The sequence below is a fragment of the Frigoribacterium sp. CFBP9029 genome (genome assembly GCF_034045305.1).
GTDB lineage: Bacteria > Actinomycetota > Actinomycetes > Actinomycetales > Microbacteriaceae > Frigoribacterium.
Genome location: NZ_JAXCWB010000002.1, coordinates 284,648 through 399,990 on the forward strand (window position 1 = coordinate 284,648; position 115,343 = coordinate 399,990).

At 71.3% G+C, this 115,343-nt stretch carries 103 protein-coding genes (2 of these 103 running past the window's edge); 36 read left to right on the forward strand and 67 right to left on the reverse strand.

Features of this window, described 5'->3' with window-relative positions; translation table 11 throughout:
• Positions 1-431: the beginning of an anthranilate phosphoribosyltransferase gene (trpD, locus tag SOM11_RS03875; protein WP_320477228.1), read on the reverse strand. Its footprint begins 625 nt before the window's first position; 431 of the gene's 1,056 nt are visible here — the first part of the coding sequence; its start codon is at positions 429-431; its stop codon lies off the left edge, out of view.
• Positions 432-537: 106 nt separating this feature from the next.
• Between trpD and SOM11_RS03880 the strand changes: the two genes are divergently transcribed.
• The 4 genes from SOM11_RS03880 to SOM11_RS03895 are packed head-to-tail and all read left to right on the forward strand — an operon-like array spanning position 538 to position 4,773.
• The gene (locus tag SOM11_RS03880; protein ID WP_192060424.1) at positions 538-1,179 is read left to right on the forward strand and encodes a cytochrome c oxidase subunit 3; all 642 of its coding nucleotides are present in this window, start codon (positions 538-540) and stop codon (positions 1,177-1,179) included.
• A gap of 21 nt (positions 1,180-1,200) precedes the next feature.
• Positions 1,201-2,016 (forward strand): c-type cytochrome, encoded by an 816-nt coding sequence (locus SOM11_RS03885; RefSeq protein WP_192060425.1) that lies wholly within the window; start codon positions 1,201-1,203, stop codon positions 2,014-2,016.
• 34 nt (positions 2,017-2,050) lie between these two features.
• Positions 2,051-3,118, forward strand: a complete 1,068-nt coding sequence (locus SOM11_RS03890) for a ubiquinol-cytochrome c reductase iron-sulfur subunit (protein WP_192060426.1) — start codon at positions 2,051-2,053, stop codon at positions 3,116-3,118.
• Positions 3,115-4,773, forward strand: coding sequence for a cytochrome b (locus tag SOM11_RS03895; RefSeq protein WP_243213988.1), 1,659 nt, complete (start codon positions 3,115-3,117; stop codon positions 4,771-4,773). Before SOM11_RS03890 ends, SOM11_RS03895 begins: the two co-directional genes overlap by 4 nt.
• 1,043 nt (positions 4,774-5,816) lie before the next feature.
• On the opposite strand, the gene SOM11_RS03900 is transcribed toward SOM11_RS03895, so the two are convergent.
• The 5 genes from SOM11_RS03900 to SOM11_RS03920 form a co-directional block, all read right to left on the reverse strand.
• Positions 5,817-6,233, reverse strand: coding sequence for a cytochrome c oxidase subunit 4 (locus SOM11_RS03900; protein WP_192060427.1), 417 nt, complete (start codon positions 6,231-6,233; stop codon positions 5,817-5,819).
• Positions 6,234-6,239: 6 nt separating this feature from the next.
• Complete coding sequence (gene ctaD, locus SOM11_RS03905; protein ID WP_192060428.1) at positions 6,240-7,985, reverse strand: cytochrome c oxidase subunit I; 1,746 nt, start codon at positions 7,983-7,985, stop codon at positions 6,240-6,242.
• Positions 7,986-7,995: 10 nt separating this feature from the next.
• Entirely contained in the window at positions 7,996-8,838 is an 843-nt protein-coding gene (gene coxB / locus SOM11_RS03910) for a cytochrome c oxidase subunit II (protein WP_320477229.1), read from the reverse strand.
• Between the two features lie 239 nt (positions 8,839-9,077).
• Positions 9,078-9,458 carry an iron-sulfur cluster insertion protein ErpA gene (gene erpA, locus SOM11_RS03915; protein WP_192060430.1) on the reverse strand — a complete coding sequence of 127 codons (381 nt, stop codon included), beginning with the start codon at positions 9,456-9,458 and terminating at the stop codon, positions 9,078-9,080.
• Between the two features lie 96 nt (positions 9,459-9,554).
• Entirely contained in the window at positions 9,555-10,973 is a 1,419-nt protein-coding gene (locus SOM11_RS03920; protein ID WP_192060431.1) for a dipeptidase, read from the reverse strand.
• A gap of 41 nt (positions 10,974-11,014) precedes the next feature.
• Between SOM11_RS03920 and SOM11_RS03925 the strand changes: the two genes are divergently transcribed.
• Positions 11,015-11,593, forward strand: coding sequence for a DUF3043 domain-containing protein (locus SOM11_RS03925; protein ID WP_192060432.1), 579 nt, complete (start codon positions 11,015-11,017; stop codon positions 11,591-11,593).
• 118 nt (positions 11,594-11,711) lie between these two features.
• On the opposite strand, the gene SOM11_RS03930 is transcribed toward SOM11_RS03925, so the two are convergent.
• From SOM11_RS03930 to hisD, 3 genes are all read right to left on the reverse strand, one after another.
• Positions 11,712-12,755, reverse strand: a complete 1,044-nt coding sequence (locus tag SOM11_RS03930) for a quinone-dependent dihydroorotate dehydrogenase (protein WP_192060433.1) — start codon at positions 12,753-12,755, stop codon at positions 11,712-11,714.
• Entirely contained in the window at positions 12,752-13,234 is a 483-nt protein-coding gene (gene nrdR, locus SOM11_RS03935; RefSeq protein WP_192060434.1) for a transcriptional regulator NrdR, read from the reverse strand. The genes SOM11_RS03930 and nrdR overlap by 4 nt, the downstream gene beginning before the upstream one ends.
• A 63-nt stretch (positions 13,235-13,297) precedes the next feature.
• Positions 13,298-14,608, reverse strand: coding sequence for a histidinol dehydrogenase (gene hisD, locus SOM11_RS03940; RefSeq protein WP_320477230.1), 1,311 nt, complete (start codon positions 14,606-14,608; stop codon positions 13,298-13,300).
• Positions 14,609-14,697: 89 nt separating this feature from the next.
• Between hisD and SOM11_RS03945 the strand changes: the two genes are divergently transcribed.
• Positions 14,698-15,234 carry a flavin reductase family protein gene (locus SOM11_RS03945; protein ID WP_320477231.1) on the forward strand — a complete coding sequence of 179 codons (537 nt, stop codon included), beginning with the start codon at positions 14,698-14,700 and terminating at the stop codon, positions 15,232-15,234.
• Between the two features lie 39 nt (positions 15,235-15,273).
• On the opposite strand, the gene dnaE is transcribed toward SOM11_RS03945, so the two are convergent.
• The 21 genes from dnaE to SOM11_RS04050 form a co-directional block, all read right to left on the reverse strand.
• Positions 15,274-18,735 carry a DNA polymerase III subunit alpha gene (dnaE, locus tag SOM11_RS03950; RefSeq protein ID WP_192060601.1) on the reverse strand — a complete coding sequence of 1,154 codons (3,462 nt, stop codon included), beginning with the start codon at positions 18,733-18,735 and terminating at the stop codon, positions 15,274-15,276.
• A gap of 98 nt (positions 18,736-18,833) precedes the next feature.
• Entirely contained in the window at positions 18,834-19,757 is a 924-nt protein-coding gene (locus tag SOM11_RS03955) for an RluA family pseudouridine synthase (RefSeq protein WP_320477232.1), read from the reverse strand.
• A complete protein-coding gene (gene lspA / locus SOM11_RS03960) occupies positions 19,754-20,365 on the reverse strand; it encodes a signal peptidase II (RefSeq protein WP_320477233.1) in 612 nt (203 codons plus the stop codon). Before lspA ends, SOM11_RS03955 begins: the two co-directional genes overlap by 4 nt.
• Before the next feature lie 4 nt (positions 20,366-20,369).
• A complete protein-coding gene (locus SOM11_RS03965) occupies positions 20,370-21,116 on the reverse strand; it encodes a DivIVA domain-containing protein (protein WP_192060438.1) in 747 nt (248 codons plus the stop codon).
• A gap of 230 nt (positions 21,117-21,346) precedes the next feature.
• A complete protein-coding gene (locus SOM11_RS03970; RefSeq protein WP_192060439.1) occupies positions 21,347-21,640 on the reverse strand; it encodes a YggT family protein in 294 nt (97 codons plus the stop codon).
• Between the two features lie 80 nt (positions 21,641-21,720).
• Positions 21,721-22,254, reverse strand: a complete 534-nt coding sequence (locus tag SOM11_RS03975) for a cell division protein SepF (RefSeq protein ID WP_192060440.1) — start codon at positions 22,252-22,254, stop codon at positions 21,721-21,723.
• Between the two features lie 35 nt (positions 22,255-22,289).
• The gene (locus SOM11_RS03980) at positions 22,290-22,988 is read right to left on the reverse strand and encodes a YggS family pyridoxal phosphate-dependent enzyme (RefSeq protein ID WP_320477234.1); all 699 of its coding nucleotides are present in this window, start codon (positions 22,986-22,988) and stop codon (positions 22,290-22,292) included.
• A 2-nt stretch (positions 22,989-22,990) separates the two neighbouring features.
• Positions 22,991-24,154: a cell division protein FtsZ gene (gene ftsZ / locus SOM11_RS03985; protein ID WP_320477235.1), complete on the reverse strand. Its 1,164-nt coding sequence runs from the start codon at positions 24,152-24,154 to the stop codon at positions 22,991-22,993.
• Between the two features lie 137 nt (positions 24,155-24,291).
• A complete protein-coding gene (locus SOM11_RS03990) occupies positions 24,292-25,023 on the reverse strand; it encodes an FtsQ-type POTRA domain-containing protein (RefSeq protein ID WP_243213979.1) in 732 nt (243 codons plus the stop codon).
• A 448-nt stretch (positions 25,024-25,471) separates the two neighbouring features.
• On the reverse strand, positions 25,472-26,902 hold the full coding sequence (murC, locus tag SOM11_RS03995) for a UDP-N-acetylmuramate--L-alanine ligase (protein ID WP_192060444.1): 1,431 nt from the start codon (positions 26,900-26,902) through the stop codon (positions 25,472-25,474).
• The gene (locus tag SOM11_RS04000) at positions 26,899-28,032 is read right to left on the reverse strand and encodes a UDP-N-acetylglucosamine--N-acetylmuramyl-(pentapeptide) pyrophosphoryl-undecaprenol N-acetylglucosamine transferase (protein WP_320477236.1); all 1,134 of its coding nucleotides are present in this window, start codon (positions 28,030-28,032) and stop codon (positions 26,899-26,901) included. The genes murC and SOM11_RS04000 overlap by 4 nt, the downstream gene beginning before the upstream one ends.
• On the reverse strand, positions 28,029-29,300 hold the full coding sequence (ftsW, locus tag SOM11_RS04005) for a putative lipid II flippase FtsW (RefSeq protein WP_243213977.1): 1,272 nt from the start codon (positions 29,298-29,300) through the stop codon (positions 28,029-28,031). The genes SOM11_RS04000 and ftsW overlap by 4 nt, the downstream gene beginning before the upstream one ends.
• Positions 29,293-30,861: a UDP-N-acetylmuramoyl-L-alanine--D-glutamate ligase gene (gene murD / locus SOM11_RS04010; RefSeq protein ID WP_320477237.1), complete on the reverse strand. Its 1,569-nt coding sequence runs from the start codon at positions 30,859-30,861 to the stop codon at positions 29,293-29,295. The genes ftsW and murD overlap by 8 nt, the downstream gene beginning before the upstream one ends.
• Positions 30,858-31,961, reverse strand: coding sequence for a phospho-N-acetylmuramoyl-pentapeptide-transferase (gene mraY, locus SOM11_RS04015; protein ID WP_192060448.1), 1,104 nt, complete (start codon positions 31,959-31,961; stop codon positions 30,858-30,860). Before mraY ends, murD begins: the two co-directional genes overlap by 4 nt.
• On the reverse strand, positions 31,958-33,358 hold the full coding sequence (locus SOM11_RS04020) for a UDP-N-acetylmuramoyl-tripeptide--D-alanyl-D-alanine ligase (protein ID WP_192060449.1): 1,401 nt from the start codon (positions 33,356-33,358) through the stop codon (positions 31,958-31,960). Before SOM11_RS04020 ends, mraY begins: the two co-directional genes overlap by 4 nt.
• Positions 33,355-34,905, reverse strand: a complete 1,551-nt coding sequence (locus SOM11_RS04025; protein WP_192060450.1) for a Mur ligase family protein — start codon at positions 34,903-34,905, stop codon at positions 33,355-33,357. Before SOM11_RS04025 ends, SOM11_RS04020 begins: the two co-directional genes overlap by 4 nt.
• 14 nt (positions 34,906-34,919) lie before the next feature.
• Entirely contained in the window at positions 34,920-36,707 is a 1,788-nt protein-coding gene (locus tag SOM11_RS04030) for a peptidoglycan D,D-transpeptidase FtsI family protein (RefSeq protein ID WP_243213974.1), read from the reverse strand.
• Positions 36,708-36,781: 74 nt separating this feature from the next.
• Complete coding sequence (locus SOM11_RS04035) at positions 36,782-37,480, reverse strand: hypothetical protein (protein ID WP_320477238.1); 699 nt, start codon at positions 37,478-37,480, stop codon at positions 36,782-36,784.
• Positions 37,477-38,427: a 16S rRNA (cytosine(1402)-N(4))-methyltransferase RsmH gene (rsmH, locus tag SOM11_RS04040; RefSeq protein ID WP_320477239.1), complete on the reverse strand. Its 951-nt coding sequence runs from the start codon at positions 38,425-38,427 to the stop codon at positions 37,477-37,479. The genes SOM11_RS04035 and rsmH overlap by 4 nt, the downstream gene beginning before the upstream one ends.
• 102 nt (positions 38,428-38,529) lie before the next feature.
• Complete coding sequence (gene mraZ, locus SOM11_RS04045) at positions 38,530-38,961, reverse strand: division/cell wall cluster transcriptional repressor MraZ (protein ID WP_192060453.1); 432 nt, start codon at positions 38,959-38,961, stop codon at positions 38,530-38,532.
• 299 nt (positions 38,962-39,260) lie between these two features.
• Positions 39,261-39,665: a DUF3040 domain-containing protein gene (locus SOM11_RS04050; RefSeq protein WP_192060454.1), complete on the reverse strand. Its 405-nt coding sequence runs from the start codon at positions 39,663-39,665 to the stop codon at positions 39,261-39,263.
• Between the two features lie 98 nt (positions 39,666-39,763).
• Between SOM11_RS04050 and SOM11_RS04055 the strand changes: the two genes are divergently transcribed.
• Positions 39,764-40,885 carry a polyprenyl synthetase family protein gene (locus SOM11_RS04055; protein WP_243213972.1) on the forward strand — a complete coding sequence of 374 codons (1,122 nt, stop codon included), beginning with the start codon at positions 39,764-39,766 and terminating at the stop codon, positions 40,883-40,885.
• Positions 40,886-40,945: 60 nt separating this feature from the next.
• Here SOM11_RS04055 and SOM11_RS04060 read toward each other — a convergent pair whose 3' ends face one another.
• A complete protein-coding gene (locus SOM11_RS04060; RefSeq protein WP_341850017.1) occupies positions 40,946-41,305 on the reverse strand; it encodes an Rv2175c family DNA-binding protein in 360 nt (119 codons plus the stop codon).
• A gap of 226 nt (positions 41,306-41,531) precedes the next feature.
• On the opposite strand from SOM11_RS04060, the gene SOM11_RS04065 reads away from it, so the two are divergent.
• Positions 41,532-42,851, forward strand: a complete 1,320-nt coding sequence (locus SOM11_RS04065) for a LysM peptidoglycan-binding domain-containing protein (RefSeq protein ID WP_320477240.1) — start codon at positions 41,532-41,534, stop codon at positions 42,849-42,851.
• An 86-nt stretch (positions 42,852-42,937) separates the two neighbouring features.
• Positions 42,938-44,911: a Stk1 family PASTA domain-containing Ser/Thr kinase gene (pknB, locus tag SOM11_RS04070; RefSeq protein ID WP_320477241.1), complete on the forward strand. Its 1,974-nt coding sequence runs from the start codon at positions 42,938-42,940 to the stop codon at positions 44,909-44,911.
• 91 nt (positions 44,912-45,002) lie between these two features.
• Here pknB and SOM11_RS04075 read toward each other — a convergent pair whose 3' ends face one another.
• From SOM11_RS04075 to SOM11_RS04085, 3 genes are all read right to left on the reverse strand, one after another.
• Positions 45,003-46,373, reverse strand: coding sequence for a class II 3-deoxy-7-phosphoheptulonate synthase (locus tag SOM11_RS04075; RefSeq protein ID WP_320477242.1), 1,371 nt, complete (start codon positions 46,371-46,373; stop codon positions 45,003-45,005).
• A 55-nt stretch (positions 46,374-46,428) separates the two neighbouring features.
• The gene (locus tag SOM11_RS04080; protein ID WP_192060458.1) at positions 46,429-47,118 is read right to left on the reverse strand and encodes a lysophospholipid acyltransferase family protein; all 690 of its coding nucleotides are present in this window, start codon (positions 47,116-47,118) and stop codon (positions 46,429-46,431) included.
• 64 nt (positions 47,119-47,182) lie between these two features.
• Positions 47,183-48,133 carry an ROK family glucokinase gene (locus SOM11_RS04085; RefSeq protein WP_243213970.1) on the reverse strand — a complete coding sequence of 317 codons (951 nt, stop codon included), beginning with the start codon at positions 48,131-48,133 and terminating at the stop codon, positions 47,183-47,185.
• 102 nt (positions 48,134-48,235) lie between these two features.
• Here SOM11_RS04085 and SOM11_RS04090 point away from each other — a divergent pair, with 102 nt between their 5' ends.
• Entirely contained in the window at positions 48,236-50,074 is a 1,839-nt protein-coding gene (locus SOM11_RS04090) for an AMP-dependent synthetase/ligase (RefSeq protein WP_320477243.1), read from the forward strand.
• A gap of 48 nt (positions 50,075-50,122) precedes the next feature.
• Here the strand turns inward: SOM11_RS04090 and SOM11_RS04095 are convergent, their stop codons facing one another.
• Positions 50,123-50,620, reverse strand: a complete 498-nt coding sequence (locus tag SOM11_RS04095) for a peptide deformylase (RefSeq protein ID WP_192060461.1) — start codon at positions 50,618-50,620, stop codon at positions 50,123-50,125.
• A gap of 93 nt (positions 50,621-50,713) precedes the next feature.
• Between SOM11_RS04095 and SOM11_RS04100 the strand changes: the two genes are divergently transcribed.
• The gene (locus SOM11_RS04100) at positions 50,714-51,526 is read left to right on the forward strand and encodes a ParA family protein (protein ID WP_192060462.1); all 813 of its coding nucleotides are present in this window, start codon (positions 50,714-50,716) and stop codon (positions 51,524-51,526) included.
• A 119-nt stretch (positions 51,527-51,645) separates the two neighbouring features.
• Here the strand turns inward: SOM11_RS04100 and SOM11_RS04105 are convergent, their stop codons facing one another.
• From SOM11_RS04105 to SOM11_RS04115, 3 genes are all read right to left on the reverse strand, one after another.
• A complete protein-coding gene (locus tag SOM11_RS04105) occupies positions 51,646-52,194 on the reverse strand; it encodes a MerR family transcriptional regulator (RefSeq protein ID WP_192060463.1) in 549 nt (182 codons plus the stop codon).
• Positions 52,195-52,351: 157 nt separating this feature from the next.
• Positions 52,352-53,050, reverse strand: coding sequence for a MerR family transcriptional regulator (locus tag SOM11_RS04110; protein WP_192060464.1), 699 nt, complete (start codon positions 53,048-53,050; stop codon positions 52,352-52,354).
• Positions 53,050-53,538 carry an FHA domain-containing protein gene (locus SOM11_RS04115; RefSeq protein WP_192060465.1) on the reverse strand — a complete coding sequence of 163 codons (489 nt, stop codon included), beginning with the start codon at positions 53,536-53,538 and terminating at the stop codon, positions 53,050-53,052. Before SOM11_RS04115 ends, SOM11_RS04110 begins: the two co-directional genes overlap by 1 nt.
• Before the next feature lie 231 nt (positions 53,539-53,769).
• Here SOM11_RS04115 and SOM11_RS04120 point away from each other — a divergent pair, with 231 nt between their 5' ends.
• Positions 53,770-55,269 (forward strand): S1C family serine protease, encoded by a 1,500-nt coding sequence (locus SOM11_RS04120; protein ID WP_320477244.1) that lies wholly within the window; start codon positions 53,770-53,772, stop codon positions 55,267-55,269.
• A 58-nt stretch (positions 55,270-55,327) separates the two neighbouring features.
• Here the strand turns inward: SOM11_RS04120 and SOM11_RS04125 are convergent, their stop codons facing one another.
• The 3 genes from SOM11_RS04125 to SOM11_RS04135 are packed head-to-tail and all read right to left on the reverse strand — an operon-like array spanning position 55,328 to position 57,662.
• A complete protein-coding gene (locus tag SOM11_RS04125) occupies positions 55,328-56,221 on the reverse strand; it encodes an NUDIX domain-containing protein (RefSeq protein WP_320477245.1) in 894 nt (297 codons plus the stop codon).
• 30 nt (positions 56,222-56,251) lie between these two features.
• Positions 56,252-57,196 (reverse strand): DnaJ domain-containing protein, encoded by a 945-nt coding sequence (locus SOM11_RS04130; RefSeq protein ID WP_320477246.1) that lies wholly within the window; start codon positions 57,194-57,196, stop codon positions 56,252-56,254.
• Positions 57,197-57,242: 46 nt separating this feature from the next.
• Positions 57,243-57,662, reverse strand: coding sequence for a PGPGW domain-containing protein (locus SOM11_RS04135; protein ID WP_320477247.1), 420 nt, complete (start codon positions 57,660-57,662; stop codon positions 57,243-57,245).
• A 187-nt stretch (positions 57,663-57,849) separates the two neighbouring features.
• Between SOM11_RS04135 and SOM11_RS04140 the strand changes: the two genes are divergently transcribed.
• Complete coding sequence (locus SOM11_RS04140; RefSeq protein ID WP_320477248.1) at positions 57,850-58,713, forward strand: aldo/keto reductase; 864 nt, start codon at positions 57,850-57,852, stop codon at positions 58,711-58,713.
• A gap of 125 nt (positions 58,714-58,838) precedes the next feature.
• A complete protein-coding gene (locus tag SOM11_RS04145) occupies positions 58,839-59,390 on the forward strand; it encodes a YbhB/YbcL family Raf kinase inhibitor-like protein (protein ID WP_320477249.1) in 552 nt (183 codons plus the stop codon).
• Here SOM11_RS04145 and SOM11_RS04150 read toward each other — a convergent pair.
• Positions 59,356-59,847 carry a hypothetical protein gene (locus SOM11_RS04150; protein WP_320477250.1) on the reverse strand — a complete coding sequence of 164 codons (492 nt, stop codon included), beginning with the start codon at positions 59,845-59,847 and terminating at the stop codon, positions 59,356-59,358. The genes SOM11_RS04145 and SOM11_RS04150 overlap by 35 nt on opposite strands.
• A gap of 3 nt (positions 59,848-59,850) precedes the next feature.
• Positions 59,851-60,366, reverse strand: a complete 516-nt coding sequence (locus tag SOM11_RS04155; protein WP_320477251.1) for a hypothetical protein — start codon at positions 60,364-60,366, stop codon at positions 59,851-59,853.
• A gap of 73 nt (positions 60,367-60,439) precedes the next feature.
• Here SOM11_RS04155 and SOM11_RS04160 point away from each other — a divergent pair, with 73 nt between their 5' ends.
• Positions 60,440-61,213: an EI24 domain-containing protein gene (locus SOM11_RS04160; protein ID WP_320477252.1), complete on the forward strand. Its 774-nt coding sequence runs from the start codon at positions 60,440-60,442 to the stop codon at positions 61,211-61,213.
• Positions 61,210-62,070 (forward strand): aldo/keto reductase, encoded by an 861-nt coding sequence (locus SOM11_RS04165; RefSeq protein ID WP_320477253.1) that lies wholly within the window; start codon positions 61,210-61,212, stop codon positions 62,068-62,070. The genes SOM11_RS04160 and SOM11_RS04165 overlap by 4 nt, the downstream gene beginning before the upstream one ends.
• A 98-nt stretch (positions 62,071-62,168) precedes the next feature.
• Here the strand turns inward: SOM11_RS04165 and SOM11_RS04170 are convergent, their stop codons facing one another.
• The 6 genes from SOM11_RS04170 to SOM11_RS04195 all read right to left on the reverse strand — a co-directional run bounded on the left by SOM11_RS04170 (position 62,169) and on the right by SOM11_RS04195 (position 69,447).
• Positions 62,169-63,644 carry an NCS2 family permease gene (locus tag SOM11_RS04170; protein ID WP_192060473.1) on the reverse strand — a complete coding sequence of 492 codons (1,476 nt, stop codon included), beginning with the start codon at positions 63,642-63,644 and terminating at the stop codon, positions 62,169-62,171.
• Positions 63,645-63,698: 54 nt separating this feature from the next.
• A complete protein-coding gene (locus SOM11_RS04175) occupies positions 63,699-65,225 on the reverse strand; it encodes a biotin carboxylase N-terminal domain-containing protein (protein WP_320477254.1) in 1,527 nt (508 codons plus the stop codon).
• A complete protein-coding gene (locus tag SOM11_RS04180) occupies positions 65,222-67,045 on the reverse strand; it encodes an urea amidolyase family protein (protein WP_320477255.1) in 1,824 nt (607 codons plus the stop codon). The genes SOM11_RS04175 and SOM11_RS04180 overlap by 4 nt, the downstream gene beginning before the upstream one ends.
• Complete coding sequence (locus SOM11_RS04185; protein ID WP_320477256.1) at positions 67,042-67,926, reverse strand: 5-oxoprolinase subunit PxpA; 885 nt, start codon at positions 67,924-67,926, stop codon at positions 67,042-67,044. The genes SOM11_RS04180 and SOM11_RS04185 overlap by 4 nt, the downstream gene beginning before the upstream one ends.
• Before the next feature lie 118 nt (positions 67,927-68,044).
• Positions 68,045-68,488 carry a hypothetical protein gene (locus tag SOM11_RS04190; protein WP_320477257.1) on the reverse strand — a complete coding sequence of 148 codons (444 nt, stop codon included), beginning with the start codon at positions 68,486-68,488 and terminating at the stop codon, positions 68,045-68,047.
• Between the two features lie 101 nt (positions 68,489-68,589).
• Positions 68,590-69,447 carry a LysR substrate-binding domain-containing protein gene (locus SOM11_RS04195; protein WP_192060476.1) on the reverse strand — a complete coding sequence of 286 codons (858 nt, stop codon included), beginning with the start codon at positions 69,445-69,447 and terminating at the stop codon, positions 68,590-68,592.
• A 90-nt stretch (positions 69,448-69,537) separates the two neighbouring features.
• Here SOM11_RS04195 and SOM11_RS04200 point away from each other — a divergent pair, with 90 nt between their 5' ends.
• Entirely contained in the window at positions 69,538-70,866 is a 1,329-nt protein-coding gene (locus tag SOM11_RS04200; protein WP_192060477.1) for an MFS transporter, read from the forward strand.
• 47 nt (positions 70,867-70,913) lie between these two features.
• On the opposite strand, the gene SOM11_RS04205 is transcribed toward SOM11_RS04200, so the two are convergent.
• A complete protein-coding gene (locus SOM11_RS04205; protein ID WP_192060478.1) occupies positions 70,914-71,315 on the reverse strand; it encodes a hypothetical protein in 402 nt (133 codons plus the stop codon).
• Positions 71,316-71,381: 66 nt separating this feature from the next.
• Between SOM11_RS04205 and SOM11_RS04210 the strand changes: the two genes are divergently transcribed.
• The 9 genes from SOM11_RS04210 to SOM11_RS04250 all read left to right on the forward strand — a co-directional run bounded on the left by SOM11_RS04210 (position 71,382) and on the right by SOM11_RS04250 (position 80,419).
• Complete coding sequence (locus SOM11_RS04210; RefSeq protein ID WP_320477258.1) at positions 71,382-72,425, forward strand: LLM class flavin-dependent oxidoreductase; 1,044 nt, start codon at positions 71,382-71,384, stop codon at positions 72,423-72,425.
• Positions 72,426-72,530: 105 nt separating this feature from the next.
• Positions 72,531-73,493 carry an acetylxylan esterase gene (locus tag SOM11_RS04215; protein WP_320477259.1) on the forward strand — a complete coding sequence of 321 codons (963 nt, stop codon included), beginning with the start codon at positions 72,531-72,533 and terminating at the stop codon, positions 73,491-73,493.
• A 131-nt stretch (positions 73,494-73,624) separates the two neighbouring features.
• Positions 73,625-74,656: an NADPH:quinone reductase gene (locus tag SOM11_RS04220; protein WP_320477260.1), complete on the forward strand. Its 1,032-nt coding sequence runs from the start codon at positions 73,625-73,627 to the stop codon at positions 74,654-74,656.
• 171 nt (positions 74,657-74,827) lie between these two features.
• Positions 74,828-75,991, forward strand: coding sequence for an MBL fold metallo-hydrolase (locus SOM11_RS04225; protein ID WP_320477261.1), 1,164 nt, complete (start codon positions 74,828-74,830; stop codon positions 75,989-75,991).
• A gap of 106 nt (positions 75,992-76,097) precedes the next feature.
• Entirely contained in the window at positions 76,098-76,985 is an 888-nt protein-coding gene (locus SOM11_RS04230; RefSeq protein WP_320477262.1) for a patatin-like phospholipase family protein, read from the forward strand.
• 127 nt (positions 76,986-77,112) lie between these two features.
• Positions 77,113-78,402 (forward strand): glycosyltransferase, encoded by a 1,290-nt coding sequence (locus SOM11_RS04235; protein WP_320477263.1) that lies wholly within the window; start codon positions 77,113-77,115, stop codon positions 78,400-78,402.
• Between the two features lie 166 nt (positions 78,403-78,568).
• The gene (locus SOM11_RS04240) at positions 78,569-79,048 is read left to right on the forward strand and encodes a heme-degrading domain-containing protein (RefSeq protein WP_243216322.1); all 480 of its coding nucleotides are present in this window, start codon (positions 78,569-78,571) and stop codon (positions 79,046-79,048) included.
• Between the two features lie 7 nt (positions 79,049-79,055).
• A complete protein-coding gene (locus SOM11_RS04245) occupies positions 79,056-79,583 on the forward strand; it encodes a hypothetical protein (RefSeq protein ID WP_320477264.1) in 528 nt (175 codons plus the stop codon).
• 239 nt (positions 79,584-79,822) lie between these two features.
• Positions 79,823-80,419: a hypothetical protein gene (locus SOM11_RS04250; protein ID WP_192060486.1), complete on the forward strand. Its 597-nt coding sequence runs from the start codon at positions 79,823-79,825 to the stop codon at positions 80,417-80,419.
• 142 nt (positions 80,420-80,561) lie between these two features.
• Here SOM11_RS04250 and SOM11_RS04255 read toward each other — a convergent pair whose 3' ends face one another.
• Positions 80,562-81,071, reverse strand: a complete 510-nt coding sequence (locus tag SOM11_RS04255; protein ID WP_192060487.1) for a DUF427 domain-containing protein — start codon at positions 81,069-81,071, stop codon at positions 80,562-80,564.
• A 44-nt stretch (positions 81,072-81,115) separates the two neighbouring features.
• A complete protein-coding gene (locus SOM11_RS04260; RefSeq protein ID WP_320477265.1) occupies positions 81,116-81,628 on the reverse strand; it encodes a hypothetical protein in 513 nt (170 codons plus the stop codon).
• 129 nt (positions 81,629-81,757) lie between these two features.
• Between SOM11_RS04260 and SOM11_RS04265 the strand changes: the two genes are divergently transcribed.
• Positions 81,758-83,503, forward strand: coding sequence for a bifunctional NAD(P)/FAD-dependent oxidoreductase/class I SAM-dependent methyltransferase (locus tag SOM11_RS04265; RefSeq protein WP_320477266.1), 1,746 nt, complete (start codon positions 81,758-81,760; stop codon positions 83,501-83,503).
• On the opposite strand, the gene SOM11_RS04270 is transcribed toward SOM11_RS04265, so the two are convergent.
• The 4 genes from SOM11_RS04270 to SOM11_RS04285 are packed head-to-tail and all read right to left on the reverse strand — an operon-like array spanning position 83,490 to position 89,921.
• Entirely contained in the window at positions 83,490-86,723 is a 3,234-nt protein-coding gene (locus SOM11_RS04270) for a glycoside hydrolase family 2 TIM barrel-domain containing protein (protein ID WP_320477267.1), read from the reverse strand. The genes SOM11_RS04265 and SOM11_RS04270 overlap by 14 nt on opposite strands.
• On the reverse strand, positions 86,720-87,694 hold the full coding sequence (locus tag SOM11_RS04275) for a carbohydrate ABC transporter permease (RefSeq protein WP_192060491.1): 975 nt from the start codon (positions 87,692-87,694) through the stop codon (positions 86,720-86,722). The genes SOM11_RS04270 and SOM11_RS04275 overlap by 4 nt, the downstream gene beginning before the upstream one ends.
• A complete protein-coding gene (locus tag SOM11_RS04280; protein ID WP_192060492.1) occupies positions 87,691-88,587 on the reverse strand; it encodes a carbohydrate ABC transporter permease in 897 nt (298 codons plus the stop codon). The genes SOM11_RS04275 and SOM11_RS04280 overlap by 4 nt, the downstream gene beginning before the upstream one ends.
• The gene (locus SOM11_RS04285; RefSeq protein ID WP_192060493.1) at positions 88,584-89,921 is read right to left on the reverse strand and encodes an ABC transporter substrate-binding protein; all 1,338 of its coding nucleotides are present in this window, start codon (positions 89,919-89,921) and stop codon (positions 88,584-88,586) included. Before SOM11_RS04285 ends, SOM11_RS04280 begins: the two co-directional genes overlap by 4 nt.
• A gap of 104 nt (positions 89,922-90,025) precedes the next feature.
• On the opposite strand from SOM11_RS04285, the gene SOM11_RS04290 reads away from it, so the two are divergent.
• Positions 90,026-90,685: a TetR/AcrR family transcriptional regulator gene (locus SOM11_RS04290; RefSeq protein WP_192060494.1), complete on the forward strand. Its 660-nt coding sequence runs from the start codon at positions 90,026-90,028 to the stop codon at positions 90,683-90,685.
• A gap of 25 nt (positions 90,686-90,710) precedes the next feature.
• Here SOM11_RS04290 and SOM11_RS04295 read toward each other — a convergent pair whose 3' ends face one another.
• Positions 90,711-91,163: a hypothetical protein gene (locus SOM11_RS04295; protein ID WP_320477268.1), complete on the reverse strand. Its 453-nt coding sequence runs from the start codon at positions 91,161-91,163 to the stop codon at positions 90,711-90,713.
• A gap of 120 nt (positions 91,164-91,283) precedes the next feature.
• On the opposite strand from SOM11_RS04295, the gene SOM11_RS04300 reads away from it, so the two are divergent.
• On the forward strand, positions 91,284-91,781 hold the full coding sequence (locus tag SOM11_RS04300; RefSeq protein ID WP_192060496.1) for a DoxX family protein: 498 nt from the start codon (positions 91,284-91,286) through the stop codon (positions 91,779-91,781).
• Between the two features lie 321 nt (positions 91,782-92,102).
• A complete protein-coding gene (locus tag SOM11_RS04305) occupies positions 92,103-94,226 on the forward strand; it encodes a RecQ family ATP-dependent DNA helicase (RefSeq protein WP_320477269.1) in 2,124 nt (707 codons plus the stop codon).
• A 112-nt stretch (positions 94,227-94,338) separates the two neighbouring features.
• Here SOM11_RS04305 and SOM11_RS04310 read toward each other — a convergent pair whose 3' ends face one another.
• The 3 genes from SOM11_RS04310 to SOM11_RS04320 form a co-directional block, all read right to left on the reverse strand.
• On the reverse strand, positions 94,339-96,000 hold the full coding sequence (locus SOM11_RS04310) for an NAD(P)/FAD-dependent oxidoreductase (protein WP_320477270.1): 1,662 nt from the start codon (positions 95,998-96,000) through the stop codon (positions 94,339-94,341).
• Complete coding sequence (locus tag SOM11_RS04315; RefSeq protein WP_320477271.1) at positions 95,997-96,998, reverse strand: zinc-binding dehydrogenase; 1,002 nt, start codon at positions 96,996-96,998, stop codon at positions 95,997-95,999. Before SOM11_RS04315 ends, SOM11_RS04310 begins: the two co-directional genes overlap by 4 nt.
• Before the next feature lie 122 nt (positions 96,999-97,120).
• Positions 97,121-98,584 (reverse strand): cation:dicarboxylate symporter family transporter, encoded by a 1,464-nt coding sequence (locus SOM11_RS04320; RefSeq protein WP_320477272.1) that lies wholly within the window; start codon positions 98,582-98,584, stop codon positions 97,121-97,123.
• A 237-nt stretch (positions 98,585-98,821) separates the two neighbouring features.
• On the opposite strand from SOM11_RS04320, the gene SOM11_RS04325 reads away from it, so the two are divergent.
• Together SOM11_RS04325 and SOM11_RS04330 are read left to right on the forward strand one after the other, a co-directional pair.
• Positions 98,822-100,486: a sensor histidine kinase gene (locus tag SOM11_RS04325; RefSeq protein ID WP_320477273.1), complete on the forward strand. Its 1,665-nt coding sequence runs from the start codon at positions 98,822-98,824 to the stop codon at positions 100,484-100,486.
• The gene (locus tag SOM11_RS04330; RefSeq protein ID WP_320477274.1) at positions 100,483-101,211 is read left to right on the forward strand and encodes a response regulator; all 729 of its coding nucleotides are present in this window, start codon (positions 100,483-100,485) and stop codon (positions 101,209-101,211) included. The genes SOM11_RS04325 and SOM11_RS04330 overlap by 4 nt, the downstream gene beginning before the upstream one ends.
• A 68-nt stretch (positions 101,212-101,279) precedes the next feature.
• Here SOM11_RS04330 and SOM11_RS04335 read toward each other — a convergent pair whose 3' ends face one another.
• Positions 101,280-102,899, reverse strand: a complete 1,620-nt coding sequence (locus tag SOM11_RS04335; RefSeq protein ID WP_320477275.1) for a molybdopterin-dependent oxidoreductase — start codon at positions 102,897-102,899, stop codon at positions 101,280-101,282.
• A 55-nt stretch (positions 102,900-102,954) separates the two neighbouring features.
• A complete protein-coding gene (locus SOM11_RS04340; protein ID WP_192060500.1) occupies positions 102,955-103,248 on the reverse strand; it encodes a hypothetical protein in 294 nt (97 codons plus the stop codon).
• Between the two features lie 39 nt (positions 103,249-103,287).
• Here SOM11_RS04340 and SOM11_RS04345 point away from each other — a divergent pair, with 39 nt between their 5' ends.
• A complete protein-coding gene (locus SOM11_RS04345; protein ID WP_320477276.1) occupies positions 103,288-104,469 on the forward strand; it encodes an ATP-dependent DNA ligase in 1,182 nt (393 codons plus the stop codon).
• 115 nt (positions 104,470-104,584) lie between these two features.
• On the opposite strand, the gene ligD is transcribed toward SOM11_RS04345, so the two are convergent.
• Positions 104,585-105,601, reverse strand: coding sequence for a non-homologous end-joining DNA ligase (ligD, locus tag SOM11_RS04350; protein WP_320477277.1), 1,017 nt, complete (start codon positions 105,599-105,601; stop codon positions 104,585-104,587).
• Positions 105,602-105,845: 244 nt separating this feature from the next.
• On the opposite strand from ligD, the gene SOM11_RS04355 reads away from it, so the two are divergent.
• Positions 105,846-106,211: a hypothetical protein gene (locus SOM11_RS04355; protein WP_192060502.1), complete on the forward strand. Its 366-nt coding sequence runs from the start codon at positions 105,846-105,848 to the stop codon at positions 106,209-106,211.
• 385 nt (positions 106,212-106,596) lie between these two features.
• On the opposite strand, the gene SOM11_RS04360 is transcribed toward SOM11_RS04355, so the two are convergent.
• From SOM11_RS04360 to SOM11_RS04375, 4 genes are all read right to left on the reverse strand, one after another.
• Positions 106,597-109,107: a glycoside hydrolase family 65 protein gene (locus SOM11_RS04360; RefSeq protein ID WP_320477278.1), complete on the reverse strand. Its 2,511-nt coding sequence runs from the start codon at positions 109,105-109,107 to the stop codon at positions 106,597-106,599.
• Positions 109,104-109,964 carry an HAD family hydrolase gene (locus SOM11_RS04365; RefSeq protein ID WP_320477279.1) on the reverse strand — a complete coding sequence of 287 codons (861 nt, stop codon included), beginning with the start codon at positions 109,962-109,964 and terminating at the stop codon, positions 109,104-109,106. Before SOM11_RS04365 ends, SOM11_RS04360 begins: the two co-directional genes overlap by 4 nt.
• A gap of 129 nt (positions 109,965-110,093) precedes the next feature.
• Complete coding sequence (locus SOM11_RS04370) at positions 110,094-112,736, reverse strand: carboxylate--amine ligase/circularly permuted type 2 ATP-grasp protein (protein WP_320477280.1); 2,643 nt, start codon at positions 112,734-112,736, stop codon at positions 110,094-110,096.
• Between the two features lie 140 nt (positions 112,737-112,876).
• Positions 112,877-113,497: a TetR/AcrR family transcriptional regulator gene (locus SOM11_RS04375; protein WP_320477281.1), complete on the reverse strand. Its 621-nt coding sequence runs from the start codon at positions 113,495-113,497 to the stop codon at positions 112,877-112,879.
• Between the two features lie 75 nt (positions 113,498-113,572).
• On the opposite strand from SOM11_RS04375, the gene SOM11_RS04380 reads away from it, so the two are divergent.
• A complete protein-coding gene (locus SOM11_RS04380; protein ID WP_320477282.1) occupies positions 113,573-115,090 on the forward strand; it encodes an MFS transporter in 1,518 nt (505 codons plus the stop codon).
• 78 nt (positions 115,091-115,168) lie between these two features.
• Positions 115,169-115,343, forward strand: the start of a protein-coding gene (locus SOM11_RS04385) for a DEAD/DEAH box helicase (protein WP_320477283.1). 3,275 nt of this gene lie beyond the right edge of the window; 175 of the gene's 3,450 nt are visible here — the first part of the coding sequence; its start codon is at positions 115,169-115,171; the stop codon falls past the right edge of the window.

Below are 115,343 nucleotides of genomic sequence, written 5' to 3' on the forward strand. Positions count from 1 at the left end.
TCCGCGACGCGCTCGGCCGACAGGGTCAGGTCGATGCCGAGGGCGGCCAGCACGTCGGACGAGCCGGACGACGAGCTCGCCGCGCGGTTCCCGTGCTTGATGACGGGCACACCGGTCGACGCGACGACCACGGAGGCCATCGTCGACACGTTGACCGTGCCGAACCGGTCGCCACCGGTGCCGACGATGTCGACGGCCAGCGAGTCGACGGGCAGAGGGACGGCGTGGGCGAGCACCGCGTCGCGGAAGCCGACGATCTCGTCGACCGTCTCCCCTTTGGAGCGCAGCGCGACGAGGAACGCGGCCAGCTGAGCGGGAGTCGCCTCGCCGAGCATCACCCGCTCCATCGACCACGTCGCCTCGGTGATCGAGAGGTCCCGACGGGCCAGGAGGGACTCGATGATCGTGGGCCAGGAGAGCTCGTTGGTCATGCCGCAAGGTTAGCGGCGTCCGCCTAGCCCGTCTTATAGCTCGTCGTCAAGAGAAATTCCCGACCCGGGGTTTCCTGCGCAAACCCAGGGGAGGTTTCCAGGCATAATGGACCTCGTGACAAGTACCTCTCTCTCCAGACCTTCCGGGCCGGTCGTCAACCGACCGAGCACCGTCGCCGTCGGCACCATCGTGTGGCTGGGCAGCGAAGTCATGTTCTTCGCGGGTCTGTTCGCGATCTACTTCACGCTGCGAAGCACCTCGCCCGGTCTCTGGGAGTTCGAGACGGCCAAGCTCGACGTGCCGTTCGCCCTCACGAACACCATCATGCTGGTGCTCTCGTCGGTGACCTGCCAGTTCGGCGTGTTCGCAGCCGAGCGCATGCAGTCGCGCCGAACGGGCCGCCTGTTCCAGGTCGGCCAGTGGGGCATGGTCGAGTGGTTCTTCCTCACCTACGCCATGGGCTCGGCGTTCATCTGCCTCCAGGTGTTCGAGTACGCGCACCTCATCTCCGAGCACGTCACCCTCAGCTCCAACGCGTACGGTTCCGCCTTCTACATGACGACCGGCTTCCACGGCGCGCACGTCATCGGCGGTCTCATCGCGTTCCTCCTCACCATCGGCCGGGCGTTCGCCGTCAAGAACTTCGGCCACAAAGAAGCGACGACAGCCATCGTCGTCTCGTACTACTGGCACTTCGTCGACGTGGTGTGGATCGGCCTCTTCATGGTCGTCTACGTCCTCAAATAGGCATTGGATCGTTCACACAGCATGTTCACTCGAACCTCGTCCTCGCGACGCAAGACCAAGACGGGTCGTCGCAGCCCGCTCGCGACCGCGTCCCTCATCCTCGTGGGTCTCCTCACGACCGGTGGCGCGTACGCCCTCTTCTCGTCGACGGCCACCGCCGACGAGAACGTGGCCCCCGTCGCTTCGCAGCAGAGCATCGACGAGGGTCAGAAGCTCTTCGCCTCGAACTGCGCGACGTGCCACGGCCTCAGCGCCGCCGGCACGGCCGACGGCCCGAGCCTGATCGGCGTCGGCTCGGCCGCCGTCGACTTCCAGGTCGGCACCGGCCGCATGCCCATGGCGCTCAACGGGCCGCAGGCCGAAGAGAAGCCCACGCAGTTCAGCGACGAGCAGGTCGCCGACATGGCCGCCTACATCGCCTCCCTCGGCCCCGGCCCGAGCATCCCCTCCGAGGAGTACCTCCAGGCCGACGGTGACACCACCAACGGCGCCGAGCTCTTCCGCATCAACTGCGCCATGTGCCACAACGTCGCAGGCGCCGGAGGCGCGTTGACGGAGGGCAAGTTCGCTCCCGCACTCGACGGGGTCGACTCCAACCACATCTACGAGGCCATGCTCACCGGCCCGCAGAACATGCCCGTCTTCAACGACATGAACCTGTCGCCCCAAGACAAGGCCGACATCATCACGTACCTCAAGTACCTGGAGAACAACCCGTCCCCCGGCGGGTTCGAACTCGGAAGCCTCGGCCCCGTAGCCGAGGGTCTGTTCATCTGGATCTTCGGCCTCGGCGGAATCGTCGCCGTGACCATCTGGCTCACCGCCCGATCCAACTAGTCGTTCTCCCGTACTTCACCGAAAGGCAAAACCCATGGCACAGCACGACGACGAGGCCCCCACCGCGGGCTCGGCTGTCGAGAGGCACGAGCCTCGACAGGTGTCGGCCGGCACGGCCGTCGTCACTGCCGACGTCTTCGAGAACCCGGGTGAGCCGCCGCACCGCGACCGTGTCACCGACATCGACCCCAAGGCCGAGAAGCGCGCCGAGCGTCAGGTCAGCGTCTGGTTCTTCCTCTCCATCGTGGGCAGCATCGCCGCAATCGGTGCCTACATCGCCTTCCCGATCACCTCAGGAGACTCGAACTCGGTCCGCCTGAACAACCTGTTCCTCGGTCTCGGCATCGCCCTCGGGCTGATCTCGATCGGCATCGGTGCAGTGCACTGGTCGAAGACGCTGATGCCGGCTCGCGAGATCACCGAGATGCGTCACTCGACGCGTGGCACCGATGAGACCCGCGAGAAGGCCGTCGAGGTCTTCGCACTGGGCAACCAGGAGTCCGGCTTCGGCCGCCGCACGCTCATCCGCAACAGCCTGATCGGCGCCCTCGTGGCCACGCCGCTCCCCGCCGTCGTCCTGTTCCGCGATCTCGCACCCGCCGAAGACCCGAACGAGGTCCTGCGTCACACCCTCTGGGAGGAGGGGACGCACCTCGCGATGGACCCGTCGGGGGCCCGCATCAAAGCCTCCGACATCACGCTCGGTTCCGTGTTCCACGTCATCCCCGAGACCCTCAACGAGTCGGAGCACCTGCTCGAAGAGAAAGCCAAGGCCGCAGTCCTTCTGATGCGCCTCAAGCCGGAAGACCTCAACATTCCGGAAGGACGCGAGGGCTGGCAGTACGACGGCATCGTCGCGTACTCGAAGATCTGCACGCACGTGGGGTGCCCTGTGGCCCTCTACGAGCAGCAGACCCACCACCTGCTCTGCCCCTGCCACCAGTCGACGTTCGACGTGAAGAACAACTGCGAAGTGATCTTCGGACCGGCCAAACGGCCTCTCCCGCAGCTGCCCATCGCAGTCGACGCCGATGGTTACCTCGTCGCGCAGAGCGATTTCCACGAGCCCGTGGGCCCGAGCTACTGGGAGCGCGAAAAGTGATCACCACCACCCCTGCACCGGAGACCGAGACCAAGACGTCGAACACGACGACGACGGTCCCCGCGTTCGCTCCGACGAAGACGAACAAATTCTTCGGCGCCGCAGCCAACTACGTCGACGAGCGTACGAGCATGTCCGGCCTCGTGAAAGAGGTCGGTCGCAAGATCTTCCCCGACCACTGGTCGTTCATGCTGGGCGAGGTCGCGCTGTACTCGTTCGTCGTGATCCTGCTCTCGGGCACGTTCCTGACGTTCTTCTTCCAGCCGTCCATGGCCGAGGTCAACTACAACGGCTCGTACGTCCCCCTCAAGGGCTTGAACATGTCGGCCGCGATGGCCTCGACGCTCGACATCTCGTTCGACATCCGCGGTGGGCTCCTCTTCCGTCAGATCCACCACTGGGCGGCGCTGCTCTTCGTCGCGGCGATCATGCTGCACATGCTCCGCGTGTACTTCACCGGTGCGTTCCGCAAGCCCCGCGAGATCAACTGGGTCGTCGGCTTCACGCTCTGGGTCCTCGCGATGGCCGAGGGCTTCACCGGCTACTCGCTCCCCGACGACCTGCTCTCCGGTAACGGCGCACGGATCATCGACGGCATGGTGAAGGGCATCCCCGTCATCGGCGTGTGGATCTCGTACCTGCTGTTCGGCGGAGAGTTCCCTGGCACCGACATGGTGGCGCGCTTCTACTCGCTGCACATCATGCTCCTGCCCGCGCTCCTCATCGCCCTGCTCGGCGTCCACCTCCTGCTGCTGATCATCAACAAGCACACGCAGTGGGCCGGCCCCGGCAAGACCAACGAGAACGTCGTCGGCGTGCCGGTCATGCCGGTGTTCGCCGCCAAGGCCGGTGGGTTCTTCTTCATCGTCTTCGGCGTGATCGTCTTGATCGCCTCGCTGTTCACGATCAACCCGATCTGGAACTACGGTCCGTACGACCCCTCCCCCGTGTCCGCCGGTACCCAGCCCGACTGGTACATCGGATTCGCCGACGGTGCGCTCAGACTGGTGCCCCCGCACTGGGAGTTCGTGGCCTGGGGCTACACCGTCTCGATGAACATCCTGGCGCCCATCGGCGTCCTGGTGATCTTCATCCTGGCCGTCCTGCTCTACCCGTTCCTCGAGGCCTGGGTCACCGGTGACAAGCGCGAGCACCACATCCTCGACCGTCCTCGCAACGCTCCCACGCGTACAGCGATCGGTGCCGCCGGCATCGTCGTCTACGCGAGCCTGTGGGCCGCGGCCAGCTCGGACCTGATGGCGACGCACTTCCATCTGTCCCTAAACTACGTGATCCACACCGTGCAGGCCTGTCTGATCCTCGGACCATTCATCGCCTTCTGGATCACGAAGCGGGTCTGCCTGGGTCTGCAGAAGAAGGATCGCGAGATCGCGCTGCACGGTTACGAGTCGGGACGCATCGTCCGTCTCCCCGGCGGCGAGTACGTCGAGGTCCACGAGCAGCTCGACGAGTACGAGCGCTGGCGTCTGCTCAACTTCACCGAGTACGAGCCCCTGATGATCCGTCCGAACGCCAACGGTCAGATCACGCCGGTGCAGCGTCTGCGGGCATCGATGTCGTCGTTCTTCTTCGAAGACCGCATCGCCCCGGTGAAGCGTTCCGAGATCGAGGCACCGCACAACGACGGTCACTGACCCGAGTCCCCTGAGGCCCGACCACCCCTGCGGTGGTCGGGCCTCAGTCGTTCATCCTGGGAATCCGGACTCGGACGGCGAGCACCGACTCCGAGACGAGACGACGCGAGACGAGACGACGCGATACGAGACAACCGGACGGTGTTGCGGCGACGTGGCCACCAGGCGACGCCCCATGAGTTGAGTGCACCGTCTGATAAGACCGAGACCGCTACGAGCTCACGTGCCCCCGGGTCGCTGTCCGGTTCGCCGCAGCTTCCGCAAAAGCCCGTTCGGCCTTGGGCAGCACCCTCTGACGCGCTGCCGCCCCTTTCCGCCTGCCTATGTCGTGCTTCGGCCGGTGGTGCCGGTCATCGGCAAGCATTGGGCAGCCGTCACGAGGCCTCTCGAGGGCGGACAGGGGATCTCCCTGGCGATGACTGATGGTCGCGGTCAACCCGCCAGGAGATGCAGCCGTTCCGCGTGACCCAGACCTGACGGCCGGCCTCGGTCGTACTGTCGACCAGCAGTCGGTGGCAGAGGGGCTGGGCTGTGCTGTGCTCTGCCTTGACGACGAGGCACCGGGAATGGGCCAGCAGGGCCGGCCGTTCACCGGCACGATGAGATGCGCGGGGTCTCTCGGCAGGCGGTGTGCGCCGTCGATGACGACAACCAGTCCGCATCGACGACCCGTTCCGTTCGTCGCTCTGGCCGTTATCGGTCGGATGCCTGTCGTGCCGATCGATCTCGGTTCTGGGCCGAAATCGACGCGCCGGCCACTCCCCTGCTTGAGGACGCCCGGTACTCGAGATCAACCCACTCGCCGGCTTCCATGCCCCGAACCCAGAACAGGACGCGAGGAGGCCCCCACTGGCGGCCGCCTGCGGGCTCGCGGCCAGGCGCCACAAGCTGCCCGCCGATCGATGGTTGCCTCAAACTGCCGCAGCGGCCCTGTCGTCGCATGCGACGTCGCGGTTCGACTTCCAGTCCCTTTCCGTCACTCCGCACGGTTAAACCACGAACGGCGCCCACTTTGTGGACGCCGTTCAGATGGAGCAGATAGATCAGTGGACGAAGTTACCCCGGTAGTACTCATAGACCCAGCCGACCAGAGCGACCGCAACAAGAGCGCCGCCGATGTAGATGATCCACATGCCGACCGCGAAGGCCAGGAAGATCAGGCCACAGGCGAAGGCCAGGATGATCGGCCACCACGACCACGGGCTGAAGTGCCCCAGCTCAGGGTCGCCGTCGTCGATGTTGGCATCGAGACGGTCTTCCGCGAGCTCCCCACCCTGAGCCTTGTGCGAGCGGCTCATGTAGAAGGCGAGGAACACGCTGAGCATGCCTGCCAGAGGGATGGCGACGGTACCGGCCCACTCCACCTGACCGGTGTCGATGAGGTTCCAGACCGTGTAGACGGCGCCCATCGCGAAGAAGAAGATCGCGAGGATCCAGAAAAGCGTTGCGTTGGTCTTCATCGGGGCCTACTTCACCTTGTCGCTGGCTGCATCGTACGTCGGAGCGTCGGGGGCGTCCTTCACCGGGCCGATGCCGACGGGCAGGCCGGCCTCGGGGTGGTTCAGGTCGAACGCCGGGGACTCCGAGCGGATGCGGGGAATGGAGGTGAAGTTGTGACGCGGCGGCGGGCAGGAGGTGGCCCACTCGAGCGATCGCGAGTAACCCCAGGGGTCGTTCACCTCGACCTTGGGAGCGCGACGCGCCGTGATGTACACGTTGTAGAGGAACGGCAGGATCGAGACACCGAGCAGCATGGCTCCGATGGTCGAGAGCTGGTTCATCCAGGTGAAGTGGTCTTCGGGCTGGTACGTCGCGTAACGACGGGGCATGCCCATCACGCCGAGCCAGTGCTGGATGAGGAACGTCGTGTGGAACCCGACGAAGAGCATCCAGAAGTGGATCTTGCCGAGACGCTCGTTGAGCATCTTGCCGGTCATCTTCGGCCACCAGAAGTAGAAGCCGGAGAACATGGCGAAGACGACCGTCCCGAAGACGACGTAGTGGAAGTGGGCCACGACGAAGTAGGTGTCCGAGACGTGGAAGTCGAGGGGCGGCGACGCGAGGATGACGCCCGTCAGACCACCGAACGTGAACGTGATGAGGAACCCGATGGCCCACAGCATGGGTGTCTCGAACGTGACCGAACCGCGCCACATCGTGCCGATCCAGTTGAAGATCTTCACACCGGTCGGGACCGCGATGAGCATGGTCATCAGCGAGAAGAACGGCAGCAGGACCGAGCCGGTCACGTACATGTGGTGAGCCCACACGGTGACGGAGAGAGCAGCGATCGAGATCGTCGCGTAGACGAGCGTCTTGTAGCCGAAGATCGGCTTGCGGCTGAAGACCGGGAGCACCTCGCTGATGATGCCGAAGAACGGCAGGGCGATGATGTAGACCTCGGGGTGCCCGAAGAACCAGAACAGGTGCTGCCAGAGGATGGCTCCACCGTTGGCCGGGTTGAACACCTGCGCGTCGAAAACGCGGTCGAAGCCGAGCCCGAACAGGGCCGCAGCCAGCACGGGGAACGCCATGATCACGAGGATCGCCGTGATGAGCGTGTTCCAGGTGAAGATCGGCATGCGCCACATGGTCATGCCGGGCGCGCGCATCGTGACGATGGTCGTGATGAAGTTGACAGCACCCAGGATCGTGCTGAAACCGGTCATACCGAGACCGAACACCCAGAGGTTTCCACCTAGGCCTGGCGAGAACGTCGTATCCGACAATGGCGCGTAGGCGAACCAGCCGAACGACGCGGCGCCCTGGGGGGTGAGGAACCCGGCGACGGCGATGAGGGAGCCGAAGAGGTAGAGCCAGAAGGCGAAGCCGTTGAGTCGCGGGAAGGCGACGTCGGGAGCACCGATCTGCAGCGGCATCAGCACGTTGGCGAAGCCCGAGAACAGGGGCGTCGCGAACATGAGCAGCATGATCGTGCCGTGCATGGTGAAGAGCTGGTTGTACTGCTCTTTGGTCTGGATGACGTCGAGACCCGGGGCGAACAGCTGCGCCCGGATGATCAGCGCCATGACTCCGCCGAGGCAGAAGAACAGGAAGGACGCGATCAGGTACATGTACCCGATGGTCTTGTGGTCGGTGGACGTGATCCACGTCACGACGACATTGCCCTTGCGTCCGACCTTCGAGGCACCGAAGTTCGGGCCGGAGGAGGATGTTCCGCCGGTGGGGCGGGTGGCGGTGGCTGAGCTCATCGACCGTGCCTTACTTCTCGGAGTCTTCGGTGCCGGCGGCCACAGGGGCCTCGTTGTCCGGCTGGTTGGTGTTGGTGTTGTACTCGTCGCCGAGCAGACCCGTGTTGCCGTCGTCCGCGAGCGTCTGCAGGTAGGCGTCGTACTCGGACTGGCTGACGACCTTGACGTTGAACAGCATCAGGGAGTGGTACTCGCCGCAGAGCTCGGCGCACTTGCCGGTGAAGGTGCCCTCTTTGTTGGGCGTGAAGTACATGTAGTTGGTCTTGCCGGGGATCGTGTCCTTCTTGTACAGGAAGTCGACGACCCAGAAGGAGTGCGCGACGTCCCGCGACTTGAGCTCGATCTCGACGGACTTGCCGACGGGCAGGTAGAGCACGGGGAGCTGGTCTTCGTCGACCGTTCCGTCCGCCTCCTCCTGGGCCTGGATGCCCTGGTAGTAGGTGCTCTCGTCTTCGTTCTGCTGATCGATGTAGTTGAAGTCCCAGGCCCAGCGCTTGGCGTAGACGTCGATCTTGACGTCGGGGCTCGCGGTCGGCGCCTCGATGGCGGCCTGGTCGCGCGCGGTGAAGGCGAAGAAGCCGAGCACCAGGATGAGCGGGACGACCGTGTAGAAGATCTCGACCGGGAGGTTGTACCGCAGCTGCACGGGGAGGCCGGTCTGGCCCTTGCGGCGGCGGTAGGCGATCGACGCCCAGATGACGAGACCCCACACGATGAACCCGACGATGAGGAGGACGATCCACGACGTGACCCAGAGGCCGATGATGCTGTCGACGTGGTTCGTGGTGCCCGGCTCGGTCGGCAGCCAACCCTGCAGCTGGTCTTGCGTGCAGCCTGCGAGGACGAGGGCCATGACGGCTGCCACGGGAATGGCGGCCCAACGATTACGGCGGTGAGAACGCACTGTTACCTCTCGGATGACGCGACTTCGGGGGGTGCTCCCAGTCTGGACGGGGACTTCCCTAGCCTACTCGCAGGTTGCACCGACCTCAGTACACAGCACGCCGCAATGTTCGACGCCGAACCATTAACCGCCTGTCGGGGACCACCCCTGAGGGCGGCCCCCGACGAGGAGCGGTGACGGGTCGAGCGTCAGTGGAAGCTGTCGCCGCAGGCGCAGCTCCCCTGGGCGTTCGGGTTGTCGATCGTGAAGCCCTGCTTCTGGATGGTGTCCTCGAAGTCGATGGCGGCGCCGTCGAGGTACGGCACGCTCATCTTGTCGACGACGACCTCGACACCGTCGTAGTCGACGGTCGCGTCGTTCTCGAGCAGGCGCTCGTCGAAGTAGAGCTGGTAGATCAGACCGGAGCAGCCACCGGGCTGGACGGCGACACGGAGACGCAGGTCGTCTCGCCCCTCCTGCATCAGGAGGCTCTTGACCTTTCCGGCTGCGGTATCGGTGAGCTTGACGCCGTGGGCGGGCGTCTCGGTCGAAACGGCCGTCTCGACGACGGGGGTCGCGGTGTCGGTCATGGAGCCTCCTTCAAGCGGGTGCGAGTGCTCTGCACTCCTCGTCGACCAGTGTAAGCAGCGGACCCGGGGATTTGTTCCCCCGGGTCGATGATCCGGTCAGCGGATCTCGGCGTCGAGTCGTGCGATGAGGATGGCCTCTGTGAGGATGGCCTTCTGGAGCACCCCGAGATGCTGCGACTCGTTGGGGCTGTGCGCGCGGGTGTCGGGGTCTTCGACGCCGGTCACCAGGATCTCCGCGTGCGGGAAGGTCTTCACGAGGTCGGCGATGAACGGGATCGAGCCTCCGATGCCGGTCTGGACCGGCGCCTCGCCCCAGCCCTCGGTCATCGCCACGGTCACGTCGGCGATCGCCGGCCCGCTCGTGTCGACGAGGAACGGGTCCCCCGTGTCGACGTCGTCGATCGAGACATGCGCACCGAACGGCGGGTCCGTCAGCAGGTGCTCGCGCAGCGCCTCGTAGGCCTCGGCCGCGGGCTGCCCCGGGGCGACGCGCGCGCTGATGCGGACGGACACCTCGGGCGAGAGCGTGTTGGAGGCGTTCGCGACGGTCGGAGCATCGATCCCCGTGACGGTGATCGACGGCTGCGACCACACCCGGCTCAGGAGGGGGCCGTGTCCGATCGTCCGGACGCCCTCGAGAAGGCCGGACTCCTCCCGGAGGGTCTCCTCCGACTGCTCGGGGTGCTGCGCGTCGCGGCTGCGGAGACCGGCGACGGCCACGCCGCCGTCGTCGTCGTGGAGCGAGGCCAGGAGGCGCACCATCGCCATCATGGCGTCCGGGACGACACCGCCGAGCATCCCCGAATGCGAGGCGTGGGCGAGGGTGCGGACCGTGAGTCGGAACGTCACATTGCCCCGGAGCCCCACGGTGATGGCCGGGACGGTGGTGCTCCAGTTGTCGGAGTCGGCCACCACGATCACATCGGCGGCCAACTGGTCGCGGTGCTGCGCGAGGAAGTCCGCGAACGACCTCGAGCCGAACTCCTCCTCGCCCTCGATGAACAGGGCAACGCCCACGCCGAGGTCGTCGCCGACGACCTCGCGGACGGCACGGAGCGCGGCGACGTGGGTCATGACGCCGGCCTTGTCATCGGACGCACCGCGACCGTAGAGGCGGTCGCCCTTCAGCGTGGGCTCGAAGGGCGGAGTGTCCCAGTGCGCGTCGTCCCCCTGGGGTTGGACGTCGTGGTGCGCGTACAGCAGGACGGTCTTCTTGCCGTCGCGCGCCTCCCGACGGGCCAGGACGGCAGGCTGACCGGTCGCGCCGGTGTCGCCGATCGGAGCCCGGCTGACCGTCACCTCGTCGAAGAGGCCCGTCTCGCGGACCAGCTGGGCGACGGCCTCGGCGCTCTCCGCGACGTGGGCGGGGTCGAAGGCGTCCCACGAGACGGAGGGGATGCGCACGAGCGACGAGAGATCGGCGATCGTCGATGGGAGCCCGGCGTGCACGGCCTCCGCGAGTTCGCTGACAGTACGAGGGTCGGTCGGTCGGACGGGGTGCTGCGAGTCGGTCATGCAGGTAATCTTAGGAACTCGTTCAACCCCGAGGAATATCCGTGGCCAAGGCAGAAGACAAGACCGACTCGTCGACGCAGGTCGTCGACCCCGAATCGACGACGATCGGCAAGGGTCGCCCGACGCCGACCAGGCGCGAGCGCGAGGAGGCGAACCGACGTCCTCTGGTCGCCACCGGCAAGGAGGCGCAGAAGGCCCAGCGGGCCCGCCTCGCCGAGGTACGCGAGCGGCAGCGTGTGGGTATGGCCAACGGCGAGGAGAAGTTCCTCCCCGAACGCGACAAGGGCCCGCAGCGCAAGTTCATCCGCGACTACGTCGACGCGCGGTACAGCGTCGGCGAGGCGATGATCCCGATCATGGTGCTCGTCATCGTGATGAGCATCATCCAGGTGGCCGCCATCCAGATGATCACCCTCTTCGTCCTCTGGGGCTTCTTCATCGTCGCCGTGATCGACTGCCTCGTGGTGGGTCGCCTGGTCACGTCGAAGCTCACCGAGAAGTACGGTGCCGGCAACGTCCAGCGGGGCAACAAGTGGTACGCCGCCATGCGGGCCATGCAGATGAAGCCCATGCGCATGCCGAAGCCGCAGATCAAGCGCGGTCAGTACCCGACGGTCTGACGCCTCTCCGACTCCACGACGCCGCCCCTCCTCCCGATGAGAATCGAGAGGAGGGGCGGCGTCGTCGTGCGGGGCCGTGACGGCCGATCAGGCGACCGACGGTCCGATCACGCCCACGTCAACGACGGGAGCGGAGCCTGCGGAGGCCCCGGTTGATCTGACGGGCCCAGAGCGGACCCCGGTAGAGGAACGCGGTGTACCCCTGGACCAGAGTCGCACCGGCGCGCAGCCGTTCGTCGACGTCGGCGGCGGAGGTGACTCCCCCGACGGAGATGATGCAGGTGCCCTCGGGCACGGCGTCGACGAGCAGTCGCAGCACCTCGAGCGAACGTGCCGCCAGGGGCGCACCGGAGAGCCCCCCGGCACCGGCCGCCTCGACCACGCTCGCGTCGGTCTCGAGCCCCTCGCGCGACAGCGTCGTGTTCGTGGCGATCACCCCCGCCAGCCCCAGGTCGCCGACGAGTCGGCCGATCGTGCGGATGCCCTCGTCGTCGAGGTCGGGCGCGATCTTCACCAGGACGGGAGTCGACCCTGCTGCCTCGGCGACCGCGCTGAGCAGCGGGCCCAGTCGATCCAGCTCTTGGAGCCCCCGGAGGCCCGGCGTGTTGGGCGAGCTGACGTTGACCGCCAGGTAGTCCGCCAACGGCGCGAGGAGCCTCGTGCTGACCAGGTAGTCGTCGACCGCGTCGTCCACGTCGACGACACGGCTCTTGCCGATGTTCACCCCGACGACCGGACGGCGGGAGGCGCTCCGTGCCTTGGCGAGCTCCGTCGCGGCCTGCTGCGCGCCTCCGTTGTTGAACCCCATGCGGTTGACGACCGCCAGGTCGGGGACGAGCCGGAAGAGCCGAGGGCGCTCGTTGCCGGGTTGCGGCCGGGCGGTGATGGTGCCGACCTCGACGTGCCCGAAGCCGAGCGCTCCGAGCCCGGCGATGCCTCGGGCGTCTTTGTCGAAGCCCGCCGCGACGCCGAACGGGGAGTCGAAGCGGAGACCCAGCGCCGAGACGGCCAGCGACGGGTGCGGCGCGGTGAACCGCCTCGCGAGCGGCGCGAGTCCGACCCGGGGGACGGCGCGGATGACCCGGAACGCCAGGTGGTGCGCGTCTTCGGGGTCGAGCTTCGACAGGACGAGATCGAACAGGAGCCGGTACGGGGTCGTCATTCGTCGACCGATCGGGTCGTGCGGGGCCGCCCGGCGTGCTCTTCGCGCAGCGTCGCGATGGAGGCCTCGAAGTCGTCGAGCGAGTCGAACGCCTGGTAGACGCTGGCGAACCGCAGGTAGGCCACCTCGTCGAGTTCTCGCAGCGGGGGCAGGATCGCCAGGCCGATGTCGTTGGCTTCGATCTGCGACGTGCCGCTGGCGCGGACGGCCTCCTCGACCCGCTGGGCCAGGACGGCCAGGTCGCCGTCGGTCACGGGTCGACCCTGGCAGGCCTTGCGCACGCCGGAGATGATCTTCTCGCGGCTGAACGGCTCGAGCACCCCGTTGCGCTTCACGACGTTGAGGCTGGCCGTCTCGGTCGTGCTGAAACGCCGACTGCAGTGCGGGCACTGGCGGCGTCGCCGGATGGACGTGCCGTCGTCGCTGGTGCGCGAGTCGACGACGCGGGAATCGGGATGACGGCAGAAGGGACAGAACATGGTGCCCTCAGCGTACTGGGAGCAGGGGCCTCCCCTGTCGAGGGGAGGAACCGGCGGCGCGGGTCAGGGGCGTCGGATGCGCGCCGCCACGGCCTCGCCGTGCGCGGGCAGGAGCTCGGCGCGCGACAGGGCGACGAGGCGGTCGGCGACGACGGCCAGGGCCGACTCGTCGTAGCGGACGATCTGCTGCGGACGCAGGAACGTGTAGGCGCCGAGACCCGACGAGAAGCGCGCCTGGCCGCCGGTCGGGAGGACATGGTTCGAGCCCGCCAGGTAGTCGCCCAGGCTGACCGGCGTGCTGCTCCCGACGAAGACGGCGCCGGCGCTCGTGATCGAACGCAGCACGGCCTCGTCGTCGCGGGTCTGGATCTCGAGGTGCTCCGGGCCGTAGGCGTTGCTGAACGCGACGGCGGCCGTCATGTCGTCGACGATGACGAGGGCCGACTGCCGCCCGGCGAGGGCCACCCGGACCCTCTCGGCGCTCATCGTCAGGGGCACCAGGCGCTCGAGCTCGCGTCGCACCTCGTCGACGAGGTCGGCGGAGTCGGTGACGAGGACGGCGGCGGCCTCCTCGTCGTGCTCGGCCTGGCTGATGAGGTCGACGGCGACGAGCACCGGATCGGCCGAGCCGTCGGCGATGACGAGGATCTCGGTGGCGCCGGCGACGGCGTCGATCCCGACGTGGCCGCGGACGATCTGCTTGGCCGCCGCGACGAAGTTGTTGCCCGGCCCGGTGATGACCTGGACCGGCTCGAGGCCGATCTCGGGAACGCCGTAGGCCAACGCGCCGATCGACCCCGCCCCGCCCATGGCGTAGACCTCGTCGACGCCGAGCAGCCCTGCGGCGCCGAGGATGACCGGGTGGACCCCGCCGCCGAACTCGCGCTGGGCGGGACTCACCACCGCGATCGACTCGACGCCCGCGACCTGGGCCGGCACGACGTTCATGACGACGCTCGAGGGGTAGACGGCCTTGCCGCCGGGCACGTACACGCCGGCGCGGGTCACGGGCTGCCAGCGCTGCTCGATGACGGCGCCGTCGGCGGGCCGGGTCACCGTGCCCGCCGGGATCTGCGCCCGACTGCCCTCGGTGACGCGGGCGATGGACTCCTCGAGCGCCTCGCGCACGAGCGGATCGAGCCCCGCGACGGCGGCGGCGATCTCGTCGGCCGACACCCGGAACGTCTCGGTGCGGACGCCGTCGAAGCGCTCGGCCTGATCGCGCAGCGCGTCGGCGCCCCGTTCTCGGACATCGGCGACGAGGCGCGCCGCGGCCTCCGAGGCGGTGCTGACGTCCGCCCGCGCACGGGGTACGAGGTCGAGGAGGTCGGCGTGGGTAGGGTGTGTTCCGCGGAGGTCTGTGGTCTGGATCATGACCGCCCCAGCCTAGTCATGGTGCCGCCTCGAGGTCCTGAGGGCACCGCCGGAGACGACGCTCGAAGCCGAGGAGGCGCACCCCTGTCATGACGGAGCCCCAGCAGGCGGACCCCCGCCCCGCCCAATCGCCGGGCGAGGACGTCCTCGCCTTCCGCGAGGCCTTCCGCCGCCACGCCGCCGGGGTCGCCATCGTGACGACCCGCGCGTCCGACGGGAGCCCGGTGGGTTTCACCGCCACCTCCCTGGCCTCTCTGGCCGCGAGTCCCCCGTTGGCGACCTTCAACATGGCCCGCACGGCCAGCTCCTGGCGTGCGGTGTCCGAGGTCGAGGATGTGATCGTGCATCTGCTCGGCGCGCGGAACGAGCAGGCTGCTCGGCGCATGGCGGGGCCGGCGGCGATGCGCTTCGCGGACGACGACGACTGGCTCGTGGGGCCCGGTGGACTCCCACTGATGCGGGGCGTCACGGCCTGGTTCAGCGGTCGCATCGTCGAGCGACTCCCCGTCGAGGGCAACGCCGTCGTCGTGGTCCGTGTCGAAGGCGGCGGAACGGGTCTCGACGACGACGCCCTGCTCTACCACGACCGCCGATACCTCACACCCGGCCGGCCGGTCGACCAGTAGGACCGGGCCACCGGTCGACCGACCGACCGGTGGCCCGGTTCAGACCAGGCAGCCCGGGCCGAGCAGGCTCTTCAGCTCGCCGAACAGGTCGGCCGTGATGTCGACCGGCATGGGGATCTCGAAGGTGCGCGCGTTGTCGCCCTTGAGCAGACGGAGGCGCACCTCCGTGCCCCCGGAGTGGCGCCCGAGCACCGCGGCCAGCTCCGTCACCGTGTCGGTGGTCGCACGGTACTCGGGCATCTGCAGCACGAGGGGCCCGTGGTTGACGCCGGCGCCGAGATCGGGGCTGAACATGCTGACCGCGTGGAGGTTCATGCCGTCGTCGCGGAGGCTGACCCGGCCTTTGAGGACGATGATGGAGTCGCCGACCAGCGTCGGGCCGAACTCCTGATAGGTCTTGCCCAGGAACATCGCGGTGATCTCACCGCCGAAGTCCTCGACGGTGATGATGCCGTACGGGTTGCCGCTGTTGCGCGCGACCCGGTGCTGCACGCTCGTGATCAGCCCCGCGATGGTGACGGTCTCGCCGTCCATCGAGGCGTCGCTCGCCAGAAGATCCGTGACCGTCGTCTGGGCGTGCTTCGCCAAGGGCAGCTCGAGCCCGGCCAACGGGTGGTCCGACACGTAGAGACCCAGCATGTCGCGCTCGAAGGCGAGCTTGTCGCGCTTCGACCACTCCGGTCGCTCGGGCACCTGCTGCACGTCGGCCGGCTCGTCCCACAGGCTGTCGAAGTCGAAGCCGACCTGGCCGTTCGCCTCGGCGCGCTTCTCGCTGACCGCCGCCTCGACCGCCGACTCGTGGACCTCGACCAGCGCCCGTCGAGTCGAGCCCAGGGTGTCGAAGGCTCCGGCCTTGACCAGCGACTCGACCGTGCGCTTGTTGGTGACCGGCAGCGGCACCTTGCGCAGGAAGTCGTGGAACGTCGTGAACGCGCCCTCCTTCTGGCGGGCCGCGATGATGTGGTCGACGACGTTGAACCCCACGTTGCGCACGGCGCCCATGCCGAAGCGGATGTCGTCGCCGACGGCGGCGAAGAACCCGATCGACTCGTTGACGTCCGGTGGCAGCACCTTGATGCCCATCCGTCGGCACTCGTTCAGATAGAGACCGAGCTTGTCGCGCGAGTCGCCGACGCTCGTCAGCAGCGCGGCCATGTACTCGGCGGGGTAGTGCGCCTTCAGATAGGCCGTCCAGTACGAGACGACGCCGTAGGCCGCCGAGTGCGCCTTGTTGAACGCGTAGTCGGAGAACGGCAGCAGGATGTCCCAGATCTTCTGCACGGCCTCCGGCGAGTAGCCGTTGTCGGCCATGCCCTGCGAGAAGCCCGCGAACTGCTTGTCCAGTTCGGACTTCTTCTTCTTGCCCATGGCACGACGGAGGATGTCGGCCTGACCGAGCGAGAAGCCGGCGAGCTTCTGCGCGACGCTCATCACCTGCTCCTGGTAGATGATCAGACCGTAGGTGCCGCCGAGGACCTCGGACAGGGGCTCTTCCAGCTCGGGGTGGATGGCCGTGATCTCTTGCAGCCCGTTCTTGCGGAGGGCGTAGTTCGTGTGCGAGTTCGCACCCATGGGTCCTGGTCGGTACAGCGCGATGACGGCCGAGATGTCCTCGAAGTTGTCGGGCTTCATCAGGCGGAGCAGACCGCGCATCGGCCCGCCGTCGAGCTGGAAGACGCCCAGGGTGTCGCCCGAGGCCAGGAGCTCGTAAGCGCCGGCGTCGTCGAGCTCGAGGTCTTCGAGCACCAGGTCGAAGTCGCGGTTCGTCTTGATGTTGTCGAGGGCGTCGTTGATGATCGTGAGGTTCCGCAACCCCAGGAAGTCCATCTTGATCAGACCGAGCGACTCGCAGGCGGGGTAGTCGAACTGCGTGACGATCTGGCCGTCCTGCTCGCGCTTCATGATGGGGATGATGTCGAGCAGCGGATCGCTCGACATGATGACACCGGCGGCGTGGACGCCCCACTGCCGCTTCAGGCCCTCGAGTCCGAGTGCCGTGTCGAAGACCGTGCGCGCCTCCGGATCGGACTCCACGACCGCACGGATGTCGCCCGCTTCTTTGTACCGGTCGTGCTGCTTGTCGAAGATGCCGGTGAGCGGGATGTCCTTGCCCATGATGGCCGGAGGCATGGCCTTCGTGAGCTTCTCGCCCATCCCGAACGGGAATCCCAGCACCCGCGAGCTGTCTTTCAGCGCCTGCTTGGCCTTGATGGTGCCGTACGTGACGATCTGCGCCACCCGCTCGTCGCCGTACTTCTCGGTGACGTACTGGATGACCTCGCCCCGGCGACGGTCGTCGAAGTCGACGTCGAAGTCGGGCATCGAGACGCGGTCGGGGTTGAGGAACCGCTCGAAGATGAGGCCGTGCCGCAGCGGGTCGAGGTCGGTGATGCGCATGGCGTAGGCCGCCATCGAACCGGCGCCCGAGCCTCGACCCGGCCCGACGCGGATGCCGTTCTCCTTCGACCAGTTGATGAAGTCGGCGACGACGAGGAAGTACCCGGGGAACCCCATGCCGGCGATGACGCCGATCTCGTACTCCGCCTGCTTGCGGACGTCGTCGGGGATCCCGTTCGGGTAGCGGTAGACGAGGCCCTTCTCGACCTCTTTGATGAACCAGGTCTCTTCCGTCTCACCCTCGGGCACGGGGTAACGCGGCATGTAGTTCGCGGAGGTGTTGAACTGCACGTCGCATCGCTCGGCGATGAGCAGCGTGTTGTCGCAGGCCTCGGGGTGGTCGCGGAACAGGTGACGCATCTGCTGGGCGGTCTTGAGGTAGAACTCGTCGGCGTCGAACTTGAAGCGGTTCGGGTCGTTCAGCGTCGAGCCGGACTGCACGCACAGCAACGCCGCATGACTCGTCGCATCGTGCTCGTGGGTGTAGTGCAGGTCGTTCGTCGCCACGAGGGGCAGATCGAGGTCTTTCGCCAGTCTGAGCAGATCGCCCATGATCCGCCGCTCGATGCCGAGACCGTGATCCATGATCTCGGCGAAGTAGTTCTCACGCCCGAAGATGTCGCGGAAGTCGGAGGCGGCCTTGACGGCCTCGTCGTACTGACCCAGTCGAAGGCGGGTCTGCACCTCGCCGCTCGGGCAGCCCGTGGTGGCGATCAGCCCCTTGCCGTACTGGGACAGCAGCTCGCGGTCCATGCGGGGCTTGAAGTAGTACCCCTCGAGCGATGCCCTCGACGACAGCCGGAAGAGGTTGTGCATGCCCCCGGTGTTCTCGGCCAGCAGGGTCATGTGCGTGTACGCGCCGGCGCCCGAGACGTCGTCACGACCGCCGTCGCCCCAGCGCACCCGCGTCTTGTCGCTGCGGTGCGTGCCGGGTGTGATGTAGGCCTCGGTGCCGATGATCGGCTTCACGCCGGCGTCGGTCGCGGACTTCCAGAATTCGAAGGCGCCGAACACGTTGCCGTGGTCGGTGACCGCAACGGCGGGCATGCCCTGCGCGGCGGCCTCCGTGACCAGCGGTGTGACCCTCGCGGCACCGTCGAGCATCGAGTACTCGCTGTGGACGTGCAGGTGGACGAATGAGTCGTTGCTCGAGGCCAAGAGGCTCCCCGTCTGATGGTGGATCTGACTGCTGGAGGAACAGCCTAACTCTCACCGAGGACATCGAGCGCGTGTCGAAGATCGGCGGGATGGTCGGACCGGTAGACGACCTGCTCGCCCGTGCCCGGGTGCCGGAATCCGAGACTCACGGCGTGCAGCCACTGCCGGGTCAGCCCGAGCTTGGCGGACAGCGTCGGGTCGGCCCCGTACGTCGTGTCGCCCACGCAGGGGTGGCGCTGCGCCGACATGTGCACGCGGATCTGGTGCGTCCGCCCGGTCTCGAGATGGATCTCGAGCAGGGAGGCCGAGGGGAAGGCCTCGACGGTCTCGTAGTGCGTGACGGAGGGCTTCCCGTCGACGACGACGGCGAACTTCCAGTCCGACGACGGATGACGGCCGATCGGAGCGTCGATCGTCCCGGTCAGGGGATCGGGGTGCCCCTGCACGACGGCGTTGTAGATCTTGTCGACCGTCCGCTCGCGGAAGGCCTGCTTCAGCACGGTGTAGGCGCGCTCCGTCTTGGCTACCACCATGAGACCGCTGGTGCCCACGTCGAGTCGGTGGACGATCCCCGCCCGTTCGGCGGCGCCCGAGGTCGCGATGGCGAAACCCGCGGCCACGAGACCGCCGAGCACGGTCGGACCCGTCCAGCCGACGGACGGATGGGCGGCGACCCCCACGGGCTTGTCGACCACGACGATCTCGTCGTCGTCGTGGACGATGCCCATGCCGGGCACGTCCAGCGCGACGATCGAGGGGCCTTCTCTCGGGGTCCACTCGACCTCGAGCCATGAGCCCGCCTCGAGCCGGTCGGACTTGCCGACCGTTCGGGAGTCGACGGTCACGCCTCCGGCGCTCACGACCTCGACGGCGAACGTCCGGCTGAAGCCGAGCAGCTTGGCCAGGGCCGCATCGACCCTCTCGCCTGCCAGACCGTCGGGCACGGGCAGCGAACGGTACTCGCTCACGAGCGGTCCACCGGGGCGTCGACAGGAGGCGCGGTGCCGGTCGACGCGGCGTCCTCCGCCTCGCGGTCGAGCTCGCGCTGCCTCTTCTTCGAGAGCACACGGGTGCCGTCGAGGTTGACCCCGACGAGGGTCAGCAGCAGCAGCAGGCCCATGCTCGACACGATGAAGATGTCGGCGACGTTGAAGATGGCCGGCAGGAGGTCCGGGAAGTACAGGAAGTCGATCACGTGCCCCATGCCGAACGACGGTTCGCGGAAGAGACGGTCGGTGAGGTTGCCGAGCGTGCCGCCGAGGAGCATGCCGAGCATGACGGCCCAGGCGCTCGAGCGGATGCGACGGGCGAAGACGATGATCGCCACGACGACCGCCGCGGCGGCGAGGGAGAAGATCCAGGTGGAACCGCTGGCGAGAGAGAACGCCGCGCCCGGGTTCTTGACGAAGTGGAGCTGGAAGAAGGTGCCGACGACGTCGATGGTGCTGCCCTCGGTCATCGTCGTGGTCACGAGGTGCTTGGTGAGCTGGTCTGCCGCGTAGACGCAGACAGCGACGAAGGCCAGCGCCGCCAGGAGGCGGACGCTGACCTTCGTCGAGGGGGTGTCGGGTGCCAAGACCTTAGTTGGACCCGAAGCCCTGCGCGCTGGCGGGGGCGACCGGCTGGTTCTCGCCGGTCGACTCTCCGTCGAGCTCGCGCAGCTGACCCTCGATGTAGCTCTTGAGCTTCTGACGGTAGTCGCGCTCGAACGTGCGGAGGTCGTCGATCCGACGCTCGAGTCCCGTGCGCTCGGTGGCGAGCTTCTCGAGGGTCTCGCGCTTCTCGGCCTCGGCTGTCTGGACGACGTCGCGGGCTCGGGTCTCGGCGTCGGAGACGAGCTCGCGCTTCTTGGCCTCGCCCTCGGCAACGACGCGTGCCGCGGTGGAGTGACCCTCGGCGATCAGCGCGTCGCGCTTCTCGACGCCCTCGCGGACGTGCTCTTCGTGCAGGCGGCGAGCCAGCTGCAGGAGGTTGTTGGTGCTCTCGGTCTCGTCGGCCGACGGACCGACGTAGGCCGGCGCGGCGGGTGCGACGACCGCGGCGACGGCGGGCTCGGGGGCCGGTGCGGGCTCGGGTGCGGGGACCGAGGCCGGAGTCGGCGCGACAGGCGCTGCGACGGCGGAGACCGGAGCAGGCGCCTGGCCCTCGTCGTCGCGGGACTCGCCCGAGTCGAGACGCTGACGCAGCTCGTCGTTCTCCTGGTTGAGGCGACGAAGTTCTGCGACCACCTCGTCGAGGAAGTCGTCGACCTCGTCTTGGTCGTAGCCCTCGCGGAACTTCGTCGGCTGGAACCGCTTGTTGACTACGTCTTCAGGCGTCAAAGCCATTGCCGTCACCTCGTGAATCTCGTGGATCGATTGATCGTGGTCTCAGTCGATCGTGGTCTGTACCGGTCGCCGTGTGGCGTGACCGACGTATGGGTCGTGCTGTCGCATGGGTCGTGCTGTGGTGCCGCGAGACGCCGGGACGGAGTCTCGGAGCCGGTCGGGGCACCCGACGTTCATGTATACCGTAGCGAACATCAGAGATGCGGGTGCAGCGACGCGGCGTGCCGCCGTCAGCGGAGGTAGGACGTCACGCTCATGAGGATGATGACGGCGAGCATGATCAGACTCCAGCCGAAGTCCAGGGCGACCGAGCCGAGTCGCACCGGCGGCAGCACCTTCCGCACCGCCCTGATGGGCGGGTCGGTCACGGTGTAGGTCACCTCGGCGAGCACGAGGACCGGGCCGCGAGGTCGCCACCCGCGGCTGAACGACTGAGCCAGGTCGAGGACGAAGCGAGCCCACATCATCAGGAAGAACAGGAGCAGCAGGTAGTAGGCGATCGTGGCGATCAGAGAAACGATCATCGGGGTGTCATCAGCTCACACGAGTCGGCGCGGTCGTACCGCGTTCAGAGAGGACGGCGTGGCGGCGGCGCCTCGACCCGTCAGGACTGGGCGAAGAAGGACGCCTCGATGTCGGACTCTACCTCAGCCTGCTCGCCGCTGACGGCGATGTGCGCGGGCGAGAGCAGGAACACCTTGTTGGTGACGCGCTCGATCTTGCCGTACAGCCCCTGCGAGAGGCCACTCGCGAAGTCGACGAGACGACGGGCGTCGGCCTCGGTCATCTGCGAGAGGTTGATGATGACGGGGATCCCGTCGCGGAAGCTCTCGGCGATGGCCTGGGCGTCCTTGTACTCGCGCGGGTGGACCGTGAGGATCTCGTTCATGTCGTGAGGCACCGTGTTCTTCGTCGTGGTGGTGGTCGAGGCGCGACGCAGGGGCGTCACGGGAGCGCGAGGTGCGGTGGGAGCCGGTGCGGCCACCGGGGCGACCGGAGCCACGGGCGACGTCGCCGCGGCGGAGGGCTGGCGGGCGGGCTGCGTCGGAGCGGCAGCGGCGGGCGTCTGCTCGTCGTACTCGAGTTCTTCGTCGGCGAGGCCCAGGTAGACCATCGTCTTGCGCAGCGGGTTGGCCATGTGTTTCCTCCGGATCGTGGACGTCTCCCCCGACATTAACGAGCAGGCGGCCGCATTCCCGTGATTGCCGTGCCGATTCGTAGGTGTGTCGCGCCTTCCGCGACGGCCTGGGCGAAGTCGCCGGACATCCCCGCCGAGATGTCGCCGGCCTCGGGCGCGATCGAACGCACCCGGTCGGAGATGTCCCGGAGGCGCGCGAAGGCCGGTCGCGCCGGCTCGTCGAGCGGGGCCACGGCCATGACGCCGCGCAGCCGCAGGCCGGGCGTCGACACGATGCGTTCGGCCAGAGCCTCGACGTCGGCGGGTGCGACACCGCCGCGACCCGGATCGTCGGTGAGGTTGACCTGGACGAACCCGTCGACGAGTGCGCCGTCGTCGGCGGCCAGCGCGTCGACGACGCTCGCCCGGTCGAGCGAGTGGACCGCCGCGGCGTACCGACGGGCCTGACGCGCCTTCTTGGACTGCAGCTGCCCGACGAAGTGCCAGCGGAGACCCTCGAGACCGGAGAGGTCCGCCGCCTTGACCTGCGCCTCCTGGTGGCGGTTCTCACCGACGTCTCGGACCCCGAGGTCGTAGAGCCTCCAGACGAGCTCCGCCGGGTGGAACTTCGTGACGACGATCGTCGTGACCTCGTCGGGCCGACGACCGGCGGCCCGGACGGCATCGCCGACGTCGGCGGCGACCCGGGCGAGGCGAGCCTCGAGGTCACCGCCGACGGCGGGTTCGACCGACACCCCTACTTGAGGAAGTCGGGCACGTCCAGGTCGTCGTCTCCGTCGTCGAAGACGGGGTCGGCGGCCTGGGTGGACGCGGTGTCGTCGGGGCGCTTCCAGGACGGCGTGTCGTGCGTCGCACCGCTGTCGGCGATGGCGGAGACGCCGGGGACGGACGCCGACGCGGGAGCCTCGGACTCGACGAAGCTCGAGCGGCGCTCCTTCGTCTTGGTGGAGGGCTCTCCGCCGTCGAAGCCCGCGGCGATGACCGTGACCCGGACCTCGTCGCCCAGGGTGTCGTCGATGACGGCGCCGAAGATGATGTTGGCCTCGGCGTGCACGGCCTCCTGGACCAGGCGGGCCGCGTCGTTGATCTCGAAGATTCCGAGGTTCGAACCGCCCTGGATGGAGAGCAGCACGCCGTGGGCGCCGTCGATGCTCGCCTCGAGCAGAGGCGACGCGACGGCCAGCTCGGCCGCCTTGATCGCCCGGTCGGCACCGCGCGACGAGCCGATGCCCATCAGCGCCGAGCCGGCTCCCTGCATGACCGACTTGACGTCGGCGAAGTCGAGGTTGATCAGACCGGGGGTCGTGATGAGGTCGGTGATGCCCTGGACGCCGGCGAGCAGCACCTGGTCGGCCGTGCCGAACGCCTCGACCATGCTGATGCCGCGTTCGCTGATCTCGAGCAGACGGTCGTTGGGGACGACGATGAGGGTGTCGACCTCGTCCTTCAGCGCGGCGACCCCGGCCTCGGCCTGCGCCTGGCGGCGCTTGCCCTCGAAGCCGAAGGGCTTCGTGACGACGCCGATGGTGAGTGCGCCGATCGACTTCGCGATGCGCGCGACGACCGGGGCGCCGCCCGTGCCGGTGCCGCCACCCTCACCCGCCGTGACGAAGACCATGTCGGCGCCTGCGAGGGCCTCTTCGATCTCTTCCGCGTGGTCCTCCGCCGCGCGGCGACCCACCTCGGGGTCGGCGCCCGCACCGAGACCGCGGGTCAGCTCGCGTCCGACGTCGAGCTTCACGTCGGCGTCGCTGAGCAGGAGCGCCTGGGCGTCGGTGTTGATCGCGATGAACTCGACTCCGCGGAGCCCGAGTTCGATCATGCGGTTGACGGCGTTGACGCCACCGCCGCCGACACCGACGACCTTGATCACGGCTAGGTAGTTATGGTTCGTTGTCACGTCCGGGCCTCCGCTGAAACCTTAACTCGTAAGTTGAAGGTTAAGGTTGTACATGGTATGCAAGTTATGCAGTCACAAGGTATGTGCCGCGACCGGGACCCGACAACATCGTGGCAGGCGTGTCGCGAACGGCATGGTCAGATGGGTCGGATGATGCCGTTGTCGGGCGCCGAGACGTCGTACTCGACCGAGGCGGAGGCGTCTCTCGAAGCCTGATCGGCCATCAGACCGGCGAGGACCTCCGCCTTGCGGTCGGAGTGCTCGTCGCTCCCCCAGACGACCCGCTGACCTGTGGTGAGGGTCAACGTCACATCGTCGGCCGTCGACGCCGTCACCCGGTCCACCGTCGATCGGAGGGCGGCGGGCAGGGCCAGCAGCACCTCCGTCGACGCACGGAAGGCCGTGCCGTCGAGCGGGGCCCCGGCGACGTCGACGAGGGGCACGCCCTCCTGACGCGCGTCGAGGCGCTGCACGACGATGCCCGCCGGGTCGACGAGCTCGAACGCGTCGCCGTCCGCCACCGTCGCGATGGGTTGACGCTCGGTGATGCGGATCACCAGGGTGTGGGGAGGCGCGGTCTCGGTCACGTAGCTGGCGATCAGCGGGAACGCCTCCAGCTCGCGCGTGATTCGGTCGAAGTCGATGCGGGCCAGAGGCGTACCCAGCTGGTCGTCGACGGCCGCCTGCACCGCGGCCGCGTCGACCCGGTCGGTGCCGTCGACCGTGATCGTCTGCAACGAGAGGAGGGGCGAGAAGACGGCGACGCCGACGGATGCTCCGAGCAGTGCGGCCACGACCGCGACCGAGGTCCAGGTCGCCCGACGGTGCCTCGACCGACGGGTGAAGCGGCGGACCTCGAGACGCTCCACGCGCCTCCTCTGCCGGGACGCACGCCGACTCGCCCGCCGGGCGTCGGACGCTCGACGACGCGCCTCGTCGCGCGACGTGTCGCGCGTCGGCAGGCTCACGGGCTCCGACGGCTCGCTCTTCGTCGGCCGCGGTCCATCCGCTGCGCTGTCACCGTCGCCGCCCGACGGTCGACGGTCGGACATCGAGGCCGATGCCGACCCGTCGGCGCCGGATTCCTCCCCGGGGTCGACCGGTCGCGACGAGTCGTCCCGTGAACCGGGGAGGCGCAGCGCACCCAGCCGGGATCGCAGACGACCCGGGGTGGATCCCTCGCCTGGCCCGTCGGATGCAGCCCCCGGGGTCTCGCCTCCGTTCGGCGCGTCGGATCTCGGCGCGGGGCGGGCCGAGGGGTCGAATCCCTCGGGCCGCTTCACGACCGGTCCCTGACGCCGGGGCTGGTCGGTCGAGTCACGCTCCGGTCTTTTCCGACACGGGATCGACGGGCGCGGCGCCCGCGTCGAGCGCGGCGAGCAGCTGCGGCACGATGCGGTACACATCGCCGCAGCCGAGCGTGATGACGAAGTCGCCGTCGCGGGCGACCTCGGCCGTGCGCACGGCGGCGGCCTGCCAGTCGGAGACGAAGTCGACCCGCGAGGGGTCGGCGAAGCGCTCGGAGACCAGGGCGCCCGTGACTCCCGGCTCGGGGTCCTCCCGCGCGCCGTAGACGTCGAGGACGATCGTGTGGTCGGCGAGCGACTCGTAGGTCTCGGCGAACTCTCCGGCCATCATGCGGGTGCGGCTGTAGAGGTGCGGCTGGTGCACGGCGATGAGCCGCCCGTCGCCCACGACGGACCGCGCCGCCTGCAGCGCCGCCGCCACCTCTGTCGGGTGGTGGGCGTAGTCGTCGTAGACGCTGACCCCGGCGACGGTGCCGTGCAGCTCGAAGCGGCGCTCCGTGCCACCGAAGGTCTCGAGTCCGGCGACCGCCGCCTCGGGGTCGACGCCGAGGCCGATCAGCACGGCGAAGGCACCCGCCGCGTTGACGGCGTTGTGCACCCCGGGCACCCTCAGCTGGACGGGGCGCTCGGTGCCGGCGTGATGCAGGGTGAACGACACCGGTCCGACCGTCGCGACGTCGCTCAGACGCACGTCGGCCCCGGCGTCGAGTCCGAAGGTGACGACGTTCGAGTGCTCGAGCGCGGCTCGGACCCGGCGGGCGCCGGGGTCGTCGCTGGAGATGACGACGAGTTCGGAAGCCGCACCGGCGAACTGCACGAAGGCCTCGTCGAACGCCTCATGCGAGCCGTAGTGGTCGAGGTGGTCGGCGTCGACGTTGGTGACGAGCGCGACGGAGGTGTCGTAGAGCAGGAACGAGCCGTCGGACTCGTCGGCCTCGACGACCACGAGCTCCTCCGTGCCGCCCCGAGCACTCACGCCGAGGGACTGGATGACTCCCCCGTTGACGAAGCTGGGGTCGCGGCCGGCCGCCAGGAGCGCGGTCACGATCATCCCGGTGGACGTCGTCTTGCCGTGCGCGCCGGCGACGGAGACCAGGCGCTGACCGCCGATCAGCCAGGCGAGCGCCTGCGAGCGGTGCAGCACGGGGAGCCCCTTGGCGAGGGCGGCCCGATACTCGGGATTGTCCTGCCAGAGCGCCCCGGTCACCACGAGGGTGTCGGCGTCGCCGAGATTGGCGGCGTCGTGGCCGATCGACACGGTGGCGCCGAGATCGCGCAGGGCCTGGACCCCGGGAGTGTCGCGGATGTCCGAGCCGGTCACCTCGTGCCCGGCCGCGAGGAACACCCGGGCGATGCCGCTCATGCCCGATCCGCCGATGCCGACGAAGTGGACGTGACCGAGTTCGGTCGGGATCTGCTGGCTGAGGTCGGGCTTGATCATGAGTTCTCGTCGTTCGTCGCGGGGGTTCTCGCCGGTGCGTCGGCGGTGGATCGGTCTCGAGGTCGCGCCGCGTCGACCACGAGGTCGACGGTGCGGTCGGTGCCGTCGAGGACTCCGACCGTCGACGCCTGCACCGCCATGTCGGCGATCCGCGAACGGTCGAGGAGCAGAGGCACGAGGGTCGAGGCGACCCACTCGGGTGTGAAGTCGGCGTCGACGACCAGCACCGCGCCTCCGGCCTGGACGACGTCGGTCGCGTTGTGGCGCTGCTCGCCGTTGCCGACCGGGTAGGGCACGAGCACGGAGGGCAGACCGAGGGCGGTGAGCTCGCTCACCGTCGCCGAGCCCGAACGGGACACGACGAAGTCGGCGGCGGACAGTGCGAGGTCCATGCGGTCGCAGTAGCGCAGGAGGTGGTGGTCGGGCAGGTCGCTCGGCCCCAGATCCGACTTCGCCCCGGTGATGTGGAGGATCTGCCAGCCGGCGCCGAGCACGGAGGCTGCGGCCGTCGACATGGTCTCGTTGATGCGCTTCGCACCGCTCGACCCCCCGGTGACCAGAAGCGTGGGCTTCGACTCGTCGAGCCCGAACTCCGCCACGGCCTCGGAGCGGCTGGCCCGACGGTCGAGGGTCTCGATCTCGTGGCGCAGCGGCATGCCCACCTGGCGGCCGTGACGGAGCGATGTCGAGCGGAAGACCGTTCCGACGTGCGAGGTCAGGTACGAGCCGAGGACGTTCGCGATGCCCGGCTTCGCATTGGCCTCGTGCACGACGAAGGGGACCTTCGATCGCCACGCCGCCACGTAGGCCGGGGCGGACGCGTACCCGCCGAATCCGACGACGACGTCGACGCGGTGTCGCCTGAGGAGCTCTCGAACACCCTGGACCGCCTGGACCAGCCGAGAAGGGAATCGCAGAGCGGCCGCCGAGGGTCGACGCGGGAACGGCAGACGGGGGACGGTCAGCAGCTCGTAGCCCCGGAGCGGGACGAGCCGCGCCTCGAGGCCCTCGGCCGTTCCGAGCACGAGCACGACGGCATCGGGCTCGCGGAGGCGGATGCGGTCGGCCACGGCCAGGAGCGGGTTCACATGCCCGGCGGTTCCTCCGCCGGCGAGAAGGTACGTCGTCACCGGAGAGACCCTACTCGTTGACGACCGACGGTCGGGCTCGGCTCCGACTCCTCCGGATACCGGGCGAACGAGAGGACGACGCCGATCGCCACCAGGGTGACGATCAGAGCGGACCCGCCCGCCGAGATCAACGGCAGGGGCACCCCGAGCACCGGCAGCAGGCCGAGCACGACGGCGATGTTGATGAGGGCCTGTCCGACGATCCAGGCCGCGATGGCCCCCGTGACGACGCGCACGAACGGGTCGCGCGTCTTGCGGATGATCTTGATGAACGCGATGGCCAGCACGACGAAGAGGGCCAGGACGACGACCGCGCCGATCAGGCCGAGCTCTTCGCCGAGCACGGCGAAGATGAAGTCGTTGTCCGCCTCGGGCAGCCACGACCACTTCGCCTTCGAGTTGCCGAGCCCGACCCCGAAGAGCCCGCCCGAGGCGAGCGCCCAGGTGCCGTGCAGGGACTGCCAGCAGATGCCCTGATAGGCGCTGTCGTCGCTGCAGCCGGCCATCCAGGCCGCGATCCGGTCGTTGCGCGACACCGATCCGAACGCGATCATCGGGACGACCACGGCCAGGAGGGCGATGGGGATGAGCAGGTAGCGCAGCTTGATGCCGGCGAACCAGACGGCCCCGAACACGAGCAGCAGCATGACCATGGTCGTGCCGAGGTCTCCTCCGGCGACGACCAGGCCGACCGCGACGAGCACGACGGGCACCAGCGGGATGGCCAGGTGGCGCCAGTCGTCGAGGAGGTCGCGCTTGACGGCGAGGATCATGCCGAGCCAGATGGCGAGGGCGAGTTTGACGGCCTCGGACGGCTGAGCGGTGAACGAGCCGAGGTCGATCCAGTTGCGGTTGCCGCCGACCTCGATGCCGAGACCGGTGAAGACGAGCAGCTGGAGCACGAGGGTCGCGCCGAGGATCTGCCATGCCCAGCGCTTCCAGAACCAGATGGGGACGCGCGAGACGATCAGCATCAGCGGGATGCCGACCGCGGCGTAGATCCCCTGGCGCACGAACGATCCGAAGAACGAGGTCTGACCGGAGGCGATGTACGACTCCACCGACGACGACGAGAGGACCATGACGAGACCCAGGACGACGAGGAACAGGGTCGTGCCGAGGATCACGAAGAACGAGCCGGTCTCGGCCGCGAACAGACGCTTCACCGCGACGACCGCCGCGGCGGGGCGCCCCGACGGGTCGGTCGAGTCGGTGTCGGCACCCGGATCGGTCGTCGGGCGGGAGCGGCGCCCGGTGAGGTCAGCCAAGCGGCGACGCGGGAGGCTGGACGGTGGATGGGCCATCGGCCGTGCCTCCCGAGTGGTCGTGGACGGCGGAGGAGAATGCCCTGCCGCGCGCGGTGTAGTCGCTGAACTGATCGAACGATGCCGCCGCCGGGGCCAGCAGGACGACATCGCCGGCCTGCGCGGCCTCGGCCGCCAGCCTCACGGCCGTCGGCATCACCTGCTCAGTGTCGGTCGCCTCGACCTCGAAGACGGGCATGTCGGGCGCGTGTCGCGCGAAGGCCTGGACGATGCCCAGCCGGTCGGTGCCGATCACGACCGCGGCACGGACCCGGTCGACGGACTCCTCGACGAGCGGTTCGACGTCGACGCCCTTGAACACGCCGCCGACGATCCACACGACCGACGGGAAGGCAGCAAGGGAGGCGCGCGCCGCATGCGGATTCGTCGCCTTCGAGTCGTCCACCCACGTGACGCCGTCGGCCTCGCCCACGACCTCCATCCGGTGGTGGTCGACCCGGAACCCCGCCAGCGCGGTCTTGATCGACACCGGGTCGACACCCGCGGCCCGGACCAGTGCGGCGGCCGCGAGCACGTCGGCGACGAGGTGATCGGCGCCGAGGCCGACCTCGTCGAGGGCCGTCGTCGTGGTCAGCTCGAGCGCGCTCGTCCGGCGGGCCGCCAGGAACGCACGGTCGACGAGGACTCCCCCGTCGTCGCCGGACACCACGCCGAAGTCGCTCGGACCGGGCGCCGACAGGCCGAAGCCGATCGCACGGCAGCCCTCGGCGACGTCGGCGTCTTCGACCATGCGCCGTGTGGCGTCGTCGCCCTTGTTGTAGACGCAGGCGCGGACGGCGTTCGAGTAGACCTTCGCCTTCGCGTCCCGGTAGGCGTCGGCGCCCCCGTGCCACTCGAGGTGGTCGTCCTCGAGATTCAGGCAGACGGCCGCGAGCGGCCGCAGCGCGCCGGGGCCGTCGAGCGGCAGGCTGTGCAGCTGGTGACTCGAGAGCTCGACGACGAACAGATCGTGACCCTCGGGGTCGCGCACCGCGTCGAGCACCGGCACGCCGATGTTTCCGACCGCAGCGGCCCGCCTGCCGTCGGCGACGGCCATCGCCGTCGCGAGCTGCGTGGTGGTCGTCTTGCCGTTGGTGCCGGTGACCAGGAGCCACTCGGCGACCCACGAGGTCTTGTCGCGGACGCGCCACGCCAGCTCGACGTCGCCCCAGACGGCTGCCCCGCTCTCGTTCGCCCAGCGGACGAGCGGGTGGTGCGGCGCGAATCCCGGCGAGACGACGACGACCTCGGGGGCGAAGGCGACCAGCGCCTCCGGAGCGGTCGACATCTCGGGTTCGATCAGCAGCTCCGCCCCGATCAGGTCGAGGAGCTCGGCGCGATCGTCGTCGACGGCCGGCGCGAGCACCACGACGCGTGCGCCGAGCTCGGTCAGGGTGTCGGCCACCGAGAAGCCGGTGACCCCCAGCCCGAGGACGGCCACCCGGAGACCCGACCAGTCGGCGTGCCAGCTGTCGAGACCGAGGAGGCGCTGGGCGGGTCCGCCGTCGAGAGGTGCGTCGGTCATGAGGTGCGGGAGATCCATTCGAGGTAGAACACGCCGACGCCGGCGGCGACGAAGAGCCCGGCGATGATCCAGAACCGGACGACCACCGTGACCTCGGCCCAGCCCTTCAGCTCGAAGTGGTGATGCAGCGGACTCATCAGGAAGATCCGCTTGCCCTTGGTGAGCTTGAAGTACGCCCGCTGGAGGATGACCGAACCGGTGACGACGATGAACAGGCCGCCGATGAGCACGAGGAGCAGCTCGGTGCGGCTGAGGATCGCCAGGGCGGCGAGGGCGCCGCCGAGACCGAGCGACCCGGTGTCGCCGAGGAAGATCTGCGCCGGGGAGGTGTTCCACCACAGGAAGCCGATCAGACCGCCGCAGATGGCCGCGGCTACCACGGCGAGGTCGAGCGGGTTGGCGACCGTGTAGCAGGCGGATCGCGTCGTCTCGTCGAGGCGCGTGCTGAAGCACGACTGGTTGAACTGCCAGAAGCCGATGAAGATGTACGACGCGATGGCGAGGATGGAGGATCCGGTCGCCAGACCGTCGAGCCCGTCGGCGACGTTCACGCCGTTCGACGTGCTGACGGTGATCAGCACGACCCAGATCAGGAAGAGCCCACCGCCGATGATGCTGCCGAAGAACATGAAGTCGAGCCACGGGATGTCGCGGATCCCCGAGATCTTCGTCGACGCGGGCGTCAGACCGTTCTCGTTCGGGAACGAGAGGGCGAGGATCGCGAACACCGCGCCCACGACGACCTGACCGATGATCTTCGCCCAGCCGCCGAGACCGAGACTGCGCTGGTTGCGCACCTTCAGGAAGTCGTCGAGGAAGCCCACGGCCCCGAGACCCACCATGAGGAACAGCACGAGCAGACCGCTCGAGGTCAGCTCGTCCTGTGCGACGAGATGGCCGACGAAGTAGCCGATCACCGTGCCGAGGATGAGGACGATGCCGCCCATCGTGGCGGTGCCGCGCTTCGTGTGGTGCGACTGCGGACCGTCGTCGCGGATGAACTGGCCCCAGCCGAGACGGTGGAACAGCTTGATGAACAGAGGCGTCATCAGCAGCGTGAAGACGAGGGAGACGGCTCCCGCGATCAGGAGGGCGATCATGCGTCGACCCCCGCGAGACGGTCTCCGAGGAACCTGAGCCCCGCGGACTTGGACGACTTCACGAGCACGACGTCGCCGGTGCGGAGTCCGGGATGGAGGAGGTCGTACGCCTCGTCGATGGTGTCCACGAGCAGTGATTCTCCGTCCCAGGAGCCCTCGAGCCCAGCTGCCATGTGGATGTGCCGCGCGGCCTGACCGACCACGATCAGCTGCGAGATGTTGAGACGCACGACGAGGCGGCCGATGCGGTCGTGCTCGTCACGGGCGAACTCGCCCAGCTCGGCCATCTCGCCGAGGACGGCGATGGATCGGCCGTCGGTGGGCGTGATCTGGGCGAGGGTCTTGAGGGCGGCCGCGACGGAATCGGGACTCGCGTTGTACGCGTCGTTGACGACGGCGACCCCGCCCGGTGCCTCGAAGAGCTCCATGCGCCAGCGCTCGGCTCGGGCCACGCCCTCGAGGACGGTGGCCGCTCGATCGAGATCGACGCCCCACTCGCCCACGACGGTGAGCGCGGCCAGGGCGTTCATCACGTGATGCTCGCCGAGGATGCGCAGAGCGACACGGCGACGCAGGTCGCCGTGCTCGAAGACGAAGGTGGTTCCCCCGGCCGTGACGTCGACGTCGGACGCCCGGTAGTCGGCCGTCGGGCTCTGCCCGAAGGTGACCACGCGTGCCGCCGTGACGGACGCCATGCCGGCCACGCGCTCGTCATCGGCGTTCAGCACGGCGGTGCCCGACTCGGGGAGGTCCGTCACCATCTCGGCCTTGGCGGCACGAGTGCCCTCGATCCCGCCGAAGCCGCCGGCGTGAGCGAGCCCCACCTTGAGCACGACGCCCGTGTCGGGGCGGGCGATGTCGACCAGACGAGCGATCTCACCCGGGCCGGCAGCGCCCATCTCGACCACGAGGTACTCGGTCGAGTCGTCGATGCGCAGCATCGAGATCGGTGCGCCGACGTGGTTGTTGAAGGACCCCTCGGGAGCGACCGTCGGAGCGATGTCCGACAGGATGGCGCGGAGCATGTTCTTCGTGCTCGTCTTGCCGTTCGAGCCGGTGATGCCCACGACCTTGAGCCGGCCGTGACGACGCACGCGCTCGACGACGGCAGCGGCCAGACGCGAGAGCGCCACGACGCCGTCGCCGACGACGACCGTCGGGACATCGGTCTCGACCGGCTGCTCGGCGACGACGAGCGCGGCCCCGTTGGAGACTGCGGCGTCGACGAAGAGGTGACCGTCGGTGACCTCTCCGCGCAGGGCGAAGAAGATCGACCCCGGGGTGACGAGACGCGAGTCCGTCTCGACGGAGCCGTCGAGGACGAGCCCGTCGACGACGGCGCCGCCGAGTGCTCCGCCGGTGATCTCGGCGATCTCGTGAGCGGTCAGCGCGATCATTCGGCCCACCCGGCCTCACGCAGGGCCGCACGGGCCTCATCGCGCGCCGAGTAGGGCGTGCGCTCACCCCGGATGTCGCGGTAGTCCTGGTGACCGGGGCCTGCCCAGAGGATCGAGTCGCCCTCGCCCGCCAGCGCCACGGCGGCACGGATGGCCGCCTCGGGCGGACTCACCTCGTGGATCTCGTGCTCGGGGTAGGCCTCGCGCGCAGCGTCGACGAGCGTGCGTCGGATGGCTGCGGGGTCTTCGAACCGCGGGTGGTGATCGGTGACGACCAGGATGTCGGAACCGGCGGCTGCGACGCGGGCCATCTCGCCGCGCTTGGTGGTGTCGCGGTCGCCGTCCGCGCCGAAGAGCATGACGACCTTGCCGGTGGTGAAGCGCCGGACCGCGGCGAGGGTGGTCAGGAAGGCGTCGGGGCTGTGCCCGAAGTCGACGTACACGCTGGGCCCTCTGTCGCCGGAGACGCGCTCGGTGCGACCGGGCAGGTACGCGACGATGCCGCCCTCCGTCTCGAGCGCCTGGGCGATCGCCCCGAGCTCGAAGCCCGCCTCGACGAGCATGACGATCGCGAGCGCCGCGTTGGCGACCATGTGCCAGCCGATGAGCGGCACCCTCGTCACGAGCGACCGGTTCTCGGGGCCGGTCAGGCGGAACTCGGTGTAGGCCGCCTGCTCGTCGACGATCTCGACCGTCCAGTCCGCCTCGACGTCGGGCAGGACCGTGATCGTCGTCAGCGGGATGCGGGCGTTGTCGACGACGCGCTGACCGTAAGGCGAGTCGAGGGAGATGACGGCGCGCTTCGCCCGATCGGGTTGGAAGAGCGGCAGCTTCGCATGGAAGTACTCCTCCATGTCGGCGTAGTCGTCGAGGTGGTCGTGACTGAGGTTCGTGAATGCGGCCACGTCGAAGACCAGCCCGTCGACGCGATTGCGGCTGAGAGCCTGGGCGCTCACCTCGACGGCGACCGCACGGACCTCGCTCTCGCGCATCCGGGCGAGGAGGGCGTGCATCTCGCTCGCCTCGGGCGTGGTGAGTCGGCTGACGACCGTGAGGTCGCCGATGTGCCTCTCGGCGGTGCTGCTCAGACCGGTGACGAGCCCGAGCTGGCGGAGGATGCCCTCGAGCAGGTACGACGTCGAGGTCTTGCCGTTCGTGCCGGTGACGGCGAACAGCAGGGGTGAGCCCTCGCCGCCCGTGCGGTAGATCCAGGCGGACACGTCGCCGAGGGCGGCGCGCGGCGAGTCGACCAGCACGACGGGCAGGCCCGACTCGCGCGCGATGTCGAGACCGGCCTGGTCGGTGAGCAGAGCCACCGCACCGCCCTCACGGGCCTGGGCGGCGAACTCGGCACCGTGTCGGTGCGCGCCGGGCATGCCGACGTACAGGTCGCCGGGGTGGAGGTCCGCCGTGCTCAGCGTGACGCCCGTGACTTCGATGCCGTCGAGGGAGCCCTCGTGCTCGAGTCCGAACTCGCTGACCAGTTGGGCGAGGGACCTCGCCGACGGATGTTCCGGTCGGAGGACCGGGGGGATCCGGGCGTTCAATGAATCCTCTTCTCTCACCAGGTCTCGGCGATGTCCGGTGCCGGCTCCGTCGACGGAGGGACGCGGTACATCTCGAGGGCCTGGGACATGATCTTGTTGAAGGTCGGCGCCGCGGCGGCCGACGTCTTGATGGTACTGGGCTTCGTGAAGGTCACGACGACGACGAACTGCGGGTCTTCGGCGGGGGCGATGCCGGCGACCGACACGATGCGGTCCGAACCGTAGCCCGTGCCGTCCGACTTCGCCACTTCGGCGGTTCCGGTCTTGGCCGCGACACGGTAGCCGGGGATGGTCAGGACGTCTTTGAGGTCGCCGTCGCTGACGACCTTCTCGAGCATGTTCACCGTCGTATCCGCCGCGTACGACGAGACGACCTGGGTGCCCTCGGCGCTCGGCGTCTGAGACACCGAGCCGTCGGGTGCCGTGCACTTCTGCACCAGGTTCACGGGAAGCCGCTGACCGTGGTTGGCGAGGGTCTGGAAGACGCTCGCCAGGTGCACGGCCGTGGTGGAGACGCCCTGCCCGAACATGGAGTTGATGCTGGTCTGCTGATCCCAGTCGGAGACGTTGCGGACGCCCTGCGTGGGCTCGCCGAGGAACCCCACGCCCGTGGGCTCGTTGAGCCCGAACTTCAGCATGTAGTCGTACCTGGCCTGCGCCGGCAGGTTCTCGCCGAGCAGCGAGATGCCGACGTTCGACGAGTCGCGGAGGATGCCGGTGAGCGTGAGGTTCTCGGTCGGGTGGAACACCGCGTCGTGGATCGAGCCACCCCAGGGGAAGCTGCGCGAGTAGGGCACCGTGGCCGGGCTCGTCGGGGTGGCCGTGCCGGAGTCGAGGAGCATGGCCGCGGTCATCGCCTTGAACGTGGACCCGGGCTCGTAGGAAGCGGTGAACGCCTTCGATCCGAGGTCATCCACATCCGTGCCGTCGACGTCGTTCGGGTCGACGGCCGGGTAGTCGGCCACGGCGAGGAGCGCGGCGGTGTCGGCCTTCATGACGACCGCCGTCGCCGACTCGGCCCCGATGGCCTGCGCCTGCTCGGCGAGCGACTGCTGCGTCATGTACTGGAGATCCTTGTCGATCGACAGCGTGAGCGCACCGCCGGGGACGGCTGCCTTGTCGGTCACGGTGCTGCCGGGCAGCTGGACCCCGTCGGCGCCTCGTTCATAGATCTGGCTTCCGTCCGTGCCGGCCAGGCACTGGTCGGCGCTGAGCTCGAGGCCCGCCTGCGGACCGTCCGTGCCGATGAACCCGGTCAGGTTGCCGGCCACCGATCCGTTGGGATACGTCCGAGCCGACTGGCGCTCGTAGTAGAGGTAGGAGATGCCGCTGTTCTTCAGATCGCGGACGGCGCGGAAGGCGTCGACGTCGACCCCCTTGACGAGGTACGCGAAGTTCGCGGTGGGGTCTTTCGTGATGCTCTCGTACATCGCGTCGGCGTCGCCGCCGGTGATCTCGGCCACCTGGGCCATGACCTGCTCGACGGTGAGCGTCTTCTTCGTCTTCTCGCCGTCCGCGTCCTTCTCCGTGATCGTCCGCGTCTTGGCGAATGCCGGTGCCGCGGTGATGTTGTAACGCGTCACGCTGCCGGCGAGGACCGTGCCGTCGGAGGCCAGGATGTCGCCGCGATCTCCGTAGATGACCTGGCTGATCTCGCGCTTGTTCTGCGACTGGTCGTTCAGCTCGGCCGCCTGGACGAGCTGGATGTCGGCAAGTCGGACGACGAACACCCCGATCAGCGCGATCACGAGGGCCATGGCCAGGGTCGCTCGAAGCCGGCGGCTGCGGGGTGTTGCGTTCACGAAGGATTCCTCACCGCGGCGGGCCGTGCTGCCCCGACCGCTGTCGTCGTCCGGTGGCCCGGACGGGGATACCGCTAACGGGTCTGCGGAGCCGCCAGCTGATTCGGGTCAGACGCTACCGACTGCTCGGGCGATCCCTCGCTCGGCGCGCCCGCCACTGCGGAGTCGGTCGCCGACGCGGCCGACCCCGCGGAGGCGACCGTCGTGTCGGACGCCGAGGTGCCCGAGTCACCCGCGCCTGCGGCCGCGACGGACGGCGCGACCTCGGCCGGTGCGGCCTCGGCCGGTGCCGCCTTCTCGGGAGCGGTCGCCAGGGGGACGCCGTCGAGGAGGGTGTTGGGGATGAGATTGTCGGTGCCATCGGCCTCACCGTCGGCGGGTGACGGCTGACCGTGCACCACCCCGGTGGAGGGATCGAGGTAGACGGGGTTGGAGTTCCGCACCATCCCCAGCTCCTCGGCGTTGTTCGCCAGGTTCTGCGGAGACGACAGCACGTCGAGGCGCTCGGAGTACTTCTGCTGGTCACGCGTGAGCTCGGTCTGCGAGGCTTGGAGCGCCGAGATCTTGTAGGCCCCGTCGCTCAACGCGATGCTGATGGCCAGCTGCGCGAGGAGGAGGACGAAGAGGGCCGCCGTTGCGACGAGTGCGTAGGCGATCTTCGGCCGGGCCCGCCGTTGCGCGCGGCTGGCGACGATCTCGACCGGCCGAGCACGGGGGCCGGGAGCTGCGTCGACGAGGGGCGTCGGGTCGACGAGGGCGAACTGGCTGCTCATGCTGATCTCCGGATTCGTTCGGCTGCGCGGAGGCGCACGGGTTTGGCCCGGGGGTTCCGGTCGATCTCTTCCGCTGAGGCCAGTTCGGCTCCGCGGACGAGGAGTCGGAACTCGGGGCGGTGCTCGGGGAGCTCGACGGGCAGGCCCTGCGGCGCCGTCGAAGTCGTGCGGGCCGCCAGCTCGCGCTTGACGAAGCGGTCTTCGAGGGACTGGTAGGCGAGCACGACCATGCGGCCAGACTCCCCCAGCCGGTCGAGGGCGATGGGTACGGCCGCCTCGAGGGAGGCGAGCTCGCCGTTGACCTCGATCCGGAGGGCCTGGAAGACCCGCTTGGCAGGGTGACCCGCGCGCTGAAGGGCCATCGGCGTGGCGGCGACGAGGAGGTCGACCAGCTCGCCGCTGCGGGTCAGCGGCGAGTCGACGCGACCTTCGACGATGCGACGGGCGTAGCGGGGAGCCAGCTTCTCTTCGCCGTACTGGTAGAAGATGCGTCGGAGCTCGGACTCGGGGTACTCGGCGAGGATCGTCTCGGCCGTGACCTCGGACGTCGGGTCCATCCGCATGTCGAGCGGTGCGTCCTTCGAGTACGAGAAGCCGCGCTCGACCCGGTCGAGCTGCAACGACGACACCCCGAGGTCGAAGAGCACTCCGTCGACCGTGCCGATGCCCAGGCCGTCGAGCGCGTCGCCGATGCCGTCGTAGGTCGTGTGCACGAGCCTGGCGCGGTCGCCGAAGGGCCGCAGACGATCGCCGGCGATCTCGAGGGCCTGCGTGTCGCGGTCGAGGCCGACGACCGTCAGCTCGGGAAATCTCGCGAGCAGGGCCTCGGTGTGACCACCCATGCCGAGCGTGCAGTCGACGGCGACGGCGCCCGGTCGACCGAGCGACGGGGCGAGCAGCTCGAGCGTGCGGTCGAGGAGGACGGGGGTGTGGATCTGTTCTGCCATGGCGATGTCGGCTCGTGTTCTCAGGCCCTGATCCCCATCCGTCCCGACCTGGCACCGGGGAAGGTGCGCCAGGGCGGACGGCTGGGAGTCGGGGCCGAAGACCTAGAAGAGGCCGGGGATCACCTCCTCCGTGGTGTTGGCGAATGCGGCCTCTTGGGCCTCGTAGTAGGTGTTCCAGGCGTCGGTGGCCCAGATCTCGGCGCGGTTGCCGGCGCCGATGACGGTGAGCTCGCGCCCGAGACCGGCGTAGTCGCGCAGCTGAGCCGGGATGGTGACCCGGTTCTGCTTGTCGGGGATCTCGTCGCTGGCACCCGACAGGAACAGGCGCATGTAGTCGCGCCCCTCTTTGCTCGTGATGGGCGCCTGTCGGATCCGCGAGTGCATGTCCTCGAACTCGCGCTGCGAGAAGACGTACACGCAGCGCTCCTGACCGCGGGTCATGACGAGGCCGGAGGCCAGCTCGTCACGGAACTTCGCGGGAAGGATGATCCGGCCTTTCTCGTCGAGCTTGGGCGAGTAGGTGCCGAGGAACATGCGCCTCGCCCCCTCCCGCATCGCACCCGGTGGCGCCATGTACCTCCACTTTACTCCACAACCCACCACTCGACAACGAAAAGCCCCGTTCTGGGCACAGAAAAACCCCCTCGATCGCCGCTGTTCAGCGGATCGAGGGGGTGGAGGAAGAGGGAGCAGCAGGACTGCAGGAGGAGCGGGTCGACGAGCTGGAGCACGTCCCATCGCCGAAACGGCCGGTCTCAGAGCCCCGTGCACGCCGAAGGGGCCGGCCCGGAGGCCGACCCCTGAGATCGGTGGAGCGCTGTGGAGGAAGTCGGTTACCGACCACCGTCGCCGTCGTTGCGGCGATCCCAGCGCTCGTTGAGGCGGTCCATCATGCTGGCCGACGACCTGCCGGATGCGGTCGTCCGAGTGCTCGACGACCGGGACGAGCTCGGCGGCGGCGGGACGGACGCGCCCTTGCGCTTCGGCGGGGCGATGGCGAAGAGCGCACCGGCCACGACGAGGACGAACCCGAGGACGCCGACGAGCGGCTGGCGCAGGATGACCCCGGCGACGATGACGGCGATGCCGAGCAGACCGCCCAGCACGCCGACGACGACCATCGTGTAGTTCGGTCGACCGCGGCCACTGCCGACGGCCGCCACGAAATCGGAGTCGTTGCTGTAGAGGCTGCGCTCCATCTCGTCGAGGAGCCGCTGCTCCTGTTCGGAAAGTGGCATCTTGGTGTTCCCTTCGAGCACAGGCCCTACGACCTCGGGATCGACGCGTATGAGTAGCTGGCAGTGTATGCCTGAGTGCTGTCGCTAGGCTAGGCAGCGTGGCTGAGAGTACGCGGTTAGTGGACGTCGTTCAAGAGCGGATAGACCAGTTCCTCGAGCGGCAGCGGCCGGTGCTCCGCGCCATCGCTCCGGACCTCGATCCGTTCGCGGTCTTCTCCAACGATCTGCTGCGCGGCGGCAAGCGGTTCCGGGCGCTCTTCTGCTACTGGGGCTGGCAGTCCGTCGCCGGTCTCGACACGGGGTTCGACCCCATGGGCACGCCGCCCGACGCACGCTCCCTCGACGCCGTGATGGGCGCCTCCACGGGGCTCGAGTTCTTCCACGCCGCGGCGCTCGTCCACGACGACATCATGGACAACTCCGACACCCGGAGGGGCATGCCGTCCGCGCACCGCCGATTCGAGCGACTGCACCGCGAGGGCTCCTGGCTCGGCGATCCCACCCCGTTCGGCACCTCCGGGGCTCTCCTGATGGGCGATCTGCTCCTGGCCTGGAGCGACGAGCTCATGTCCGAGGCGTTCGACGGGCTCGCCTCCCGCGACGCCGCTCGGGCGGCCAGGGCCGAGTTCAACCGCATGCGCACCGAGGTCACGGTCGGGCAGTACCTCGACATCCTCGAGGAGAACGCCTGGCGCACGGTCGACGACATCGACCTCCTCCCCCGGGCGCAGCGGGTGATCGTCTACAAATCGGCCAAGTACAGCGTCGAGGCGCCGCTCACCATCGGCGCGGCGATGGCCGGAGGCTCCCCCGAGGCCCTCGAGTCGCTCCGTCACTTCGGCCTGCCGCTCGGAATCGCCTACCAGCTGAGAGACGACCTCCTCGGCGTCTTCGGCGACCCCGAGGTCACGGGCAAGCCCGCCGGCGACGACCTCAGAGAGGGCAAGCGCACCGTGCTGGTGGCCATGGCCCGGCGCTCTCTGCCCGCCGGCGCCGTCCGTCTGCTCGACGAGCTCCTCGGCGACCCCGAACTCGACGACGACCAGATCTCGATGCTGCAGGCGACCCTGCGCGACTCCGGCGCGGTCGACGCCGTCGAGCAGTCGATCAGCGACCAGGTCGAGCGAGCCACGCACGCCCTCGACCGCTCGGGGCTCGCGCCGTCGGCGCGCGCTCAGCTCACGCGCCTCGCCGACACGGTCACACGCCGGACGTCGTAGCGCACCGCGGGGGCGGCGACTCCGCAGTCGGCATCGTCGGCGGAGCGACCAGCGGCTGCGTCAGAGGAGACCCTGTGCGACGCGTCGGACCTCGGCCTTGCGACCGGCCCGGAGGGCCTCGATGGGACTGGTGGCAAGCGACTCCTCCGTCGACATCAACCAGTCGAGGGTCTCCTCATCGCTGAACCCGTTGTCGTGCAGCACGGTGATCGTGCCCCGGAGATCGCTTCGCGGCTGCCCGTCCACATCGAGGAAGACCGACGGGGTCCGCAGCGCGCCAGCCACCTTGGCACCCACGAGGGCGTGGTCGTCGAAGAGGCGACGGACCCGACTGACGCTCATGCCCGTCTTCTCGACGAGGTCGGGCACCGCCAACCACTCGGTGTCGGAGAACCAGGACTGCGCAGAGAGATCGATCACCGGTCAACCTTGCCATGCCCGGCGGCGACGTGCCTCCTCGCCAATGACACCGACCTCAAAAGTCACTGCAGTCACAGCAGTCACAGCAGTCACAGCAGTCAACGGAGTCACAGCAGTCACGGTGATTGACTTGACACACCACCTGTGTCAACTTGATATCTTCGAGACACGCCGTCCGAATCAGGCCGACGGCGCGCTCGCCCCCCCGAGACTCGAGGATCACCGCATGAACGACAGCCCGACGACGAGCGCCTTCGGCCGCATCGACACAGCCGGTGACGACCAGCGTGCGACCGGCAAGATCGCTCGCTCCATGCTCAACACCGTGCCGATCATGCTGGTCGGCTCCATGGCACTGGGCCTCGGTCTCACAGGACCGATCTCTTCGCTCGACGACTCGGGCGACAAGGTGAAGAAGCCCCAGGCCGCTCCCAAGCCGGTGCTCCCCGCCATCGAGACGGCCGGGGCGACCGTCGTGGAGGAGGCCGTGGTCGAGCTCGCGTCGACCCGCGCCTCGGTCATCGCCCCCTCCTCGTACACGGTGAAGAAGGGCGACACGGTCGCGACGATCGCCGGGTCGTTCGGACTCAGCACCGCTTCCGTCCTGGCCCTCAACGGCCTCAGCTGGAAGTCGACGATCTTCCCCGGGCAGAAACTGAGCCTGACGACCGCGGGGTCCGGTGCTCAGCCGACCCGCGCCTCCTCGGGAGCCGCCCGCAGCTACACGATCAAGCGGGGCGACACGCTCAGCTCGATCGCGGGGGCGCACGGCGTCGGCACCTCGGCTCTCCTCGCGGCCAACGGCCTCGGCTGGTCGAGCATCATCTACCCCGGTCAGAAGCTCACCGTCCCGGGCGGCTCGACGCCGAGCACCGCCGCACCGCAGAAGCCCGCGACACCTGCGCTCTCCACGTCGTCGGCGACCGGGTCGAAGTACACGATCAAGTCGGGCGACACGATCGGTCGCATCGCGTCGGCGACGGGCACGAGCGTCTCGGCGCTGCTGTCGGCGAACGGCCTGCGCATCACCAGCACCATCTACGCGGGCAAGACCCTCACGATCCCCGGTCGCGGCGCGACCTCGGCCCCCACCACCACGCCCGCCGCCACATCCGCCACTCCGAGGCCCGCCGGCACGTCCCTGAGCGCCGAGCAGGAGCGCAACGCCCGGGCGATCATCTCCGTCGGGCGTCAGATCGGCGCGAACGACCGCGCCATCGTGATCGCCCTCGCCGCCGCCGCACAGGAGTCGAGCCTCCGCAACATCGACCACGGCGACCGCGACTCGGTCGGGCTCTTCCAGCAGCGTCCGAGCACCGGGTGGGGCACCCGGGCGCAGCTGCTCGACCCGACGCACGCCACGAAGCTGTTCTTCGGCGGCGCGACCAACCCCAACAAGGGCTTCACCCGGGGCCTGCTCGACATCAAGGGATGGTCGTCCATGTCGCTGACGAGCGCGGCGCAGGCCGTCCAGATCTCGGGTCACCCGACCGCGTACGCCAAGTGGGAGTCGTCGGCCGCCTCCTGGCTGGCCGCTCTGGGCTAGGCCGCACGATCTCCCCGCCGGGCGACTTCGGCTCCGGCCGGTGATTCGGAGCGACCGGCGGCCCGTAGCACCGTAAAATCGGCGCCGTGAGCGTGAACCAGACTGACCCGATGATCGGCCGGCTCATCGACGATCGGTACCAGGTCCGTTCACGGATCGCGCGTGGCGGGATGGCCACCGTCTACCTCGCGACCGACCTCCGACTCGAGCGCCGCGTCGCGATCAAGATCATGCACGGCCACCTCGCCGACGACGCCTCGTTCAAGGAGCGCTTCATCCAGGAGGCGCGCTCGGCGGCACGCCTGGCGCACCCGAACGTCGTCAACGTCTTCGACCAGGGCCAGGACGACGACTCCGCCTACCTGGTGATGGAGTACCTGCCGGGCATCACCCTCCGGGAGCTGCTGCAGGACCACAAGGTCCTCACCCCCGAGCAGGCGATGGACATCATGGAAGCCGTGCTGGCAGGTCTCGCGGCCGCGCACCGCGCGGGCATCGTGCACCGCGACCTCAAGCCCGAGAACGTCCTGCTCGCCGACGACGGCCGCATCAAGATCGGCGACTTCGGGCTGGCCCGGGCGGCGACGGCCAACACGGCGACCGGGGCCGCCCTGCTCGGCACCATCGCCTATCTCTCGCCCGAACTCGTGACCCGGGGCATCGCCGACACGCGCAGCGACATCTACGCCCTCGGCATCATGCTCTACGAGATGCTGACGGGCGAGCAGCCGTACAAGGGCGACCAGCCCATGCAGATCGCCTACCAGCACGCCAACGACACCGTTCCGGCTCCCGGCATCGTGAACCCGTCGGTGCCCGTCGAACTGGACGAGCTCGTGCTCTGGGCCACGGCTCGCGACCCCGAGCACCGTCCCCGCGACGCGCGGGCGCTGCTCGACCAGCTGCTCGACGTCCAGCGCGCGCTGGCCGACCCCTCCGGTCCCCCGCCGAACCGCACGATGGTCCTCCCCTCCGCCGCGGCGACGGCGGTGCTGCCGGGCTTCTCGGCGGCGGGCGCGACGGGCGACACCGAGGTCGTGCCCAGAGCCCGCCACCGGACCGGACCGGTCGGCCCCGCCACCGAAGACGGCAACGCCGACCGCCTGCAGGCTCTCGCCGCCCGTCGACACCGGCGCGGGGCGATCTGGCTCGTCGTCGTGGTGGTGCTCGCGCTGCTCGCCGGCGGCGCGGGTTGGTACTTCGGCTCCGGCCCCGGCGCTCAGGCCCAGGTTCCCGATGTCTCGGGGAAGGACCCGGCGGCCGCCGCCGCGCAGCTCATCGACGAGGGCTTCACGGTGGCCCCCGACAACCGCAGCGACTTCTCCCCCGTGGTGCCGGCCGGCCAGGTCACCGCCACGGACCCGCAGGCGAGCACCGCCCTGCAGAAGGGGTCGACGGTGACCCTCGTGGTGTCGCAGGGCCCCCGGCAGATCGCGATCCCGGAGGTGCTCGGCGCCACCCTCGACGCGGCCCGGGCGGCTCTGTCCGACTTCTCCGTCGAGGAGCCCGTCCGCCAGTTCGACGCCAAAGACGAGGGGACAGTGATCGGCATCGCCGGCGTCGGCGGGGACGGGAACGCGGTCGGCCTGTCGGCTGGAGCCGAGTACGGCGAACAGCAGCCGATCACGCTGACCGTGTCGCTCGGCCCCGTGCCCGATGTCGTCGGCCAGACCCTGGAAGACGCCCAGTCCGAGCTGACCGGGGCCGGTCTCGTCGGCACGCAGTCGGGCAGCGAGTACAGCGGCGAGATGGAGGCCGGGTCGGTCATCCGCGCTCAGCCGACGGAGCAGGGTCCGGTCACACCCGGTGACACCATCGACCTGATCGTCTCGGACGGCCCGGCTCCGGTCACCGTCCCCGACGTCACCGGTCAGACCATCGACGACGCCACCGCGCAGCTCGAGGCCCTCGGCCTCTTCGCCGACTTCGACGACTGCCTCAACTTCACCTGCGCCTTCTACGACTGGAAGGCCTCGCTGCCCGTCACCGCCACCGACCCGGCACCCGGGAGCGTCGTGGCCGCAGGGTCGACGATCAGGCTCAGCTACCGGGTCGAGTGAGACTCCTCGGCGGCGCGACCCGCGCCTCCTGAATCGACGACGGGCCCCTGCCGGGAATCGACAGGGGCCCGAGGCGACGAGGAGGTGCGGGTCAGTTCGCCGCGAGCTCCTCCGCCACGAGGAACGCCAGCTCGAGCGACTGCATGTGGTTGAGGCGCGGGTCGCAGAGCGACTCGTACCGCGTCGCCAAGGTGGCCTCGTCGATGTGCTCGGAGCCGCCGAGGCACTCCGTCACGTCGTCGCCGGTCAGCTCGATGTGGATGCCGCCCGGGTGCGTGCCCGCGGCGCGGTGCGCCTCGAAGAAGCCCTTGACCTCGTCCATGATCTCGTCGAAGCGACGGGTCTTGTAGCCCGTCGGCGTGGTGAGACCGTTGCCGTGCATCGGGTCGCTGACCCAGAGCGGAGTCGCATCGGCCCGCGTAATCGCCTCGAGCAGCGGCGGCAGGGCGTCGCGGATCCTCTTCGCCCCCATGCGGGTGATGAAGGTCAGACGACCGGGCTCGCGCTCGGGGTCGAGCTTGTCGATCAGGCGCATCATGTCGTCGGGCGTCGTGCTCGGCCCGAGCTTGACCCCGATCGGGTTGCGGACGCGCGACAGGAAGTCGACGTGGGCGCCGTCGAGGTCGCGGGTGCGCTCGCCGATCCAGACGAAGTGCGACGACAGGAGGTACGGGTCGCCCGTGCGGGAGTCGATCCGTGTCATGGGGCGCTCGTAGTCCATCAGCAGCCCCTCGTGGCTGGTGTAGAACTCGACGCGCTTGAGCTCGTCGAAGTCGGCCCCGGCGGCCTCCATGAACCGGATGGCCTTGTCGATCTCCTTCGCCAGGTGCTCGTACGCGGCGTTCGCGGGATTGGCCGCGAAGCCCCGGTTCCAGCTGTGGACCTGACGGAGATCGGCGAAGCCGCCCTGGGTGAAGGCTCGGATGAGGTTTATCGTCGATGCCGAGGTGTGGTACCCCTTGACCAGTCGAGCCGGATCGGCCCGACGCGACTCGGGGGTGAAGTCGTAGCCGTTGACGATGTCGCCGCGGTAGGCCGGGAGGGTCACGCCGTCGCGCGTCTCGTCGTCGCTGGAGCGGGGCTTCGCGAACTGACCGGCCATCCGGCCCATCTTGATGACGGGCATCGAGGCGCCGTAGGTGAGGACGACCGCCATCTGGAGGATGGTCTTCACCCGGTCGCGGATCTGGTCGGCGGTGGCCCCTGCGAAGGTCTCGGCGCAGTCGCCCCCCTGGAGGAGGAACGCCTCGCCGCGAGCCGCCGAAGCGAGCCTGGACCGGAGGGTGTCGACCTCGCCCGCGAAGACGAGCGGCGGCAGGGTGGCGATCTCGGCGGAGGCCGCCTCGACCGCCGCGGCGTCGGGCCACGACGGCTGCTGCTTGATGGGAAGGGTGCGCCAATAGTCGAGACCCTCGACGACGTCGGTGTCGGACGTGGCGAACGGTTCTCTGGGCTGGGTCACGGTCTTCCTTGCGAGCGTAAGCGGGCTCGGGGTCGAACGACCCCGACGAGCGAGCCTACCGCGAAGACCCCGAGCGCTTCTCTTTGACGCTGGAGGCGTACACGTCGGCGTACTCCTGACCGCTCAGGGCGTTGAGCTCGTACATGATCTCGTCGGTGATGGAGCGGAGGATGAACCGGTCGCCCTCCATGCCCTCGAAGCGGCTGAAGTCCAGGGGCTCGCCGAAGACCACGCCGACCCGACGGATCTTGGGGATCTTCGTGCCCGTCTTCATGACCTTCTCGGTGTCGATCATCGCCACGGGGATGACGGGCACGTGGCCCTCGAGGATCATCCGGGCCACACCGGTGCGACCGCGGTAGAGGCGACCGTCGGGGCTGCGCGTGCCCTCGGGGTAGATGCCGAGCTGCTCGCCGCGGCTCAGCACCGAGAGACCGGTGGCCAACGACGCCTCCGACGCCTTGCCGCCCGAACGGTCGATGGACAGCTGACCCGTCGCCGTGAAGAACAGCCGCATGGCCCAGCCCTTGACGCCCTTGCCGGTGAAGTAGTCGCTCTTGGCGAGGAACGAGATGCGTCGGTCGAGGGCGATGGGCAGGAAGATCGAGTCGACGAACGAGAGGTGGTTGCTGGCGAAGATCACCGCGCCCGTCTCGGGCACGTGCTCGGCGCCCCGGACCCAGGGCCGGAACACCGAGAGCACCAGGGGTGTCGCGATGAGTGTCTTCAGGAACCAGTAGAGCATCGATGCATCTCTCGTCGGACGATGGTGCGGTGGGCGGTTCCGATCGCGGAGCGACCGGTTCGGATCAGAGCCCGGTGGCGTGCAGCCGGGCGAGGTCGGCGGCGCCGACGACGCCGGCGTCGTTGACGAGCTCGGCGATGACGAAGTCGGGCTCGGGGTGATAGCCCCGCGCCGGGAGGTGCGCGAGGTACGCCTCGCGGACGGGAGCGAGCAGCAGCTCCCCCGACTGGGCGACGCCGCCGCCGAAGACGAAGACCTGGGGATCGAGGACGACGGACAGGGAGGCGGCGGCCTGACCCAGCCAGCCGCCCAGCTCGCGGAGCGCCTCGACCGCCCCCGGATCGCCCTCCTTGAGGAGCTCGCCGACGTCGTGACCGGTCAGCTCGCCCCGGGACTCGCGGACCGCTGCCAGAGCGGCGCCGGCACCGGGGCGGTCGGCGACCTCGCCGGCCATGCGGAGGAGCGCCCGGCCCGAGCCGTACTGCTCGATGCACCCGCGGGCACCGCAGCCGCACGGGAGACCGTCGGGGACCACGCGCAGGTGACCGAGCTCGCCGCCCGTGCCGAAGCCACCGCGCAGGAGGCGGTCTTGAGCGACGATCGCCCCGCCGACGCCCGTGCCGATGGTGAGCATGGTCATGTCGCTCGCGAGTCGCCCTGCGCCGAAGCGGAACTCGGCCCAGCCTGCGGCGTTCGCGTCGTTGTCGATCGTGATGTGCAGGTCGAGGCGCTCGGACAGCAGCGCCCGGAGGGGCTCGTTCCGCCACGCGATGTTCGGCGTGTAGTAGACGGTCGACTGGGCCGCGTCGATGAATCCGGGGGCGGCCACGCCCGCGGCGACGACGTCGCCGTGCTCGGACTGCAGCGACGTGATCATCTCGACGACGGCGTCGACGATGGCCTTCGAGTCGCCCGCCGGCGTCGGCACCCGCCTCTCGGCGACGATCTCGCCCAGCTCGGTGACGACGCCACCCGCGATCTTCGTTCCACCGATGTCGATTCCGATTGCCTGCACGAGGATCGAGTCTATCCCCGGCCCCCGCTCGGCCAGGCATCCCGCTCCGACGGGCTCCCCGCTAGGGTGTGGGGACCATCGTTCGGTACCGAAGGAGCTGCCGTGAACGAACACACCGTCCCCCTCGCCCTGGAGCCCGACGTGAACGCCAACGCGACCGACCTCTTGATCGATCGCGCCGAGGCCACGCCCGACGCAGCACTGTTCGCCGTCCCCGACGGCGTCGGAGGCTGGTCGGACGTCACGGCCGCGGAGTTCCTCGCCCAGGTCCGCGCCCTCGCCAAGGGTCTGATCGCCTCGGGCATCCGCCCCGGCGACGCCGTCGGGCTCATGTGCCGGACCCGCTACGAGTGGACTCTCGTCGACTTCGCCACCTGGTTCGCCGGAGCCCTGCTCGTACCGGTGTACGAGACCTCGTCGCCTGCCCAGGTGCATTGGAACCTCAGCGACTCGGGGGCCGTCGCGCTCATCCTCGAGACGGCCGACCACTTCGCCCGTTTCGACGAGGTCCACCCCGAGCTGCCCGAGGTCGCCCACGTCTGGCAGATCGATCTCGGAGATCTCGACAAGCTCGCGGCCGCAGGAGTCGACGTCGCCGACGACGAGCTCGAGCGCCGCCGGTCCGCCGCCGGGCCGAGCGATCTCGCGACCATCATCTACACCTCCGGCACCACCGGGCGGCCGCGGGGCTGCATGCTCACCCACGCGAACTTCGTCGAGACGAGCCGCAACGCCGCGCACGCCATGTCCGACGTCGTCGCACCGGGGTCGTCGACGCTCCTCTTCATCACCACCGCGCACGTCTTCGCGCGCTTCATCGCCGTGATGTCCGTCCATGCGGGCGTCCGGGTCGGTCACCAGGCCGACACGAAGCAGCTGCTGCCGTCTCTCGCGTCGTTCAAGCCGTCGTTCCTGCTGGCGGTCCCCCGCGTGTTCGAGAAGGTCTACAACTCCGCCGAGCAGAAGGCCGAGGCCGGCGGCAAGGGCGCCATCTTCCGTCGTGCCGTCGCGGTCGCCATCGCCCACAGCAAGGCGCTCGACGAGGGCGCCGTGCCCCTGGGGCTGAAGCTGCGCTTCGCCCTGTTCGACCGACTCGTCTACAGCAAGCTGAAGAAGGCCATGGGCGGGAACATCAGGTACGCCGTGTCGGGCTCCGCGCCGCTCGGCACGAGGCTCGGACACTTCTTCCGCAGTCTCGACATCCGGATCCTCGAGGGGTACGGACTCACCGAGACCACCGCGCCGGCATCGGTCAATCTCGTCTCGAAGTTCAAGATCGGCACGGTCGGCCCCGCGCTGCCCGGCGTCTCGATCCGCACGGACGACGACGGTGAGATCTCCGTGAAGGGCGAGAACGTCTTCGCCGGCTACTGGAACGACCCCGAAGGCACTGCCGAGGTCCTGTCGGACGGCTGGTTCCGCACCGGGGACCTCGGCTCCCTCGACGCCGACGGCTATCTCACGATCACCGGCCGCAAGAAGGAGATCATCGTGACGGCGGGCGGCAAGAACGTCGCACCGGCCGTGCTCGAGGACCCTATCCGCGCCAACCCCCTCGTCGCTCAGGTCGTCGTGGTCGGAGATCAGAAGCCGTTCATCTCGGCGCTGGTGACGCTCGACACCGAGATGCTGCCCGTGTGGTTGAACAACGCCGGTGAGGCCGCCGACATGCCGCTCGCGGAGGCGGCGGAGCATCCCGGCGTGATCGCGGAGATCCAACGGGCCGTCGACGAGGCGAACACCGCGGTCTCGCGCGCCGAATCGATCCGCAAGTTCATCGTGCTCCCCACCGAGTTCACGGAGCAGAGCGGCCACCTGACGCCCAAGATGAGCATCAAACGCGCCGTCATCGTCAAGGACTTCGCGCCGCAGATCGCGGACCTCTACACGGTGTACCCCAGCACCGACTCGGTGCGGACGGTCACCGAGCCGAAGCGCTGAGTCGTGCGCCCGGCCGGCCCATCGGTCGGCCGGGCTCCTGATCGTCGGTCAGGCTCGCCACCAGTCGCTCATGCGGATCTCCCGCAGGGCCTCGCGTCGCGTGGCAGGCTCGAGCGTCATGACGTAGAGCGTGCCGTCGAGGTGATCCGTCTCGTGCTGCAGGGCCTGAGCCATCAAACCGGTGCCCTCGAGCACGACCGGCTCGCCGTCGAGGTCCACGCCCTCGACCCGGGCGTACGACCAGCGCGGAGTCGGGAACCAGAACCCGGGCACCGAGAGGCACCCCTCGTCGACGAGCTCGCGCTCACCCGACGTCTCGACCAGCACGGGGTTCAGCACGTAGCCGACGTCGCCGTCGACGTTGTAGCTGAACGCCCGAAGATTGACACCGATCTGCGCCGCCGCCACACCGGCACGGCCCGGCTCGCGGACGGTGTCGAGCAGGTCGGCGACGAGCGACGCGAGCCGCGGGTCGCCGATCGTCACGGGATCGGAGGGCGACCGGAGGACCGGGTCGCCGAACAGGCGGATGGATCTCACGCTCACGGCGTGCACCTCCAAGGTGGGAGTGGCAGGGGAATCGAGGTCGCCGACGTGGCTTTTAGGTGCTTCAACAGTAGTGAAGGTATCGTGTGGCTCGTGCATGTACTCAGCGTCAGCTCTCTCAAGGGGGGCGTCGGCAAGACGACGGTGACGCTCGGACTCACGTCGGCCGCCTTCGCCAAAGGCCTCAGAACCCTCGTCGTCGACCTCGATCCGCAGTCGGACGTCTCGACCGGTCTCGACATCACCGTGGCCGGCCACCTCAACGTGGCCGACGTCCTGGCCTCGCCGAAGGAGAAGACCGTCCGAGCGGCCATCGCGCCGAGCGGTTGGACGAAGGGCAGCCAGGGCAAGGTCGACGTCATGATCGGCAGCCCGTCCGCCATCAACTTCGACGGCCCGCACCCGTCGATCCGCGACATCTGGAAGCTCGAGGAGGCGCTGGCCAACGTCGAGGCCGATTACGACCTCGTCCTGATCGACTGCGCACCCTCGCTCAACGCGCTCACCCGCACGGCATGGGCGGCCTCGGACCGCGTCACGGTCGTGACCGAGCCCGGCCTCTTCAGCGTCGCCGCGGCGGATCGCGCGCTCCGTGCCATCGAGGAGATCCGTCGAGGTCTCTCGCCGCGCCTCCAGCCCCTCGGGATCATCGTGAACCGCGCCCGGGTGCAGTCGATCGAGCACCAGTTCCGCATCAAGGAGCTCCGCGACATGTTCGGCCCGCTCGTCCTCAGCCCGCAGCTGCCCGAGCGCACGTCGTTGCAGCAGGCGCAGGGTGCGGCCAAGCCGCTGCACGTCTGGCCCGGCGAGAGCGCCCAGGAGATGGCGCGGAACTTCGATCAGCTGCTCGAGCGCATCATGCGGACGGCCAAGATCGGCGACTACGCCGAGCCCGCGACCCGCTGATCGTCGCAGCCGGCGGCGCCCACCACTGACACGAGAAGAGCCCCCACCGGCCGGTGGGGGCTCTTCTCGTCATCTGTCCGGGTACGTCGGTCTCGGAGGGCGCACCGGCGCCGGGTGGGTCAGCTGGCGCGGGAGTCGCGACGGGCCGCGAGCTCGTCGGACGGGTCGGCGGCAGGCGTGCTGTCGAGCTCGACCAGGCTGGTCTCGACCTCGCGCAGCACCTTGCCGACGGCGATGCCGAAGACGCCCTGGCCGCGGCTCACGAGGTCGATGACCTCGTCGTCGGAGGTGCACAGGTAGACGCTCGCACCGTCGGACATCAGCGTCGTCTGGGCCAGGTCGCTGACACCGGACTCGCGGAGCTGGTTGACCGCGGTGCGGATCTGCTGGAGGGAGATGCCGGTGTCGAGCAGTCGCTTGACGAGCTTGAGGACGAGGATGTCGCGGAAGCCGTAGAGCCGCTGGGAGCCGGACCCCGCCGCGCTGCGGATGGTCGGCTCGACCAGCCCCGTACGGGCCCAGTAGTCGAGCTGGCGATAGCTGATGCCCGCGGCTCGGGCGGCGACCGTGCCCCGGTAGCCGCTGTCGGCGTCGAGGTCGGGCATCCCGTCGGTGAACAGCAGCCCCAGCTCGTAGCGGGACCCCTCGGGGGAACCTGACTCACTCATGCCGTTGCCTTCCGCTGTGTTCTGCCCAGACCCGGAACGTTCAACGTCGGGTTGATGGTTTGACCTGGACCCACGGTACCCACATGGGAACCTCGACCAGGCGACATTCGCGTGGAGACCTCGGCGTGTCGAGGATATTCGCCGCGCGGCCGCGCGTCTACGTGTCGAGACGGTCGAGGGCCGACCGGACGAGGGAGCGGCGGACGACGTCCAGCTGCTCGGCGAGCTCGCGCGACAGCTCGGCCACGCGGGCTCGACCCGCGGCGTCGCGACGCCGGGCCACCGAGGCGACGGCCGACTCGATCAGATCGAGCTCGCGTTCTGCGGCGACCCGGACGGTGCGGAGGTGCCGGGGCTCGATACCGGTCTTCCGCAGCTCGACGAGGGCGGCGAGGACGGTCACGGACTCGTCGCCGTGGTGCTCGACGGCGGGGATCAGCGACGCGGCGACCGCGTCGTCGAGGAGCGCAGGGGTCGCCCCGGTGCGGGCGATGAGCTCGTCTCGCGAGAGTCGTCGAGGGGACGTGACCAGCGACACGCCGCCGGCCCCCGGGGGCAGTGCGGTCGGACGACCGGCGTCGAGGTCGGCCAGGTGCTGCCGGATGACTTTGAGCGGGAGGTAGTGGTCGCGCTGGAGGCCGAGGATGAAGCGGAGACGCTCGACATCGGCTGGTGAGAACTTGCGGTAGCCGGATGGGGTCCGCACCGGGGTGACGAGCTCTCGCTCTTCGAGGAATCGCAGCTTGCTGTTGCTGAGATCGGGGAACTCCGGCTTGAGTCGTGACAGCACCTGCCCGATGGTGAGGAGATCCGTCTGCCCGGTCTGCGGCGACCGAGCGGCGGCGGGTCGGGGCACTACTGGATCGCCAGGTGCGCCAGGTCGACGCGCGATGCGTAGAACGTCAGACGGAACTTGCCGACCTGCACCTCGGCACCGTCGCTCAGCAGGGCCTCGTCGATGCGGACGCCGTCGAAGTAGGTGCCGTTCAGCGAACCGAGGTCGACGACGCTGAAGGAGGTGCCCTGGCGACGGAACTCGGCGTGCTTCCGACTGACGGTGACGTCGTCGAGGAAGATGCCGGCATCGGGGTGGCGACCGGCCACGGTGACATCCGAGTCGAGGAGGAAGCGCGCGCCGATGTTCGGGCCGCGACGGACGACCAGCAGCGCCGAGCCGGACGGGAGCGCCGCGACGGCATCGCGCTCGTCGGTCGAGACGCCACCCTCGAGGGCCGCCAGCTGCGCCTGGAACTCCTCGTTGAAACTCAGGGTGGTGTCGACCTCGCGATGGGCGCCCTGAGCACCGGGGTGCTCGCCGGGTACCTGATTGGCGTGCTCTGCCATCGTGGACCTCCTTCGGCCTCCCAGCGTATCGGAAGTCGGGACCTCGTCCGCAACGTCGGAGGCGGAACGGCTCTCGCGGAGGACGGCGTCATCCCGGAGACGGACCGGCCCGCGCCTCCTGGGCTGGTCCTCACGGAACTCCCCACTGCCTCCGAGGTGGGTCATAGGGATTCCATGGGAACGGGAGCTTCTCTTGTCTCACCGCACCACCACCGCACCTGGAGGCACCCCATGAACGACCACGAGAGCGACACGACCGACGGAACCGACGGCGCACCCGGACGCCCCACCGACGACGCGACGACGACGCCGGCGCCGACGCCGACAGCCCCGGCGGACGCCCGCACGCTGCCCCACGTCACCGGATCGTCGGACGCACGCTACGTGAACGCGCCGTCGTCGACGGGCGCGCACGACACGGCCCACCAGTCGTACGACGCGAGCTCGACCGCGGGCCCGACCACCGCCTCCGGCACGGAGTCGGTCCCCGCCGCGTTCGCACGCCCTCGGGAGACCCGCCGCCCGAAGCGCTGGGTGCTGCTGACCGGCGCGGCCGCGGCCCTCGTGCTCGGCGCCGGCGGGGCGGGAGGCGCGGCCTACGCCATCGGGCACACCGCCGGCATCGCGGCGGCCCAGGCGGCGTCGCAGCAGCAGTCGATCGAGCTCGCCCCGCAGTACACGTCGCCCGAGGGCGGGACGGGCACGTCCCCGTTCGGAGACGGCCGGGGCAGCGGCGGGACGCAGGGCGGCACCGGCGACGGAGCGCAGGGCGGCACGCAGGGATCCTCGGGCGGCGCCGAGTCGAGCGCCACCGCAGCCACGTCGGACGAGACGGCCGGCGTGGTGACGATCGTCTCCACCCTGAACTACGACGACTCGTACAAGTCGGCGGGCACCGGCATGATCCTCGACGCCGACGGGCTCATCCTGACGAACAACCACGTCGTGCAGGGCGCCACGAGCATCGAGGTGACCGACGAGACGACCGGGCGCTCGTACACCGCCGACGTCGTGGGGACCGACGCCACGAACGACGTCGCCGTGTTGCAGCTGCAGGACGCCTCGGGGCTCACCCCCGTGTCGTTCGGCGACTCCGACTCCGTGTCGGTCGACGACGCCGTGCACTCCACGGGCAACGCCGACGGCACGGGCGACCTCGTGACCGCGGCGGGAAGCGTGCTCGCCACCGACCAGTCGATCCAGGTGCAGAGCGAGACCGGCACCGGCGGCGAGTCGCTCTCGGGCCTGATCGAGATCCAGTCGGACGTCGTGTCCGGCGACTCCGGCGGGCCGCTGCGCGATGCTGACGGCGACGTCGTCGGGATCGTGACGGCCGCCTCCTCGGGCACCACCCCGATCACGGGCTACGCCATCCCCATCGACGACGCGCTGAGCATCGCCAAGCAGATCGTCGCCGGGAACGGCAGCGACACTATCCGAATCGGGCTGCCGCCGTTCCTCGGAGCTCAGATCTCGCAGACCGCGACGGGTGCCGCCACGACCGGTGTGCCCATCGCCGGAACCGTCGCGGGCAGCGCCGCGGAGTCGGCGGGCCTCGCCGCCGGCGACACGATCACCGCGCTCGACGGCACCCCCGTCGCCGACGCGTCGGCTCTCACCGCGGCCGTGCAGGCCCACGAGTCGGGCGACAGCGTCTCGCTCGCCTGGACCGACGCCGCCGGCGCCTCGCACACCGCCACGGTCACCCTCGGCGACGGCCCCGCCGCCTGAGCCGCAGCACCATCGACGAGCCCGTCACCGCCCTCATGGCGGCGGCGGGCTCTCGGCGTCAGTCGCGGGCGAGAGCGTCGAGGAGGCGCCTCGGACCCACGACGCTCGCCCCGAGGCGCTCGACGCGACCGGCCAGCTCGCGGTCGGCCGTGACCACGACGACCCGCGCCTCCGGAGACCGCTGCGTCAGCTGCTCGACGTGGGCGACGATGGCCCCGTCGCCGTCGCCGGGGGCGCGCAGGACGTCGATCGCGGCGTCCGACGACTCGGCGGCCCGGGCCTCGCCCTCGAGCACCACGGTCGTCTCGGGCCACCACGAGGTCGGCGCACCGGGCCCCTGAGGCGACTCGTCGAGCACCAGCGACGCCGGCAGACCGACGGTCTGCGCCGCAGCCAGGCCGCCGAGGAGGCGCGTGGCCGCTCCCGCACGATCGCGCCACCACCCGTCGGGTCGCGAGCCGACGACGTTCGCCGCGTCGACGACCAGGCGCACGTCGAGATCGAGATAGCCCGCGAGCCCCGGCCAGGACGTCGCGAAGCCGGGGTGCAGCGGCAGGCCGTCGATCTCGGCGCGGGGCACCCACCGGAGCTCGAGGCTCTCGGCGTCGGCCACGACGGCGTCGAAGGGAGTCACCACGCGGGCGACGATGGTGGAGTACGACCAGAAGCCGAGATCGAGCGCCGAGGCGAAGAGCAGCCGCAGGGACTCCCCCGGGACGGCGGCCTCCTCGCCGCTCTCGCGGAGCGCGCCCTCGACCGCGGACTCGTCGAACTGGCGGGCGCCGCCGGGCAGGCCCCAGGTGCCGCCGAAGTGGCTCCACTCGGCACGATGCTGCAGCAGGACGCGGTCGTCGGCGTCGATGGCGAGCAGACCCGCAGCCCCCGCTCGGCCCCAGAATCGTCGGCCGTCAGGGCTCTCGACCCAGCCGTCGGCCGGTCCGTGGATGGTCACGGGTCGAGCTTGCCACATGCGCGCACGGCGTCAGACGAAACGGACGGTCTGCTGCAGACGATCACGGATCTCGAAGACGTCGGAGATCGTCGTGCGGTCGGACAGGTCGGGCCCGTGCCTCAGCACCTGCGGAAGCAGCGAGCGGCGGAGCACGAACGTGCCCCCGCGGCGACCCCGACCGGCCGGCTCGAGCGCGGCGGCGAAGTCGTCGTCGGGCACGACGATCAGCTGATGAGTGAACGAGACCCGGGTGTCGCGGCGCACGGCCCGAGCCTGACGCGTGAGGTCTCGGACGGGGTGCTCGTGCTCGGGGACGCCCGCGCCGACGAGCTCGCCCTTCGTCAGCGAGACCTCGCTGCCCCAGTCGGACGACTGGATCGCGAACAGTCCGGCGGGCCCGAGCACGATGTGATCGAGCTTGCCCTCGGCGCCGGCGTCGACGTCGCTCCAGATCGTGAAGGCGATGCCGAGGTCGGTGACCGTGGCCACCGTGGCCTCTTCCGCCAGGGCGTCGGCGAGCACGTGCCGGATCTCAGGAGGCGCGGTGCGGACGAGTCGCTCGTCGTACGGATCGTCGAGGGGGACGCCCCGACCGACCCACTCGCGCATGAGGCCGAGATACCGCTCGCGGTTGGCGCCGCCCGGGTGCCCGTGGACGCGAGCCCGGGGCTTCGAGTCGGTGCGCGCGGTCTCCCGCGACGGCGGCGCCCAGCCGGGGGCGGTGCCCGCCGTGCGGGCGGAGGAGGCCGATGGGGAGGACGACGGTCGCCGACGGTCGTAGGCGGCCCGGGCCTCGGGGGTGCCGATCTGCTCCCACGCGAGCTGGAGGGATCGGAAGGCCGAGGCGCTGCCGCCGAGGTCGGGGTGGGTCTCGCGGGCGAGACGCCGGTAGGCGCGACGCAGGTCGTCGTCGGAGGCGGCGGCCGGGACGCCGAGCACCTCGTACGGGGTCGAGGAGGCGGGGCTGGGCGTCACGACGACGAGGATACCGGGGGGCGGCTGAACGTCTCGATGCGGGTGGTCAGCGGGTCGCCGGACCCGTCGACCGGCCCCCGCGAGCGGCCCGAGCGGCACGCCACGCGCGCCACCGCAGGAGGAGACGGTGCGCGAGGCGACGCAGCGCGAGCGAGATGCGGTGCGCGAGCGGGAACTCGGTGCCGAGGATGGCGACGCCGACGAACACGATCAGCCAGCCCGGACCGGGCAGCGGCACGAGGACGAGACCGAGCACGACGACGAACAGCCCGACCAGGGCCACCCCGACCTTGTACAGCCAGCGGAGCCGGGGGAACGCGTCGAGACGCGCCCGCTGCCGGCGGTAGGAGGCCCGGAACCGGCCGCGCCCGCCCGACGAGCCGGAGCCCGATCCGTCGGACCCCGAGGAGGTCGCGCGGACCATCGGCGTCGAGTGGCGCGGGTCGCCCGAGGCGTCGGAGATCATGTCGAGACCATACGGCGCGGCCCTGGCAGAGACCGCCGCGCCGACTGCCAAGCGGCTGAGTGGCGTGCCGTCGGGCGGTGGGAGGCGTAGTCAGGACGGATGCACGACATGCACCCCGCACGGACGGGGTGCGTCCCCGGGCACCGCGCGTCGTCGGAGGACGCCGCGTGGTGAGAAGGAGAGACCCATGAGAACGAGAACCATCGGAGACGTGACGGTCAGCGCCGTCGGACTGGGCGCCATGCCCCTGTCGATCGAGGGGCGCCCCGACGAGCGTCAGGCCGTGGCCACGATCCACGCCGCGCTCGAGCAGGGCATCACCCTGATCGACACCGCCGACGCGTACCACCAGGCGGGCGCGCACGAGGTCGGTCACAACGAGGAGCTGATCGCGCGGGCGCTGGCCGGGTTCCACGGCGACACGTCGGATGTGCTCGTCGCCACCAAGGGCGGTCACCTGCGGCCGACGGAGGGCGCCTGGGCGCAGAACGGCGACCCGGCCTACCTGAAGGAGGCGGCCAAGGCCTCCGCGAAGCGCCTCGGTGTGGACGCCATCGGGCTGTACCAGTTCCACCGCCCGGACCCGGCCGTCCCATACGCGGATTCGATCGGCGCGCTCGCCGAGCTGCTGGACGAGGGCGTCATCCGGATGGCGGGCATCTCGAACGCCACCGTCGAGCAGATCCGCGAGGCGAACACGGTGCTCGACAACCGCCTCGTCTCGGTGCAGAACCAGTACTCGCCGGCCTTCCGGTCGAGCGAGGTCGAGCTGGCCCTCTGCGACGAGCTCGGCATCGCCTTCCTGCCCTGGAGCCCGCTCGGCGGCATCACCGACGCCGCGGAGCTCGGCGCGAAGCACTCCGTCTTCGCCGAGATCGCCAACGCCCGCCGCGTGACCCCGCAGGTGCTGACGCTCGCCTGGGAGCTGGCGAAGTCGGAGCTCGTCATCCCCATCCCCGGCGCGCGCCGACCGCAGACGATCATGAACTCCGCGACGGCCCCGACGATCAAGCTGTCCGCCGACGAGATCCAGCGTCTCGACGCGCCCTGATGCCCCGGAGACCGGCGCCGGCATCCCGCCGGCGCCGGTCTCGACGCACCGCGGACACGACGACCGCCACGAAACGACCAGACCAGAACCGACCCGACCCGACCCGACCCGACCCGAGGAGCACCATGACCGAGTCCCACTTCGACCGCCCGTACGACATCATCGCCGAGGTGCCGTCGTTCGACCTCACGAGCACCGACGTCCACGACGGCGGTGAGCTCGGCCGGGCCCAGGTCAGCGGCCTCATGGGCCCCGGGGGCGACGACGCCAGCCCGCAGCTGAGCTGGAGCGGCGCCCCCGAGGGCACGAAGAGCTACGCCGTGACCGTCTACGACCCCTACGCCCCGACCGGATCGGGTTTCTGGCACTGGGCCGTCGCGGACCTCCCCGCGGGCACCACCTCGCTCCCCTCGGGCGCGGGCGACGACGAGGGGTCCGGTCTGCCCGACGGCGCCATCCAGCTGAAGAACGACGCGGGCATGGCCCGCTTCGTCGGCGCCGCGCCGCCCGCCGGGCACGGACCGCACACCTACTTCGTGGCGGTGCACGCCCTCGACGTCGAGACGCTGGAGATCGACGGCTCGGCCAGCCCCGCCTACCTGGGTTTCAACCTGCACTTCCACACCCTGGGGCGGGCCGTCATCAGCGCGACGTTCGAGGTTCCGGCCGGGTCGTGAACTCGAGACCCGAGTCGACCAGGGCGAAGTAGCCCTCGGGCGTCCGGTGCCAGAGGGCCCGGAGCGCCAAGGGGCCGCCGGTCATCCGGTCGAGGAGACCCAGCGCCCAGGTCTCGACGCCGAGCCGGTCGGTGATGTCGTCGTCCGGCGTCTGCCAGACCAGCACCACCTGGCGGGCCCGGACGCGGAGGCCCTGGTGCCGCAGCATGTCGACGAACTGGTCGAGTTCGGACGCCCGTGGCAGGCGCGGGGCGTTGTGCAGGCGGCCGGCCGGAGAGAGTTGCTCGCCGGCCTCGCCGAGGAACACGACGTGCACGACCTCGCGGTCGCAGGCCTCGGCGCAGAGCTCGGCGGCGTACGCGTCGGCCGTGTCGGGATCGGCGTCGGGGCTGAGGGCGGGCAGCCGCAGGTACTCGGGGTCGGGGTCGAGGGGGATCTCGGGGCCGCGGACTCCCACCTCTCAGCCCGCCAGGACGAGTCGTGACACGTCGGTCGGAGTCCGCCGCATCGGTGGATGGATCGTCAGGCCGCCGGGATCGACGCAGGAGAGGATCGCCTGGGCCCAGCGCTGGTCGTCGAACGAGGCCGAGAGAGACTCGTCGTCGTTCTGCCAGACCAGCAGGACCGAGGCGGCCTCGACCCACCCGGCGACCTCGACGATGCGTGTGGCGTAGAGCTCCGCCTCGCCGCGGGTCGGCACGGCCGGGCATCCGCCGACGGCGATCGGCGGCGCGAGAGGGACGCCGTCGTCGTCGAGGTACATCCAGAGGATCGCGCGCATGTCGCACGGCTCGAGGCAGAAGTCGTCGACGAAGTCGGCCAGCTCTTCGTCGGTGGGCAGAGGGGCGAGGGTGGGTGGATACGTCTCGAGAGCTGTCATGGGAACGAGGATGCCCAGCACGGAGACCGCGTCGAGGCGGGCGACGGGGCGGTTGTGGAGAGGGTCGACGTCGACCGGATGGGGAGGGGAGGACACGGGCCGGGCTGTGGAGGACGCGGGAGGACGGCATGACCGGACCCGCGCCTCCTCGGCTCGGTACTCTCTCGGGGTGGACGTGGTCAGGGAGTTCCTCGCCGGTGTCGGCCTGCTCGGACGCGGCCTGCGGCTCTGGGGCACGTCGCCGCGCCTGATGCTGCTCGGCGCCGTCCCGGCGCTCGTCGTCGGCGCCGTGTTCGTCGGGCTCGTCGTCGTCGTGGGGTTCGCCGCCGACGACATCGCCGTGACCGTGACCCCGTTCGCGCGGGACTGGTCGGAGTGGGCGCGGACCGCCGCCCGCCTCGTCGCCGGGCTGGCCGTGACGGCGCTCGCCGTGCTGCTGGCCGTCGTCGCCTTCACCGCGGTGACGCTGCTGGTCGGCGACCCGTTCTACGAGCGCATCTGGCGTCGGGTCGAGGAGCGCGAGGGCGACGCCCCCGCCGAGGTCGATCGCGGCTTCTGGGCCGGTCTCGCCCGCAGCGCCGGCGACTCGGTGCGCCTGCTGATCGCCACCGGCGGAGTCGGGCTCCTGCTGTTCGCCGGCGGATTCGTGCCCGTGGTCGGCCAGACGGCAATCCCGGTGCTGGGCGCGCTGACGGGAGGCTGGTTCCTGGCGGTCGAGCTCACGGGCTACGCCTTCGACGCCCGGGGGCGGAGCCTCCGCGAGCGACGCCGGCTCCTGGCCACGCGGCGGGCCCGCACCCTCGGTCTCGGCACGGCCACCTACCTGCTCTTCTTCGTGCCCTTCGGAGCCGTCGCCGTCATGCCCGCCGCCGTGGCCGCCGCCACCCTCCTCTCCCGGGAGGTGCTCGCCCAGCCGCCCGGCGACTACCATCGCCCCGCATGACGACCCCCGCCTCCCCCACCAACCCGTCCGTGCCGCTTCCCGACGGACGCGTCGTGCCCGCACTCGGCCAGGGAACCTGGCGGCTGGGCGACGACCCCCGCCGCCGAGACACCGAGATCGCAGCCCTGCGCGCCGGCATCGACGCCGGCCTGACGCTGCTCGACACGGCCGAGATGTACGGACAGGGGGCGTCGGAGAGCCTCGTCGGCGAGGCGATCGCCGGTCGGCGCGACGAGGTGTTCCTCGTGAGCAAGGTGCTGCCGGGGAACGCCTCCCGCCGCGGCACGATCAAGGCCTGTCACGCGAGTCTCGGGCGACTGGGCGTCGAACGGCTCGACCTCTACCTGCTGCACTGGCGCGGCGGGCACCCGCTGACCGACACCGTGGAGGCCATGGAGGCGCTGGTCGCCGAGGGATCGATCGGCGGCTGGGGGGTCAGCAACTTCGACGTCGTCGACATGACCGAGCTCGTCGGCCCCGCCGGGGGCGTGAACGTGCAGACGAACCAGGTGCTCTACAACCTCGCCCACCGCGGGCCCGAGTTCGACCTGCTGCCCTGGGCGCGCGACCACGGCATGCCGCTCATGTCGTACTCCCCCGTCGACAGCGGTGAGCTGCTCGACCACCCCGTGCTGACGTCGGTCGCCGCCGACCTCGGGGCCGCACCGGCGCAGGTCGCGCTCGCCTGGGTGCTTCGACTCGCCCCCGACATGCTCGCGGCCATCAAGGCCGGGACGACCGGGCACGCGCTCGAGAACGCCGCCGCGCTGGCCGTCGACCTCGACGATCAGGCGTTCGTGCAGCTCGAGCGGGCGTTCCCGGCCCCGTCGGGACCGGTGCCGCTCGAGATGCGCTGACCCGCGCCTCCTCGGCTCGGGCGTCGCCGGGTCGACGACTCGCTCACCGGTGGGTCGCCCGATCGCCGCCTCGCCGACCGGCGACGGGCAGCAGTCCGCTACCGGGCGAGCAGAGCCTCGATCGGCCCGCGCACGAAGTAGACCAGGAACCCGGCGGCGACGATCCACAGCAGCGGGCTGATGCCCCGCGCCTTGCCCGAGAACGCTCGGACCAGCACCCAGCTGATGAAGCCCGCGCCGATGCCGTTGGCGATCGAGTAGGTCAGCGGCATCACGATGATCGTGAGGAAGACGGGCAGGGCGACGGAGAAGTCGGTCCAGTCGATGTCGCGGATCTGCGAGACCATCAGCGCACCGACGATGACGAGCGCCGCCGACGCGACCTCGAGCGGCACGACCTGCGTGAGCGGCGTGAAGAACATCGCGAGGATGAAGAGCAGACCGGTGACCACCGAGGCGAACCCGGTGCGCGCACCCTCGCCGATCCCCGAGGCCGACTCGACGAACACCGTGTTCGACGACGAGCTGGTCGCCCCGCCGGCGACCGCGCCGATGCCCTCGACGACCAGCGCCGAACGCAGCCGCGGGAACGTGCCCTTGTCGTCGGCGACCTCGGACGCCTTCGCGAGGCCGGTCATGGTGCCCATGGCGTCGAAGAAGTTCGTGAAGACCAGGGTGAAGACGAGCATGACGGCCGAGAGGACGCCGATGCGGGCGAAGGCGCCGAAGCTGACGTCGCCGATCAGCGACAGGTCGGGGAGGGCGATGATCTGCGTGGGCAGCACGGGGGCGTTGAGGTTCCACTTGTCGGCGTCCTGACCGAGCGACGGCCCCACGCGGAAGATCGACTCGAGCACGATCGACACGATCGTCGTGCCCACGATGCCGATGAGGATGGCGCCCTTGACGCGACGGGCCATCAGGACGGCGATCGCGATGAGTCCGATCACGAAGGTGAGCGTCGGCAGGCTGGCGATCGAGCCGGCGTCGCCGAGCTGCACCGGCGGCGAGGCCGATCCGCTCGGGCGCACGAAGCCGGAGTCGACGAGGCCGATGAAGGCGATGAAGAGGCCGATGCCGACCGTGATCGCGGTCTTGAGGGCGGCAGGGACGGCGTTGAAGATCAGCCCGCGGAGGCCCGTGACGGCGAGGATCGTGATGACGAGGCCGTTGATGACCACCAGCCCCATCGCCTCGGGCCAGGTGACGTCGTTCACGACGTTGACGGCGAGGAACGAGTTGATGCCGAGCCCTGCGGCGAAGGCGAACGGGAGGCGCGCGACCGTTCCGAACAGGATGGTCATCACCCCCGCGGTGAGGGCCGTGACCGCGGCGACCTGGTCGTTCTGCAGCCAGCCGCCCGTGACGTCCTGTGCCGCCTGGTCGGCGCTGAAACCGCCGAGGATCAGCGGGTTCAGGATGACGATGTACGCCATCGTGACGAAGGTCACGATGCCGCCGCGGAACTCCCGTGCGAACGACGAACCTCGGGCCGTGATCTCGAAGTACCGATCGAGACGGCCGGCGGGCCTCGTGGGTGTCGTGGCGGGGCCGGTGGGCGCGGACGTGGTCATGAGGCGACTCCGAGGTGGGGGACGTGGCCCGACGGCCGCGGGCAGACGCCCATCTTAGAGCGGCGGCGGATCGCCCTCCGTCGTCGACGCCGCGACGAGGGCGGCCACGACCTCGGACGACGCCAGCGCGGCCGACAGGGCGACCTCGACCCGCCTGCCGTCGACCTCGATCCAGCTGCGGACGGGGCCCGGCTCGCGACCGCCCGGCGGCGTGGCGACCGCGAGGGCGTCGAGGCCGTCGAGCTCGGTCTCGATCCAGCGGGTGTGCACCCCGAACCGCCCGTCGCCGGCGGTGAAGGCCTCTTCGTCGAGCAGCAGACGGTGGAACGGCGCGGTCGTCGCCGGCCCGACGACGTCGAGATCGGAGAGCGCTCGTCGGGCCCGCCGCAGCGCCTCGTCACGATCGCGACCGCTGGCCGTGACGGTCAGGAGGAGCGAGTCGCGCCCCGCAGGCACCGCGCCGCCGGACACCACGCCGGGATCGACCCGGACCCCGGGGCCGCCGGGCAGCGACAGGGCCGTGACCGCGGCGTCGGTCGGCAGGAAGCCCCGCCCCGGGTCTTCGGCGGTGACGCGGAAGGTGATGCTGTGACCGAGCACCGGCGGCTGGTCGCCGACCTCGAGGGGCCGGTCGGCGGCGACGAGCAGCTGCTGCCGGACGAGGTCGACCCCCGTCGACTGCTCCGTCGCGGCGTGCTCGACCGCCAGGGCCGTGCCGAACTCGAGGAACGAGACCGCACCGGCCTGCGAGACGAGGAACTCGACCGTGCCGGCCCCCCGGTAGTCGACCGCACCCGCGATCGACCGCGCGGTCTCGACGACCGTGTCGCGCTGGGCGTCGGTCAGGAACGGCGCGGGCGACTCGGCGACGAGCTTCTGATGACGTCGCTGCACCGAGCAGTCGCGCACGTCGACGACGACCACCCCGCCGCGGCCGTCGCCGAGCACCTGGGCCTCGACGTGCCGCGGCCGGTCGACGTACTGCTCGACGAAGCACTCGCCCCGACCGAAGACCGCCGCCGACTCGCGCACCGCTGAATCGAAGAAGTCGGCGACCTCGTCGAGGCGGCGGGCGACGCGGAGGCCCAGCCCTCCCCCGCCGTGCGCCGCCTTGAGCGCGATCGGCATGCCGTGCCGCTGAGCGAACACGACGGCGTCGGAGGCGCTTTCGATCGGCCCCGCCGTGCCGACGACCAGCGCCGCGCCGACCGAGTCGGCGAGGGCGCGCGTCGCGATCTTGTCGCCCAGGGTCTCCATCGTCTCGGGGGTCGGGCCGATCCAGGTCAGCCCGGCGGCGACCACGCGGCGCGCGAACTCGGCGTTCTCGGAGAGCGGGCCGCAGCCGGGGTGGACGGCGTCGGCTCCGCTGCGACGCGCGATCCCGATCAGGGCGTCCATGTCGAGGTAGGCGTCGAGGGCGTCGCCGGTGTCGAGGGCCCACGCCTCGTCGGCCGCACGGACGTGGAGGGCCTCGGCGTCGTCGGCCGCATGCACCGCGACCGAGCCGAGGTCGAGCTCGGCGCAGGCGCCCGCGATGCGGACGGCGATCAGACCGCGCTCGGCGATCAGGACCTTCTTCACGCCGCGTCACCTCGCTCGGGCACGGCGGCCGGCGGCCCGACGGGTGCGGTGTCGGCGGCTTCGGACCGGGCCCCGGCCCCGGGCGACGATGCTGCGGCGGCCGCCGCAGCGGCGCGGCCGGTCAGCGCCGGGCCGGGCACGGCGCGGAAGCGCACCCGGGCGCCGATCGGCACCTGAGCGGCGCGATCGAGCTGATCGCCGACCACGCAGGCGACGACCGGGTACCCGCCGGTGACGGGGTGGTCGGCCATGAACAGGACCGGCTGCCCGTCGGGCGGGATCTGCAGGGCGCCCGAGACCGTGGCCTCGCTGTCGAGCTCGTCGGTCACGGCGCGGTCGAGCGGGACCGCGCCCTCGAGCCGGAGCCCGATGCGGTTCGACTGCGGCGTGACCGTCCACTCCTGCTCGGTCAGGCGGGCGAGCGCCTCGTCGGTGAACCAGTCGTCACGGGGTCCCAGCACGACGTCGAGGAACGTCACCTCGTCGGGCCCCGAGACGTTCCGCTGCACGTGAGGGGCCGCGGCGGCCACCGACTCGGACCACCCGCGAGCCACGACGAGCTCGTCGCCCGCCTGCAGGCGCTCGGGCCCGAGCCCGGCCAGGACGTCGCCTGACGCGCTGTCGAGCACCGGGTCGACGAGCCAGCCGCCGCGGACGGCGAGGTACGAGTAGACGCCCCGAGGAGGCGCGCCCACCTCGAGCACGTCGCCGTCGTCGAGCGCGAAGGGGGCTCCGACGACGCCGGTGATCCGGTCGCCGCCGCGGTCGACGGTGATGGCGACGGGCGCCCCGGCGATCGCCACGACGAGGTCGCCCCGGGCCGTGGCCACGAGACCCCCGTAGGCCATCTCGAGGGCCGGGGACCCGGTGGACGAGCCGACGAGCCGGTTCGCCTCGCGGAGCGCCCGGTGGTCCATCGCGCCCGATCGCGAGACGCCGAGACCCGACCGGCCGGGGCGCCCCAGGTCTTCGATGATGCTGAACGGCCCGGGAGCCGACACGACGAGCGCGCGGGTCGGCGACACCGCCGGGTCCGCCGCGTGCTCGACCGTGGCGGCCCGGAGCGCGACGGGAGCCGTCGTCGGGGAGCCGACCCGCGCCTCCTCGGTGCGGTCGTCGCCGTGGGGCGTCGTGACGCCGTCGAGATCGACGCCGCCCTCGCGCTCCGGCACGGCGACGAAGCGGACGCGCATGCCCGGCTGCAGGAGGGCGGGGACGCGCTCGGAGAGATCCCACATCGGGACGGTCGTGCGACCGAGGAGCTGCCAGCCGCCCGGGCTCTCTCGAGGGTAGACGCCGGAGAAGCCCGCGGCGAGGGCGACGGCGCCCGCGGGCACGGCCGTGCGCGGGACGTCCCGCCGGGGCACGTCGAGAGCCGGGTCGCCGCCCGAGAGGTAGGCGAAGCCGGGCGCGAAGCCGGTGAACGCGACGGTGTGCACTGCGTCCGTGTGGCGCCGCACGACCTCGTCGACGCTCAGCCCGGTGAGTCGCGCCACCTCGTCGAGATCGGCCCCGTCGTAGTGCACGGGGATCTCCACGAGTCGACCGCTGGTCGCCGCGTCGCGGGACTTCGGCAGCGATCGGATCACCGCGAGCAGCGACCGCACAGGTAGGAGGCTGGGCAGGAACCGCACCGCGACCGTCCGCGCCGCGGGCACGACGTCGAGCAGACCGGCGACGGGCTGCGCGAGCAGCGCTCCGAACAGCGCCAGCGACTCGTCGAGCCCGCCGGTCTCGATCAGGATGCCGTCGGTGCCGAGCGGGAGCACCCGCAGGCGCGCGATCGCCGACTGGAGGTCGACCCCGTGGTCGTCGCTCACGACGGCGACCCGGCGGCGGAATCGGCCGAGGGCTGGAGCGGGAGCGGGAGCGCTGTGGTCTGCGCCGCCGGCGGGACGGCGGACTCGGTGGCCGCGACCTGGCGCGGGACGGCGACGAACGAGCGGACGTCGACGCCGGCCGCCTCGAGAGCCGTGCGCAGCCCGGCGGCGATCGCGACGGCGCCGGGGGTGTCGCCGTGCACGCAGACCGACTCGGCGTGCAATGCGAGATCGGTGCCGTCGACGGCCCGGATGCGCCCCGTCTCGACGAGCCGCAGCACGCGGTCGACGATCTCGGCGGGGTCGTGCAGCACGGCGCCGGGGTCCGTGCGCGGGACGAGTCGACCGTCGGGCGTGTAGGCCCGGTCGGCGAAGGCCTCGGCGATGGTCGACAGCCCCGCCTCGGTGGCCCGGGTCAGCAGCGGCGAACCCGCCAGGCCCACGAGCACCAGGCCGGGGTCGACCCGCGTGACGGCCTCGACGACGGCATGGGCGTGCCGCTGACCGCGCTCGTCGTCGCCCGCGATCACCGAGTAGAGCGCACCGTGCGGCTTGACGTAGCGGACCGTGGCACCGACCGACGCCGCGACCCCGGTCAGCGCACCGATCTGGTAGACGACGTCGCCGACCAGCTCGGCCTCGGAAGCGTCGACGAAACGGCGCCCGAAGCCCGCGAGATCGCGGTACGAGACGTGGGCGCCCACGGCGACGCCGCGTCGGTGCGCCGCGTCGACCACGGCGGTCATGGTCAGGGGGTCGCCCGCGTGGAACCCGCAGGCGACGTTGGCGCTCGTGACCGCGGCGAGCATCGCGTCGTCGTCGCCGAGAGTCCAGCGACCGTAGCCCTCGCCGAGGTCGGCGTTCAGGTCGATGGTCGTCATGCGGGGCCTTCCGTGCGGCTCGGGCGGTGCGACGGGATGCGCAGAGGGGTCGTTCCCCACCGTAGCGGGGTCGGCGAGTCGGCTGCTGGGCGCCGCCGGGCGGCCGGTGCGTCGGGGATCAGGAGGCGCGGCGCACGAGCAGCGCCCGACTCACCAGCGGCCACTGCAGGGGCAGCCGTGCGATCGCGATCGCGGTGCGCACCGAGGAGGCGCGGCCGCTGCGGACGGATCGGCCCGCCATCGAGACGTTGGCCGGGAACACGGCGACGAAGAGCGCCGCGGCGAGGGTGCCGCCGAGACGGCGGGTCGGCCGCGACAGCAGAGCCGCCGCGATGCCGATCTCGGCCACGCCCGAGACGACCGTGTAGGTCCGGGCGGGACCGGGGAGCACGCGGGGCACGATCGAGTCGTAGACCGCGGGGCGGACGAGGTGCAGGACCCCGCTGACCCCGAGAGCCGCGGCGAGCGCCCGTGCCGTGGTGCGGGCACGGTCGGCGTCGGGGTGGGCCGGCCCGGAGGCGGGGCGGAGGGGGTTCGGGGTGCGGGAGGGGCGGTGGTTCATGGTGCCCATGGTGCTCGCGTGCGCCTCCTCGGCCTGTCAGCGGGGTCGGCGTGGCCGGGGGTCGGCGTGGTCGGGGGTCGGCGCTGATCGCGGTGGGCGGGTCAGACGGCTCGGCTGACCCCGCGGCTCATGATGGCGGTGGTGAGGGCGTCGACGGGTTCGCGGGGGGCGACGGGGTTGGCGACGAGGACGTAGTCGACGTCTCCGAGGTCGGGCAGCGAGAAGCGGCGGCTGACCTTGACGAGGTCGGTGGGGATGAGGGAGAAGGGGAAGGCGGCGATGCCCATGCCGGCGCGCACGGCGGCGAGCATGCCGTTGACGTCGCGGGTGTTGCAGGTGATGCGCCAGGTGCGGCCGGCGGACTCGAGCGCGTCGATGGCGAGCTGTCGGCTGAGGCTCGGCGCCTGGTAGGCGATGAGGGGCACGGGGTGACCGGTCTCGATCTGCAGTTTCTCTTGCGCCATCCAGACCATGGTGTCTCCGGCGACCCGGGTGCCCTCGGTGCTCTCGCCCGCCGTCTGCTTGACGAAGATGAGGTCGAGGTGTCCGGAGGCGAGGCGGCGGCGGAGCGGGGCGCTCTGGTTGACGGTGAGCTCGAGGTCGATCTGCGGATGCAGCTGACGGAAGTGGCGGAGGATGCGGGGCAGCTGCGTGATGGCGAGGTCGTCGGCGGCGCCGAAGCGGAGTCGCCCGCGCATGGCCGAGCCGCTGAAGTAGCTCTCGGCGGCGGTGTGGGCGGCGAGGATCGTGCGGGCGAAGCCGGCCATGGCGTCGCCGTTGTCGGTGAGTCGGACCTCGCGGGTGTCGCGCGTGACGAGCGTGCGGCCGGCGGCCTTCTCGAGACGGCCGATGTGCTGGCTGACCGTGGGCTGGCTGATGCCGAGTCGGAGCCCGGCGTTCGTGAAGCTGCGGGTCTCCGCGACGGCGAGGAACGTGGCGAGCAGGGCGGGGTCGAACACGGGCTCCTCTCGGTGCATTGGGATGACCAATGGCACTGATTCGAACCATAGCGGGTCCGAATGAGGGTTCGGGCCGTAGCGTCGTGGGTGATGTCAGTCCCGCCCCGCACCGTCGCCCCGCCCCCCGCCACCGAACCCCTGCCCGTCATGGCCGAGCGCCCGCCGTGGCGCCACACCTTCATCGCCCTGAGCGTGCCGAACTTCCGGCTGTGGACGGCCGGCAACGTCGTCGCGATGACGGCGGGCTGGATGCAGCGCATCGCGCAGGACTGGCTCGTGCTCGAGCTGACGGGCAGCGCGACGGCCGTCGGCATCACCGTGGCGCTGCAGTTCGCCCCGATGCTCTTCTTCGGCCTGCTCGGCGGGGTGATCGTCGACCGCTTCTCGAAGCGCGCCCTGATGATCGCGACGCAGAGCGTGTTCGCGGTCCTCAGTCTCGGGCTGGCGGCTCTGACGCTCTCGGGCGTCGTGATGCCCTGGCACGTCTTCGCCATCGCGTTCGCGACCGGTCTCGTGACGGTCATCGACAACCCGGCACGGCAGGTGATCGTGTCGGAGCTCGTGGGGCACAGGTACCTGCGGAACGCCATCAGCGTGAACTCCAGCGTGTTCCAGCTCGGCGGGATGATCGGACCCGCCGTGAGCGGGGTGCTGCTGCTGGCCGTGGGCGCCGGCTGGGCGTTCGTCGTCAACGGGGTCGCCTGCCTGCTGGTGGTCGTCATGCTCGGCCTGCTGAAGACGGCGCAGATGACCCGGACGGCGCCGGGCCCGCGCAGTCGCGGTCAGCTGCGGGCGGGCCTCGCCTACGCCCGGGCGAAGCCGACGATCCTGGTGCCGGTGGTGCTCGTCGCCTCGTACGCGGTCTTCGGCCTCACGATGCCGGTGCTGCTGGCCTCGTTCGCCGACGACGTCTACGACGTGGGGGCGGGCGGCTACGGGCTCTTCAACTCGATGATCGCGGTGGGCGCCCTCACCGGCGCGCTGCTGTCGACGCGGCGGGCGACCATCCGGCTCCGGACCATCGTGCTCGGCCTGCTGGCGACGGGCCTGCTCCAGGCGGTCGCCGGCTCGATGCCGTCGGTCGGGCTCTTCGCCGTCACCCTCGTCACCGTCGGCTTCGCATCGCTGCTGTTCCTCACGGCGGCGAACCAGCTGGTGCAGCTCTCGAGCAACATCGCCATCAGAGGCCGCGTCATGTCGCTGTACGTGCTGGTGCTGCTCGGCGGGCAGGCCATCGGCGGGCCGCTGATGGGGCTCGTCGTCGAGACGTTCGGAACCCACGCGGCGATGGTGCTGTCGGGTGGAGTGCCTGCGCTCGTCGCGGCGATCACCGCCCTCGTGCTCGCCCGGCGGGGGCAGCTGACCCTGCAGATGCGCGTGCGGCGATACGTGCCGGTGGTCGAGATCGCGCACCGCTGAGGCGTCGGCTGGACACCGCTGAGGCGGCCGCCGCGACCCGCGAGCCGTCAGACGGCGGGTGCGCGCCTGGTGCCGCCGAACGCGAGGGCGACGTCGAGTCGCCACGAGGTGGGCTCGCCCGAGACGTGGGTGGTGCCGACGAAGCGCAGCAGGTCGCCGGCGCGGAGGCTGAGCACCCCGTGCACGTCGTCGCTGCCCTCGAGCCAGAAGGCGATGTCGTGCTCGTCGAGCAGGTCGTCGTCGACGGTCGCCCCGAAGCTGGCCCCGTCGAACTTGAGCGGCACGTCGCGGAACCGGAGGCGCGGCGGCGACTCCGTCCAGTCGGCCGCGGCGGGCACCCGCTGGGCGACCACGACCGCGTCGATCACCCCGTCGTCGTCGAGCGTGACGCTCGAGGCCTGCAGGTCGACCCCGAGGTCGTCGTCGTCGATGCGAAACCGATTCTCCACACGATCACGCTACCGAGATGAGCGGCCGGGCGGAATGGGCTGCGAGCGCCGATGGTTCGCCCGGTCATGAAGAAGCGCATCGGGTTCCTGTCGTTCGGCCACTATCAGGACGTCCGCGGGTCGGCGACCCCGACCGCCCGGGAGGCGCTGGTCCAGTCGATCGAGCTGGCCGAGGCCGCGGAGGAGATCGGCATCGACGTGGCCGCCGTGCGCGTGCACCACTTCGTGCGTCAGCTGGCCAGCCCGTTCCCGCTGCTGGCGGCCATGGCGGCGCGCACCAGCCGCATCGAACTCGGCACCGGCGTGATCGACATGCGCTACGAGAACCCGCTGTCGATGGCGGAGCAGGCCGCGGCGGCCGATCTGATCAGCGCAGGGCGACTGCAGCTCGGCGTCAGTCGGGGATCACCCGAGCCGGCCCTCCACGGATGGGAGTCGTTCGGCTTCACGCCGGCGGACGGCGAGAGCGACGCCGACCTCGCTCGTCGGCACACCGAGCTGTTCCGGGCCGCGATCGGCGGAGCGGACGTCGCTCGGTCGGACCCGAAGATGACCGGCTGGTCTCAGGGCCTGTCGATCGAGCCGCAGTCCCCCGGTCTCGGCGAGCGCATCTGGTGGGGTTCGGGCAGCCGGGCCACCGCCGCCTGGACCGGGCAGCAGGGCATGAACCTGATGAGCAGCACCCTGCTGACCGAAGACACCGGTGTCCCCTTCGATCAGCTGCAGGCCGAGCAGATCGAGCTCTATCGCCGGGCATGGGCCGACGCGGGTCACACCCGGGAGCCCCGCGTCTCGATCAGCCGCAGCGTCATCCCGATCACCACCGACGAGGACCGCCGCTACTTCGGCGTGCGCGCCCAGGCCGACGGCGGCGACCAGGTCGGTCTGCTCGACGGCGTGCAGTCGCGCTTCGGCAAGAGCTACATCGGCGAGCCCGACGTCATCGCCGAGCAGCTGGCGGCCGACGCGGCCGTGCAGGCCGCCGACACCGTGCTGCTCACCGTTCCGAACCAGTTGGGCGTCGAGTACAACGCCCGCCTGCTGCAGACCGTGGCGGAGCACGTCGCTCCCGCGTTCGGCTGGGTGCCGAACCTGGTGCCGGCGGCCTGACCCGCGCCTCCTCGGCTCGAGGGGTCGGGACACGCCGCGTCGCATCGGAGGCGCGCGGCATGTCGTGACTCCTCGACGAGCCGCTCGACGGGTAGACAGGAGCGCATGTTCACCGACATGCCCGAGACAGCCCTCTGGGAGCACCGCAGCACCCAGACCGAGCCCGACGACTTCGACGCGTTCTGGGCCGCCACCCTCGACGAGACCCGTGCGCACCCCCTCGACGTGCGGGTCGAGGCGGTCGACACCGGACTGACGACGGTCGACGTGTACGACGTCACCTTCGCCGGCTGGGCCGGGCAGCCCGTGCGGGCGTGGCTGCGAGTTCCGGCCGGTGCGACCGGGCCGTTGCCCGCCGTCGTGCAGTACGTCGGCTACGGGGGCGGCCGCGGCGCCCCCACCGAGAACCTGTTCTGGTCGGCGACCGGCCACGCGCACCTCCAGATGGACACCCGCGGCCAGGGCTCGGGCTGGAGCCGCGGCGACACCCCCGACCCCGACGGCTCGGGGCCCGCCCACCCCGGCGTCATGACGCGCGGCATCGACAGCCGTGAGACGTACTACTTCCGACGCGTGTTCGCCGACGCCGTGCGTGCCGTCGAGGCCGCTCGCTCGCTCGAGGTCGTCGACCCCGCACGGGTGTCCGTCGTGGGCGGCAGCCAGGGCGGCGGCATCGCGCTAGCCGTCGCCGGCCTCGTGCCCGACCTCGCCGCCGTCGCGGCATACGTGCCGTTCCTCTGCGACTTCCGCCGAGCCAGCGTGATCACCGACGCCGACCCGTACAAGGAGATCGGACGGTACCTGGCCGTCCACCGGCACCGCGCCTCCTCGGTGCACGAGGTCCTGTCGTACTTCGACGGGGTGAACTTCGCTCGCCGCGGCAGTGCTCCCGCCGTGTTCACCACCGCGCTGATGGACCCGATCTGCCCGCCGTCGACCGTGTTCGGCGCGTTCCACGCCTACGGCGGACCGAAGGACATCACGATCTGGCCGTACAACGGGCACGAGGGCGGCGGGCCCGAGGACGACCTGCTGGCGCTCGCCGCGTTCCGCCGCGCGTCCGCCTGAGCCGGCTCTCCGGACTCGAAGAGTCACGACACGCCGAGGGGACTGCAGGAGGCGCGGCGCGTCGTGACTCCTCGAGCGCGGTCTCCGAGGCGGCGGGAACATCGGGCGGCCGCGTCTGGTTGGCTCCGGGCATGAAGTCGATCGTGTACACCGAGACCGGACCCGCCACCACCGTGCTGCAGCTCGTCGACCGCGAGGTGCCCGAACCCGCCGCCGGCGAGGTGCGCGTGCGCGTCGTGTGGTCGGGCGTCAACCCCACCGACTGGAAGTCCCGAGCCGGCGGCGAGCCGGGCGAGAGCCTGCCGTTCGACGAGGTCACCCCGAACCAGGACGGCTCGGGCATCGTCGACGCCGTCGGCGAGGGAGTCACCGGGCTCTCGGTCGGCGACCGGGTCTGGACGTACCTCTCCGCCTACCAGCGCCCGACCGGCACGGCGCAGGAGTTCACCGTGCTGCCCGCACGACTCGTCGTCCCGCTGCCCGCCGGCATCGGACTCGACGTCGGCGCCGCGCTCGGCGTCCCCGCGATGACCGCCCACCGCGCGCTCACCGTCTGGGAGGACGGCCCGAGCCGCCTGACCCCCGGCAGCCTCGACGGCGCGACCGTTCTCGTCGCCGGAGGCGCGGGTGCCGTCGGTCACGCCGCCATCCAGCTCGCCCGCTGGGCCGGTGCAACGGTCATCACGACCATCAGCTCGGACGCCAAGGCGGCGCTGGCCACCGCCGCCGGCGCGCACCACGTCGTGAACTACCGCACCGGCGACGCCGCCGCCGAGATCCGCTCCATCGCACCCGACGGGGTCGACGTCGTCGTCGAGGTCGCCATCTCACAGAACGCCGACCTGCTCGCCGACGTCGTCGCCCACCGCGCCTCCGTCGCCATCTACGCCGACAACGGCGGCGACACGACGACGATCCCGATCCGCGCGAACATGATCACCAACACGCGGTACCAGTTCGTGCTGCTGTACACGGTCGGCGCGGCGGCGCTCGACGCCGCGGCGGAGGACGTCACGGCGGCCCTCCGCGACGGGGTGCTGCCGATCGGCGAGGCCGCGGGCCTGCCGGTGCACACGTTCCCGCTCGCCGAGACCGCGGCCGCGCACGAGGCGGTCGAGGGCGACATCGTCGGCAAGGTGCTGATCGAGGTGTCGGCCGAGTAGCCGTCGGCCGCGCTGCCGCCGCGAACCCCGTTCGCGAAGATGAACCGCCGTATATCGCGGTTCATCTTCGCGAACGGGGTTCATCGCTGCCGGGGCGGCGGCAGGACGGGCGGGCGGCGGGCGGGCGGCACGGCGGGCGGGCGGCGGGGCGGGCCTGGCTAGGCTCGGAGGGTGAGCGACCCTGCCAGCCGACCCGTTCCTCCCACCCCCGTCAGCGCCGTCCAGGCGCAGGCGCTCGACCGCGGCGAGCTGCCCCCGGTCGAGGAGGTGCGGCACGGAGTCTGGTCGATCCCGTTCCCGTTCGGCGACGGCGACTTCTCGCTCGGCTACCTGGTCGAGGGCTCCGACGGCGCGCTCACCCTCATCGACCCCGGGTGGGCCGACGACGCGAACCTCGACCGGCTCGAGGCCGCACTCCGCGAGATCGACCACACGATGGCGGACATCGCCCTCGTGGCCATCACCCATCTGCACGCCGACCACCTGGGTGGTGCCGATGCCGTGCGCCGCGCCTCCGGAGCCCGCATCGCCCTGCACGCGTCCGAGCAGCGCGCGCTCGACGAGCGCACCGCCGACGCCGCCGCAGCCGACGCCGACATCGCCCGCTGGGGCGCACCGGCCGACGACGAGGAGGCGCTGGTCGCGTCGTGGGGATCGGGTCGCCACCTCCCCCGCGTCACCGCCGACCTGCTGCTCGCCGACGGCGACGAGCTGCCGATCGCCGGGCGACGACTGCGCGCCGTCCACACCCCCGGTCACACCGCCGGGCACCTCTGCTTCGTCGAACCGGATCAGCGGCTGATCTTCACCGGCGACCACGTGCTGCCGCGCATCAACCCGGGCATCGGGCTCGGCGGCCGGGCGGACGGCAACCCCCTCGACGACTACCTCGCGTCGCTCGGTCGGGTCATCGCCCTCGACGTCCCGGGGGCGGACGCCCTCGAGGTCTGCCCGGGGCACGAGTTCCGGTTCGTCGGTCTCTCCGACCGGGCGCAGGCCCTCGTCGATCACCGTGCCGCCCGCAGCGCCGACGCCGCAGCCGCGCTCGACGCTCTCGCGGGGGCGCGCGAGAGCCCGACTGACGCCGACACGACAGTCGCCAGCGCGACCGATGCCCGCACGACGCACGCCGGTACGACCGACCCCAGCGCGTCCGATGCCGGCACGACCGACGCGTCTCTCGACCGTCCGACGGTCTGGCAGGTCGCCGAACGCATGTCGTGGACCGGCGGCATCGCCTCGCTGCACGGCTACCGGCTCGGCTCGGCGCTCGCCCAGACCGAGTGGCACGTGCAGGCGCTCGGCCGACTCGGCGAACTCCGACCGTCCTCTTAGGCGACGGGCCTACCGTCGGGGCCGGCCCCGTGGCAGCGCGATCTCGCACCCGAGACGACCCGCGCCCGAGACGCCATCGAACCGACACACCGCCGACACTCCGGAGATGCACGACATGACCAGCCCCGCCTCCTCCCGCCCACGCACCGCTCTCGTCCTCGGCGGCGGCGGCATCACCGGAATCGCCTGGGAGCTCGGCGTGCTGTCGCGCCTCCTCGAGGCCGGTGTCGCCCTCGACGACGCCGATCTGGTGGTCGGCACGTCGGCCGGCTCGGTCGTCGGCACGATGGTGCGGCTCGGACGCGTGGACGAGGGTCTGCGCGAGCAGTACGAGGCGGTCACGGAGCTGCCGACCGGCTCGATCGACCCCGAGGCGTTCCAGCAGACGCTCGGTCAGGCGCTGATGGGCGCGACGGACCAGCAGGAGGCGCGGGCCCGCATCGGCGCGCTCGCCCGGCAGACACCGGTCACCGGCGACGAGCCCGCCCTGCTCACGACGATGCGCGCGCGATTCGGCGACGTCGGCTGGCCGACCTGCGCGTTCACGGTCTGCACCGTGGACGCGACCGACGGCGCCTTCCGCCCCCTCGACGCCGACTCGGGCGTCGACCTCCACCGGGCCGTCGCCGCGAGCTGCTCGGTGCCCGTCGTCTGGCCCACCGTCGAGATCGACGGGCGCCCCACCATGGACGGCGGGGTCCGCTCGGGCACGAACGCCGACGTGGCCGACGAGTACGACCGGGTGCTGGTGCTCTCGTGCGGCCCCGAGCTCGACGTCTCGCCGCTCGGGCCGACGCTGCCCCAGGTCGTCGCGGCCCGCCGTGCTGCCGGGCGCGAGGTGCTCGTGATCCAGGCGGACGCCGAGGCTCTCGCGGCCTTCGGCGGCGACGTGCTGTCGACCGCCACCCGCCGCCCCGCTGCCGAGGCCGGACGACGCCAGGCGGAGGCGCTGCTCGACGACGTCCGCATGTTCTGGACCGGCGCGGCCGCCTGATCCGCCGGCCGGGCGGGTCCGGCGAAGACGGGCGCGTCCGGGCGACCGTCCTGGCCGGACTCGCCCGCATCGTCCGGCGCACCGGGCGCGCGGGCCGCGCGCACCTGCGGGCCGGTACCCTCGGGAAGTGACCACCGCCTCATCCCCGCTCCGCATCGCGCTCGTGTCGCTGCACACCTCCCCCGGCGCCGAGCCGGGCTCGGGCGACGTCGGCGGGATGAACGTCGTGGTGCGCAACCAGGCCGAGGCGCTCGGCGCCGCCGGCCACCGGGTCGACATCGTCACGCGACGCTCGTCGCCCGACGAGCCGCCCCGCGTCGACCTGTCGCCGGGTGTCACGCTCCACTTCGTCGCGGCGGGCCCCGCCGAGCCCGTCACGAAGGGCCGCAACGAGCTCTTCGTCGACGAGTTCCGCGACCGTCTCGCCGACCTCGGTCCATGGGACGTCGTGCACTCCCACCACTGGTTCTCGGGCATGGCCGCCCTGCCCGTCGCCCGAGCGCTCGGCGTGCCCCACGTGCAGAGCTTCCACTCGATCGCGGCCGCCGACTCGACCCCCCTCTCGCACGGGGAGCGCGCGGAGTCCCCCGGCCGCCTCGCCGGCGAGGCCCACCTGGCCCGCGAGTCCGACGCCGTCGTCGCCATCAGCCGCGCCGAGGCCGAGACCGTGCTGACCCGTCTCGGCGGCAGCCCCGATCGCGTCGCCGTCGTGCTGCCCGGCGTCGACAGCGAGCTGTTCCACCCGCTCGACGGCACGGTGTCGGACGAGACGGCTCACGAAGACACCGCATCGGAGGGCACCGCGGAGGCGCGGGTCGTCGACCCCGCACGCCCCTACGTCGTCGTCGCCGGGCGCCTCGAGCCGCTCAAGGCCCCCGACCTCGCCATCCGCGCGGTCGCCGCCGTGCCCGCGGAGGTGCGCCCCGACCTGGTGATCGCCGGCGGCGCGTCGACGGAGTTCGCCGGCTACGAGGACGACCTCCTGGCCCTCGTCGACGAGCTCGACGTCACCGTGCGCTTCGTCGGCCCCCGCACGCGCACCGGTCTCGCGACGCTCCTGCGCGGAGCGCGCGCAGTGCTCGTGCCGTCGCACTCCGAGACCTACGGCCTGATCGCCCTCGAGGCGGCCGCCAGCGGGGTGCCCGTCATCGCCGCCTCCTCGGGCGGACTCCGCGAGAGCGTCGTCGACGGCGTCACCGGCGTCGTGCTCGACTCGCGCGATCCCGACGTCTGGGCGGCCGCCATCACCCGCGTCGTCCGCGACGTCGAGTGGGCCGGGCGACTCTCGCGCGCCTCCCGGGCCAGGGCGCTCGACCACCCGTGGGCGTGGTCGGCCGCCGAGCTGGCCGACGTGTACTGCCGCGTCGCGGGCAGCGACGACTGCTCCGAGCTCGCGTCCGCCGGAGTCCGCCGCTGACCGTTCGGCGACGGGTCACCGACGCACGGCCTCCGGGGCCCGGTCGGCAGGGTCGCCCGACGCCCCCGGCTCGGACGCCCCCGGCTCCGATGCTCTCGGCTCCGATGTCAGGGGCCCGGCCTATGCTCGGATGCGACCAGACGACCCGCATCGACCGGAGGCCCTCATGACCGACGACACCCTGCTGACCGAGCTCGCCGAGCAGGAGGAGCGCCTGGTCTTCCGTCGCTTCACCACCGACACCGCTCTCGATCTCGGTGCGTTCCTGCTCGCCGAGGCGCGTCGCCGCGGTCTCGCCGTCACCGTCACGGTGCGCAAGGGCCGCCAGCGGGTCTTCCACGCCGCGCTGCCCGGCACGTCGCTCGACAACGACGAGTGGCTCGACCGCAAGGCCCGCGTGGTCGAGCGCTACGGGCAGAGCTCGTACCGGGTCGGCGAGTCGTTCCGCGTCGCCGGGTCCACCTTCGACGAGAAGTCCCGTCTCGACACCGACCTCTACGCCGCCCACGGCGGTCTCTTCCCGGTGACGGTGGTCGGGGTGGGCGTCGTCGGGTCCGTCGGGGTGTCGGGGCTGCCGCAGGCCGACGACCACGCCCTGGTCGTGGAGGTGCTCGACGACTTCCTGGCGCACGGCTACGACTCCTGAGCCGATCGTGCCCGCACCGATCGCGCCCGCACCGAGCGAGGCCGATGAGCAGGCGGCCGCGCAGCTCCGCGCGTTGCTCGCCGACACGGCCCGCGACCTCGCCGCGCGTGACGCCCGCACCGAGGCGCTCGCCCGCTACCGGCCGTCGCGCCGGATCGTCGTCGTGAAGACCGCCGACTCGCTCGAGCCCGTCGGCCGGGCCTGGCGCCTCGGCGTGCTGCTGCTCGAGACCGACGGCCGTGTGCACGAGACGGGTCGCATCACCCGGGCCCTCGAACCGACCCGATCGCAGAACCTCTCGCCGTCGGTCGAGAGGCGCAAGGCCGAACGGCGGGCTGCGGCCCGGGGTCACTTCACCGAGGGCGAGGTCGTCGACTACGCCTATCTGCCCATCGACCTCTCGACCGCGGCCCTCGTCGCCGGCGACCAGCGCCTCCTCGTCTCCGACGGCCGGGCACTGGTGCGCTGGGGCGCCGGGCCCGGCGAGGTACGCGACGCGGCGGCGTACCTGGCCGACCGAGGCGACCTGCTCTAGGCGATCCGCTCCTGGCGATCCGCGCTAGGCGATCTGCTCTAGGCGACCTGCTTTAGGCGATCTGCTCCAGGCGACGTGCTCAAGGGGACGTGCTCCAGGGGGGGGCGGGCGTCGTCGGCGAGGCACGCCGCGCCTCCTCGGCTCGCGCCCAGTGAGGGTCCGAGACCGGACGATATCCTCGGACTCCGTCAGACGCCTCCGAGCCGTCTGCTCCATCCGCCCGACCGAGAGGCCCACCTGTGCGCCGAGTGCTGATCGCCGCGTCGATCGTCTTCTGCGCCGCGGTGCTGGCTCTCGTCGTCGCGCTCGTGATGGTCGTGTCGTCGTTGGCGGCGCCGCGCGATCAGGTGGCGCGACCCGTGACTCCGCCGGTGACCTGCCCCGCGGTCGACCCGGTCATGGTGGGCGACATCGAGGTGCCTGCCGGTCCGGTCGCCGGCTACTGCCAGGACCGCCTGATCAACGCGGCGTGGATCATGCAGGCCGCCCGGGCGCAGGGCATCGGCGAGCACACCCAGGCGATCGGCGTGATGACGGCGATGGGCGAGTCCAGCCTGCGCAACATCGACCACGGCGACGCGGTCGGCCCCGACAGTCGCGGGCTCTTCCAGCAACGCGACAACGGCGCCTGGGGAACCTATGCCGAGCGGATGGATCCGTACTCGGCGGCCACCCGGTTCTTCTCGAAGCTCGTGGCGATCCCCGGCTGGAAGGAGCTGTCGCCGACCGAGGCGGCGCACGCCGTCCAGATCAACGACGACCCCGACCACTACGCGCGGTGGTTCCCCGAGGCCGAGCAGGTGGTCGCGGCGCTGTCGGGTTCGACGTCTCCCTGACCCGGGGGCCGCGCGTCGTTCGCAGGCCGACCCGCGCCTCCTCGGTGTTCGCGTCGAGTGGTCGGAAGATGCCGTTCATCTGAGCCCGAAGGACCTTTTCTGACCACTCGAGGCCGCCAGCACGGAACCGAGGAGGCGCGGGTCACCAGCCGAGCGTGCCGGGCGGTCCCTTGAACGGGCCGACGATCGCGTCGGTGATCCAGCCGCCGTAGAAGTCGCCCTCCTGCGCCCGCACGGTCTCACCGTCCATCTCGATCGACTCGACGCGACCCGGGTAGAGCGCGACATGGTCGACGAGCTGCTCGTACCCCGCCCACGGGGACGGATAGAACCAGCCGGCTCCGCTCGACCGGTCCGCCCCGCCCCGCAGATCGACGTAGCCGGCGCTGCCCTTGAACTCGCACATGCTGGATCCGTCGCCCCGGGTCAGGGCGCCCTCGACGAACGCGCTCCGCGGCAGGTAGTAGACCGGCGGGTGGCTGGTCTCGAGCACGCGGAACGAGCGGGTCGTGTCGGCCACCACCTGCCCGCCGAGTCGCACGACGATGCGCTCGGTGCGCGCCTCGACGCGAGGGGGTCGGGGATAGTCCCAGACGGACTCCTGACCGGGGCCGGGGATGTCGCGGTCGGGTCGGCGGACGCTGCGTCTCATCCCGCCATCGTGCACCCCGGGCCGACGAGTCGTCGGGGCGATGCTCAGGCCCGGACGACCGCGGGTGCCGAACGGAGCGTCGACGACAGGCCGTCGAGGGCCGCGACGCCGCCCGTGGCTCCACGCGCCGACGCGACGAGCAGCTCGAGCGCGGCCCGGGCGGTCGTCGGCGACACGTCGACGTGCTGACCGACGCTGAGCGCGAGGTCCTCGAGATCGGCGGCGAGGGAGGCGAGTCGCGAGGCCGGGATGTCGCCGCGATCGATGGGACCACCCGCCGAAGCGCCGACCGCATGCTGCTCGAGACGCTCGACGAGCAGTCGCGCCTCGCGGGCCGTGGACTCCGCGGTCGGACGCAGCACCGACGGCACGGAAGGACCCCGGCCCACCCCGAGCGCGCTCAGACGCAGCCCCCGCACCAGCTCCGTCGCGACGTCGCCCACCCGGAGCCCGTCGTGCACGGACGGCAGCGCCCAGGCCGCCGCCAGCTCGGGTCGCTCCAGCAGCCGGACGGCCACGGAGGCGCAGGCCAGGAAGGCCGATCGGGTCTCGGTCACGGGAACCATCCTCGCATCGCCGCCGAGACGGGGACGACCGGAGGGCGCGGATCATCTTTTGCTTCTTCGGCAACAGACGTTGCCGCGCAGGTCATCAACCGGCACCCTGGAGTCAGGAGGTCATCGACTATGACGCACGACACCACCCATCCCCGGACCGACTCCCCCGAGACCGAGAACGCACACGAGCACGAGCACGAACACGCCATCGAGCACGACGCCGTCGTGATCGGCGGAGGGGCCGCCGGCCTCAGCGCCGCCCTGACGCTCGCGAGGGCCCGCCGCGACGTCGTCGTCGTCGACGCGGGCGAGCCGCGCAACGCCCCGGCCGACGGCGTCCACGGGTTCCTCGGACTCGACGGCATCGCCCCGCTCGAGCTGCTCCGTCGCGGGCGCGCCGAGGTCGAGTCGTACGGCGGGGTCATCGTCTCGGGCACCGCCACCGACGTCCGCCGCACCGGCCGAGGAGGCGCGCCCGGCTTCACCGTCGAGGTCGCCACCCCCGACGGCGGCCACCGCACCCTGCGCGCCCGTCGCCTCGTCGTCAGCACCGGCCTCGTCGACGCTCTGCCGCCCGTCGACGGACTCTCCGCACGCTGGGGCCGGGACGTCGTGCACTGCCCCTACTGCCACGGCTGGGAGGTGCGCGACCGTGCCATCGGCGTGATCGGCACCGGGCCGATGAGCATCCATCAGACGCTGCTCTTCCGGCAGTGGAGCGACGACGTCACCCTGTTCGCGAACGACCGCCTGGCCCCTGACGACGCCGACCGCGCGCGTCTCGAGGCGCGCGGGGTCCGCATCGTCGAGGGGCCCGTCGCCTCGGTGCGCGTGGAGGACGACCGTCTGACCGGAGTCGTCCTCGCCGACGGGACGACCGTCCCGGTGGGCGCCGTCGCCGTCGCGACGACCGTCGCGGCTCGCAGCGACGTGCTCGTCTCGCTCGGTCTCGACGCCGAACCGCACCCGTCGGGCATGGGCACGATCGTCGTCGCCGACCCCGTCACGGGGCAGAGCGCCGAACCGGGCGTCTGGCTGGCCGGCAACCTGACGAACCCCGGTCACCAGGTCGTGATGGCCGCGGCGTCCGGCGTCATGGCGGGCGCCGCGCTCAACATGGACCTCGTGTCCGCCGAGACCCGGGCCGCCGTCGAGGCCGTCGAGACCTGGGGCGCCGACGCGACCCGCCGGTCGGCGAGTGCACCCGAGACCGCACCCCCGAGCCAGAGCCCGCACACCACCGGCGGCGAGCTCTTCGACGCCGCCTACTGGGAGGACCGCTACGGCACCGAGGGCTGGGCCTGGAGCGGCGACCCCAACGCCGCGCTGGTCGACGAGGTCGCGGCGCTGACACCCGGCCGCGCCCTCGACATCGGCAGCGGCGAGGGCGGCGACGCGATCTGGCTGGCGCGCCGGGGCTGGACGGTCACGGGCACCGACATCGCCGTGAACGCACTGGACAAGGCGCGCGCTCGGGCCGAGGAGGTCGACGCGGAGGCGGCCGGGCGCATCACCTGGGAGCAGCACGACATCACCGGGTGGACGCCGCCCCGCGCCTCCTACGATCTGGTCACGTCGCACTTCATGCATCTGCCGGCGGCGGACCGCGACCAGGTCTTCCGCGGACTCGGCGAGGCGGTCGCGCCGGGCGGCAGCGTGCTCATCGTCGGACACGACCTGTCGGATCTCGACTCCGACGCGCACCGGCTGCACCACCCCGAGCTGATGTTCGGCGTCGACGAGCTCGTCGCGCTGTTCGACCCGGTCGAGTGGACGATCGTCACGGCCGAGACCCGCGAACGCGAGACCGCCGCCGGGCACGAGGGCCCGGCGACGGTCCGCGATGTGGTCGTCCGCGCGGTCAGAGCCCTCTGACCCGCAGCCGGATCGCCCGGGCGGAGGGTCGCAGCACGTGCGGGGCCGAGACGTCGGGCCCGCACGCCCGCGAGCCGACGCCGTTCTGCGCCGCGTCGATCCAGAGGTGGGTCGCCTCGGGCTCGGGCAGCTCGAACGGGTGCTCGGCGGCGTCGACCTGCTGGGCCGTGTGCCGCCGCAGCGAGAACCCGGGGCGCCGCCCGGCGGTGTCGGGCGCGGCGTCGAGACGCAGCCACGGGGCGCCCGCCCCGGTCCGCAGCTCGAGGCTGCGGAGGTCGCTGCGGTGCCCGCTCTCCTGCGGCCGCGCGTAGTCGACGGTGAGGTCGTCGACGCTCGACTCGAAGCGACCCACCCGGGCGGCCTCGCGGCTGTCGGGGTACGACTCGAGCGGGCCGGTGCCGAACCACGAGACGCGGTCGACGTCGAGCGGCAGGTCGAAGCGCACGCCGACCCTCGGCCACGAGAGGTCCCAGCCGGCCGACGGCACGAGGTCGAGCGAGAGCCAGAGCTCGCCGCGCTCGAGGCTCCACCGCTCGTCGACGGTGACCGAGTGGCGACTGTCGGCGGCGGCCCAGCGGGTGCGGACGGCGACGTGCTCGGACGACGACCGCACCGACTCGACCCGGGAGGTCAGGCGGTGCAGCCCGGCCCGCTTCGCGATCGTCTCGGCGCTCGGCAGCAGCTCGTCGGTCGGCAGGTCGGTGCGGTGCCGGTCGCGCATCGGGTCGGCGTCGATGTCGCGCGGGGCATCCCAGTGACCGCGCTCGTTGTCGGTCGTGGCGCGCCACAGCTCGAGCCGCGGGCCGGAGACGGGTCGCCCGGCCAGCGAGACGAGCCGGCCGTCGACGAACGACGCGGGGCCGAGCTCGAGGGCGCCGTCGAGGGCCCCCGAGGAGGCGCGGGTCGAGTCGTCCCGCCCGGCACCCGGTGCCGCGGGCCGCGGGTAGGCGGCGACGTGGCGCACGGCCGCCGGCGCGCTCAGGTCGACCTGGGTCGTCGCGAGCACATGACCGGCGTCGGCCCAGCCGTGGTCGGCGCGGAGGGCGACCCGCACCGTGAGCCACGTCTCGCCGGTCGCCGACACCTCGAGTCCGGGCAGGGCGAGGGCGACCTGCTCCCCCGCGGCCAGGGCGCGCCCGCGGTCGTCGAGCGCGTCGAGGCGCCCGGTGGCGACGACGTCGCCGTCGTGCTCGAGCGACCAGAGCAGCTCGACGTCGGCGGTCGTGGCGCTGTGCCGGCGGTTCTCTACGACGATCGACGCGCCGGCGAGGTCGGCGTCGGCGTCGGTGCCCGCGGCCCGAGTCGCCGTGAGTCGGATCGGCGAGACGACCTGGGCCCATTCGTGCAGACCCGGGCTCGGCGTGCCGTCCGAGAGCACCATGCCGTCCATGACGAAGTTGCCGTCGTGGACGACCTCGCCGAAGTCGCCGCCGTAGCCGAAGTACTCGACGCCGTCGGGCGTCGTCGTGCGGAGGCCGTGGTCGCGCCACTCCCAGACGAAGCCGCCGTGCAGACGCGGGTACTCGTCGACGAGCCGCTCGTACTCGTCGACCGCGCCGGGGCCGTTGCCCATGGCGTGCACGTACTCGCAGAGCACGAACGGCTTCGAGCGCTGACGGGCCGCCTCGGAGGCCGTGCAGCCGAGCAGGCGGAACCCCTCGTCGCCGGCGCCGATCGCCCGGGTCTCGTCGATCCACGAGTACATGCGCGAGTAGACGTCGGTGTACGAGCCGGTGTAGTCGCCCTCGTAGTGGACCGGTCGACCGCGGTCGCGCGCGTGGGTCCACGCGGCCATCGCCGCGAGGTTCCGCCCGGTGCCCGCCTCGTTGCCGAGCGACCACATCACGATGCTCGGGTGGTTCTTGTCGCGCTCGACGGTGCGGACCATGCGGTCGACGTAGGCGTCGTGCCAGTCGGCGTCGTCGCTCGGGTTGCCGACCCAGCGCTCGCGCTCGAAGCCGTGCGTCTCGAGGTCGCACTCGAGCACGACCCAGAAGCCGAGCTCGTCGGCGAGGTCGAGGAGGCGCGGGTGCGGCGGGTAGTGCGAGGTGCGGATCGCGTTCACGTTGAACCGCTTCATCAGCTCGAGGTCGCGGCGCGCGTACTCCTCGTCGAACACGCGTCCCTTGTCGGCGTGCACCTCGTGCCGGTTGACGCCGTGGAAGACCACGCGGCGGCCGTTGACCTCGAACCGGTCGCCGACGATGCGGACGGTGCGGAACCCGAGCCGGTGCGAGATCGTCTCGACCGCGTCGGCGCTCGACACGGTCGCCTCGTAGAGTCGCGGCACCTCGGCGCTCCACGGCTCGACGTCGATCAGCTCGATCGGCGCGACGTCGGCCGGGGACTCCCACGTGACGTCGACGCCCAGCTCGGGGACGGCGAGCGTGACCGGCCACGCGGCGGGGCCGGCGGTGATCTCGGCGACGATCGTCGCGCCTCCTGCCGTCTCGCCGGCCGTCCCGTGCCATTCGCTGCGCAGCCAGACGTCGTCGATGCCGCCGACCGGTCGCGCCTCGAGCGACACGCTGCGGAAGACGCCGGGCAGCCACCACTGGTCCTGATCCTCGACGTAGCTCTGGGCCGACCACTGGTGCACCCGCACGGCCACGGTGTTGATGCCGGGGTGCACGAGATCGGTGACGTCGTACTCCTGCGCGAGACGGCTGCCGACGCCGACGCCGACGTGCACGCCGTTGACCCAGACGACCGCCGTCGACTCGACGCCGTCGAAGCGCAGCAGCACGCGCTCGGCGCCCTCGAACGAGGCGGGCAGCTCGAAGGTGCGCCGGTGGTCGCCCGTCGGGTTCGCGTCGGGCACGTGCGGCGCGTCGGTCGGGAACGGGAACTGCACGTTCGTGTAGATCGGGGCGCCGCGACGACCGTCGCCCGTGAGCACCCAGTGCGACGGCACCGTGATTGTCTCCCAGCCCGAGTCGTCGAGGTCGACCGAGCCGACGTCGTACGCGCCCTCGCCGTCGGGCAGCACGCCGCGCCCGCCGGGCAGCCCCGGCACCCCGGCGAGCAGGCGGAACGACCACTCGCCGTCGAGCGAGAGACGCGGGGCGTCGCTGTGCAGCCACGAGCGCGCGGGCGAGCGGCGACCGCTGCCGGGGCCCGTGTCGGAGAGGTACCCGACGGGCGGCGAGAGGGGCGAGCCGGCGGTGGTCGAAGAGGCGGTGGTCGAGGAGGCGGTGGTCGAGGGGACGACGGAGGTCACTTCACGGATCCTTCGGTGAGGCCGCCGCGCCAGAAGCGCTGCAGCACGATCATGGCGATGACGAGCGGGATGATCGACAGCAGGACGCCGCCGGTCGTCAGTTGGTAGAACTCGGGCAGTCGGTCGGTCTGGCTCAGCCAGTTGTTGAGACCCAGCGTGACGGGGAACTTGTCGACGTCGCTCAGCATCACCAGCGGCAGGAAGTAGTTGTTCCAGATGCCGACGAGCTGGAAGAGGAACACCGTGACGAGCGCCGGGGTGAGGATGCGCAGACCCAGGGTGTGGAAGATGCGCAGCTCGCTGGCGCCGTCGAGGCGGGCGGCCTCCATCAGCGAGGTGTCGACCGTCGCCTGCGCGTAGATGCGGCAGAGGAACAGCCCGAACGGCGACACCAGCGACGGCAGCAGCACGCTCCAGTAGGTGTTCGCGAGACCCATCTGACTGAAGAGCAGGAACAGCGGCAGCGCGGTCGCGGTGCCGGGCACCAGCACGCCGCCGAGGATCGTGCCGAAGACCAGATTGCGGCCCTTGAACTCGTACTTGGCGAGGGCGTAGCCGCCGGCCGCGGCGAAGTAGGTGGCGATGAGGGCGCCGACGCCGGCGTAGAGCACCGAGTTGCCGAGCCAGCGGACGAAGACGCCGTCGCCGTAGGTCAGCACCTGACCGAGGTTGTCCCACAGGGCGAACGACGGGGCGAACCAGAAGCCGAAGGTGCCGAAGAGGTCGCCGGTGGTCTTCGTGGCCGCGACGACGACCCAGTAGACCGGGATCAGGAAGTACAGCGCGACGACCGTGAGCACGGCGGTGACGATGATGGTGGAGGCGCGGCTGCGACCCGCGGACCTGTCGGGCCCGGCCCCACGCGAGCGTCGGGCGGAGACGCGACCCGCGCCGCGCCTCCCGCCCTGCCCGGCGGTGACGATCGACTCGGTCTCGGTGGCGTGCTCGGCGACCGTGGCGCGGGGGCTCATGCGGACTTCCTGTTCGTGATGGTGAGGAACACGATCGAGAGCGTGAAGGCGACGAGCGCGATCAGCACGGACTGCGCCGCGGCGACGTTGTAGTCGTTGTAGGCGAAGGCGGTCGTGTAGGCGCTGAGGTTCGGCGTGTACTGGCTGTCGATGGCGGGGGCCACGCGCTGCAGCACCTGCGCCTCGGCGAACAGCTGCAGGGTGCCGATGATCGAGAAGACGGCGGTCAGCAGCAGGGCCGGGCGGATCAACGGCAGCTGGATGCTCGTCGCGACGCGCAGAGGCGACGCGCCGTCGACCTTCGCGGCCTCGTAGAGCTCGACCGGGATCGACTTGAGCTGGGCGATGATGATCAGCATGTTGTAGCCGGTGTAGCTCCAGGTGACGATGTTCGCGATCGACCAGAGGACGGTGTTCGGCCCGAGGAAGTCGGGCGAGACGCCGAACGTCTCGGCGACGTCGATGATCGGGCTGAGACCGGGCACGTAGAGGAACGACCAGAGGATGGTCGCGATGACGCCCGGCACCCCGTACGGCAGGAAGTACGCGGCGCGGAACAGCCCCGGCCACTTCGCCGACGCCGACTCGAGCAGCAGGGCGAGCACCGTGCAGAGGATGAGCATCAGCGGCACCTGCACGATGCCGAACAGGAACATGCGCCCGATCGAGGCGACGAAGTTGGGGTCGCCGAGCACCTGGGCGTAGTTGCCGAACCCGGCGAACTGCGTCACGACGCCGGTCTCGCCGAAGAGACCGCCTCGGCGCACCTGCGTGAAGCTCGACACGAGCGCCATCAGGATCGGCACGATGAAGGTCAGCAGGAACAGCGCGAGGAACGGGAAGAGCAGCACCCACGGTGCCCGGGCGACCGAACGCGACGACGGGCCGCTCATGCGCCGGCCTTGCGGATCGAGAGGCCCTTGTTCTTCATGACCGTGATGATGTCCTTCTCGGCCTGCACCACCGCGTCGACGAGGGTCCCGCCCGACGCCTTGCCGCGGAATCCGTCGCTGAGGATGTTGAACGACTGCTGCGTCACGGGCCACCAGCTCCAGTCCTGGTTCTGACTCGACTCCTTCGTGGCGGGCACGAACACCTCCTGGTTGTAGTTCTGACCGCTGAAGAACTCGCTCGGCTTCTCGCGCAGGTCGCCGACCACGTCGACGGCGGGCGACCAGCCGATGCCGCAGAACTCGATCAGCGCGTTGACGCCCTCGGGGGTCGTGGTCATCCAGACGGCGAAGTCGAGCGCCTCCTGCGGGTGCCGGCTGTTGGCGAGGATCGCCGCCGTCGACCCGCCGAGGAACGACGACGCGTAGCCGTCCTCCCAGGTCGGCAGGGGCGCGGCGCGCCACTTGCCCGAGGCGCCGCTGACGCCCTCGATGAGCGCGTCGCCCCACGAGCCCGTCGCTACCGACGCGATCTTCCCGTCGGCGGCGGCCGAGAACCAGGCGGGCGTGTACGCGCCGTAGGCCGTCGTGACGATCCCGTCGTCGATCGCCTGGTCGAAGAACGCCGCGACCTTCATCGTCGCCTCGTCGGTCATGTCGATGACCCACCCGTCGTCCTCCGCGCGGAACCACGAGGCGCCGGCCTGGGTGGCGTAGGCGGCGAACGGCGAGGCGTCGGCGAGCGGGAACGAGTCCATCAGCACGCCCGCGCCCTTCAGCTCGGCGCCCACGGCGGCCCAGTCGCTCCACGTGGCGGGCACGGACGCGCCGACCTGGTCGAAGACGGCCGGCTGGTAGAACATGCCCATCGGTCCGCTGTCCTGCGGCACGGCGTAGACGCCGCCCGTGTAGCTGACCTGGTTCCAGAGCGTGGGGTCGTAGAGCTCGCGGTACTGGTCGATCCCGTAGCGCGAGAGGTCGACGACGCCGTTGGCCAGCAGGAACTCGGGCAGCGACCGCAGCTCGACCTGGGCGATGTCGGGGCCGGCGCCCGCCGCCAGCGCCGAGTACAGCTTCTGGTAGCCGCCGGCGTTGCCACCCGGGATGAACACGGTCTCGACCTGGACGCGGTCCTGGCTGCGGTTGTAGAGGTCGGTCACCTGGTCGAGGCCCTTGAGCCAGGCCCAGTACTCGAGGCGGACGCGGCCGTCGGCCGGCGGGATGGTCGGCAGGCTGTTGACCGAGGTCGTGCCGGGTGTCGCGCACCCGGCCAGGATCGCGGCAGCGCCGGCGCTCAGGCCGAAGCCGAGCAGTTGACGTCGACTGAGGGGGCTCATCGTGACTCACTTCATCGTGGACGGGACCCGCCGAACCTAACACAATTCCGAGTGCCCACTCGGATTTGAGCCGAGGAGGCGCGGGTCGGCCGTAGAGTCCCCTCATGACCGCAGACACCACCGCCGCCCACCCGGAGCCCGCCGCCCGGCACGACGCGCCGGTCGCCCGCGGCCCGCGGGGCCCGCGCGGCCCCTACGCGAAGTCGTCCGAGCGCCGGGCCGCGATCGTGGACGCCGCCTTCGAGGTGTTCTCGACCCGCGGCTACCGCGGCGGCTCGCTGCAGGAGGTCGCGGATCGCGTGGGCGTCAGCCAGACCGGCCTGCTGCACTACTTCCCCTCGAAGCGCGATCTACTGCGGGCCGTGCTCGAGCGACGGGACTCGATGGCGAGCGGCGCCGTGCGCGACGGGACCACCGACGGCGACTTCATCGAGGGGGTGCTGCGACAGGCACGGCACAACGAGACGGTGCCGGGTCTGATCGCGCTGTACGCGGTGCTGGCCGGAGAGGCCGCCACGGAGGACGCCCCCGTGCGCGGCTACGTGGCGACGCGCTTCGAGGGGTTGCGGGCCGAGTACACGGCCGGGTTCCGCGACCTCGAGTCGCAGGGGCGCCTCCGTCCGGGGGTGGACCCCGCCCGGGCCGCGTCCGGGCTCGTGGCGCTCTGGGACGGCATCCAGCTGCAGTGGCTGATCGACCCGTCGAGCGTCGACGTCGAGCAGCAGCTGCGCGACCACCTCGGGTCGCTGGTGCTGCCCGGCTGAGCTGCGCCGCGCCTCCTCGGCGCCGCTACTTCGAGCGGGTGAGCTGCGAACGGAGCGCCGCACGGTCGCGCCACGCGCCCGTGGACCAGAGCGCGAGGAGGACGAGGAGGGGCTGGCCGATCAGGCGGACGGCCCGCTTCGTGTCGGTGTCGAGGCCGAACGCGTCGGAGTGCGTCACGAGCTGCGAGATGTTGCCGGGGAAGATCGCGATGAAGAACGCCGCGACGGCCCAGCCGACGGCGACGCGCTTCTTGCCGAGCACGAGCAGCGCCCCGCCGAGCGTGATCTCGACGACACCCGAGGCGAGCACCACGGCGTCGTCGTCGAAGGGCAGCCACTCGGGCACCTGCGCCTGGAAGTCGTCGCGGGCGAAGGTGAGGTGGCTGACGCCGGCGAGGACGAGGATGCCGCCGAGGGCCAGACGCCCGATGACGCGGGGGACGGACGTGGGGCGCGGGCGCGTGGTTCGACGTGACATCCCGTCAGTCTGCTCCTCCCCCGGTGCGTCGTCGACCCGTGTCGCTGCACGTCCGTGCAGGTCGGACCGTGGGCGTCGTGTCTGCGGACCGGTGCCAGGGTCGTCGGGTAGAAGAGATGGATGAGCCTCGCATCCACACTCCTCCGCACGACGATCGGCGGCCTCTTCGTGGGCCACGGACTCCAGAAGCTGACGGGCGCCTTCGACGGCCCCGGGCTCGAGGGCACCGAGCAGATGATGGCGGGGACGGGCATGCACCCGGCCGCCCGCACCGCACGACTCGTCGCCGTCGCCGAGACCGCCGGCGGCGCCGCGCTGGCCCTCGGCGCCGCGACCCCGCTCGCCGCCGCGACGGTCGTCGCCACCATGGTCACCGCCGTCCGCAAGGTGCACGGTTCGAAGGGCCCGTGGAACACCGAGGGCGGCTTCGAGTACAACGCCGTCCTGATCGCCGCGGCCGCCGCCGTCGCCGCGGGCCCCGGCGGGCCCTCGATCGACCAGGCCTTCGGCAAGAAGACCTGGGGCACCGGCGGCACGCTGTTCGCCCTCGTCGCCGGCACGATCGGCTCGTTCGTGGTCGTCGAGCTCGGCCGCCGCGCCGCGCCGAAGGACGCCTGACCCGCACCGCTGGCGCCGCCAGCACCAGCACCAGCACCAGCTGAACCGCCTGTGCAAATCGCGACCGTCCAAGTGCGACACGCCGCTCACCTTCACGCGTGCGCGGCGTGTCGCGGCCGGCAGGTCGGGTTCGGCACGCCGACGCGACGCCCGCCGGTCGGGTTCGGCACGCAGAAGCGACGCCCGCAGCTCGCCATCCACCCAGAGCAGCCCGAGAACTCCCGGCCCGGTATCCCTCCCCAGACGGCCCTGCCGAGGAGGCGCGGTGCAGGCACCCGACGAGGGCCCGGCACTGTCGGTGGCGTCTGACAGCATGACGGCATGACTTCGACGAGCACCACGACCGACATCGACGCCGAGGCCCTCGATCTGCTCAGGGCTCTGACGGGTCGCGACGACGCGGTGTTCCACGACGGTCAGCTCGAGGCCATCCGCGCCCTCGTGGCCGACCGGCGCCGCGCTCTCGTCGTGCAGCGCACGGGGTGGGGCAAGTCGGCGGTCTACTTCATCGCGACGCTGCTGCTCCGTCGTCGCGGCACCGGGCCGACGCTGCTCGTCTCGCCCCTCCTCGCCCTGATGCGCGACCAGGTCGCGGCCGCCGCGCGGGCGGGGGTCAGGGCCGTCGCCGTGAACTCCGCCAATGCGCACGAGTGGTCCGACGTGCAGCAGCAGCTCGTCGACGACGAGATCGACGTGCTGCTCGTCTCGCCCGAGCGCCTCAACAACCCGAGGTTCCGAGACGAGCAGCTGCCCGTGCTGATCGCCCGACTCGGCATGCTCGTCGTCGACGAGGCGCACTGCATCTCCGACTGGGGCCACGACTTCCGGCCCGACTACCGCCGTCTCGCCGAGCTCATCCGCACGCTGCCGAACGGCGTCCCCGTCCTCGCGACCACCGCGACCGCCAACGCCCGGGTCGTCGCCGACGTGGCCGAGCAGCTGGCGGTGGGGCCGGGCGACGACGTGCTGACCATCCGCGGGTCGCTGGCGCGCGCCTCCCTGCGGCTGGGGGTGCTGCAGCTGCCCACCTCGCGCGACCGGCTCGGCTGGCTGCTCAGCCACCTCGCCGACCTCCCGGGCAGCGGCATCATCTACACGCTGACCATCTCGGCCGCCGACGACACCGCGCGGCTGCTGCGCGAGGCCGGTCACGACGTCCGCTCGTACTCGGGGCGCACCGACCCCGAAGAGCGCGAGCAGCTCGAGCAGCGGCTGAAAGACAACGACCTCAAGGCCCTCGTCGCGACCAGCGCCCTCGGCATGGGGTTCGACAAGCCCGACCTCGGGTTCGTCATCCACCTCGGCGCGCCGTCGTCGCCCGTGGCCTACTACCAGCAGATCGGTCGAGCCGGTCGGGCCACCGACAACGCCGACGTCCTTCTGCTGCCCGGCAGCGAAGACGCCGAGATCTGGCAGTACTTCGCCACGGCCTCGATGCCGTCCGAAGCCAGGGCCTCCGCCGTGCTGGCCGAGTTGACCGACACCCCGCTGTCGACCCCCGCGCTGGAGGCACGGGTCGACATCAAACGCACCCCCCTCGAGCTGATGCTGAAGGTGCTCGACGTCGACGGGGCCGTCCGGCGGGTCCAGGGCGGGTGGGTGAGCACCGGGCAGCCCTGGGTGTACGACGCCGAGCGCTACGACCGCATCGCGACCGCCCGCGTGGCCGAGCAGCAGTCGATGCTCGACTACCAGCACGCCACCACCTGCCGCATGCAGATGCTGCAGACCGATCTCGACGACCCCGACGCCAAGCCGTGCGGGCGCTGCGACGTCTGCGCGGGCGCCTGGTACCCCACCGACATCAGCGGCGAGGCCGCCACCTCGGCCACGTCGTCGCTCGACCGGGTCGGCGTCGAGATCGAGGCCCGCGCGCAGTGGCCCACGGGCGCCGACCGCGCCGGGGTGCCCGTCAAGGGCAAGCTGCCCGAGGGCGAGCGCGTCGAGCAGGGCCGGGCACTCGCACGGCTGACCGACCTGGGCTGGGGCACGACGCTGCGCGAGGTCTTCGCACCCTCGACCCCCGACGCCCCCCTGTCGAAGAACCTGCTCGACGGCGTCGTGCGCGTGCTGCGCGAATGGCCCTGGGCCGAACGACCCGTCGGCGTGGTGGCCATGCCATCGGCGTCGCGACCGCTGCTCGTCGGCTCGCTCGCCGAGGCCATCAGCACCGTCGGGCGACTCCCCCTGCTCGGGGCGCTCACCCCCACCCGTCCGTCCGCGGGGCGGGGCCAGGGGGGCAACAGCGTCTACCGACTCGCCGACGTCTGGCAGTCGTTCGAGGTCGGCCCCGAGCTGGCCGCCGCCCTGGCCGGCGTGCAGGGCCCGGTGCTGCTCGTCGACGACCTCGTCGACAGCCGCTGGACGCTCACCGTCGCCGGTCGCGAGCTGCGCCGAGCAGGGGCACCCGCCGTGCTCCCGTTCGGACTCGCGATCGTTGGCTGACCACCGCGCCGCCGAGGTCGCCCGCCGATCGCACCAGCGATGAGCGACCTCCCACCGCCGACAGACGCGATCGCCGCCCTCGCCTCATCGCGCCCACCTCACCGCCCCCGCATCACCGCCCGAAGCGCATGCCGTCCCGCGTCAGCGAGCTGAACCGCATGGCCCACACGTCGCGCGGGTAGTTCTGGTGCATCCGCCACGGAGCGCGCCCGCCCTGGCGGGGCAGCAGATGCTCACCCCGCGCGACGTACCCGCTCGACAGGTCGATCAGCGGCATCGTCCGACCGGTGCGTCGAGGCGCCGTCGGCACCGCCCACCGCAGACCCCGGCGGTCCAGGTGTCGGAGAAGCCGAGACAGGTACCGGCCGACCAGGTCGATCTTCAGCGTCCACGACGCGTTCGTGTACCCGATCGCGAACGCGAAGTTCGGCACGTCCGCGAGCATGAACCCTTTGTACGTCAGCTTGGTCGCCGGGTCGACCACCGCCCCGTCCACCGACAAGCGCATGCCGCCGAACAGCAGCAGATTCAGCCCCGTCGCGGTGACGACGACGTCCGCGGGCACGACCCGCGCCTCCTGCCCGTCACGCCCCTCGACCGCCACGCCCTCGGGCACGAACCGCTCGATGCCGTCGGTCACGATCGACGCCGACCCCGACCGCAGCGCACGGAACAGCGCGCCGTCCGGGGTGATGCACAGACGCTGATCCCACGGGTCGTAGCTCGGCTGGAAGTGCCGGTCGACGTCGAAGCCCTCGGGCAGACGACGCTCGACGCCCGACCGGAGGAACGCCTTCATCCGCTCCGGCGATCTGCGGCTCGCCTGGTAGCTCAGCAGCGCCATCCCGACGCTCCGCCACCGGACGAGCCGATCGTCGACCGATCGCGGCAGCAGTCGCCGCCAGGGCCGCGGTCGCTTCCGCTCCGACGGCAGCGACAGCACGTACGTCGGCGAGCGCTGCAGCATCGTCACATGCTCGGCCTGCTCGGCGAGCGCCGGCACGAGCGTGATCGCGGTCGCGCCCGACCCGACCACGACGACCCGCCTGCCGGTGACGTCGAGGTCGGCAGGCCAGTGCTGCGGGTGCACGAGGGTGCCGGCGAAGTCCTGCTGACCGGTGAAGGTCGGCGTGTAGCCCTCGTCGTAGCGGTAGTACCCCGAGCAGGCGACGAGCACGCCGCAGGTCACCGTGAGGCGGCGGGCGCCGACGGACCGGTCGGCGGAACCGGCGGAACCGGCGGAACTGCCTGAACCGTCCGAACCGTCCCCGGCTCCCCCGGCTCCCCCGGCTCCCCCAGAGGGAGGCGCGGCGACGTCGATCTCGACCGTCCAGCGGGCGTCGGCGGACGACCAGTCGGCGGCCACGACCCGGTGCCCGTAGCGCACCCGCTCGGCGACCCCGGTCTCGTCGGCGGTGTCGCGCACGTAGTCGCGGATGGCCGCGCCCGGGGCGATCGAGCGACGGTCGCGCCACGGGCGATCCGCGTAGCCGAGGGTGAACATGTCGCTGTCGGAGCGCACGCCGGGGTAGCGGAACAGATCCCAGGTGCCGCCCATCGCCTGGCGGGCCTCGACCACGGCGAGGGTGCGTCGCGGGAAGTCGCGCAGCAGGCGCGCGGCCATGCCCACGCCCGACAGCCCAGCGCCGACCACGAGCACGTCGACGTGCCCGGGCAGCGGCTCACCCGACGACCGTCTATCGCGTGACCGCTCCCCGTGCAGCGGCTCACCCGACGACACGCCCGCCGAGGAGGCGCGGTTCGAGCCGGTCACGGGACCAGCACGATCCGGATCGGGTCACCCTCTTTGCGCTCCAGCATCTCGACCGCGCGGGCCGCCTCGGCGAGGGGGACGGTGGCGCTGACGGACCGCGAGAAGTCGAGGCGGCCCTGCCCGGCCAGGGCGACGAGCGTCGTGACGTCGGCGGGCTCCGACCCGTAGTGGCCGAGCACCTGCTGCTGCAGGTAGCTGAACTTGGTGCCGTCGGCGATCGTGATGGGCTTGTCGGTCAGACCCACGAGGGTGAGTCGGCCGCGGTAGCCGAGGCAGGCGATGGCCTGCTCGCGGACGGCCGGCACCCCGGCGAAGTCGAAGGCGCGTGCGAGACCGGCGCCGCGCGTGGCCTGCCCGAGCTGCTGCGCGAAGTCGGGGGCGGCGGGGTCGAGGGCGAGGTCGGCGCCGAAGGCCAGGGCCCGCTCCCGCGCCTGCGGCAGCGGGTCGACGGCGATGATCGGGGCGGCTCCGATGAGGGCGAGCAGCTGCACGGCGTGGGCGCCGAGTCCGCCGACGCCCCAGACTCCGACGGCGGTACCGGGCTTCGTGTCGGCCGTGGTGGTGAGCGCGGCCCACGGGGTCGAGACGGCGTCGGGGATGAAGCAGGCCTGCTCGAACGGGAGGCCGTCGGGGATGGGGACGACCGTGTCGGCCCGGGCGACCGCGTACTCGGCCCAGCCGCCGTCGTAGTCGACGCCGCGGGTGAGGACCCGCCCGTCGTCCTCCTGGCCGGCCTGCAGCAGGACGCGATCGCCGACCGCGAGGTGCGCGACCCCGTCGCCGACCTGGTCGATCGTCCCCGCGACCTCGTGACCGAGGGTGACGGTGTCACCCGGCAGGTGGAGCGGTGTCAGCGACCCCTGGATGAGGTGGACGTCCGACAGGCAGACCCCGGCGGCGGCGACGGCGATGCGGACCTCTCCGGGGCCGGCGTCGGGGGTGGGCACCTCGACGACCTCGAACTGGCGGGTGGTGACGGTCAGGCGTCCGGCGAGCATGGTTCTTCCCATCTGGGGGCGGCACGCTCTCGGTCGTCGGTGACCGCGGGCTCGCACCGCGCCTCCTCGGCGACGGTACGCCCGCTCCCGTGGCCGTGCCCCACGCACGGCCACGGGAGGTCTCAGCGTCGGGTGCCGGTCTCCGCGTCGGCCGCGACCGCGGCGGCGGAGGGCGCCTCACCCGCGGCGGCGGCGTCGTCGACCGCGCCGTCGGACGAGCCGTGCCCGTCGGCGTTCATCGTCGCCTCGTCGAAGGGCGCCCGTCCGGACAGCACCGTCTCGACGCGCTCGGCGTCGATCTGCTTCGTCCAGGTGCCGACGAGCACGGTCGCGACCGCGTTGCCGGTGAAGTTCGTCAGCGCGCGGGCCTCCGACATGAACCGGTCGATGCCGACGATCACGCCGACGCCGTCGACCAGGTCGGGACGATGAGCCTGCAGCCCGCCCGCGAGCGTGGCGATGCCGGCGCCGGTGACCCCGGCGGCGCCCTTCGAGGCGATCATCATGAACAGCAGCAGCGAGATCTGCTCGCCGACGCTGAGCGGCGTGCCCATGGCGTTGGCGATGAACAGCGACGCCATCGTCAGGTAGATGGCCGTGCCGTCGAGGTTGAACGAGTACCCGGTGGGCACCGTGATGCCGACGACCGGCTTGGAGACGCCCAGGTGCTCCATCTTGGCGATGAGGCGGGGCAGGGCGACCTCGCTCGACGAGGTCGAGACGATCAGCAGGTACTCGCGACCGAGGTACCTCATCAGCCGGAAGATGTTGACCCCGGTGACGAGCTTGAGGATCGAGCCGAGCACCACCGCGACGAACACGATGCAGGTGATGTAGAACGCGATCATCAGGGTGCCGAGCGCGATGATCGCGGCGACGCCGGTCTCGCCGACGACCGCGGCGATGGCCCCGAAGGCGCCGATCGGCGCGACCCACATGATCATCGCGAGGATGCGGAAGACCAGCACCTGCAGGTTGCGGACGCCCTCGAGGATGGTGGCGCCGTGGGTGCCCATGCGCTGCAGTGCGAACCCGACGAGCAGGGCCACGAAGAGCGTCTGGAGGATCGAGCCCGACGTCAGCGACGACACCAGGGTCTCGGGGATGATGCCGAGCAGGAACCCCGCGGTGCCGCCGGCCTCCTCCGACGCGGGGGCCTCGTAGCCGGTCGAGCCGACCATCAGACCCTCGCCCGGGTGCACGAGGTTGCCGACCACGAGGCCGATCCCGAGCGCGAAGGTCGACATCGCGATGAAGTAGCCGAGCGCCAGACCGCCGACCTTGCCCACCGTCGCCGCCTTCGCGATCGACCCGACGCCGAGCACGATGGTGCAGAAGATGACGGGGGCGATCATCATCGAGATGAGCGAGACGAACGCCGTGCCGATGGGCTTCAGCTGCACGGCCACCTCGGGCGCGGTGAGACCGACGAGGATGCCGGCCGCGACCGCGACGATGACGGCGATGTACAGCCAGTGCGAGCGGTCGATGCGACGGCGCGTCCGCCCGCCGCCCGCCGTGGGTGTCGACGGTGTCGTGCTGCCACCGGGGGCGGGCGCGCCGGCGCCCTTGTGCGTCCTAGCCATGGGGACTTCCTCGTTCTCATGTCCGATCGACGTCGTCGTCGACGGTCTGCGGAGTGCGTTCGGGCGAGCCTGTCGTGCGGTCCGGCCCCGGTCGAGGTTCTGGTCATACTGGTCACGCCGGCTCGCGCGGGCCCGCGGCGCACGACCCGGTGCAGCGCGACCCGGTGCAGCGCGACCGGTGCAGCGCGACCCCCGCCGCACGACCCCGCGCCGCCCGACTCGACGAGGAGCCATCCGATGACCCGACCCCACCCCCGGTGGAGCATCGCCGCGCGCCTGTTCGCCCTGCAGGTCGTCGTCATCGTGCTGATCGCCGCCCTCGCGACGGTGTGGACGATCCGTTCGGCGCGCACCGACGCCGACTCCTCCGCCGCCCGGGCCTGCCTCGCGCTCGCCACCGGGATCGCCGACAACCCGTTCGTGCTCGACGCGCTGGCGACGACCGATCCGAGTGCGCGCCTCCAGCCCTACGCCCTCGACCTCATGCGCGACACGTCGACCGACTTCGTCACGATCATGAGCCCCGACCGCACCCGTCTCACGCACCCCGACGCCGCCGAGATCGGTCGGCCGTTCGTCGGCACGATCGAGCCCGCGCTCGCCGGGCGCTCGTTCACCGAGACCTACACGGGCACGCTCGGCCCGTCGGTGCGGGCCGTCGTCCCCGTGCTCGGCGCCGACGGCGAGGTCGTCGCCCTCGTCGCGGCCGGGGTCACCGTGTCGGCGATCGCCGACACCCTCGAGCAGCGACTGACGCTGGTGCTCGCGGCCGCCCTCGCGACCGTGCTGATCGGCGCCCTCGCCTCGTGGCTGCTCAGCCGCTACCTCCGTCGAGTGACGAGGGACCGCGGCCCGGAGGAGCTCGGCCGCCTCTTCGACTACTACGAGGGCGTCCTCCACTCCGTGCGCGAGGGCCTGCTGCTCGTCGACGGACGCGGTCGCCTCACCCTCTGCAACGACCAGGCGGCCGAGCTGCTCGGTCTGCCGCCGGGCGGGGTCGACCGGCCGGTGCCCCTCGAGAGCCTCGACCTCCCCGACTCCCTCGCGCGCCTCCTCGTCGGGGGGCGCGTCGCCGTCGACGAGGTGCACGTGACCGACGAGCGCGTCCTGGTCGTCAACCAGCAGCGCACCGGGACTCCGAGCCGAGGAGGCGCGGGTCGCGTCGTCCCGGCACGCACCCTCGGCACGGTGACCACGCTGCGCGACCGCACCGAGCTGACCGACCTCGCCGACGAGGTCGAGACGATGCGGACGCTCGCCGACGCCCTGCGCTCGCAGACGCACGAGTTCTCGAACCGGCTGCACACGATCGTCTCGCTGATCGAGCTCGGTCGCGGCGACGAGGCCCTGCGGTTCGCGGCCACCGGGCTCGACGTCGACCAGCGACTCGCCGACAGCCTCGTCTCGTCCGTCGCCGAACCGGCGCTCGCGGCGCTGCTGCTCGGCAAGTCCGCCCAGGCGCGCGAACGCGGCGTCGACCTCGTGATCGACGTCGATCCCGCCCTCGGCACCGTCGACGTCGAGCCGCGCGACCTCGTGACGGTGCTCGGCAACCTGCTCGACAACGCCCTCGACGCCGCCGCCGGCACCGTGCGGATCACGGCGCGACGGGAGCAGAGCGAGGGCGGCGAGCTCGGCGGCGCCGTCGTCTTCACGGTCGCCGACGACGGGCCGGGGCTCGGCGACGTCGAGCAGGCGTTCCACCGCGGCTTCAGCACGAAGGAGCCCGGCAGCACCGGTCGGGGCGTCGGGCTCGCGCTCGTGCGGCAGGCGGTCTCCCGCGCCGGCGGCGGCATCACGGTGACCACGGGCACCGACGGGACCGCCTTCTCGGTGCGGTTCTCGGACGCCGCGACCGCCGACGCGGCCGCGACGATCGACGGCGGAGGTGGGCGACGGTGACCCGCGCCTCCTCGGGGCCCGGGCTCGAAGCCCCGGTCGCGGACGTCCGGGTGCTCGTCGTCGAGGACGAGCCGCTGACCGCCGAGGCGCACGTCGCCTACGTCGCCCGCGTCGACGGCTTCGTCGTGGCGGCCACGGCCCGCGACGGGCGCGAGACCCTCGAGCGACTCCGCGACGACCCCTCGATCGACCTCGTGCTGCTCGACATGAACCTGCCCGACACGCACGGCATCGCCCTCTGCCGGGCCCTGCGCGCCGCGGGGTCCACCGTCGACGTGATCGCGGTCACGGCCGTGCGCGACGTCCAGGTCGTCCGCGCCGCCGTCTCGCTCGGCATCGTGCAGTACCTCATCAAGCCGTTCACCTTCGCGACGTTCGCCGAGCGCCTCGAGGGGTACCGCACGTTCCGGTCGTCGCTGACGCCCGACGGCGGACTCGTGACCCAGGGCGACGTAGACGCGGGGCTCGCGACCCTCCGCACGACGACGGCGCCCGCGCTCGGCAAGGGCCTCTCGCCCACCACGCTCGACCGGGTCGTCGCGGTGCTGCGCGGCGGACCCGACCCGTGGACCGCGGAGGCGCTGGCCGGGTCGACGGGGGTCTCGCGCGTCACGGCGCGCCGCTACCTCGAGCACCTCGAGACCGCCGGCCTCGTGCGCCGCGACCAGCGCTACGGCTCGCCCGGGCGGCCCGAGAGCACGTACCGGTGGCTGGGGCGGGAGTGACGCGCGGCCGCGAGTGACGCCCCGGCGCGAGTGACGGGCGCCCCGGCCCGAGTGACGTCCCGGCGCGGTCAGCGCACGGTGATCGTGTGCTCGTCCCAGCCCTCGGCGCCGTTCGGGGCCGGGGGCAGCGGCGTCTCCGACTGCGTGACGCCGTCGGCACCCGTGGCCCGCACCTGCACGGTGTGGTCGCCCGGAGTGGCGTCCCAGCGGTGGACCCACTGCACCCAGGTGTCGGCCGAGACCGACTCGGCCAGCTCGGCGGCGACCCAGGCCCCGCCGTCGATCCGCACCTCGACGCCCGAGACCCCCGTGTGCGGATGCCAGGCCACCCCGGCGATCGGCACCCGGCCGGCGTCGACCGACGCGCCCGCCTTCGGCGTATCGATGCGCGACTCCAGCTTGACCGGGCCGAGGGCGTCCCAGCCGCGCGGCGTCCAGTAGCCCTCGGTGTCGGCGAACCGGGTGACCTCGAGGTCGACGACCCACTTCGTCGCCGAGACGTAGCCGAACAGCCCGGGCACGACCATCCGCACCGGGAACCCATGCTGCTGAGGCAGGGGCTCGCCGTTCATCCCCACGGCCAGGATCGCGTCGGTCCCGTCGTCGACCAGCACGGACAGCGGCGTGCCCGCGGTGAACCCGTCGCTGCTGGTCGAGAGCACCATGTCGGCGCCGCTCTGCGGACCGGCCCGCTCGAGCAGGGCGCGGATCGGGTAGCCGAGCCAGAGCGCCGTGCCGATCAGGTCGCCGCCGACCTCGTTCGACACGCAGCTGAGGGTCGCGTAGTGCTCTTCGAGGGGCAGGGCGAGCAGCTCGTCGAACGAGATCTCGATCTCGCGGTCGACGAGACCGTGGATCCGCAGACTCCACTCGGCCGGGTCGATCGAGGGCACCTGCAGGGCGGTGTCGATGCGGTAGAAGTCGGCGTTCGGGGTGACGTACGGCGTGATGCCTTCGACGTCGAGGGAGGCGCCGGCCGGCACCGCGGGAGCGGCCTGCGCCGGCGCGGGCAGGGTCAGGGCGTCGCGGAGCGCCCCGACGTTCGCCCGGGTCGCGTTCACGAGACGGGCGCCGGTGCCGACGACGACGGACGCCGCACCCACGGCGATCGCCATCACCAGGAACCCGCGGCGCTCGAGCCCGGGGCCGCGCAGCGGCGGTTCGGGCACGGTCGCGGCGGCCCAGCCCGGCTCGGTCGAGGCCTCCCAGCGGTGCAGGCGCGTCATCAGCGCGGTGAGGACGACCAGCGACACGACGGTGCCGACGGCGGTCGGGGCGCCGTCGAGCGAGGTGCTGTCGGCCCGGGTCAGCACGGCGACGAGCGCGACGACCCCGCCGATGCCGAAGACGATCTTGCCGCCGGGCGGACGGCGATGCTCGAGCACGCCGGCCCCCGCGGTGATCGCGACGAGCAGCACGCCCATCAGCACGAAGAGCGCCACCTTGTCGCCGGTGCCGAACAGCGACACCATCAGGTTCTTGACGGCCGCGGGGGCCAGGTCGATCGCGGCCGAGCCCACACCGAACAGCGGGCTGCCGCCGGCGCCGGTGACCCACGCCACGGCCTCGGCCGACGCGAGGAACGCCGCCACCGACACCACGCCGGCCAGAGCGGCCCAGGCCGAGGAGGCGCGGGTCGTCATCCCGACGCCGGCGGGACGGGGCGGGGACTCCAGACGCACGGACATGCTGCCAGGCTAGGCCGCGCCTCCGGGGAGTCGCCTCTGCGCAGCCGCACCGCGGTCAGTCGTCGTCGCCGACGAGGCTCTCCATCAGCTCGACGATCAGCGCGACGGCCGACTCCGAGCCGGGCGGGTCGCCGGCGTCGGCCTCGGCGTCGGGGGCGTCGACGACCAGCAGCGGGATGCCGGGGCCGAGCACCAGCTGGGCGATCTCGGAGCGCCCCTCGATGCGGCAGGCGACCGGTACGCGGAACGTGCGGTCGTCGTCGGCGAACTCCATCGAGGCGGCGAGCAGCGTCTCGGCGAGCTCGTCGGTCACGGTCAGGCGGGCGCCGGCGTAGTGCAGGGTCTTCATCCCCTCACCTTAGGCGCGCGACCGGAGCACACTCGGGTGATGATCCCCGACGCCGCTCATCCCGTCGTTCCGATGCTCGCGAAGGCCGTCGCCGAGGTGCCCGAGCCCGACTCGGTGCCGGGTGGGTTGTCGTACGAGCCGAAGTGGGACGGCTTCCGCGGCATCGTCTACGCCCGATACCCCGACGCGGACCAGCCCGGCGGTGCGACCGACCCCGACGGATCGGCCGACCCCGACGGTGCGACCGACCCCGACGGTGCGGCCGAATCGGGCACGCCGCACGGCGGCACCGGCCGCCGCCCCCTCGAGATCGAGATCGGCAGCCGCGGCTCGAAGACGCTGACCCGGTACTTCCCCGAGCTGGTCGCGTCGCTCGCCGAGCTGCTTCCCGGTCCGTGCGTGCTCGACGGCGAGATCGTCGTCCGCACCGGCGAGCCGGGTCGCGAGCGGCTCGACTGGGAGGCGCTCGGTGCGCGGATCCACCCCGCGGAGTCCCGGGTCGCCACCCTGTCGGTCGAGACCCCCGCCCTCTTCGTGGCCTTCGACCTGCTGGCCCTCGGTGACCGCGAGCTCGTCGACGCGCCCTTCGGCGAACGACGCGCCCTCCTGGTCGAGACCGTCGGCGGAGGCGACGGCACCGGGCCGCTGCACGTCAGCCGCACCACCGACGACGTCGATCTCGCCCGACGCTGGCTCGCCGAGTTCGAGGGCGCCGGGCTCGACGGGGTCGTCGCGAAGCCCCTGGACGCCCCGTACTCCCCCGGCAAGCGCACCATGCTGAAGATCAAGCACCACCGCACGGCCGACGTCGTCGTGCTCGGCTACCGGGTGCACAAGAGCGGAGCCGGGGTCGGGTCGCTGCTGCTCGGCCTGTACGACGCCGACGGCGAGCTGAGGAACGTAGGAGGCGCGTCGGCGTTCTCCGACGCCCGTCGCCTCGAGCTCGTGACCGAGCTGGAACCCCTCGTGGCCCGCGGCGCCGACGGCGGCGTGTCGCACGCCGAGACGGAACGGAGCCGGTTCTCGTCGGGGAAGGACGTCTCGTACGTGCCGCTCCGGCCCGAGCGGGTCGTCGAGGTCCGCTACGACCAGATGGAGGGGTCGCGGTTCCGCCACACGGTGCAGTTCGCCCGCTGGCGGCCCGATCGCGACGCCCGCTCGTGCGGCTTCGACCAGCTCGAGGTGCCGGCCGCGTACGACCTCGGCGACGTGCTCGGGTAGGCGCGCCGCGCCTCCTCAGTTGGCGACCCGCGCCTCCTCGGCTGCGCGCGCCGCCTCGGTTGGCGACCCGGGCCTCCTGGGCTCCGCGCGCCTCCTCGGCTCGGTAGCGGGCGGGTCAGTCGGCGGCGGGCGTGCGGGCGCGACTGGGCTGCACGCGGGGCGGCTCGCCCGGCATCTTCGGGAAGTCGGGTGGGAACGGCAGCTCGCCGAGACCGTCGGCGACGTCGCGCTCCCACCAGCCGAGCAGGGTGTCGATGCGGCCCGGGCTGTCGTGCATGCCCGCCCACGGGTCGCCCAGCCGCTGCAGCCGGTCGGGCACCGTCAGCACGGTGTGCTCGGCCGGGTCGACGGTCGGCAGATCGTCCCAGCCGACGGGCAGCGAGACGGAGGCGCGGGGCAGCGCCCGAGGCGACCAGGCCCCCGCCATGGTCCGGTCGCGATTGGCCTGGTTGTAGTCGACGAAGATGCGCTCGCCGCGCTGCTCCTTCCACCAGGCGGTGGTGATGCGGTCGGGGGCGCGACGCTCGAGCTCGCGGGCGGCGGCGATCACCGCGTGCCGCACCACGAGGAACTCGTGCTCGGGTTCGATCGGTGCGAAGACGTGCAGCCCGCGGTTGCCGCTCGTCTTGACGAAGGCGGTCAGTCCCGCCTCGGCGAGCACCTCGCGGAGGTCGAGAGCGGCGCGGACGGCGTCGTCGAACCCCGTGCCCGGCTGCGGGTCGAGGTCGATGCGCAGCTGGTCGGGCAGATCGGGCTGCTCGGCGCGCGACGCCCACGGGTGGAAGACGAGGGTGTTCATCTGCGCGGCCCAGACGGCGGCGGCGGGTTCGTCGATCACGAGCTGCGGGTGGACGCGCCCGCTCGGATACGTGACGTCGACGGCGCGGACGTGGTCGGGGGTGCCGCGCGGCGGGTTCTTCGAGAAGTACTGGTCGCCGTCGACGTCGCCGCCGAAGCGCTGCAGCGAGATCGGTCGGTCGCCGTTCGCCTCGACGAACGGCGCACCCACCTCGACGAGATAGCGGGCGAGGTCGAGCTTCGTGACGCCGAGGTCGGGCCAGAGCACCCGGGAGGGGCTGCTGACCCGGACGTCGCGGTCGCCCACCCGCAGGGTCGTCGATTCGGAGGCCATGCGCGCGACGCTAGTCCGCCGGGCGAGGTGCGGCCCGGCGGGCGGGGTGGGGGTGCGGCCCGGCGGGCGGGGTGCGGCCCGGCGGGTGACATGCGCGACGATGAACCGTGTTCGCGAAGATGAACCGCGATCTATTGCGGTTCATCTTCGCGAACGCGGTTCATGGGGGAAGAGTGGCCCGCTTCGCGGACGCAGTTCATGGAGCGGAGGTGGCGGCGGGGAACGCCCGCGCTAGATTGTGCGCATGAGCAGCTCTCGCGAGTCCAAGGGTCCTCGGGTCGAGCGGGGAGATGCGGAGCTGACCCGCGCCTCCTTGGTGCTCGGTCTTCCTCCGACGATGGTCCCCGCGCTGGTGCGCCGGGCGGTGCAGACGAGCCCGTCGTTCACCGTGACCAGCGTCGACGACGACGGGGCCGTGCTGTCTCGCCGGTCGGCGACGGCGACGGGTGACGTCGCGTTCCGACTGACGTTCACGGCGGTCGACGGCGGGACACGCGTCGATGGCGAGCTGCGGCCCCCGACGGGGACGATCGGCGCCTCGGTCAAGCGTCGCGACGACGATGCGACCGCCCTCTTCGAGGCGCTGGCTGCCGCCGCCGGCCCCTTCTGAGCGAGCCTCCGGCCCGCCCTGGCTCGAGTGGTCAGAAACCGCCCTTCCGCGCGCGACGAAGGACATCTTCTGACCACCCACGCACCCGGCGACGCGGACGCCCGCGCACACCGCCCGGCTGACACCCACCCCGAGCTCGAGTGGTCAGAAACCGCCCTTCCGCGCGCCGCGAGGACAGCTTCTGACCAATCACGCACCCGGCGACGCGGACGCCCGCGTACACCACCCGGCTGACGCCCACCCCCGAGCTCGAGTGGTCAGAAACCGCCCTTCCGCCCGCCGCGAAGGACATCTTCTGACCAATCAAGCACGCGCGCGCGTGAGCGCGAGCGCGCCCGAGCACGACCACGAGCACCCGCCGGCGCCGCCCGTCAGCAGGCGGTACCTAGGCGCCCGCCTCGTCGTCCGTCTCGTACCGGTCGACGCTGATCGTCGGGATCGACGCCGTGATGACCGACCCGTCGGCGCGCATCAGCCCGCGCAGGTCGTTCGTCGTCGGCACCTTGGTGGTGATGCGCGGCCCCTGGTCGTCGAGCGCGATGCGCACCGGCGCCTCGGGCGTGACCGTGAAGCCCTGCTCGCGCACCCACAGCTCGACCTCGCCGCCGGTCTCGATCGTGAAGACGATCTCGTGCTGGGCCAGGTCGACGCGCACGCGGCTGCCCCGGATCTGCACCCGGAACGTGAGCTCGGTCCACTCGCCGGGCAGACGCGGGTCGAAGCTGAAGCGGCCGAGCCAGTCGCGCATGCCGCCGTACCCGTTGACGAGCGCGCTCCAGATGCCGCCGGTCGAGGCGACGTGCACCCCGTCGGAGGTGTTGTTGTGCAGGTCTGCGAGGTCGACGAAGAGCGACGACAGGAAGTACTGCTGTGACAGCTGGTGGTGCCCCACCTCGGCCGCGACGATCGACTGCACGACGCCCGAGAGGGTCGAGTCGCCGGTCGTCAGCGCGTCGTAGTACTCGAAGTCGCGCAGCTTCTGCTCGGCGGTGAACTCGTCGCCCTGCAGGTAGAGCGCCAGCACGACGTCGGCCTGCTTCAGCACCTGGAAGCGGTAGATCACGAGCGGGTGGTAGTGCAGCAGCAGGGGGCGCTTGTTCTCGGGCGTGGCGTCGAGGTCCCAGAGCTCCTTGTCGAGGAACTGCGCGTCTTGAGGGTGGATGCCGCGGTGCTCGTCGTAGGGGATGTGCATGGCCTCGGCGGCGAGGCTCCAGCCGTCGACCTCGTGGTCCTCGAGACGGAGGCGCGCCACGAGCCGGTCGTAGGCGGCCGGCGACTCCTCGGCCAGCCAGGTGACCGTGCGGACGGCGGCCCGGAGGTTCGCGCGGGCCATGACGTTCGTGTACAGGTTGTCGTCGACGACGGTCGTGTACTCGTCGGGCCCGGTGACGCCGTCGATGTGGAACCGCTGATCGCCGTTCGACCGCCAGAAGCCGAGGTCGGCCCAGAGACGGGCGGTCTCGACGAGGATGTCGACGGCGCCCCGCTCGAGGAAGTCCTGGTCGCCCGACGCCTGCACGTACTGACTGAGGGCATGCGAGATGTCGGCGTCGATGTGGTACTGCGCGGTGCCGGCGGCGTAGTACGCCGACGACTCGAGACCGTTGATCGTGCGCCAGGGGAACAGCGCCCCGCGCTGGTTCAGCTCGACGGCGCGGTCGCGTGCCGCGTCGAGCATGCCGAGCCGGAACCGCAGCGCGTTGCGGGCCACGTTCGGCGACGTGTATGTGAGGAACGGCAGCACGTAGATCTCGGTGTCCCAGAAGTAGTGCCCGCCGTAACCCGAGCCGGTGACGCCCTTCGCGGCGATGCCCTGGCCGTCGGTGCGGGCCGTCGCCTGCGCCAGCTGGAAGAGGTTCCAGCGGATGGCCTGCTGCACCTCGGGCTGACCGGCGACCTCGACGTCGCTGCGGGCCCAGTAGTCGTCGAGCCAGGCGCGCTGCTCGGCGAAGACGTTCTCGATGGGCTGATCGGCGATGCGGTCGAGGGTGCGGTCGCAGCGGTCGGCCAGCTCGCGCGGCGGCACCCCGCGCGACGTGTGGTAGGCGACGGTCTTGGTCAGCGTGACCTTCTGACCGGCCTTGGCGCGCACGCGGTAGACGTGCTTCGCGATGTCGTCGTCGATCTGCGACGACTCGTCCCAGCCGTTCTCGGTCTCGAGCACGTGGTCGGCGCCGACGGCGAGGGTCATGCCCGAGTTGGTGGTGCGGTAGCCGAGGATGGCGCGCGACCCGCCGTTGCGACGCAGCTCGGGCTGCAGCACGCGGTCGTCGAACGACTCGGCCCGTCGCGGGTCGAAGGCGTCGGCCGCCGCGCGCATCCCGGCGTGGTACTCGTCGCCCATGTCCTGGCGGTTGAGGATCTGACTCGAGATCAGCAGCGACGCGTCGGCGTCGAGCACCGTCACCTCGTACTGGATGACGGCGAGGTGACGCTCTTCGAACGACACCAGGCGGCGGCTGGTGACGAGCACCTGCTTGCCCGAGGGGGTGCGCCATTCGATCTCGCGGACGAGCACGCCGTCGCGGAAGTCGAGGCGGCGGCAGTGCCGGAGGATGTCGGCCTCGAACAGCACGAACGGCTCGTCGTCGACGTAGAGGCGGATCACCTTGGCGTCGGGCACGTTGACGATGGTCTGACCGACCCGCGCGAACCCGAAGGCCTCTTCGGCGTGGCGGATGGGCCACGTCTCGTGGAACCCGTTGATGAAGGTGCCGAACGAGTGCCCGCCGCGCCCCTCGTCGGGGTTGCCGCGGAGACCCAGGTAGCCGTTGCCGACCGCGAAGACCGTCTCGGTGCGACCCTCGTCGCCCTGGTGGTACTCGTCTTCGATCAGGGCCCACTCGTCGACCGGGAACCGGCGGCGGTCGAGCGGGTCGGACGTGATGTGGTTCACGGCTGGTCCTCTCGCGGGCTGGTGCTGATGTCGTGGTCGGTGTTCGGAGCGATCCGAGGAGGCGGTGGGTCCGAGGGACCGTCGGCCTGCGTCCGCGACGAACCGAGTCTCCCGACGACCTCGGCGAGGTCGTCGACGACGACGTCGGCCCCGAAGTCGAGCAGGGTCTGCGCCCCGGTGCCGCGGTCGACGCCGAGCACGAGGCCGAAGGCCCCGCGACGACCGGCCTCGACGCCCGACTGGGCGTCTTCGACCACGACGCAGTCGGCGGCGGTCAGCCCGAGACGGCGAGCGCCCTCGAGGTAGGTGTCGGGGGCGGGCTTGCCCGTGATGCCCTCCGCCGCGGCGACGACGCCGTCGACGATGACGTCGAAGCGGTCGCGGAGACCGGCGGCCTCGAGCACGGGCACGGCGTTGCGCGAGCTCGAGACGACGGCGACGCGGATGCCGAGCGCGATCGCCCGGTCGAGGAACTCGACCGACCCCGGGTACGGCGCGACCCCGTTCTCGTCGAGCTCCGCCGCGAAGGCGGCGTTCTTGCGGTTGCCGAGACCGCGCACGGTCTCGACGTCGGGCCCGTCGTCGTCCGACCCCTCGGGCAGGGTGACGCCGCGGGCGGCCAGCATGGCGCGCACGCCGTCGTAGCGCGGGCGGCCGTCGACGTGCTCGAAGTAGTCGGCCTCGGTGTACGGCGCGAGCCCTCGGGGTTCGAAGTACTCGGTGAACAGCCGCGACCAGGCGCGCATGTGCACCTCGGCGGTCGGTGTCAGCACCCCGTCGAGATCGAAGAGCAGAGCGTCGAGCGAGGCGAGACGGGAGACGTCGCGCGGGGCCTCGGAGGGCGGGGATGCAGGCACGGGCCGATCACTTTCGAGCGATGTCGAGTCAGGAGGTCGTCATCGGAGCGTCGGTGATCCGGTGAAGCACGACACCCCGCGGGGTGTCCGCGCCCAGTCTGGCAGGTCGGCGGCGACGGACGGACCCCGTCACGACCGCGCGTCGACGGGATCCCCCTCGCGCGCCTCCTCGGGTCCGACGATCCAGGTGTCCTTCAGCTCGCCGCCCTGCTCGGCGGTCACCACCATGCTGCCCTCCGGGGCGACCCGGGTCAGGGCCAGGTCGGCGAGCGCGCTCTCGCCCTCGCCGAGCCCGGTGAGGTGCACGAAGCAGCGCAGGTCGACGTGCCGCGGCTGCAGCCCCGTGGCGGTGAGGGTGGGGTGCGACGACAGCTGGACGACCTCCTGGGCGACCCAGTGCGCGGGGTCGGCGGCGATGGCGGCCCGACGCGCGCCGACGGCCGCGGCGGAGGCGGACGGCCCGATCAGCACCCCGTGCCCTCCTCGGCCGTCGACGGGCTTGGTGACGAGCTCGCCGACCCGTTCGAGCACCGAGACCCGCTCGGCCGGGTCGCCCGGGCGGTAGGTCGGCACCGATTCGAGCAGGGGCTTCTCGCCGAGGTAGTAGGCGATGAGGTCGGGCACGGCGCAGTACATCGACTTGTCGTCGGCGAGACCGGTGCCGGGGGTGTTCGCGAGCACGACTCCCCCGCCGGCGGCCGCGTCGATCAGGTGCTCGCCGAGCCGGTCGTCGTCGGGCGACGCCGCGTCGATCAGCTCGCCGTCGAGGCGCACGTACAGGGCGTCGATCACCGTGCCGGTCGCCCGCTCGACGACGAGCCCGTCGCGCACGATCAGATCGCCCGGTCGCACGAGCAGCAGACCGGCGCCGTCGGCCAGCACCCGGTGCTCGTACCAGCCCGAGCTGCCCGGTCCGTCGCTGAGCAGCGCCGCGACGCGCTCGCGGTCGCGGCCGCGGTCGGCATCGCGGTCGCCGCCCAGGTCGCCATCCCGGTCGCCTGCGAGGTCGCCGTCGACGGGCCGAGGAGGCGCGGCGTGCGCCAGCAGCGTCCGTCGCAGCATCGAGAACACGGTCGTCGGGTCGAGCAGCCCGGCCGGTCGAGGGGCGTCGGGCACGACCGCGTCGAGCATCGCGCGCACGGCGAGCGAGAAGGCGGCGCCGCCCGGCGAGCGCACGGTGTCCTCGAGCACCCGCCACGAGCCGAACTCGGTGCGGACGAGATCGAAGCCCTGGAGGGGCGCGCGCACGACGTCGGCCGGCAGCCGGGTCGCCTCGTCGCGCCAGCCCGAGGCGCCGACCACCTGGTGCTCGGCGAGGACGCCGTCGGCCACCACCCGGCGGTCGCCGTAGGCGTCACGGAGGAACGCCTCGATGGCCCGGGCGCGCTGGGTGAGCCCCGCCTCGAGTCGCGCCCACTCGTGCCGGCCGACGACGCGGGGCACGAGGTCGCCGCGGAACTCGCGTTCGTGACCGTCGACGACGGGGCCGACCCGCGCCTCCTCGGCCCAGCGGTCCCGGTGGGCGACGCGCTCGCGGAGGCCCTCCGCGCCGAGGTCGACGAAGAAGGCGGCGATGTCGGCGTAGGCGGCGCGGGGCTGCAGCCCGGGCCCGATCGCCTCGTCTCCGGCCCGGAGCCGGTAGCCCGTCAGGGTCGGCACGGCGGCGCGGCGCCCGGCGGCGGGGCCCCGGGTCTCGTCGAGCACCTGCGCCACGACGTCGTCGAGCTCGCCCCGTTCGGCGAAGGCGGCGCGTTGCCGGTCGGCGCTGTTGCCGCGGGCGAGGGTGGCCTCGGCGAGGTCGCGCACGTCGTCGTAGTCGCCGAGCTCCTCCAGCTGGGGCCGGAGGTGCTCGACGAGCGCGCGGACGGCGTCACGGGCCGGCAGGCGCGACGGGTGCGCGTCGAGGTCGAGCAGCTCGCCCGAGAGGCCCGCCCGCGCCGCCTGCCACATCGCCGCGCGGTGCAGCGGCTGGGCGCGGAGCTCGTAGGGCCGGTCGGCGAGCACGTCCAGCTCGGCGTGCCGGACGGCCGCCCGGTACAGCCCGGCGATCAGCACGGCGTCGTCGACGAGCGGGCAGGCGTCGCAGGTGCGCAGCTCGAGGGTCGGCGCGTGCGAGGACGGCCGCACGTCGAAGTAGGCCATCTTCGCGTCGGCGATGACGCCCGAGGCGATGAGGTCGTCGAGCAGGCGGCCGTACTCGGCGGCGTCGCGCATCGGGCCGGTGGCGCCGGCGCTCGGCCAGCGCTGCCAGATGATCGATCGGATGCTCGCGTAGCCGGTGTCCTGTCCGTTCCAGAACGGCGAGCTCGCCGACAGCGCCAGGAGGGCGGGCAGCACGGGGGCCACGCGACCGGCGATCCGCACGGCGACGTCGCGGTCGGCGACCCCCACGTGGATCTGCAGCCCGCAGATCAGCTGCTCGTCGACGAGCAGCCGGTACTGCTCGTGCATGCGCCCGTAGCGCCCGGTGGGGGTCAGCTCGAAGTCGGCGAACTCCGACCGGGGCGCCGTGCCGACGGCGGCGACGGCGAGACCCTCGGCGGCGGTGACCTCGGCGACCTCGCGCCGCAGCTCGACGATCTCGCGACGGAGGTCGCTCAGCGTCCGCACCACGGGCACGTTCGTCTCGATGGTCGAGCGCTGCAGCTCGGCGCCGAACCGGTCGGCGGGCAGGCGGCTGAGCAGGTGCGGCGCCCTCGTCGACAACCGCCCCGTGGCGACGTCGATCAGATGGAGCTCTTCTTCGGCCCCGAGCGTCAACTCCGCAGTCATGGCCCGACCCTAGGGCTCAGGGACACCGTTGGGGCGGGTTACGTGAGGAATTCACAAGAAGTTGAGGAGGCGCGGTGCCGAGGAGGCGCGGTGCCGAGGAGGCGCGGTGCCGAGGAGGCGCGGTGCCGGCGCGCCCGCGGTCAGGCGTCGGCGGGCTGCCGCACTCCGGCGGCGGGGAGCAGCACGCCGTCGATCAGCGAGATCAGGAAGTCGCGGTCGACGGGCCTGCGGAGCACGAGCACCCGGTACGAGACCATCGACGGCGTGACGAGCGCGAGCGACTCGATGTCGGTGCCGGGGTCGATCTCGCCGCGCTCGAGGGCGCGGCGCATGAGCAGTCGATTGGCCTGGGCCCGCGGCTGCACGATGGCGCTGTCGACGGCGTCGGCCAGCTCGGGCGTGGTCGAGAGCATCGTGACGACCCCGGCCATCACCCGCATCTTCTTCTCGGCCTCGTCGATGCTCTGCGGCTTGATCATCGCGACGAGGTCGCCGCGGAGGGTGCCGGTGTCGGGCAGGTCGTCGAGATCGACCGCGCCCTGCTTCAGGCAGGCGACCGCGTCGACGACGAGCTCGCCCTTCGACGCCCACCGGCGGTAGAGCGTCGCCTTGCCGGCCTTGGCGCGGGCGGCGACCATCTCGATGGTCATGCCCTCGAAGCCCGTCTCGGCCAGCACGTCGATGGTGCAGCGGAGGATCTCGGGGTCGCGGCTGTGATCGCGCTTCCGCCCCGGGCGGCCGGGCGTCGGTGCATCGGTCATGCCGGTGACTCTACCTCGGGGATTTGCGAGACCGGGCATATCCGAAACCGGCGGGACTCGTATATGCTCGCGCCCATGTCTCGGACCTCTCCGCTCTCTGGCGACGCGACCCGCGCCTCCTCGTCCCGCCGCTGGTGGACCCTCACCACCGTCGCCCTCGCTCAGCTGATGGTCGTGCTCGACTCGACCGTCGTCAACATCGCGCTGCCCGCCGCCCAGGCCGACCTCGGCTTCTCGGACGGCGACCGGCAGTGGATCATCACCGCCTACTCGCTCGCCTTCGGCAGCCTGCTGCTGCTCGGCGGCCGCATCTCCGACCTGATCGGCCGGAAGCGCACCTTCATCGTCGGCCTGATCGGCTTCGCGCTCGCCTCGGCCCTCGGCGGCGCCGCCGACAGCTTCGGGCTGCTCGTCTTCGCGCGAGCGCTGCAGGGCGCGTTCGGCGCACTGCTCGCCCCGACCGCGCTCGCCGTGCTGACCACGACCTTCACCGTGCCGAAGGAGCGCGCCCGCGCGTTCGGCGTCTTCGGCGCGATCGCCGGCGCCGGCGGGGCGATCGGCCTGCTGCTCGGCGGGTTCCTGACCGAGTACGCCTCCTGGCGCTGGAACCTCTACATCAACGTCGTCATCGCCGTCGTGGCCATCGCCGGCGCCGCGGTCTTCGTCTCGCACATCACCCGCACGGGCCCGCGCCCGAAGCTCGACGTGCCCGGCACCGTGCTCGTCTCGGCCGCGCTGTTCTCGCTCGTCTACGGCTTCTCGAACGCCGAGAACGAAGGCTGGGGCTCACCTCTGACCTGGGGGTTCCTCGTCGCGGCCGTCGTGCTGCTGACCGCCTTCGTGCTCTGGCAGCGCCGTGCCGAGCACCCGCTGCTGCCGATGTCGATCGTGCTCGACCGCAACCGGGGCGCCGCGTACAGCTCGGTCACCATCGCGGGTGCCGGCATGTTCGGCATCTTCCTGTTCGTCACGTACTACCTGCAGACCTCGCTCGGCTACACGCCGACGCAGACGGGTCTCGCGTTCCTGCCGATGATCGGCATGCTCGTGCTCGCCGCGCAGCTGTCGACCAACATCTTCGTGCCGCGCTTCGGTCCGAAGATCATGGTGCCGTTCGGCATGACCCTCGGCGTGATCGGCATGCTGCTGCTCACGAGGCTCGATCTCGACAGCGGCTACGCCGGCGACGTGCTGCCCGCTCTGATGGTGCTCGGCTTCGGCATGGGGTCGATCATGCCGGCGTCGATCCAGACCGCGACCCTCGGAGTCGACCGCGAGCACGCCGGAGTCGCTTCGGCCATGGTCAACACCAGCCAGCAGGTCGGCGGATCGATCGGCACCGCGCTGCTGAACACGCTGGCGGCCACGGCCACGGCGAACTACCTGATCGACAGCACGTCGACGACGGGTGCGGTCGCCGCCGAGGCCGCGGTCGCGGGCTACGCGACCGCGTACTGGTGGGGAGCCGCGTTCTTCGCGGTCGGCGCCGTCATCGCCGCGCTGCTGTTCCGCCGACGTGCGCCCCAGGCGCCGGACGAGGAGGCGCGGGCCGGGATCTCGACGGAGACCGGGCCGGTCGCCGTCCCCGCCTGATCGTCCCGGTCTCGCGGCCGCGCACGACCCCTCGGGGCGGGCTCTCCACAGGGCCCGCCCTCGACGCTCTCGGCGTCGGTGGCTGCTGACATCATGGTCGGCATGGACCACACGGACGGCATGGGCGACGACGGGGCCGAGGCCGACTTCTCCCCTCTCACGCCGCTGATCGACGCCGTCGACATCATCCGACTCGTCGGGCCGATGGCCTTCAACCGGGCGAAGGAGTACGCGGCGACGGGTGCCGTCACCG

Bases quoted from the DNA above. Each gene is read 5' to 3' on its own strand.
- rsmH (WP_320477239.1), bottom strand. From the start codon at position 38,427: ATGGCAGAACAGATCCACACCCCCGTCCTCCTCGACCGCACGCTCGAG.
- SOM11_RS04275 (WP_192060491.1), bottom strand. From the start codon at position 87,694: ATGAGCCCCCGCGCCACGGTCGCCGAGCACGCCACCGAGACCGAGTCG.
- SOM11_RS04315 (WP_320477271.1), bottom strand. From the start codon at position 96,998: ATGCTCGCCGGACGCCTGACCGTCACCACCCGCCAGTTCGAGGTCGTC.
- SOM11_RS03885 (WP_192060425.1), top strand. From the start codon at position 1,201: ATGTTCACTCGAACCTCGTCCTCGCGACGCAAGACCAAGACGGGTCGT.
- murD (WP_320477237.1), bottom strand. From the start codon at position 30,861: ATGACCGACGCACCTCTCGACGGCGGACCCGCCCAGCGCCTCCTCGGT.
- SOM11_RS03920 (WP_192060431.1), bottom strand. From the start codon at position 10,973: ATGACCGACTCGCAGCACCCCGTCCGACCGACCGACCCTCGTACTGTC.
- nrdR (WP_192060434.1), bottom strand. From the start codon at position 13,234: ATGTTCTGTCCCTTCTGCCGTCATCCCGATTCCCGCGTCGTCGACTCG.
- SOM11_RS04220 (WP_320477260.1), top strand. From the start codon at position 73,625: ATGAAGTCGATCGTGTACACCGAGACCGGACCCGCCACCACCGTGCTG.
- SOM11_RS03880 (WP_192060424.1), top strand. From the start codon at position 538: ATGGACCTCGTGACAAGTACCTCTCTCTCCAGACCTTCCGGGCCGGTC.
- SOM11_RS04375 (WP_320477281.1), bottom strand. From the start codon at position 113,497: ATGACCGATGCACCGACGCCCGGCCGCCCGGGGCGGAAGCGCGATCAC.
- mraY (WP_192060448.1), bottom strand. From the start codon at position 31,961: ATGATCGCCCTCCTGATCGCGGGAGCCGTCTCCCTCGTCTTCACGCTG.
- SOM11_RS04300 (WP_192060496.1), top strand. From the start codon at position 91,284: ATGAGCCTCGCATCCACACTCCTCCGCACGACGATCGGCGGCCTCTTC.
- SOM11_RS04140 (WP_320477248.1), top strand. From the start codon at position 57,850: ATGAGAACGAGAACCATCGGAGACGTGACGGTCAGCGCCGTCGGACTG.
- SOM11_RS04065 (WP_320477240.1), top strand. From the start codon at position 41,532: ATGAACGACAGCCCGACGACGAGCGCCTTCGGCCGCATCGACACAGCC.
- SOM11_RS03970 (WP_192060439.1), bottom strand. From the start codon at position 21,640: ATGATCGTTTCTCTGATCGCCACGATCGCCTACTACCTGCTGCTCCTG.
- SOM11_RS04265 (WP_320477266.1), top strand. From the start codon at position 81,758: ATGACGCACGACACCACCCATCCCCGGACCGACTCCCCCGAGACCGAG.
- SOM11_RS04340 (WP_192060500.1), bottom strand. From the start codon at position 103,248: ATGAAGACCCTGCACTACGCCGGCGCCCGCCTGACCGTGACCGACGAG.
- SOM11_RS04290 (WP_192060494.1), top strand. From the start codon at position 90,026: ATGACCGCAGACACCACCGCCGCCCACCCGGAGCCCGCCGCCCGGCAC.
- SOM11_RS03965 (WP_192060438.1), bottom strand. From the start codon at position 21,116: ATGGCTTTGACGCCTGAAGACGTAGTCAACAAGCGGTTCCAGCCGACG.
- hisD (WP_320477230.1), bottom strand. From the start codon at position 14,608: ATGATCCAGACCACAGACCTCCGCGGAACACACCCTACCCACGCCGAC.
- SOM11_RS04145 (WP_320477249.1), top strand. From the start codon at position 58,839: ATGACCGAGTCCCACTTCGACCGCCCGTACGACATCATCGCCGAGGTG.
- SOM11_RS03945 (WP_320477231.1), top strand. From the start codon at position 14,698: ATGACGGAGCCCCAGCAGGCGGACCCCCGCCCCGCCCAATCGCCGGGC.
- SOM11_RS04335 (WP_320477275.1), bottom strand. From the start codon at position 102,899: ATGTCCGTGCGTCTGGAGTCCCCGCCCCGTCCCGCCGGCGTCGGGATG.
- mraZ (WP_192060453.1), bottom strand. From the start codon at position 38,961: ATGTTCCTCGGCACCTACTCGCCCAAGCTCGACGAGAAAGGCCGGATC.
- SOM11_RS04105 (WP_192060463.1), bottom strand. From the start codon at position 52,194: ATGAGTGAGTCAGGTTCCCCCGAGGGGTCCCGCTACGAGCTGGGGCTG.
- SOM11_RS04380 (WP_320477282.1), top strand. From the start codon at position 113,573: ATGTCTCGGACCTCTCCGCTCTCTGGCGACGCGACCCGCGCCTCCTCG.
- dnaE (WP_192060601.1), bottom strand. From the start codon at position 18,735: ATGCTCGACGGTGCCGCGAGGGTCACACCGCTGGTCACGGAGGCCGCC.
- SOM11_RS04080 (WP_192060458.1), bottom strand. From the start codon at position 47,118: ATGCTCTACTGGTTCCTGAAGACACTCATCGCGACACCCCTGGTGCTC.
- SOM11_RS04185 (WP_320477256.1), bottom strand. From the start codon at position 67,926: ATGACGACCATCGACCTGAACGCCGACCTCGGCGAGGGCTACGGTCGC.
- SOM11_RS04295 (WP_320477268.1), bottom strand. From the start codon at position 91,163: ATGTCACGTCGAACCACGCGCCCGCGCCCCACGTCCGTCCCCCGCGTC.
- SOM11_RS04305 (WP_320477269.1), top strand. From the start codon at position 92,103: ATGACTTCGACGAGCACCACGACCGACATCGACGCCGAGGCCCTCGAT.
- SOM11_RS04120 (WP_320477244.1), top strand. From the start codon at position 53,770: ATGAACGACCACGAGAGCGACACGACCGACGGAACCGACGGCGCACCC.
- ctaD (WP_192060428.1), bottom strand. From the start codon at position 7,985: ATGAGCTCAGCCACCGCCACCCGCCCCACCGGCGGAACATCCTCCTCC.
- SOM11_RS04135 (WP_320477247.1), bottom strand. From the start codon at position 57,662: ATGATCTCCGACGCCTCGGGCGACCCGCGCCACTCGACGCCGATGGTC.
- SOM11_RS04115 (WP_192060465.1), bottom strand. From the start codon at position 53,538: ATGGCAGAGCACGCCAATCAGGTACCCGGCGAGCACCCCGGTGCTCAG.
- SOM11_RS03930 (WP_192060433.1), bottom strand. From the start codon at position 12,755: ATGACGACCCCGTACCGGCTCCTGTTCGATCTCGTCCTGTCGAAGCTC.
- SOM11_RS04215 (WP_320477259.1), top strand. From the start codon at position 72,531: ATGTTCACCGACATGCCCGAGACAGCCCTCTGGGAGCACCGCAGCACC.
- SOM11_RS04200 (WP_192060477.1), top strand. From the start codon at position 69,538: ATGTCAGTCCCGCCCCGCACCGTCGCCCCGCCCCCCGCCACCGAACCC.
- SOM11_RS04355 (WP_192060502.1), top strand. From the start codon at position 105,846: ATGAGCAGCTCTCGCGAGTCCAAGGGTCCTCGGGTCGAGCGGGGAGAT.
- SOM11_RS04170 (WP_192060473.1), bottom strand. From the start codon at position 63,644: ATGACCACGTCCGCGCCCACCGGCCCCGCCACGACACCCACGAGGCCC.
- SOM11_RS04255 (WP_192060487.1), bottom strand. From the start codon at position 81,071: ATGAGACGCAGCGTCCGCCGACCCGACCGCGACATCCCCGGCCCCGGT.
- SOM11_RS03900 (WP_192060427.1), bottom strand. From the start codon at position 6,233: ATGAAGACCAACGCAACGCTTTTCTGGATCCTCGCGATCTTCTTCTTC.
- coxB (WP_320477229.1), bottom strand. From the start codon at position 8,838: ATGGCCCTCGTCCTCGCAGGCTGCACGCAAGACCAGCTGCAGGGTTGG.
- SOM11_RS04035 (WP_320477238.1), bottom strand. From the start codon at position 37,480: ATGAGCAGCCAGTTCGCCCTCGTCGACCCGACGCCCCTCGTCGACGCA.
- SOM11_RS04210 (WP_320477258.1), top strand. From the start codon at position 71,382: ATGAAGAAGCGCATCGGGTTCCTGTCGTTCGGCCACTATCAGGACGTC.
- SOM11_RS03890 (WP_192060426.1), top strand. From the start codon at position 2,051: ATGGCACAGCACGACGACGAGGCCCCCACCGCGGGCTCGGCTGTCGAG.
- SOM11_RS04230 (WP_320477262.1), top strand. From the start codon at position 76,098: ATGCACGACATGACCAGCCCCGCCTCCTCCCGCCCACGCACCGCTCTC.
- SOM11_RS04320 (WP_320477272.1), bottom strand. From the start codon at position 98,584: ATGGCTAGGACGCACAAGGGCGCCGGCGCGCCCGCCCCCGGTGGCAGC.
- SOM11_RS04280 (WP_192060492.1), bottom strand. From the start codon at position 88,587: ATGAGCGGCCCGTCGTCGCGTTCGGTCGCCCGGGCACCGTGGGTGCTG.
- SOM11_RS04240 (WP_243216322.1), top strand. From the start codon at position 78,569: ATGACCGACGACACCCTGCTGACCGAGCTCGCCGAGCAGGAGGAGCGC.
- ligD (WP_320477277.1), bottom strand. From the start codon at position 105,601: ATGGCCTCCGAATCGACGACCCTGCGGGTGGGCGACCGCGACGTCCGG.
- erpA (WP_192060430.1), bottom strand. From the start codon at position 9,458: ATGACCGACACCGCGACCCCCGTCGTCGAGACGGCCGTTTCGACCGAG.
- SOM11_RS04370 (WP_320477280.1), bottom strand. From the start codon at position 112,736: ATGACTGCGGAGTTGACGCTCGGGGCCGAAGAAGAGCTCCATCTGATC.
- SOM11_RS04325 (WP_320477273.1), top strand. From the start codon at position 98,822: ATGACCCGACCCCACCCCCGGTGGAGCATCGCCGCGCGCCTGTTCGCC.
- SOM11_RS04020 (WP_192060449.1), bottom strand. From the start codon at position 33,358: ATGATCGCGCTGACCGCTCACGAGATCGCCGAGATCACCGGCGGAGCA.
- SOM11_RS04190 (WP_320477257.1), bottom strand. From the start codon at position 68,488: ATGAACCACCGCCCCTCCCGCACCCCGAACCCCCTCCGCCCCGCCTCC.
- murC (WP_192060444.1), bottom strand. From the start codon at position 26,902: ATGATCAAGCCCGACCTCAGCCAGCAGATCCCGACCGAACTCGGTCAC.
- SOM11_RS04165 (WP_320477253.1), top strand. From the start codon at position 61,210: ATGACGACCCCCGCCTCCCCCACCAACCCGTCCGTGCCGCTTCCCGAC.
- SOM11_RS04050 (WP_192060454.1), bottom strand. From the start codon at position 39,665: ATGCCACTTTCCGAACAGGAGCAGCGGCTCCTCGACGAGATGGAGCGC.
- SOM11_RS04285 (WP_192060493.1), bottom strand. From the start codon at position 89,921: ATGAGCCCCCTCAGTCGACGTCAACTGCTCGGCTTCGGCCTGAGCGCC.
- SOM11_RS04345 (WP_320477276.1), top strand. From the start codon at position 103,288: ATGATCCCCGACGCCGCTCATCCCGTCGTTCCGATGCTCGCGAAGGCC.
- SOM11_RS03975 (WP_192060440.1), bottom strand. From the start codon at position 22,254: ATGGCCAACCCGCTGCGCAAGACGATGGTCTACCTGGGCCTCGCCGAC.